Raw genomic sequence first — 115,343 nt, 5'->3', positions numbered from 1 at the left:
ATCACCCTCACGCCGACACTCGTCGGAACCCTGCCGCCCTATCCTTCTGGCGCAGGAGCACTGCCACTCGGGGGTCGCTAGGTGCGCGCTCCCGCCGTCGCGATCGCATCGATGACGGCGGCAGGGTCATCGAGCGCGACGAATGTCCTCGCGCCGGGAACCTCGACGAACGCGGCGTCCGGAAACAGGGCCGCGAGCCGACGTCCGAGAACGGGTGTAAAGGCGCGGTCAGCCATTCCCCACACGATCGTGACCGGCTTGGTGAAGCGAGGCAGTCGGGTGGCGACGTCGGTGAGATCCATCGCTCCGACCCCACGCAACAGCGTCGCCAGGTTCTTGGCGATTCGTGAATCGGTGCTCATCGGCTCGACCCACGATGCGGTCAACGCGTCATCCCGTCGGACCAGCAAGCCGTAACCCAGCGGCGAATGGCGCAGTGCTGCCACCTTGAGCAGCTTGGACAAGAGGCCGATCGACCTCGGTCCGCGCATGGTCGCGAAGACGACGTTGAACGGGAACGGCGGGAACTTCTCGAACGCGTCGCAGTTGGTCAGCACCAGGCTGCCGACGCGGTCGGGATGCGCGTCCACGAGGAGCTGGCAGAGGGCGCCGCCGGTGTTGTTGCCCACCAGTGTGATGTCGCGAAGGTCGAGTGCGCCGATGAAGTCGTGGATCATTTCGGCGACCGTGCCGGGCGTGAGCTCCACCGAATCGTCGACTGGAATCGTGTGGGAGCCAAGAGGAAGTTTGGGGAGAATGCAGCGGAAACCGTCGCGCGCAAGTCCTTCTGCAACGTCCATCCATAGCCTGTGATCGACGAGGATGCCATGAATGAACAACACCGGGGGATGGGGCGAGTCGTCTGGACCCAACACTCGATACTCGATCGTCGCTCGTTTCAACTTCACTTGAAGCATGTGGGATACCCTCCTCATGACAGTTACGAACACTCAGTATGAAAGTTACGTGCAGTCTGTATGAGAGTCAACGGTGATCCGACGCCCGTCCGCCGAACCCAGGCGGAGCGGACCGCAGCGACACGCGCGCGTCTTCTCGGGGCAGGCAGGCAACTGTTCGCCGCCGACGGGTATGCGGCGGTCTCAACCCAGGCCATTGTCGATGCCGCAGGCGTAACTCGGGGCGCGCTCTATCACCAGTTCGGCGACAAGTCGGGCTTGTTTGCCGCGGTCTACGAAGAGGTGGAGCGTGACCTCGTCACCGCCGTCAGTGTACGAATCGCCGCCGCCGCGCCCACCGATCAGCTGGCGGCCATGCGCGTCGGTGCCCGGTTGTTCCTCGGTGAGTGCTCGGCGCCCGACGTGCAGCGAATCGTGTTGATCGACGCGCCCGCAGTCCTCGGCTGGGACCGGTGGCGCGAGGTAGGTATGAAGTACGGACTCGGTGTCATCGAGGCGATGCTCGCGGCAGCAATGGCCGACGGGGTGATTCCGGAGCAACCGCTGCGGCCGACGGCCCACGTCTTGTTGGGAGCCCTCGACGAGGCGGCTCTTTTCGTGTCTCGAGCGGCTGACGCCGAAGGTGCTCTGGAGCAGATGTATGCGGTGTGCGACCGCCTGATCAACGGTATCGCCGGCACCAATCCGCAACTCGATGCCCAGTAGGGGTTCTCCAGTTGGTCTAGGCACGGAAAATGAATCCATTGGCGATTTGTCGAAAAACCTTGTATATGAACAAGTCTCGAGTGAAATCTATCGAAACCTGTCCGAAATGTCCCTAGAAATCGAAACCCTGTTCGATTAGAATTAACGAATGGGGAATCGGGAAGCGTGGCAACTGGACAGCGAGGGACTCAAAATAGAGGTTCTCGACCTCGTTCACGCCCGCCACGGCCTGCAATCACGCATGGTGCACCTCGTTGTCGAGATGTTCGCCCGTGACGCTCTTCCTGACACCGGTTTCCGGGCTATCGCCCAGTGGTTGCACCGATCCACCAACCTCGAGATCGGTGAGTGCAGCCAACTGGTCTCGCTTGCGCGGTTGTTCATGCTCGAACCTGTAGTCGCACAGTCCTTTCACGATGGTGACATCGACGCTCTCAAAGCCCGGCAGGTAGCCCAGTTCTGCCAGCACCCACCCAAGAGCATGCATACCGCGGACATCGAAAAGGCCCGCGACATCCTGCTGGACCTGGCCTCGAAGAAGGTTTCCGACTGCGACGCTGTCCGCGCGGCCATCCGGCGTATCGAAAAGAAGTACGGCAACCGCGACGACGGAGTCCCCGTCGGGGAAGATTCCGAGCGCAACGAGTTCTACGCCTCCAAAGGTTTGTACGGACGGGTCAGCGTCAAAGGTGATCTCGATGCCGTGAACGGCGCCCGGTTGATCGCGCTACTGTCCGGGCTTTCGAATCCGACGCCCGAAATTGACGGCGTGAAAGATGCTCGCACCCCGGCCCTTCGACGTGCCGACGGTTTCTGCGAGATGTTGCGACGCTTTGAGATGGCCGGCCTCGGACCCGTCGAAGGTGGCGTCAAACCGCACCTGACGATTACGGCTACCGCAAAAGACCTCACGGATCTGCAGGCATTGAAAGACCTGTTGCCGTCCACCGAGGAACTCGGGTATGCGATCACCAACTGGGCCGGCCCCATCAGCCTCGACAGCGCCCGCATGCTGGCGTGCGATTGCACGGTCACCCGAATCCTGCTCGACCAGAACGGGGTTCCGCTCAATCACGGGCTCGATGAGCGAACCGCGACAGTCCCGCAGCGGCGAGCCCTGACGGTGAGAGATGGCGGATGCGCTTTTCCTGGCTGCGGCACCCCGCCCGGATGGTGCGACGCCCACCATATAGTTCACTGGATGGACAGTGGTCCAACGGATTTCGATAATCTCATACTTTTGTGCGGCCACCATCATCGGTTGCTGCACCATACCGAGTGGAGAGTCGAGATCGGGGACGATCGGAAAACCCGGTTCTATCCACCAATGTCGGTCGATCCGTATCGAGATCCGATACCGGGGAACAGTCCACCGACAGCAGCTTGAACAACGGAACACGCAGCATCACCACCGGGAAGAAACATGCCCCCGGTGGTGATGCTGCGTGTTCGGTAGCTGGGTCAGGGAAGTGACCAGATTTGGGTCGTTGCTACATAGAAAACAACAACCCAGAACACTGTTACAGCCGCGACAATCGCCAATCCTTGCGCGTTGGTCTTGGCAGCAGGAATTCCCGCTGGCGGCCGTAACCACTTGTGCAACAACCGATTAACGTAGTACGGCATCGTGAAGAAGCTCATGATGAAACTCGAGAGCAGATTGCCGATCAACAATCCGAGCCACAGCGGCATCTTCAGTGGTGACAGTGCCAAGGTCAACAGCACGACGGTGGGGTACAGACCGACCCACACTGCTACCGCGGTTTTTGTGTCCGACGGTGGCGGTGCCTCGTTGCCGTTCTCGTCGAAGGCAAACCAACTACCGAAGGAATTGTCCACGGTCCGTAGTTCGAAATCATGGAACTTGCGGCCCTCGGCCAGGAGCTCCTGGCGCTGCGGTGACGTCAGCCAGGTGTCTAGATGTGCGGCGGTGTCGAAGCGGTAGAGGGTGGTCCATTCGTCCTGGACTCCCTCGACGGGACGGAACAGTTCGGTCCCACGAAAGCCTTCGAACGCGCTCTCGGTCTCACGCAGTCGGTCTTGCCAGGCGAGGAACTCGTCGATGTTGTTGTCACTGACTCGATGGGTTACGACGACTGTCAGCAAAGGGTCTGGAGCCTTGATCCCGCCGCTCACTACTTGCTGTGTGGCGGGCCCGTCGAAGAACTTTCGGCCTTGATCGAGGTAATCCTGCCTGGTTGCACTGTTGATCCACGCCTGAACATGGGCGATGGAATCGAAGCGGTACACGACCACCCAATCCGGTTGGGCGGGTGTCGGAGCCGAGACTTCTGCCCCGAGAAACCCGGTGTAGTCGGCGGCGGCGCGGTTGAGGTCTTTCTGCCAGATCTCGAACGGTTCCTCCGACCCCGCACGCACCCGCTGACCGATGATGACCGTCGCAACGTGGTTTGCCGACGTAGTCATCGGTTCAGTCCGGTATAGATCCGCTCCGGAGTGAGGGGCAGGGAGCGGAAGCGGGTTCCCGTTGCGTTCGCAAGTGCATTTGCCAGCGCTGGTGCTACCGGATTGATGCAACACTCCGCCATGCCTTTGGATCGAAGGGGCCCGACGGAATCAGCTGAATCGACGAGTAGGACCTCAGTACGAGGAATATCTGCGTACGTGGGGATGCGGTAGTTGCGCAGATTCGGGTTCATCATCGTTCCGTTGGCGTCCACGTGGAAGTTCTCGGTGAGTGCGAAGCCGATACCTTGGGCAACGCCGCCTTCGATCTGCCCCCGCACCTGCGCCGGATTGATGATCACACCCGCGTCGGTGGCCTGAACGCTGTACAGAATCCTGATCTCCCCGGTGATTCGGTGAACCGCGATTCGGAAGCCGTGAGTATTGGACACCACGCTGCGAGGCGATCCGTATGCTTTGCGGGCTTCGGTGAACCTGATTCCCCGTCGTCGACCGGCGTCGACCAGTTCCGCGAGGGTAATGCGGACATCTCCACACAGGATTTTGTCATCGTCCATCGAGCATTGATCAAGGGCGACGCCGGTGCGGGATGCAGCGAACGCAAGCAAACGGTCTCGCAGCGCGTTCGACGCTCGAAGTACGGCGTTGCCGGCGACAAACAGTCCGGCGCTGGCGAAAGCGCCTGTGTCGAAACCGGTTCGATCAGTATCGGATTGAATGATCCGCACACGCGACGGCGTGGTTCCGAGCTGGTTCGCTGCGATCTGGACATGTGCGGTGGACGTGCCCTCTCCGAATTCGACTGTGCCGATGGCAAGTTCGTACACACAGTCATCGCCGAGAGTGAGCCAGGCCTCCGAGATGTGTTCGGTGGGAGGTGCCGTTTCGTGCAGCGAGCTTGCGGTGCCCGTGCCGATGAGCCAGTCGTCTCCGAGCGTCGGGACTGGGTTGCTGCTCAAGGCAGCGTCAACCAGATCGATGCACTGCCCGAGGCCGTCTTCGGTGAAAATGACGTCGTCCGGGCCGTCTTCGAGTGCGACCAATGAATCGCCCGGGCGGACGATGTTGCGTCGACGCACTTCGAGGGGGTCAAGACCCAACGCGATCGCCAGTTCAGTCATCGCGGATTCGACGGCAAAGGCAGGCTGCGTCATGCCGTATCCGCGCAGGGCGCCGCTCGGAACACTGTTTGTGTAGATCGAATACGCGTCGAACTTCTTGTTGGCGCAGCGATACAGCGAAACTGCGGCACCGCCGGCGAACAATGTTTCGCCGCCGTGGTTTCCGTAGGCGCCGGTATTGGAGATGTTGCGGTACTGAAATGCGGTGAGCGTCCCGTCCTTCTTGGCGCCCAGCTTGATTGTCAGTTTCATGGGGTGACGCGGCGACGCTGTCGTGAATTCTTCTTCTCGCGTGAACTCGAAACAGACGGGTCGGCCGGTGTCCAGGGTTGCGAGCGCCACGAGATCCTCGCTGATCACCTCCTGTTTACCACCGAATCCGCCTCCCACTCGCTTGCAGAACACTCGTAGCTGATCGGGCCGCAGGTCGAAGAGGTGCGCGAGTTTGACCTTCGCGATCGAGGGGGACTGCGAACTGGTTCGGACGTGGAGTCGACCGTCCTCCATCCACGCGATCGAACCGTGAGTCTCCAAGTGGGCATGCTGAACTCGCGGCGAGAAGTACGTGCCCTCGTGAATGATGTCGGCGTCCGCGAACCCGGCCTCCACGTCGCCGACGTGACCGTGGATCTCGAGCAGGATGTTGTGCTCGGGATCGCGGACGAAAGGGTCGTCCGAACCGTGCAAAGCGGGAGCGCCGTCGGCCATCGCGTCTTCGGGGTCGAAGACTGCGGGGAGAATCTGGTACTCGACAACCACTTTTCGACGCGCTTCCTCTGCGGCAGCGACGGTGTCGGCGAGGACTGCCACTACGCGTTGCCCGACAAAGCGCACGACGTTGTCGAGAATGTACGTGTCGTCAGGGTCAACCAGGTGGTCGGTGTGGATTGCAGTGGTAAAACGTTTGCGCGGCACGTCTTTCCACGTATAGACGCGATGCACTCCGGGCACGGTGAGGGCTTCCGCGGTATCGATGGAGACGATGCGTGCGTGCGCGTGCGGCGAGTGGAGCACCTTCAGATGCAACATTCCGTCGATGGTGGTGTCCATCGTGTATTCGGCGCGTCCGGTCACCACGTCGGTGGCAGCCGGTGCGCTGACGCTGGTACCCACGGCTTCGCCGGGAAGCGCAACTTCGATTCCGCTGACACCGTTGACAGCGTCCTCGACGGCTCGATATCCCGTGCAGCGGCACAGGTTTCCCTTGAGTGCGCGTGGTAGGTCATCTTTCTGGGAGTCCGTTAACGCGGCCGACGTCATGATCATGCCGGCAGTGCAGAACCCGCACTGAAATCCCGGAGCATCGCGGAACTGCTGTTGCATCGGATGCAGATTTTCGGGCGTCCCCAGGCCTTCGATAGTGGTGACCTCGCGGCCTTCGGCCCGAAAAGCCGGCGTGATGCAACTATGGACCGGGTTGCCGGCGAGCCAGACGGTGCACGCGCCGCAATCGCCGCCGTCGCAACCCTTCTTGACGCCGTGATGTCCGAGCTCTCGGAGAAATGTTCTCAAACACTGTCCGGGACCGGGCTCTGTCTCGAAGCTGTTGCCGTTCACCGAGTACGTCATGGCCGATCCTCGCTCAGTTCGACGCGTATCTCCTCGGCAAAATGCCGCGCGAGGTGACGGCGGTGGTCGGGGGTGCCGTTGGGGTCGTCGAACCAGACGTCGTCAGAAATTCCGTCGATGCGCGATCGTAGTGTTGCGGCGTCGGGCATGGTCTCGAATGCCAACCGTACGGGACGGGTTGTCCCGGCCGTGATGGTCAGTAGTAGTTCCGTGGTGCCGCGTGTCTGGGTGGCGATCATGAAGATCGTCGACCGGCCGAGGTGAGTGAGGCTGAATCTGCGATGGGTGTGACGTTTGGTGAGTGTCTGCGCCGGGATGTCGATGCTACGGAGTATCTCGCCGGGATTGAGAATGTTCTGGTGGTCGCCGGTCACGAAATCTATGGCATCGACGGTCCGCTCGGATCCGTCTGTGGCCCACAGTGTGTAGGTCGCTTCGAGGGCGACTGTCAGCGTGATCATCGGGCCGGCGGGCAGGGACAGACAGATATTGCCGCCGACCGTCGCAGAGTTCCAGATCTTGAACGACGACAGAAATGATTCGCACGCGAATGCAAAGAGAGGTGCCGAACCCCAATGCGGTGGCGGGACATACGCATACAGGTCCCGTATCGTGCAGGTCGCGCCGATGGTGAGACCCGCGTCGCTCGGGTCGAGTGATGCCCAGCCGAGCGACGTGAGATCCACGAGACGATCCAGATCGGGTTGTTCCGCCGAGAACAGCCACGTTCCACCCGCGAGCCACGCATCACCGGGACGCCAGATGACTCCGGGCAGATCGGGTGGCCGCCGCACGACGCCGGTAATGGTGTTCAGATCCATGAGCCTGCTCCCCTCGGGGGATTGCCGCGCGGATCTTCGACATTACTGATTACATGGTGCGCAAATCCAGCATTTTGGACAAATCGGAATATTGCCGAATCGAAAGCGCTATTGCCGTTTTGTTTCTGGAGGTACGGGCGACGTGAGTTCGGCGATCAGTGCCTGCACGCGACGCTTGATCTCGTCTCGGATTGGGCGTACCGCGTCGATGCCTTGACCGGCAGGATCGTCGAGGACCCAGTCGCGGTAACTCTTGCCGGGGAAGATCGGGCAGGTGTCGCCGCAGCCCATCGTGATGACGATGTCGGAGGCTTGGACGGCATCTGTTGTGAGGATCTTCGGGCGATGGCTGGAGATGTCGATGCCGACTTCGGCCATCACCTCGACAGCGGCGGAATTGACGGTCTCTGCTGGTGCGGATCCAGCTGAGCGGATCTCGATGAAATCCCCCGCGAAATGGTCGAGGAAACCTGCCGCCATCTGCGATCGGCCGGCGTTGTGGACGCACACGAACAGGACGCTGGGCTTGTCGGTCATCGGGAGGAAACCTCTCGGATGTTGGGGGAGAAGCGTTTACGAAGCGCGAGGGAGACATACACCAGGCCAACCAGAACTGGAACTTCTATGAGTGGACCGACCACTCCGGCGAGCGCCTGGCCGGAAGTTGCGCCGTAGGTGGCGATGGCGACTGCGATAGCGAGTTCGAAGTTGTTACCGGCAGCGGTGAACGCGAGGGTCGTGGTGCGCTCGTAACCCAATCCGATTGCGGCGCCGAGGATATAACCGCCTCCCCACATCAGTGCGAAGTACGCGAGCAACGGGAGCGCAATGCGCACGACGTCCCACGGTTGGGAGGTGATCTGCTCACCCTGCATCGAGAAGAGTGCGACGATGGTGAACAACAAGCCGTACAGCGCCCAGGGGCTGATCTTCGGAATGAACGTATTGTCATACCAGTCACGGCCTTTGGCGCGTTCGCCGAAGAATCGAGACAGGAATCCTGCCAGCAACGGGATGCCGAGGAAGATGAGAACGGATTTTGCGATCTGCCACGGAGACGCGTCGATGGTGGTCTGCTCGAGGCCGAGCCACCCGGGCAGAACCGAGAGGTAGAACCATCCCAGAACAGCGAACATGAAGACCTGGAATACCGAGTTGATGGCGACCAGAACGGCAGCGGCTTCGCGGTCTCCGCAGGCCAGATCGTTCCAGATGATGACCATTGCAATGCAGCGGGCAAGGCCGACGATGATCAGGCCCGTTCGATACTCGGGTAGGTCGGGCAGAAACAGCCAGGCCAGCGCGAACATCAGTGCCGGACCGACAACCCAGTTGAGAACCAGTGATCCGGCCAGGAGTTTCTTGTCTCCGGTGACTGTGTCGAGGCGGTCGTATCGCACTTTCGCGAGTACCGGATACATCATGATCAGGAGTCCGAGTGCGATGGGAAGGGAGATGCCGTCGATCTGGACTTTTTCGAGAGCGGCGTTGAGTCCGGGGATCCACCGTCCCAGAATCAGGCCGACAATCATGGCAACGCCGATCCATACCGCCAGATATCGGTCGACGGTGGAAAGTTTGCCGACGACGGCGGGGGTTTTGGTGGCAGAGGCACTACTCATGCGCTGACCTCGATGCCTGCGACCGCGGAGCATGCGTCGGTGGTGGTCGTGGTGGATCCCTCGACCAGCAGTACCGCAGATAGCTGTTGCAATGCAGCAGGAATCACCCAGTAATACACCCAGGTCCCGCGTCGTTCGCAGTCGAGGAGGCCGGCTTGGCGCAGCACTTTGAGATGATGAGAGATTGTCGGCTGGGAGAGGTCGAAAGTGTCGGAGATGTCGCAGACGCAGGCTTCGCCGCCGGCATGGCTGGCGACCAGACTGAGCAGGCGCAGGCGCACGGGATCGCCGAGTGCCTTGAACATCTTGGCCAGGTCGCCGGCCCAGTCTTCGGTCAGTGGTTCACGAACGAGTGGGGAGCAACAGGCGCCGTCATCGGGCAACTCTTGATTCGACATACTTCGATATTGACAGATGTCGAAGCAGTGCGCAAAAGTTCCAGCGCCCGTAGTGCGAAAAGCCTCGTCGGCCGCGAACCCCGACAATCGAGCCCGGGCAGCTGAGTTCTTGCTCACTTTCGCTCCCAATCTGTAAACCTGGCCGACCAACATGCAGGTCAGGGCCGTTATAGTCGCCGTATGAGTTCCGAAACACTCGACACCGACCTTCTGGCGCGCAGGTTTGCGTGTCTGGGTGACCCGACGCGCCTTCGAGTGCTACGACTCGTGACTGCCGGCCCTGTCGCGGTCGATGTGATCGCTCGGGACGCTGCAATCGAGCCGTCGACTCTGGGCGTGCATCTCGAAGCATTGGTGGATGTCGGTTTTGTCGACATCACGGTTCAGGACAAAAAATCCGTGGTCAATGTTGTCGAATCCGCGTATTCCGACCTTGTGGAAGCTGCGACGGTGGTCGCTGCGCGAGGTCAAGTTCGCGACACATTGGGATCACTGCCCGAGGACGTGGTGCTCCGACGGATGAACGACGGCGACTGGGATGCTGTGCGAGCGATTTACCGCGAGGGAATCGATACCGGGACAGCAACATTCACTACATCGGTACCGTCAATGGAGAAGCTGGATGCACAGTGGTTGCCTGATCATCGATGGGTAGCGGAAATCGACGGACTGGTGGTGGGATGGGCAACGCTCAGCCCGACGTCATCACGTGATTGCTACCGCGGTGTTGCCGAGAACTCCATCTACGTCGGTAGCGCGGCACGCGGTCGGGGGGTGGGCAAATTGCTTCTGCGCCAGCAAGTTCAGGCCGCCGACGCCAGCGAGATCTGGACTGTGCAATCGTCGATCTTTCCCGAGAACCGGGCGAGTGTGGCTTTACATCAGGCCGTTGGATTCCGGATTGTCGGGACACGCTCCCGAATCGCGCAACTGGAGGGACAGTGGCGCGACACGGTGTTTTTGGAGCGTCGAAGTGAGGCCGCTAGCCTTTAGCAGCACTGATCCCGGCGCGGCGGCCGTAGAAACTGCCGTCACCGAGAGATGTTCCGGACGCATAGCCTCCGGCGCAAACACCGGCCGTGCAGCGGCCCGCGGCAAACAAGCCGGGAATCGGTTCACCGGAGACGTGCAGAACCTCGGAATTGACGGACGTTCGTAAACCGCCGAGGGTGAATCCGGCAGTGAAGTTTCGTAGGTCCAGAGCGGCGATCGGGGAGCCGATGGGTTTCACCCACTCGGACTTCTTGCCCAGCACAGGATCCTCGCCGCGCTCGGCATGGCGGTTGTATACCTCGACGGTGGACTGCAAGGTGCCTTCGGGCAAACCCATCTCGGATTCGAGTTCTTCGACGGTTTCAGCGACCCACTTGGGCCGGAACCGGAAGAACGGTGTGGAACTGTCTGCAGCGGCGCCTTCGTCGTACGCAGCTTCGTCGATGATCAGGTAGGCCTGATTATCGTTGCGCAGCAACGTTTCCTGTCCGATGCGTCCGGGGTACGTGTCTTCGTTGACGTACCGCTGACCGCGAGCGTTGACGAGGATGCCTCGCACCATCAGCTGCGGATCGCCGAAGAACGCAACTTCAGTGGCATCCATATGTGCCAGGTCCGCGCCTAGAGCTTGGGCCATCCTTATCGCGGTACCGTCATGCTCTTCGATAGCGGCGCCGGGCCGGCCGATCAATCGCGGAGCGTACGACGCGATCATCGACTCGTTGTACGCGAAGCTGCCGGTCGCCAGCACAACACCGGTCCGGGCACGTACAGCCACTTCCTTGCCGTACTGCTTCGCGATGATCCCCACCACTCGATCACCGTCGACGACCAGGCGCTGAACGCGCATGTCAAGCGCGGCGCGCACTCCCAGCTTCTCTGCAGTTTCGACCAGCGGCTTCATCAGCATGTAGCCACCGCCCTTTTCGCCGGTGCGCTTGCCGCTCATCTGCGGAACATGTCCGCGGGGAGCCGGCGTGGCGATGGTGTTGAACGGTGCGGAGTTCTCGCCGCCGGAGTACATGAGTCCGTCGTCGAAAGGCGTTTCCCAGCCAGGCTGGCCGTAGAAGGTTTCCTTGAACGGAACGCCGTTGTCGACCAGCCAGTTGTAATGCTCGACGCTGCCGTCGCAGTAGTCGGTGATCTTGTCCTCGTCGGCGCCGGGGCCGAGGGCAGCCATCATGAACGTCTTCATGTTCTCCGGGGTGTCCTCGAAGCCGAGGGCCTTCTGCAGTGGTGTTCCGCCGCCGAGATAGATGAACCCACCGGCCAGTGCGGCCGCGCCGCCCCATCCGCTGGTGCGTTCGAGCACCAGCACGTCGGCGCCGGCGCGTGCCGATTCGATGGCGGCGGAGACACCGGCGATGCCGTAGCCCGCAATAACGACGTCGGCCTCGTAATGCCACGTCTCGATGGACTGCGCGGATATCGGACGGATGGAGTTGGCCTCAGTCATGGATGTCGGTCCTTCGCTCGGAGATAGTTCGGTGGTCGAAGTATCTCGGCGCGGGGTCAGGCCGGTATCCGTTTTCGGCGAAATATTGCTCGTTGGCGCACGCAACCATGCGCGCAGCGGCACATCCAGTCAGAACCAGCTCAGGCCTTCCCGAGGCCCGCTTCGATGCCCTTGTCGAGTTGGGTGAGCATTGCACTGCTCAACTCCGAGAGTTGCGCGACCTGGTTGTCGTCGAGGCCTTCGAAGATGAGTGCTTGGACCAGGTTGACGTGTCCCGGTGCGGCTTCGACGACTTTGACCATTCCTTCGTCGGTCAGAACCGCGTTGGATCCTCGACTGCCACGGATTACCTCACGCCTGACCCAGCCGACTTTCTCCAACTTGGTGACGACGTGTGAGAGCCGTGACAGTGATGCGTTGGCCCGCTGCGCAAGTGCGGATAGCTGTAGCTTCCGGTCGGGTGCAGCCGAGAGTGCTGAGAGCACGAAGTATTCGAAATGTGTTAGCGCAGAATCTCGTTGGAGTTGGGTGTCGAGCGCCGCCGGTAGTCGGGTGACGAGCGAGATGAGGGAGAGCCACGCTTCCTGCTGCTCGGCGGTGAGCCAGGTAGTCGGGGCCTGTGGCTCGGCTTGCGCGTGCTGTTCACTCATCGGTGGATCTCCTCCTGGTACCGCATGCATGGTGCAGGTACAGAGTTGCAGACGTGCAAAGGGACGGTTCAGCCAGGGAATAGTTGCGGGGGTCAAGCGTTGAGATCTATATTAGGTTGAACCTTCAACTTAAATGAGCTCATCGAACCTCAGGAGCCACTATGTCCGCGACCACAATGCCGGCGTTGTACCTCAGTCACGGCGCTCCGCCGCTGGTAGACAGTGCGCTGTGGGTGAAGCAACTCGGAGCGTGGGCCGGTGATCTGCCACGGCCGACGGCCATTCTGGTTGTCTCCGCGCATTGGGAATCTGCACCCCTGACCATCGGATCGACAACCACTGGCACTCCGTTGATCTACGACTTCGGTGGATTCCCCGAGCGGTTCTACCGAACCGAGTACAGCTCTCCTGGCGCTCCGGATCTGGCTGCGCAGGTAGCCGCGTTGATGCCTGACAACGAGCAGGTAGTGCAACAACCGAACCGCGGCCTCGACCACGGTGCCTACGTGCCACTCACAGTCATGTACCCGGACGCAGACATTCCGGTATTGCAGATATCGCTGCCGACGCTGGACCCGGAGCGGCTGCTTCACCTCGGGCAGCGGTTGCGACCGCTGCGTGAACAGGGCGTCTTGATTGTGGGATCCGGCTTCACGACGCACGGTCTACCGTTCCTGCGGGACCCGTCGCCCGAAGCGAAGGCTCCGGGTTGGTCCGCCGAATTCGACGCCTGGGCGGGGGAGCGATTTGCCGCCGGCGACGTCGACTCGCTGATCGACTTCCGGGCGCAAGCGCCCGGAATGCCTTACGCGCACCCGACCATCGAGCACTTCGCACCGCTCTTTGTCACCCTCGGGGCGTCGTCAGACCCGGAGCAGGTTCCCGAACAGGTAATCGACGGGTTCTGGATGGGACTGGCGAAGCGCTCGATTCAGGTTATGTAAGTGAGTCAGTTGCGATTTCGGAGGAACTCGACCGCCTGATCGCCGTGGGTGCTTGCTCGGAACTCGCTCGAAATCACCTTGAGGACAGTTCGATCGGTATCGATCACGAACGTGGATCGTTTGACCGGAGCCAACTTTCCGAGCAAGCCGCGTTTGACGCCGAACTGCTCCGCAACGGTGCCGTCGGTATCGGCGAGTAGTGGATAGTCGAAGGACTGCGCGGTCGCAAACGTCGATTGCGCTTCCACTGTGTCGGTGCTGATGCCCGCGCGCGTGGCGCCGACCTCGGCGAATTCCTTGCCGAGATCCCGAAAATGGCAAGCCTCGGCGGTGCACACGGGTGTGGATGCGGCGGGGTAGAAGAACAGGACCAGCGGCCCGTTCTCCAGCAAGCTGGTCAGCGAACGGGGCGTTCCGTCCTGATCCGGCAGAGTGAAATCGGGAGCAAGCTGACCTGGTTTCATTCGGTTGAGGTTACCCGCGCACGACGAGGCTGTGGGTGAGCCTGGGATGATGGAGGTATGCACGGTGAGCCCACCTCCAAGTCCGCACCCTCGTCCGACACCGCGATTGTCGGTGCGGCGTCGGATTCCACCACCACGCGTGAGCAGTTCCGCGCTCTCGCTGCCGAGCATCGGGTCGTTCCGGTTACACGCAAAGTGTTGGCGGACTCCGAAACTCCGCTCTCGGCGTACGAGAAGTTGGCCGGCAATCGTCCTGGAACCTTCATGCTCGAGTCGGCTGAGAACGGTCGATCGTGGTCTCGGTGGTCGTTCATCGGCGTCGGCTCTCCGGCCGCATTGACCGTGATCGACGGTGAAGCGGCCTGGTACGGCAATGTTCCGGCTGGTGCGCCGTCGGGCGGCGATCCCATCGACGCACTCGGAGCCACCCTCGAGCTTCTGCGCTCCGAGCGTCTTCCCGATCTCCCGCCGCTGACGGGTGGCATGGTCGGTTTCCTCGGATACGACGCCGTTCGCCGCCTCGAGAAGTTGGGCAACTCGGCCGTCGACGATCTGCAGATCCCCGAAATGGTCATGCTGCTGGCCGCGGACATCGCTGCTGTCGATCATCACGAAGGCGCGATCACGCTGATCGCCAACGCAGTCAACTGGGACGGTACCGATGAACGCGTCGACTCTGCTTATGACGACGCGGTAGCGCGCCTCGACGCGATGACTCTGGCGCTGGCGGCACCGGCCAAGTCGACGGTGTCCACATTTGCGAAAGCCACCCCCGAGTACCGCCGGCAGCGAACCACCGAGAGCTTCGGCGTCGACGTGAAGAAGCTGATCGGCGACATCGAAGCCGGTGAAGCGTTCCAGGTCGTGCTTTCGCAGCGATTCGAAATCGATTGCACCGCAGCCCCTATCGATGTGTACCGGATGTTGCGCGCCTCGAACCCCAGCCCGTACATGTACCTGCTCAACGTTCCGAACGGCGACGGCGAAACAGCGTTCTCGATTGTCGGATCCAGCCCTGAAGCTCTGGTCACTGTCGCGGAGGGAGTGGCAACTACCCACCCCATCGCCGGAACCCGGTGGCGCGGAGCCACCGAAGAAGACGACATCCTGCTCGAGAAGGACCTCCTCGCAGACGAGAAGGAAAACTCCGAACACTTGATGCTGGTCGACCTCGGACGCAATGACCTCGGTCGGGTCTGCCGGCCGGGCACGGTCAAGGTGCACGACTACCGGCACATCGAGCGCTACAGCCACGTCATGCATCTCGTGTCGACGGTGACCGGGCACCTCGCAGACGGTAAGAACGCACTCGACGCAGTCACCGCCTGCTTCCCGGCGGGAACGCTCTCGGGTGCGCCGAAGGTACGGGCAATGCAGTTGATCGAAGAACTCGAACCCACGCGGCGCGGTGTCTACGGCGGAATCGTCGGATACCTCGATTTCGCGGGCGACGCCGACACAGCGATCGCCATCCGCACCGCTCTGATCAAGGACGGCATCGGATACGTGCAGGCCGGCGCGGGAATCGTCGCCGACTCCGATCCGGTCTACGAGGACACCGAGGCACGCAACAAGGCAATGGCAGTGCTCAGCGCTATCGCGTCGGCGCACACATTGCGCACCATCGGAGGTGAAGGCAAATGAGCGAACAGGCTTCGAATGCGGCAGGAGTCGACTCGACGAAGTCTCGTTCGGGACGTAGTTCCGCAATGTTGACGACGCTGCTCTTGGCGTTGGCTGCCGCCGCGCTGTGGGGCAGTTCGCGGATGACCTGGGTGAGCGTCGTTTCCAACGACGGCAAGACTCTCGAGCGGACTACCGACCTCGACGGCAGTACCTGGGCGGCGGCGATGACGCCACTGGCGCTGGCGCTGCTGGCGGCAATTGCCGCGTCGTTCGCGGTGCGTGGATGGGCCGTTCGAATTGTCGGCCTGATGGTGGCGCTGGTCGGTGTTGCGGTTGCGGTTCCGGCGGTTCAGTTGATGGTCTCGGGGGCTTCGGCTGATCGCGCGGCAGATCTTGCCGAGCTGTCGAGTCATCTCGAAGACGTTTCCACCGACGTTTCGATATTGCCGGCGGTACTGGCACTGTTCGGAGCGATTGCGGCGTTCGCGGCCGCGGCTTTGCTCATGCGAAAGCCGAAGGCCGGCGCCGGCTTGTCGTCGAAATACGACAACCCCGCTGCCCGACGCGAGGCCGCGGCAAAGCTTGGGCAGGGAAGTGGCGGCGCGTCCGACGAGCCTGTGACACAACGGATGCTGTGGGATGCGCTCGACGCCGGAGAGGATCCGACTCTCGATGCCGACGATCGAGATCCAGGTAAGGATTCACGATCCTGACGTCGGTTTTGCCGGAATTTTCGCGGCGTGGGTACCCGGACGGAGTACCAAAAAATCGCCCAACTAGGCTGACCACATCCTGATGACGTAACTCACATCAGACTCTTGCCCAGAAAGGATTCGGGCCACGATGACCGTACTCGACTCGATTCTCGACGGGGTGCGCGCAGATGTCGCCGCCCGCGAAGCCGTACTCGACTTCGTTGCAGTCAAGGCTGCCGCGGCCGCTGCGCCACCGGCTCTCGATGCTGTAGCGGCACTTCTCGAACCGAGCATCGGCGTCATCGCCGAGGTGAAGCGCGCGAGCCCCTCCAAGGGGGCTCTTGCCGACATCGCTGATCCCGCAGAGTTGGCTGCGGCCTACCAAGCCGGCGGCGCTCGAATCATCAGCGTTCTCACCGAGGAACGACGCTTCCACGGATCGCTCGCCGATCTTGACGCAGTCCGCAAGGCAGTCACGATTCCGGTGTTGCGCAAGGACTTTATCGTCGGTCCGTACCAGATTCACGAAGCACGAGCGCACGGCGCCGACGTCATTCTGTTGATCGTGGCGGCACTGGAACAGCAGGCACTCGCCTCGCTGATCGATCGCACCGAATCCTTGGGAATGACGGCACTGGTCGAGGTTCACACCGAAGAAGAGGCAAACCGCGCCCTCGAAGCCGGTGCCAAGGTCATCGGTGTCAACGCACGCGACCTCAAGACCCTTGAAGTCGACATGAACACCTTCGGTCGGATCGCTCCCGGGCTACCCACCGAAACCATCAAGATCGCCGAGTCCGGAGTTCGCGGCACCGCTGATCTGCTGGCCTACGCCGGAGCTGGAGCCGATGCGGTTCTGGTTGGCGAAGGACTCGTGACCAGTGGAGATCCGCGCAAGGCTGTTGCTGATCTCGTCAACGCCGGGGCGCACCCTTCGTGCCCCAAACCATCTCGCTGAGCTGACCAGACTGCTCGGGTGCCGTTTGTCCGCACCCGGGCGGTGACATTTGCCCGCACCCGGGCGGTGACATGAGCCCGGACCCGGGCGGTGACCACCGCCACGCTTGGGGCAGACTGGGGGAGTGACTTCACGTACTCAGGGACCAGTCTTCAAGGGTGACAATTTGCCGCCCGCCAGTGCCGGACTTACCGAGCGCACCACACATGATCCGGACGTCGGTGGCCATTTCGGTGTTTACGGCGGACGGCACGTGCCGGAAGCCCTCATGGCGGTCATCGAAGAAGTTACCGCCGAATACGAAAAGGCTCGCGCGGACGACTCGTTCTTGAACGAACTTGATCGACTGCAGCGCGATTACACCGGCCGTCCGTCGCCGATCTTCGAAGCCACGCGCATGAGCGAGTACGCCGGCGGCGCACGGATCATTCTCAAGCGTGAAGACCTGAACCACACCGGTTCTCACAAGATCAACAACGTCCTCGGCCAGGTCCTCCTGGCCAAGCGGATGGGCAAGACGCGCATCATCGCCGAGACCGGGGCCGGCCAGCACGGCGTCGCGTCCGCCACAGCCTGCGCATTGCTCGGCCTCGAATGTGTCATCTACATGGGTGCCGTCGATACCGAACGTCAGGCATTGAACGTCGCCCGGATGCGTCTACTCGGCGCCGAGGTCGTCTCGGTCGAAACCGGTTCGCGCACGCTCAAGGACGCGATCAACGAAGCCCTTCGCGACTGGGTTTCTCACGCGGACAACACTTACTACTGCTTCGGCACCGCTGCCGGACCTCATCCGTTCCCGACGATCGTTCGCGATTTCCAGCGTGTGATCGGACTCGAAGCGCGTGCCCAGGTGAAGGCCTTGACGGGTCGTCTGCCCGACGCGGTCACGGCGTGCGTCGGCGGCGGCTCCAACGCGATCGGTATCTTCCATCCCTTCATCGATGATCTGTCGGTGCGCTTGGTCGGCTACGAGGCTGCCGGTGACGGCGTCGAAACCGGCAGGCATGCAGCAACATTCGCTGGCGGTACGCCGGGTGCATTCCAGGGCGCGTACTCGTACCTGCTGCAGGACGAAGACGGTCAGACCATCGAGTCACATTCCATCTCGGCTGGTTTGGACTACCCGGGCGTCGGTCCCGAACATGCGTATCTCAATGACATCGGTCGGGCGACCTACGAACCCGTCACCGATGCCGAAGCGATGGATGCACTACTGCTGCTCTCACGGCGCGAAGGCATCATCCCCGCAATCGAATCGGCGCACGCCGTTGCAGGTGCACTGCGTCTCGGTAAGGAACTTGGGGAGGGCGCCATCATCCTTGTCAACCTGTCCGGTCGCGGCGACAAAGACATGGACACCGCCGCCAGCTGGTTCGGCCTCTTCGACAATGCCGAACCGAAGACTGCTGATCAGAACAACACGGAAGGCTCCGACAAGTGAGCGAACGACCATCACGCCTTGCATCCACTTTTGCTGCATGCAAGGCCGAAAACCGGGCCGCACTCGTCGGGTACCTACCAGCGGGCTACCCGACGGTCTCCGAATCCATCGACGTCTTCAAGACGATGGTCGACGGTGGCTGCGACATCATCGAGGTCGGCGTCGCGTACTCCGATCCGGTCATGGACGGACCCACCATCCAGCGTGCCGCTGAAACTGCACTCAGCAACGGCGTCCGCCTGCGCGATATCTTCAAAGTTGTCGAGCAGATCACGTCCGTTGGCGGCAAGGCCGTTGTCATGACGTACTGGAACCCGGTGCTCCAGTACGGCGTCGACAAGTTCTCGCGCGACCTCGCGTCGGCCGGTGGGCTCGGAATGATCACGCCCAACCTCATTCCGGACGAAGCCGGTGAATGGATGGAAGCATCGCGGCAGCATCACCTCGATCGCATCTTCCTCGTTGCGCCCTCGTCCACCGAGGAGCGACTGGCGATGACTCTCGAGGCGAGCAGCGGCTTCATCTACGCAGCATCCACGATGGGTGTGACCGGAGCCCGGACCGCTGTGTCGTCGATGGCGCCGGAACTCACCGCACGGATCCGCGCGCATTCAGATATTCCCGTCGGAGTCGGGTTGGGTGTTCGCTCCGGAGCACAGGCAGCCGAGATCGCCGGATACGCCGATGCTGTCATCGTCGGATCCGCGCTGGTCTCCGCAGTCGAGAACGGGCTGGGCGCTGTCCGGTCCCTCACCGAGGAACTCGCCGAGGGTGTCCGCTCGGCTAACGTGGCCTCGTGACTTCAACTGTGGATCTGCTGGCCTACATTCCCAGCCCGTCGCAAGGCGTGTGGTACGTCGGGCCGATAGCACTGCGTGCCTATGCCCTCTGCATCATCGCCGGGATTATCGTCGCAATCGTCTGGGGCGATCGGCGATGGGTCGCGCGCGGCGGTGAGAAGGGCACCGTCCTCGACATCGCAGTCTGGGCCGTGCCGTTCGGTTTGATCGGTGGCCGGCTGTACCACGTGCTGACCGATTGGCCACAGTACTTCGGCGAAGGCGGCACCCCGATCGACGCCCTCAAGGTGTGGAACGGCGGTCTCGGAATTTGGGGCGCAGTCTTCCTCGGCGGTGTCGGCGCTTGGATCGGCTGCCGCCGGCGAGGTATCCCGGTTGCAGCACTCGGCGACGCTATCGCTCCGGGTGTACTTCTGGCTCAGGCAATCGGGCGGTTCGGCAACTACTTCAATCAGGAGTTGTACGGCCGCGAGACAACAATGCCGTGGGGTCTGGAGATCTTCCACCGTGTGAACTCCTCCGGTCAGACGGACGCCCTTGCCGGGGTATCCAACGGGGTGGTGGAGAAGATCGTCCATCCCACATTCCTGTACGAAGCGCTTTGGAACATTCTGATCGTCATCTTGCTGGTTGTCGTTGACCGACGATTCAAGATCGGCCACGGACGTCTCTTTGCTCTCTACGTCGCGGGATACTGCGTCGGACGCCTGTTCGTCGAGCTCATGCGTGACGATCCGGCGTACCAGCTGGCCGGTATTCGAGTGAACGTCTACACCTCGGTGATTGTGTTCGTTGCGGCGGTTGCGTACTTCCTTCTTGCCAAGAAGGGTCGTGAGGATCCATCTGAATTGAAGTCGAACACCTATGTCTCGGATTCGACGTCAGATTCTTCAGACACCGATACCGATTCCAGCTCGGTTGAAGAAACTGTTGTTGAGGAAAGTGTTGTCGAAGAGGTCGAGGGCGTGAAGGATTCGAAGGAGAGTTCCGCCGCAATTGATCTGAAAAAGGGGACAAGTCGTGACTGACCCATTTTCATCAGGACCGCAGGATCCGTACGATGTTTCGAAGCCGTACCACGTGCCCCCGTTCGGTGACAGCCAGCAGTATCCGGCGCCCGCGCAGTATCCGAGTGCATCGCAGTATCCGAGTGCATCGCAGTACCCGAGTGCGCCGCAGTACCCGAGTGCACAACCATCGGGGTATCCGCAGCTGTATGGCGCTGCTCAGCCCGCGGCTGGTCCGCCGATGTATGCGTTCGGTGACCCGCAGGCTCCGTACGGTCGTCATCCGATTACCGGCCAAGCGTTCTCCGACAAATCCAAGGTTGCCGCGGGGCTCTTGCAGTTGCTGCTCGCGTTCGTGTGTATTTGTGGTGTCGGACGCCTGTACATGGGTTCGGTCGGACTCGGGTTGTTCCAGCTGTTGGGTATGTTCTTCGCTCTGGTGATGTCTCCCTTGGTGATCGGGATTCCCTTTGTCGTCGCCATCTGGATTTGGACGGTGGTCGATGGGATCATGATTCTTTCGGGAAGCGCACGCGACAAGTACGGCCGACCGCTGAGCTAGAAGCGCTTGCGTCCATCGGGTCGTTCGCGCCGGATTCGAGGTATAAAGATTACCTACTTTCACTGTGTGCAGGATTATCGTCAACACTAAGGAATTCACGTTGCCTAACTTGAACAAGAGTCCGGAACCTTCGGAATCCGGGGACTCCGAAGGGTCGCAGCCAGGTATTCCCCCACAGTTCGGTTCGCCTTTCGATTACGACGCAACCGCGGATGCCTCTTTGACCGAAACCTCGACGCCGACGGAAAAGACGCCGTCGACCGAGACTTCGGGTACCGGCCCCGGCTGGGACACGTATGCGGGGACTGGCAATGGTCCAGGTTGGGGAAGCAACCCTATCTATCCGCCTCCGGCCGCAGCGGAGCCGACAACGGCATTTCCCGCTGCGTCGCAGCCTGGTCCGGAAGCCTTTGCGCCGGGCTATTCGCCGGCCGACGGACCGGTGTACGGAGTCCCGGCCGATCAGACACCGAACCCGTATGCGCCGCCGCAGCAGCAGGCCTACCCCCAGCCGCCGCAGCCGCCCCAGCATCAGGCTTATGGTCAGCCTCAGCCGGGCTACGGTCAGCCTCAGCCGGGCTACGGTCAGCCTCAGCCAGCGTACGGTCAGCCACAGCAAGGTTACGGTTTTGTTGATCAGTCGGCTCCGTTCGGGCGTGATCCGATGACAGGACAGCCGCTCTCAGACAAGTCGAAGGTGACGGCCGGACTTCTCGGCATTCTGTTGGGCGCGTTCGGCGCGGGCAGGTTCTATCTCAACCAGCCGGGCATGGCTATCGCCCAAATTGCAGTCACGTGGTTGACGTGTGGAATCGGCGCCATCTGGCCTTTGGTCGACGGCATCATGATGCTCACCGGCAGCGTGAAGGACCAGTACGGGCGACCGCTCCGCAGCTGATTCCAGACCGCTCTCCGGGCCGTGGTACTCGAGTGTTTCGACGCTCAGGTGCCACGGTTTTTTTATCGCTCTGTCCGGATTTCTGCTGATAAACTGACCTTTGCCGGTTGCGGGTCCGTGTGGCGGTCGCGCATGGTGGAGGGCACGCATGCTGTTTTCTCAGATGCCTGGTCCGCAAGGGATGTACGACCCCGATCAGGAAGCCGATTCGTGCGGTGTCGCCGTGGTCGCAGACATGTACGGCAGACGCTCGCATTCGATTGTGTGCGACGGTTTGTCGATTCTCTGCACGCTTTCTCATCGAGGTGCTGTGGCCGCAGATTCGGCCACTGGCGACGGCGCCGGGATTCTCCTTCAACTACCTGTCGGTTTGTTGCAATCGGTCACCAGTTTCGAGTTTCCGGAGCCAAATGAGGATGGCGACAACATGTTTGCGGCTGGGAACTGCTTCCTTCCGCAGGATGCCGAATCACGCCGAGTTGCTGTCAAGCGCATCGAAGCGTGCGCGCGTTCGGAGGGCCTGAGGGTGCTCGGTTGGCGGGATGTTCCCGTCAGTCCTGACGCATTGGGATCGTCCGCTGCAGCCTGCGCGCCGCACATTGCGCAGTGTTTTCTCTGCGATGCACGTCCGGGTTCGAGGGTTGGCGGGATCAGTCTGGATCGGAAAGTATTTGCACTGCGGAAGCAGGTGGAGCGAGCCACTTCGGATGGCTCCGGAGTCTACTTTTGTTCGCTGTCGTCGCGAACCTTGGTGTACAAAGGCATGCTGACGCCTGCTCAGTTGCCGCTCTTTTTCGACGATCTGCGTGACGAGCGAATGACCAGCGCACTTGCCTTGGTGCACAGTAGGTTTTCGACCAACACCTTCCCCACGTGGCCTCTTGCGCAACCATTTCGGTGTATCGCGCATAACGGAGAGTTCAATACTGTTGTCGGTAATCGGAATTGGATGCAGGCACGTGAACCGTTACTGCGCAGTGAATTGTTCAGCGGGGATATCGGTCGAATCGCCCCGGTCTGTACGGTGGGCGCGTCGGATTCAGCGTCGTTCGACGAAGTGCTCGAACTGCTTTCACTTGGTGGCCGGAGCTTGCCGCACGCGGTCATGATGATGATTCCGGCTGCCTGGGAGCAGGATTCGGCAATGTCGGAAGAGTTACGTGCGTTCTATCAATTTCAGGCGTGCCTGATGGAAGCCTGGGACGGACCGGCGTCGGTCACGTTCAGTGACGGGAGGCTGGTGGGTGCAGTACTGGACCGCAACGGTCTGCGGCCTGGTCGCTGGCTCCGGACAAGATCAGGTCGGATCGTGTTGGCCAGTGAGAGTGGCGTATTCGATGTTCCGTCTGCTGACGTGGTCGAGAAAGGTCGACTCGAACCGGGGCGGATGTTCCTGCTCGATACCGATCAGCAGCGGATTGTTCCCGACAGCGAGATCAAGGCCGAGTTGGCAAGGATGGCCCCGTATCGTGCGTGGCTCGACGCTGGGCTGACCCGCGTCGGCGCACTACCGGATCAACCCCGGACACGCGGGGATCCGGATTCGGTTTTCCACGAGCAACAGTTGTTCGGCTACACCGAAGAAGACCTGCACCTTCTGCTGGCACCGATGGCGAGCGAAGGTCGCGAAGCGCTGGGTTCGATGGGAACCGACACCCCACTCGCCGTGCTGTCCGAGCGTCCGAGGCTGCTGTACGACTATTTTGTTCAACTGTTTGCGCAGGTCACCAATCCGCCGTCGGATGCGATACGCGAAGAGGTAGTCACCTCGCTGGCTGTGCTGCTCGGCGCCGAACGCAACCTTCTGGAACCGTCGGAACGATCCTGCCGACGGATGCTGGTGCACAGACCCGTTCTGACTCGAGCAGAATTGGACAAGATCGCCAGTCAGGGCTTCACGGTGCTCCGCGGGTTGTTCGCCGTTGAGTGCGCCGGAGGCTTGGCCGACGCACTCGAGAAGCTACGTGCCGATGCCTGCGCAGCGGTGGATGCTGGGTGCGAGATTCTGGTGATCTCGGATCGGGGTTGGGATCGCGCGATGGCGCCGATTCCGTCGTTGCTCGCTGTCTCTTCAGTTCACCATCACCTGGTCCGAATGCGACGGCGTACCTCGGTTTCATTGATCGTCGAATCCGGTGATGCGCGGGAAGTTCATCACCTCGCTCTCCTGCTCGGATACGGTGCTGCCGCAGTGCATCCGTACCTTGCCCTCGATTCTGTTGAGCAACTGAGTCTGCAGGGAGAAGTGCCCGGAGTGGATCCGGATGCGGCGGCGGCCCATTACCTCGACGCCGCAAACCGTGGCGTCCTCAAGGTCATGTCCAAGATGGGGATCTCGACAGTTCAGTCCTATACCGGTGCAAAGGTATTCGAATCGATCGGGCTCGGCCGGCAAGTGGTCGAGGAGTACTTCGGCAATACGGCGAGCAAGCTCGGCGGGGTCGGAATCGCTGAGCTTGCTCAGGAAGTCGCGACACGACATGCCTGTGCGAATGCCGATGTGCCGACGAGCCCGAAGCGTCTCGAGGTCGGCGGCGAGTACCGGTATCGGCGGGGCGGTGAAGCGCACGTCTTCACACCTGAATCCGTATTCTTTCTTCAGCATGCGACCAGATCAGGCCAGTCGGATGTGTTCCGCCGATACACCGACGAGGTTGATCGGCGATGCGCGCAGGGCGGAACGCTGCGCGGGATGTTGCAGTTCCGGAGCGGACTCCGGCCTACAGTCAGCATCGACGACGTCGAGTCGGTCGAGTCGATTTTGAGTAGATTCTCGACTGGGGCGATGAGTTACGGTTCGCTCTCGGCGGAGGCGCACGAGACCATGGCGAAGGCGATGAATTCCATTGGAGCGCGCTCGAACTCAGGAGAGGGAGGGGAAGATCAAGACCGCCTTCATGATCCGTCGCGGCGAAGTGCTGTAAAGCAGGTAGCCAGTGGACGATTCGGCGTTACCAGTGATTATCTGATCAGTGCGACTGATATCCAGATCAAGATGGCGCAGGGCGCGAAACCAGGAGAGGGCGGCCAACTTCCGGGGTACAAGGTGTATCCCTGGATCGCCCGGACGCGGTACTCGACTCCGGGTGTCGGTCTCATCTCACCGCCGCAGCATCACGATATCTACTCGATCGAAGATCTTGCTCAGTTGATTTACGACTTGCGACAGGCAAATGATCGGGCGCGGATCCACGTCAAATTGGTCAGTGCGGTCGGAGTCGGCACGGTTGCCGCCGGAGTGGCAAAGGCCCACGCGGATGTTGTTCTGATCTCGGGCTACGACGGCGGTACCGGAGCCGCTGCGCTCACGTCGATAAAACATGCCGGAACCCCGTGGGAACTCGGGCTTGCGGAGACTCAGCAGACACTGGTGCTCAATGGGTTACGTGACCGCATCACGCTTCAGTGCGATGGCGGAATGCGGACGGCGCGCGACGTTGTCGTGGCGGCATTGTTGGGCGCGCAGGAGTACGGATTTTCGACGGCGCCGCTGATCGCTGCCGGTTGCGTGATGATGCGGGTGTGTCACCTCGACACCTGCCCGGTCGGTGTTGCCACCCAGGACCCGGAGTTGCGGGCGCGCTTTACCGGGCGTCCCGAGTTTGTGGAGAACTTCTTTCGGTTTCTTGCCGACGATGTGCGGGAGTATTTGGCCAGCTTAGGGTTCCGCAGTATTGATGAGGCGATCGGTCGGTCAGACATGCTTGTGGCCGGCGAAGGCGCCGGCGGGAAGAGTCGGACGTTGGATTTGTCGCCGCTGATGGTGGTTCCGCGTTCCCCGAAATTTTCGTCGGGTGGTCTCGGCCGGCCAGGGCCGGGGGAGTTGAACCAGATGCTTGTCGACAGGGCAGGCGGCGCATTGGACAACTCCGAACGTGTTCGGATCGAACTTCCTGTCTGTACCGCGGACCGGGCTGTGGGCACAGCGCTCGGGGCCGAGGTATCCCGCAGATACGGGGCGCCCGGGTTACCGGACAACACCATCGTTGCCAGGTTGACCGGAACCGCTGGGCAGTCTCTGGGGGCCTTCTTGCCGAGTGGAATCACGCTCGAAGTGATCGGAGACTCCAATGATTATGTGGGAAAGGGTCTTTCAGGAGGGAGGGTTGTCCTTCGCCCGAGTTTCGACGCCAGTTTCTGTGCTGAGGAGCAGGTGATAGCCGGCAATACTGTGCTGTACGGGGCGACGTCGGGAGAATTTTTCGCCCGCGGGCGGGTCGGGGAGCGGTTTGCTGTGCGAAACTCCGGGGCGTGCGCCGTGGTCGAGGGCGCCGGCGACCATGCCTGCGAATACATGACCGGGGGTCGCGTCGTCATTCTCGGGCCAACCGGCCGAAACGTCGCTGCCGGAATGTCCGGTGGAATTGCGTTTGTTCTCGATGCAGATCCGCGCGATGTCAACCACGCGATGGTCACACTGCAGGTTCCGACGGCCGATGATCTGCGGTGGTTGCAGAAGACGATCACCACCCACGTCGAACTCACCGGATCGCCGGTCGGGGCTCGGCTTCTTGCCGAGTGGGCACGTGAATCCCGGAGACTTACCAAGTTGATGCCAGTCGACTACGAGCGGGTACTTGCCGGGCAATCAGTTGCCACCCGTCCGCGGGACGGCACGGTGGTCGAGAACTCCGACGGGGTTCTCGCGGAGACAGCCAGTGCCTGATCCACGAGGGTTTCTCGGTATGCCGCGGTCCTCGGCACCGATGCGCCCGATTCAGGAGCGAACAGCAGACTGGAGTGAGGTGTACGAGGCATTGGCGCGCGGCGAGCGTAAGTCGGGGGCGCGCGAACAAGCATCTCGATGCATGGATTGCGGAATCCCGTACTGCCATTCGGAATCCGTTGGATGCCCCCTCGGAAATCTCATTCCGGAATGGAACGACCTGGTTCGTCGAGGCGACTGGGCGCTTGCCGCGGATCGGTTACACGAGACCAACAATTTCCCGGAATTCACGGGACGCCTGTGCCCGGCGCCGTGCGAAACTGCCTGCGTACTGGCACTTTCCGAGGCCAATACCACCGGAAGTGTGACGATCAAACGAGTCGAGCAAGCTATCGCCGATACTGCCTGGGACGAAGGTTTTGTGGTGAACCGTGTCCCGGTCGAACGCTCCGGACGGACGGTGGCGATCGTCGGTTCCGGACCGGCCGGGCTTGCGGCAGCGCAGCAGCTGACCAGGGTGGGTCACAGAGTCACCGTCTTCGAACGGGATGATCGACTGGGCGGTCTGCTCCGCTATGGAATCCCTGATTTCAAACTGGCCAAGAGTGCGATCGATCGCCGCCTGAGTCAGTTGCGCGGCGAGGGCACCCGATTGGTCACCGACTGCGATGTCGGACTCGACCTGGACGCACGTGAGCTGACCGCGGCGTACGACGCAGTGATTCTGGCGATCGGGGCCGGTAGGGCGCGAGAAGTCGATGTGCCGGGCCGCGGCCTTGCGGATATTCATTTCGCGATGGACTACCTGGTGCCGGCCAACCGGGAATGTGCCGGTGACGGTCCCAGCCCGATCAATGCCGCGGGCAAGAACGTCGTGATCATCGGCGGCGGCGATACGGCGGCCGATTGCCTCGGCACCGTTCACAGGCAAGGCGCGGCCTCCGTAACCGAGTTGAACTATCACGAGCAACCACCCCGCGCGCGGGACAGCGCGGCGGATCCGTGGCCACTCTGGCCGCTGACGCTGCGCGCGGCGCCCGCCGATGCAGAAGGTGGACGTCGTGAGTTCGAGGTGGCGGCTCAGGAATTTGTCGGCGACGGCCACGTTCGGGGAGTGCGCGTCGCACCGGTTCGAGTGGCGGAGGCATCCAGCGGTCGACGGGTAGCCGAGCCTGTGGGCGATCCGTTCGAACTACCTTGTGAACTGGTGCTCCTCGCAGTCGGCTTTCGCGGTGTCGGGGAAGATGACCTGCTTGCCGGCTTGGGAGTGGAACCGAATCCACGTGGAGTGATCGCGTGCGGACAGGATTGGCAAACTTCACAACCCGGCGTCTTCGTGTGTGGTGACGCACATCGTGGTGCGTCGCTGGTGGTGTGGGCGATAGCCGAAGGACGTTCGGCCGCCCGAGCTGTCGACGTGTATCTGACTGGGGCGTCAACGCTTCCGGCACCCGTTCACCCCGGTGCCTTGCCGCTGGGAATTCGACGTCGCAACTGAATCGAGTAAGAACAGAAAGTGCACGTCCGAAGTGCCGGATAGAAGTGAGACCGGGGAGCGACTAGGCTCGAGCCGTGAACCGACGGACAAAAATTGTATGCACCCTGGGACCCGCAACAGCGACTGGCGACCGGATCCGTGAGCTCGTGGAGAGCGGCATGGATGTGGCCCGACTCAACTTCAGCCACGGCGACCACGCCGATCACGAAGAGAACTACATCCGCGTCCGCGCGGCATCCGAGGCGACCGGCAAAGCTGTCGGCGTGCTCGCAGACCTGCAGGGCCCGAAAATCCGCCTCGGTCGTTTCAAGGACGAGCGGACAATCTGGGAAAGCGGTGAAGAGGTTCGCATCACCGTCGACGAGGTCGAAGGTACCCACGACCGCATCGGAACCACCTACAAAGAACTTGCGCGTGACGCCAAGCCCGGCGATCGCCTGCTGGTCGACGACGGCAAGGTCGGTCTTGTCGTCACCGCGATCGACGGCAACGACGTCGTGTGCCTGGTCACCGAAGGCGGCCCCGTCAGCAACAACAAGGGTCTCTCCCTTCCCGGCATGAACGTGTCGGTGCCGGCGCTGTCCGGCAAGGACATCGCCGATCTCGAATTTGCACTCAAGCTGGGTGTCGACTTCATCGCTCTGTCGTTCGTTCGTTCGCCGGCGGACATCGAACTGGTTCACGCCATCATGGATCGAGTCGGCCGCCGCGTTCCCGTCATCGCGAAGCTCGAAAAGCCCGAAGCTATCGACAACCTCGAAGCAATCGTGTTGGCCTTCGACGCCGTCATGGTCGCCCGCGGTGACCTCGGCGTGGAGTTGCCGCTCGAGCAGGTTCCGCTCGTGCAGAAGCGCGCCATCCAGATTGCTCGCGAAAACGCCAAGCCCGTCATCGTAGCGACGCAGATGCTCGAGTCCATGATCGAGAACTCGCGCCCCACGCGCGCCGAGGCTTCCGACGTCGCCAATGCCGTTCTCGACGGTGCCGACGCGGTCATGCTTTCCGGTGAAACGTCGGTCGGCAAGTACGTCATGGAAACAGTTCGCACCATGGCGCGCATCGTCGAGGCCGTCGAGAACGAAACGACTCGCGTACCACCGTTGACACACGTCCCGCGTACCAAGCGCGGCGTGATCTCTTACGCTGCACGCGATATCGGAGAGCGTCTCGACGCCAAGGCTCTGGTCGCCTTCACACAGTCCGGCGACACAGTGCGACGGTTGGCGCGTCTGCACACACCGTTGCCGCTGCTCGCCTTTACACCGCTGCCTGCGGTGCGCAGCCAGCTGACACTGACGTGGGGAACCGAAACCTTCCTCGTCGACCCGGTGTCCACCACCGACGAGATGGTGCGTCAGGTTGATATCGCATTGCTCGCTCTCGGCCGATACGCGAAGGGTGACCTCGTGGTCATCGTCGCCGGATCGCCTCCGGGAACGGTGGGCTCCACCAACCTGATTCACGTTCACCGCATCGGCGAAGAACTCCACTAGCGTGAGCAGTGCGGACGCGTCTGCAGACCTGGATACCCTCCTGGCTCTGCTCGATCTGGAACACATCGGCGACGACGCGTTCCGCGGCCATCATCCGGCGCAAGTAGGTTCACGGACGTTCGGCGGCCAGTTGGTGTCTCAGGCACTGATTGCCGCCGGCCGTACCGTGGACGGCGATCGGCCGATCCATGCGATCAACGCACATTTCATTCGCGGTGGAGACGTCAAGGCGCCCATCGAGTATCGCGTCGAACGTCATCGTGACGGACGTGCGTTTGCCAACCGTCAGGTCACCGCCTATCAAGGCGATAGTGAACTGTTCGTGATGCTGGCAGCGTTTCAGGATTCGGGTAAGGGCCTCGAGCATGCTGTCGAGATTCCGGATGTTCCGTTGCCGGAGTCGTTGCCGCCCTTGGGTGATCGTCTGTCAGGTTATGAGGACAAGCTTCCGCATTTTGCCGGTGCTCTGAAACCGATCGACATGCGTTATGCCAACGATCCGGCCTGGATCTTGAAGGGTACCGGGGAGAAGCTCACCCATAATCGGGTGTGGATGAAGGCTGACGGTCAACTGCCGGACGATTCACTGATCCATGCCGCGGTGTTGGCGTACTCGTCGGATACAACCGTCCTGGATTCGATCCTCACTACCCACGGCTTGTCTTGGGGCCACGACCGCATTGTTGCTGCGACAGTGAATCACTCGATCTGGTTTCATCGGCCGTTCCGATTCGACGACTGGGTGCTCTACGCAACGGAATCCCCGGTGGCTGCTGGTTCGCGTGGCCTGGCGACGGGGCGATACTTCTCGATCGAAGGCATGCTGATGGCGACGGTCGTGCAGGAAGGCGTCATCAGACACTTCCCGCGTAAGGGGGAGTAGAGCCGAGCCCACGCACGGGGGAATAGGGGCTGAGCCGGGGTGTGGGTCAGTCTTATGCTGATTTCTGGTACTGCGGTGCCAGTTCGTCGGCTCTGTCCCAGGGTGACCAGTCCACTTCGCGCCCGTCGAGTTGTGCCGCAACAACTTCGAGACCGGCGTGCCAGCCGGCGGCGTGGGCGTACGCGGACTCTTCTTCTTCCATTGTGTGAGTCAGCGTCAGCCAGCATCCGCCCGTGCCGTCGGGAACCAGTTCCCAGTGCAGGGTTTCGGCGTCCCACAAGTATTCGAAGATGTGGTTCGGTCTGACGCTGATTACGGTTCCACGAGTGACGTGATCGGCTGGTAGGCCATACCGAGAGATCTGCTCGGGCGTCACCTTGAACAAGAGGTCGGCGCCCGGGGTCAGGTCGAATTCGACGTCAGCGGGAAACCAGGCCTCGAGGAACTCGCGTTGAGTGATCACTTTCCAGACTTTGTCGGGAGACTGGGGGACAGCTAGTCGAAAACTGAGCGCCACCCGACCGTCGTACGTCAGGCTGATAATGCCATTGTCCATCGGTGCCTCCACTTGTGTTGGAACCCGTGAGGTTGACACCATCGTGCCATTTTTGTCGTCCGGACGGAATAACTGCAGTTCAGATCGTTATGTGTCGATCTGATGTAACGATTTGCCACCCGCACTGTCCGCATCGATCACGGGTAGCTACGGTCCCACCCACTGTGCCGACATATTTGGTCGAAGGCGTCCCTCGGGGCTCGCTGGTGCTGCGAGACATTCGGATCCACGGGCATGAAATCTACGATCATGGTTGCGGCGTATCGACCGTCGGACAGATAGCACGCGGTCATGCTGACCGAGTTTTCAGCTTGAACTTGCAGTGCCTCGACCGCGGCGCCGCACCACCGAGGTTCTTTCGGCGCCAGTAGCGCTTCTTCACGTTCGCGCCTGCGAGTTTCCTTCACCACTTCGACCGGAATCGTTCCGCCGAGCTGGTCCTTGGGGATTCCGGTTGTCGGGTCGAGTGGTGCTACCGCCGGCCGTGGCTCGTCGGGGTCCATTCCGAGCGCGATGGGTGGCCACTGCTCGGGCCCGGGTACGGAAATGCCTGACTCAGTCGCCTTCTCAGCACTTTGTCGGTCAAGTTCTGCCGTTGCCTCGCAAGACAGTGAGGGAACGCGCTGCGGGGCAACTGAGGCGTCCGAGACACTTGGGGTACCCAGTGCGTCGGGCGTCGTTCCGCTGCCACTCGGTGTAGCGCCGCTGGCTCCGGAGAACAGGATGGCCGAGGCGCCCACCGCAGCTACTGTCGCTGTCACGACGCCGGCCGTTCCGCGATGTGTTCGCATGCGACGAGACGCTACCGAGTTTTCCCACATTCGAGGGGGTTTCCAGCCGCATTCGTACTTTTGGTGGGTTCAGGGGTTCGGCAAGTAATGGACATCATCCGCCTGCAAAGAATATGTCTACGACGAGTTGATCCGGCGACTCGGTTTCTGTCACCCGAAACCCCGGACGCGAAGTCGCCGTGCCGATGAAGGACTGGACGATAGAACTGCTCACCGATGCAGTCTCGACTGCCATGACAGTGCCGTCCTGCGCATTGATCGGTGGAAATGGTTGAGGTGCTGTAACTCCCATGATGTCAACCTGAATGATCGATTGGCCTCCGACGTCGACCACCTTGCTGTCGCCGCCGCGAACAGCTTCGCTCACGTACTCGACTTTCCATGCCACAGTGCCATTTCCGTCGAATTGGTATGTAACCCGAGAGCGGTCGAAGAGGTGTTCGGTAGTGACGCCAGTGACTTCGGCGAGTGGACTGGGCGAGTTTGTGTCGGTGTCGATTGAGGGCGTAATGACGGGTGGGAGAGTGATGTTGGGTGGGAGTGTGATGCTGGGTGATCCCGCGATCCGGGGATTCCCGACTTGAACTGTTCCGGTCTGGGTCGCCGCATCGCCTGAATTATCAACTGCTGACGAGTTGGGGGCATTCGATGATCCGGGGTTGGACTGGCATCCGACAAGCGCAGCGACGCATACGAGCGAGCTGCAGAGTGTGATCAGTCGAGGGCGCCGCATAGACCGAATCTAGCGCCTGCAGATGCCCGTGAACGACAACTACCGAATCATGTCGGCGGCAGCCATGTCCGTGTAGCCGTGACAAGCGCGCAAACTCCGATATTGAGAGTCGGTTCGATAATGGGCGCGTAGTGCGGCGAGTGATTCGACGGCACGGTCCGTAGAGCTGGATCGGTCATGTCGCCGGTGGTGAACAGGGACGGATCGGTGCCGCCGAGTAGCCAGTACGACAATTGCGCACCCGAACTGGTCGCGAGAATGCCGACGTCCTCGCTGCCGGCGCCTGCTCCCGGATCGAGGATGTTTTCTTCGCCGAGCCAGGCCGCAAAAGCGTCGAGGGTTTTGCCTAGTGCAGTCGGGTCGTTCACCACAATCGGGAATCGCTCGATCTCCGTGATGGTGGGTTCCTCCGGGGCCCCGGCCGTCGCGGCTTCACCTCGCACGATGCGGTCCACGCTCTTCAGGATGCGTTCGCGGACGGCTGAGTCGTAACTGCGGATATTCAGCTGCAGTTCGGCTTCGCCGGGAATGACGTTGGCCGCGTCGCCGGCATGGATGGAACCGACGGTGAGGACAGCGATTGCTGTGCTCGGGACTTCCCTGGAAATGATTGTCTGCAGGCGCATTACGGTTTCCGCCGCCATCACCACCGGGTCGACGGAGTTTTCGGGCATGGATCCGTGTGCGCCCTTGCCGATCAGTCGTACGCGCAGAGAGTCGGAACCCGCATACGAAGGGCCGGGGTGACCGGCGATCTTTCCGGCAGGCAACGGCGCGACGTGCTGGCCGAGCACGACGTCGGGTTTCGGAAACTTGTCGAAGAGCCCATCGTTGACCATCGCTTGCGCACCGGCGCCGAGTTCTTCGGCAGGCTGGAAGACGAGAAGTAGGGTGCCAGACCAGCTGACGGTGTCCTGGGACAGGATTTGGGCGGCACCAAGCAGACACGTCGTGTGTAGGTCATGGCCGCAGGCGTGAGCTACCGGTACGACCTTGCCGTCCTCATTGGTGGCAGTGACGGTACTGGCATAGTCGAGTCCGGTGTCTTCCTTGACGGGAAGGGCGTCCATGTCTGCGCGCAGTAGCGCGGTCGGGCCCGATCCGTTCTTCAAGACACCGACGACTCCGGTCTTCCCGAGCCCGGTGGTGACGGCGAACCCCAGCGACTTCAGGCGGTTGGCCACGATGTCAGCGGTGCGGTGTTCCTGGAATCCGAGCTCCGGATGGCTGTGGAGGTCCTTGTACAGATCGGCGAGTGTCGGATCTACGGTGATGTTCTCGTGCGCGGCATAGGACATGAGCATCCTTTCGATCGAGCGATGCGGACGAACCGGATCATTCCGACGCTAACAGGGACTGGCTGTTAGTGTCTGCGGTCAGCGTCGTTCTTCCGGGACTGTAATCATCGATGACCGAGGACTTCCAACGACATCTGCCTGAACGATGGACTTGCCACCGACGTCGACTACGTTGCTGTCGCCGCCGCGAACAGCTTCGCTCGCATACTCGATTTTCCATGTCACAGTGCCATTTCCGTCGAGTCGGTACGTCACTCGCGAGCGGTCGTTTGAGGTGTTCGGTCGTGACGAAAATGACCTCGGCGAGTGGGGCGGGGCATCCGACAAACACAGTGCAGCATCGCGAAGCACACGAGCGTTCCACAGCGCATTATCAGTCAATGGTGCCGCCTGGATCGAACGAGCGGTCGTCTGCGGTGGCCTTCCACGTTTCGATCAAATAGCGTTCAGGCACAGTGGGATTACTGTCGCCGACATTCCCGATTCTGCCGCTGATGTAAATACGAAAGTGATAGCGCCCCGGGCCGTCGACCGTGACGGGATCGGTGAACGGATTCTCCGATGAGGGACCGCCGCCCGGCCAAACGTAGGTCTCGCCATCGGGAGAATCGATCTGGGCCTCGTAGAATTCTTCCCAGCCGGTATGTCGACTGGGAGGTGGACCGGTCAGGGATATCGCTCGAATCGAGGCCTCGCCGAACTGGTTTCGAGTCAAGATGGCGATGGTGTCGTCGCTGACCGCCGGTATCGAGGTTCCGTCCGGATTTGTCAGGACTTCCGGCCAGTCGGGAACGTCGTCCTCCATGATCACGATCAGACCTGCTACCTCGACCGTTGCTTCTTGGAATCGGATTGGCTCGACACTGTCGTGTCGACTGTTGGGCATTGGCTTCGTGGTTGTGGGCACGTGAGGTGCAGTTCGCAAATCGTTGTTGGTGGCAGTGATCGCTGTGGCGAGTCTGCTCGCCAATTCTTCGATGGTCACCAGCGGATTTCGGATTTCTTCGACAGATACGACATGCTTATCGATTCGAAGTCGCAGGATCCGATTATCTTCGGCATCAGAATCATCGAGTGCTCTGCGGCCGGCTTTCGCGACGGCTAGGCATGCATCGTCGAGGAAGTATTCAATTCCGGCTTGAGTGCCTATGAGTCCGGAACTCGGATCGGTACTGGTTACTTCCCAGTGGATCACGCGAACGAAACCGTGGTGCCGGGAATCTGCGAAGTGTGTTGCATGAATCGAACATAACGGCCGGTGATCGTGGACGCGGCCGAACGTCGACAGTTTGTCTGTGCGGCCTTTCGGCGCCTGACGCAAATGGTGCCCTCGGTGAGACTCGAACTCACACTGGACGGGTTTTGAATCCGTTTCCTCTGCCAATTGGGATACGAGGGCTTGTTGCGATGACTACATTAGAAGATGCGATTTCAAAGTCAAACACCGGTACCCTCTTTATGTTCGCGTCTCGTGTCGGGGCGGTTCGACAGAGGAGGATGGTGGCCATGAATTCGCTACTGCCACAAGGTAACCAGAGCGCACCGCGTCGCGTTGTTGTTGCCGAGGACGAAGCGTTGATCCGCATGGATCTGGTCGAGATGCTCCGCGAAGAGGGTTACGACGTTGTCGGCGAAGCCGGCGACGGTCAGGTCGCGGTGGAGTTGGCGGAAGCGCTCCGGCCGGACTTGGTGATCATGGACGTCAAGATGCCCAGGCGGGACGGGATCGACGCCGCGTCGGAGATCGCGGCCAAACGAATTGCTCCTGTTGTCATTCTCACAGCGTTCAGTCAGCGCGAATTGGTGGAGCGGGCTCGCGACGCCGGCGCGATGGCGTATCTGGTCAAGCCTTTCTCCATCACCGATCTGATGCCGGCAGTCGAACTGGCAGTCAGCAGGTTCCGCGAGGTGACTGCGCTCGAGCGTGAAATCGTGGACCTGTCGGATCGTTTGGAGGCTCGCAAGATCATCGAACGGGCCAAGAGTGTGTTGATGGTTCGTCAGGCGCTCACGGAACCGGAGGCGTTCAAGTGGATTCAGCGTGCTGCGATGGACAGGCGGTCCACGATGAAGGACGTCGCCGAGGTGGTTCTCGAAACGCTTAGCGGCGAGCCGAACGCCTGAGCTGGGTAAACCTGGTCGGGGGTATCGATGTCAGTAGGGATCCCTAGACTGATCAACCGTGAGCCCCGCAACCGCAACTCCGTCCAGTACCTCCGCCGTCGCAATCGGATCGGGGGAAGACCGTCCGCTCCTGATGCTTCTCGACGGGCATTCCCTGGCTTTCCGTGCGTTTTACGCATTGCCGGCGGACAACTTCAAGACGCATAGCGGCCAGGCAACCAATGCGGTGTACGGCTTCACATCGATGCTCATCAACCTTCTTCGCGACGAGAAGCCGACGCACCTCGCGGCCGCCTTCGACGTCTCGCGTCAGACGTTTCGCGCGGAACTGTTCCCGGAGTACAAGGCTCAGCGTGCCAAGGCTCCGGACGAGTTCAAGGGCCAGATCGACATCACCAAGGACGTCCTGGGCGCTCTGGGTATCCCGGTCATGGCTGAAGAAGGTTTCGAGGCCGACGACGTCATTGCCACACTGACTACTCAAGCCGAGGCTCTCGGATATCGCGTGCTGGTTGTCACCGGTGACCGCGACGCGTTGCAGCTGGTCACCGAGAACGTGACGGTTCTCTATCCCAAGAAGGGTGTCTCGGAGCTCACCCGTTTCACCCCGGAGGCTGTCGAAGAAAAGTACAGCCTCACGCCGGCGCAGTACCCGGATTTCGCGGCGCTGCGCGGAGACCCGAGTGACAACCTCCCCGGCATCCCCGGTGTCGGCGAAAAGACGGCCACCAAGTGGATTCGCGAGTACGGCGATCTCCAGGGATTGGTCGACAACGTTGACAAGGTTCGCGGCAAGGTCGGCGATTCATTGCGCGAGAACATCGCAAACGTGTTGCTCAACCGTCAGCTCACCGAGATGGTTCGCGACGTTCCGCTGCCGTACACGCCGGAGCAGTTGATTCTGTCGCCGTGGGACCGCGAGAAGATTCATGCACTCTTCGACGACCTCGAGTTCAAGGTTCTCCGTGACCGACTCTTTGCGACGCTCTCGTCGTCGGAACCCGAAGCCGAAGAGGGCTTCGAGGTCAGCGGTGACGCTCTCGAGCCAGGCTCGGTTGCAGCGTGGCTTGACGCTCATGCCCGCACCGGTGAACGCCACGGTGTAACCGTCATCGGCACTCGGACGCCGTATGCGGGTGACACAACTGCACTGGCGATCGCGGCATCGGACGGAGAATGCGCCTACATTTCGACAACCTCGGCCACTCCGGAAGATGAAGCAGCATTGGGTGATTGGCTTGCGGATGCGGGTCAGCCCAAGGCGATTCACGAAGCGAAGTGGGCAATCCATGCCCTGCGTGGCCGTGGATGGACGCTCGGCGGATTGACCAGCGACACGGCTCTGGCCGCGTACCTGGTGCGCCCCGGTCAGCGCACCTTCAACCTCGATGACCTCTCTCTCCGGTACCTCAAGCGTGAACTCCGGGCAGAAACGTCAGGGCAGGAACAGCTTTCGCTGCTCGACGACACCGATCAGTTGGATGCGGAAGCAGCTGAGACGGCAATGCTCAGTGCTCAGGCCGTTCTTGATCTGGCTCGCGCCCTCGACACCGAACTCGAATCGATCGAATCGAAGTCGCTTCTCTCCGACATGGAGTTGCCGTTGACGGTGGAGCTCGCCAAGATCGAGGCCACCGGAATCGCCATCGACAGTGCGCATTTGCATGATCTGCAGAGCCGGTTCGCTTCGCTGGTCGCAGCTGCTGCCGACTCCGCGTACGCCGTGATCGACAAGCAGATCAACCTCGGTTCGCCGAAGCAGTTGCAGGTCGTGTTGTTCGAGGAACTCGACATGCCCAAGACCAAGAAGACCAAGACCGGTTACACCACCGACGCCGAGGCATTGCAGGGCCTGTTCGACAAGACCGGACACCCGTTCCTCGAGCACTTGCTTGCACATCGCGACGCGACGCGGATGAAGGTGACAGTGGATGGTCTGCTCAAGGCTGTTGCCGACGACGGTCGCATCCACACCACGTTCAACCAGACTGTTGCCGCGACGGGGCGCCTGTCGTCCACCGATCCGAACCTGCAGAACATCCCCGTCCGCAATGACGCCGGCCGGGAAATTCGCGACGGTTTTGTAGTTGGCCAGGGATTCGATGTCCTCCTGACCGCCGATTACAGCCAGATCGAAATGCGCATCATGGCGCACGTTTCCGGCGACGAAGGGCTGATCGAGGCCTTCAACACCGGCGAGGATCTTCACAGTTTTGTCGGTTCACGCGCCTTCGGTGTTCCTATCGAGGAGGTCACGCCGGAACTGCGTCGTCGGGTCAAGGCGATGTCGTACGGGCTCGCCTACGGGTTGAGCGCCTACGGACTGGCGTCGCAGCTCAAGATCTCCACCGAAGAAGCGAAACAGCAGATGGATGCGTACTTTGCCCGATTCGGCGGAGTCCGTGACTACCTCCATGCCGTGGTCGAGCAGGCTCGCAAGGACGGTTACACGTCGACGCTCTACGGTCGTCGTCGCTACTTGCCGGATCTCAACAGCGACAACCGTCAGCGTCGGGAAGTCGCTGAGCGTGCGGCACTCAACGCGCCAATTCAGGGCACTGCAGCAGACATCATCAAGGTTGCGATGATCAACGTGCAGAAGGCTCTCGAGGAAGCAGGTTTGAAGTCGCGGATGCTGCTGCAGGTTCACGACGAATTGGTGCTCGAAGTGGTGGAGTCGGAACTCGAGCAGGTCACGGCTCTGGTCAAGGACAAGATGTCCACTGCAATCGAGTTGTCGGTCCCACTCGACGTGTCGGTGGGAGCGGGACGCAGCTGGGACAGCGCGGCTCACTGAGCTTCGAACGAACTGAGCTTCGAATAGACAAAGGCGCGACGGAAATCGAATTCGATTTCCGTCGCGCCTTTGTTCGTGAGTTGAACTACTCGGCAGGAGCGTTCTGGGCGGCGATTTCCTTGCGGACCTCGTCCATGTCGAGTGCCTTGATCTGAGTGATCAGATCCTCGAGTGCGGGAGCGGGCAATGCGCCAGCCTGGTTGAACACCAAGATGCCTTCGCGGAACGCCATGATCGTCGGGATCGAGCGGATGTTCGCTGCTGCCGCGATACCCTGCTCCGCTTCGGTGTCCACCTTGCCGTGAACAACGTCGGCATGCTTCTCGGCTGAGGCTTCGAAGGTGGGGGCGAACTGGCGGCACGGGCCGCACCAGGAAGCCCAGAAGTCCACGAGTACGACATCGCTGCCGTTGATCGTTTCGTCGAAGTTCTGCTGGGTGAGTGTCTGGGTGGCCACAGGGGTCCTTTCCATAGTTCGGGCTGTTGGAGTGTGTAACGCCCCGGGGCCCATGATTCTTCCCTGCCGCATTTTGGGACCGGCGCAGTGGGCGCTCAGAAGGTTCGGTTGCCATGAGGTACCTGTTGAATCCAGGTTGTTGCGGTGCGGGGAGATGACCAATTGCGAAGTTGTAACGGCACTTCTTCCCGTGTCGATAGATGTTATGTGCCCGCGCCGATGATGCGCACGGCACTCTCGCGGTGCCATCGGTATTCCAAAACATTGCATAAATTGCTGTGTAGCAACAATTTTGAGAATGCGATCAGCGCTTCGGATCGTAGCCACCAACCGGCCTGTCGGTTGTTCCGACAGCGCGCCCTTGCGGGGTCCCGTGATGTCGATACATTCCGGTACCCGTAAGTCAATGGTCAAAGTACCTGGATTGGTACCTATTTGTGACCATCGCACGCAGAACTGCCGGTCGGTTATGTCCGAAATCACTACATTTCGGCCACTAGCGCTACCGAATCGTGCCGGCCTCGCGTCTCACACCGCCAGTTCTTCGATCAGCGAGGCTGGCGTTGCGTGTCGAATACCTGGTTTTTCGAGCGCGGCCGAAATAGGTATGTCTCGGTCCATTCGGCGGAAGTCACGAACGCGAACAAACTGCAGAGTTATGGCCATGGCCGACCCGATCCGGGCCGGAGTACCGAGAAAAGGAAATCTACAAGATCATGGCCGTACGTATGACCAGCCGAAACACAGCTTTGAGCCGCACTATCCGAGGCGCCATCGTGGTTGCCGCACTCACTGCAGGTACCTTCGCCGCCACGACAGCAGGCGCGAGCGCCCAACCACTGTCAATTCCAGGTATCGACTTCACGATCCCCGCTCTGCCCAATCAGTTGGTGCCGGTCAATCCGATGGAGACGCCGGATGTCATCCATTCCGCGCCCAGCGCCGGCGACCGCGCCTTGTCTGCTGCGGAGTCGAAGATCGGGTCACCGTATGTATGGGGTGCTACCGGACCGAACTCCTTCGATTGCTCGGGTCTGACCCAGTGGGCGTACGCGCAGGCGGGCGTTTCGATCCCACGTACCACGTATGACCAGGAAGCCAGCGGCGTCGCGGTCTCCAAAGCCGATTTGCGACCGGGCGACTTGGTGCTCTACTACGGTGGTGACCACATCGGTATCTACGCCGGTAACGGTCAGGTCGTTCATGCGCCGACCAGCGGCCAGTCAGTCACACGGGCACCTCTCGACTCGATGCCTTTCCACATGGCCCGTCGGTTCTGATTTCAAATCTAGAAACGCAGTGAAATCATGGAAAGTCGATGTCTGACCATTCTGCGGTGCGCGGGGTGTAGACAACTGTCCGCGCCGCGGACCAGGATCTGTCCCGGATGCCGTGGAGTGAACCTCGACGTGGTGCCCTGTTGTGGGAAGGGCACCATCGTCTCCTGCCGCATTGCGCTGGACGGTTGGTGCGAACCGGGTCGAATGCACGTCCCGGTCATCGCGATCGTAGAACTGGACGAAGGTCCGTGGCTGTACACGGTGATCGACCACGGACTGAACGCGGTGCCGCATAATTTGTCGCGAGTGGCTTTCCAGTTCACTGAGCCAGGGGAGCGGTTTCCCCACTTTTCCCTTACGTGACCTCGTGGGCACGCTCGACCACCCAGCCCGCAATCTGCGTACGCGAGTTGAATCCGAGCTTTGTCAAAATATGTTCGACGTGCCCTTGAGCGGTGCGCTGTGAGATCACCAATTTGGCAGCGATCGCTTTGTTCGTCAGGCCCCCGGCTACAAGTTCCGCGACTTCATGTTCACGTTTGGTCAGATTAGTTCCGCCGCTACTGGGTGGATTCGTGACTTGCGGATTCTCGCCCAGTGCTAGTGCCGCCGCGTCGGCGAACGTCATTCCCTTACCTTTTTTGAATTCAGCTTCGAATGTTCGTTGCCCAAGCGCCTGCCGGGCGTTTTGTTCACACTTGTCATGATCGCCGGTCAGGCTGAGCAAACGGATGGCCGGGTTGCCGATCTCATGCCACTGCGCCTGCGCAGCGCCCATCAAAAGGGCTGCGTGCCGGTACGTGTCGTCGCCGCCCGCGATCCACGCCAGCAGTTCCAGGCACCACGCAGATCCAAGTGGATCGTCGACGCGCCGGGCAAGCCGGAGACCTTGCTTCATCAAAGCTTCCGCGCGCGCGGGGTCCGTCTCTTTTCCCTGCTGCCATTGCTTCCAAAGCGCGAGGCCCAGATTCGTTGATGTCCGTCCCCGGTAGAGGGACTCGCCGACTGGACCGGTTATCGCGAGCGATTCTTCGTAACATGCGATGGCACGTGTCGGATCTCCGATCGAGTCGTAGGCCATTCCGAGTTGGTTCAGCACCAGTACACGCCGAAGGAGATTGCCGTCGCTACGGAAGGCGGCCCTGGCGCTTTCCATACTGGTGATCGCGCCTTTCATGTCGCCGCTGAAGAGTGCGAGCACTCCGTCGGCATGCGCTACGAGTGCATCGGCGACCGGACTTGCCAGCTCATCGGCAATAACGCGTCCCTCCTCGGCGAGGGTGACTCCCACGGGGTTGTCGCCCTGGATTGCCAGGAGAAGGCAGGCGCCGTAGATCACGGAGAGTCGATCTATGCTCCCGTGCGAGGGTTTGCATGCCAGAACACGGTCGAACCAGTGTCGGGCCTCGCTGTAGACGCCGCGGGAGAACCAGAACGGAAACATGGCGCCCGCGAGATGGAGTCCCGGTTCGACGTCGTTCGAGTTGGATTCGGAGAGGCAAAACTCCAGTGCCTCATGGAGATTGGGCTGCTCATGGCCCAATCGAGTAATCCACTCCAGTTGCGTCGAGCTGATCCACTCCGCAGCACCGCGCAAAGCGAGTTTCTCGAACCAGTCCCGATGCCGACGGCGTATCGCGGTACTCTCGCCGGCCTCGTGTAGCTTTTCCCAGCCGTACTCTCGCAGCGTTTCCAGCAATCGGTATCGAACGACGGAGGTCGGCTCCTCCCGAATGAGAATCGACTTGTCGACCAGTGATGCCAATCCGTCCAGTACATCGCCCGGGCCAAAGTCGAACGCGCACAACGACTCCACAGCGTCCAGCTCGAATCCGCCCGCGAAGACCGACAACCGAGCCCACAACTGTTGCTCGAGCGGCGAACACAGTTCGTAGCTCCAGTCCATGCACAGACGCAGCGTCTGCTGGCGCGACGGTGCACCGCGGCTACCGCCGGTCAAGAGTTGGAATCGGTCGGTGAGATGTTCCAGGATCTGCGTCATCGACATCGAACGCAAACGCGCCGCAGCCAATTCGATCGGTAGTGGCAGCCCGTCGAGTCGATGACAGATCTGAGCCAGTGGAACCCTGTTGTCTTCGGTGATTTCGAAGGTCGGGACAGCGGCGCAGGCGCGTTCGGTAAAGAGCGTCACCGCGTCGTAGCCCGACAGCCCACGCAGAGACGGAATTTGATCCGGAGCGGGCACCGTCAGTGGCGGGACCCGTACTACCGTTTCCCCGCCGATCCCCAGCGGCTCCCGACTTGTTGCCAGTATTCGTACCTCGGGACAAGTCCGCAAAATTGACTCGGTGAGCTCGGCTACCGGGTCCAGCAACTGTTCACAATTGTCGAGCACCAGGAGAATTCGACACGTACTCAGGTGCTGGATCAATGTGTCCACGGCCGGGCGGGCGGACAGATTCCGCAGTCCGAGCGTGGCTGCCACCTCTTCGGCGACAAGAGGCTCGTCTCTGACTTCGCCTAGTTCGACCAACCAGACACCGTCAGAAAATGCTTGCCGTGAGTGTCGAGCGACGTGTAGCGCCAGCCTGGTCTTACCCACACCGCCGACTCCAGTGAGCGTCACCAGGCGGGATGACGCCAGCAGTTTCTTCGTTTCCGTCATCTCCCGGCGTCGGCCGACAAAACTGGTCAGCTCCAGCGGCAGGTTCCCCAAGTGGTCTCGCGATGTCTTCGACCCGACGCTATTGGTCGAAGACGGGGTGTTCCGGGGCGTGAAACTGCGGGGCGTGAAACTGCGGGGCGTGAAACTGCGGGGCGTGGAGTCGCTTGCCCGCGGACGGTCGTGAGTGGTTCTCGCCGGTAGAGGTTCGGTGTTCAACGCCATCTCGTCGACGGGCCAGCTGTGATCGCCTTGGATTTGCCGCAGTTCGTCACCGAATTCGGCGGCTGTGGCTGGGCGGTCATCCGGACGGACGGACATTGCCCGTTCGAGAACCTCGCGCACATCGTCCGGGATGCCTTGCTCACGCACATCCGGTACCGGTCGGCCTGTTGCGGCGGAGAAGAGAGTCGCAGCGAGACCGTAGATGTCTGCGGCCGCACCCGGTGCTTCTCCGTCCACAACCTCAGGCGCCGTGAATGCGGGGGATCCGGCGACCGATCCCGCGGCCGTGTCGACATCGGCGGCAACGTAAGCGATGCCGAAATCCGTCAGTTCGGGTTCGCCGTAGTCCGTCAACAGAATGTTCGCCGGCTTTACGTCCCGGTGGATGATGCCGAGACGGTGTGCGGTTTCGAGAGCGCCGGCTACTTTGACACCCAGTCGCAGCACCGCCTCGCAATCGAGTCGGCCGTCACGGCTGATCCGAGCCTGCAATGAATCCAGAGGGTGATACGGCATCACGATGTAAGGCCGACCACTACTTGTTTCGCCGATCTGGAGGGCGTTGACGATGTTCGGATGCCCCGTCAGTCGGCCCATCGCGCGTTGCTCGCGTAGGAAACGATCGACGTTCCCGCGGTTGAAGGTGCCGGTGAGAACTTTGACCGCAACAGTGCGGTCCAGGGAACGCTCTAGGCATCGGAATACGACGCCGAAGCCTCCGCGGCCGATCTCCTCGGCGTCCTCGAAGCCCGCGGCGGTCAGATCTGCGATCACGACATCGCGCTGTGTCGGTGGTGGATCATTGTCGACCATCAGTGCTTCGATTCGGTGCAATCGTTTTCAGTGAGCCCGTATCGCCGAGAAAGTCACGAGCGGACCGGCCTAAAGGTTGCGGATCCAACTGTGCACGTCGTTTCTCGGCGTGTGCTCCAAGGATATAGTTACATCGGTTGTGCGTGGAGAATCATCGAGGCGGGGTCAGTAGCCATTCTGCCTTCTCGTCGCCGTCCCAACGCCTGATCGGACCGCAATTTCCGATTACTACCGCACTGCCGAGCAGTGAGATCGCGTAACCCAATTGATCGGGGGTAACCCGCCGCGCCAAGGTCACGTGTGGTGTCCAGGAACCGGGTTCGATGTGCGCCGAGATACCGCTCGATCCCGCAGCAGCCTCGTAGACGTCGTGGTGAAGTCGCAGTAGTGCTCGCGACGGAATTACCGAACGTGCCAACACAAACTGCTTGCCACCGAAAACTATGTAACCGCCCAGTCGAAGCTCGAAGGCCGGCTGCATGAACCGTCGGCTCAGGATTGCGTCGACGTCAGCCGGAATGCTGTGGGCAGCGAACAACGTGATGTGTGGACGATTCGATGCGCTGCGACGACTGGCTTGACTGGGTAGTTCGGCATCTGCGAGCGCAGTCCACTGAGAGCGAATCGCTGATTCGCTCGACGCGTCGAGCAACAACTCCACCGACTGGACCATCGTGAGCAATGATTACCCGATGACAGGTGCGAGCGCAATCACTTCTTCGACACTGCGACTGGGACTCATGCACGGCGACGGAATCGGCCATGAAATTGTCCCCGTGGCGCGGCAGATAGTCGACGCGGCAATGTCCGCGGTTCATGCGCCACCGGTGGACTGGGTGGAACTTCCGCTCGGACGGGAAGCCATCGAGACACACGGGACTCCGATTCCCGACAAGACTCTCGTAGCTCTCGAACAGCTACCCGGATGGATTCTCGGACCCCATGACAGTGCGTCCTACCCGAGTGAGTTTCGTGGACAGCTCACGCCCGGCGGCGTGATTCGCAAGAAATTCGAACTCTTCGCGAATATCCGACCCGCCTTCGCATTCGAGGGTGTGAAGGCTGTCGTCCCGACGATGGATCTGGTCATCGTCCGCGAGAACACTGAAGGGCTGTATGCCGATCGCAACATGGCGGTGGGCAGCGGAGAGTTCATGCCGACGCCCGATCTCGCTCTAGCCGTTGGCGTCTTCACCCGATCGGCATGCGAGCGAATTGCTCGGACCGCTTTCACGCTGGCGACGCGTCGACGCAATCACGTCACCATCGTGCACAAGGCGAATGTTCTGACGCTCACCACCGGACTTTTCCGGGACGCCTGCCTGAGCGTCGCTACCGAATTTTCGCACGTCGTCGTCGACGATCAACACGTCGACGCCATGGCAGCACTTCTCGTCCGCCGCGGCGGAGACTTCGACGTCGTCGTCACGGAGAACATGTTCGGCGACATACTTTCCGACCTGACCGGAGAACTGTCGGGCTCACTCGGCAGTGCACCGTCGATCAATGCTTCGGAAACCAAAGTTATGGCTCAAGCTGCGCACGGTGCCGCGCCGGATATTGCGGGAAAGAACCGGGCCAATCCCACAGCGTTGCTGCTGTCGAGCGCGATGATGCTCGACTGGCTCGGCGAATCGCGTGGAGACAGTGGGCTCACACTCGCGGCAAGCCGCATCACGAACGCCGTTCGGGGCACCATCGCCGCAGGAACGGCGACAGCTGATCTCGGGGGATTAGCCTCGACCAGTCAATTCGCCGAAGCGGTGTACGCACGCACAGTGCGTCGCTGATTCCGTGATCGGGTTGCCCGAGGTTTCGCCGAATCGGTGCTGGAGTGACTCCTGCCGTAACCTACCGTTCTATCGAATTTCGAATGAACGTTGCTCGGTGCGGCGATCGACGAGTGGAGAGCAGAGTCGTGGTCGGTGAAAACGTGCGGGTACAAGTAGTTCGGCGTAGGGGCGTGCGTGCACATGTGGTGCGACTCCTCTTGATCGGGGTAATTGTCGCGCTCTGCGGCGGATGCGTTGTCAACGATGAAGGACTGGTACCCGAGGGACCGGCGATCAGTGTGCAGAAAGTCCCCGAGATCGCGGCGCTTCTGCCACCCAGGGTCGCAGAATCCGGGAAGCTTCAGATCGGTGTCAACGTCCCGTACGCACCCAATGAATTCAAGGATGCGGACGGAAATATCGTCGGATTCGACGTCGATCTCATGGAAGCCGTGGCTGCCGTCCTCGGCGTCGAAGCAGTATTCAACCAGGCAGATTTCGACAAGATCATTCCCGCAATCCAATCGGGTAGCTACGACATGGGCATGTCATCGTTCACCGACTCCAAGGAGCGGGAGAAGACCGTCGATTTCGTTACTTACTACAGTGCCGGAATTCAATGGGCCCAGCGGCCGGACAACCCGGTTGACCCCAACAACGCCTGCGGGTTGCGAGTGGCGGTGCAAACCACCACGACGGAAGACATCGACGAGGTTCCGGCAAAGAGCGCAGCCTGCGTTGCCGCCGGCAAGCCGCCGATCGACAAGGTCAAATACGACAGTCAGGATGACGCGGCCAATGCCCTCATCCTTGGACGTGTCGACGCACTCTCTGCGGACTCACCGGTCACGGGATACGCGATCAAGCGCAGCAAGGGCCGGATGGAAGCGGCCGGTGCTCCGTTCGAATCAGCGCCGTACGGCTGGCCGATCGTCAAGGGATCAGGTTTGGGCCCGGCGCTGCAGCAGGCCATGCAGTATCTGATCGACACCGGGGTCTATCTGCAAATCGCCCAGAAGTGGAGCGTCGAGGCAGGCGTGATCGAGGTTTCGAAGATCAACGGTGCGGAGAGCTGATGAACAACCAGCAGCCACAACGACTATGGACAAGCCCGGTATCAAACGGGGAGAGGCGTCAACGATGACAACAACGGGCAGTGCGGACCCACAGAGTCGGCAACCCGCACCGATCAAGGCGATCCCGCTCCGCCGGCCAGGGCGATGGATAGCCGCAATCGTTGTACTGGTCCTTTTTGGACTTTTCCTCTATGGAGCAGCGACTAACGAGGCGTTTGGGTGGGGCACCTACCGTCAGTATCTGTTCGACGCGCGCATTACCGAGGGCGCATGGAACACCATCAAATTGACGGTTCTGGCCATGGTCTTGGCCATCGTTCTCGGCGTAGTTCTAGCAGTGATGCGGTTGTCGCCCAACCCTGTTCTCAGGTCCGCGGCCTGGGCGTACCTGTGGGTATTCCGTGGCACGCCGGTCTACGTGCAGTTGGTGTTCTGGGGGCTGTTTCCGTCGATCTACAAAACTCTGGACCTCGGAATTCCGTTTGTCCATCAGTTCGTGCACATCGACCTTTACGGAATCCAGGCAGCGTTTCTCTTCGCCGTAATCGGGTTGGGTCTGAACGAAGCTGCCTACATGTCCGAGATCGTGCGCGCCGGAGTCAGTTCGGTTAACGAAGGTCAGACCGAAGCATCCGTGGCTTTGGGAATGACATGGGGCCAGACCATGCGTCGCACGATCTTGCCTCAGGCGATGCGCGTTATCATCCCGCCCACAGGCAACGAAGTCATCAGCATGCTCAAGACGACTTCTCTGGTTTCTGCGGTGCAGTTCACCGGCGAGATCTACGGTATTTCCCGAGATATTTCGGGTGCCAATTTCGAGCCGATTCCGCTGCTGATGGTCGCGTCCACGTGGTACCTCGCAATTACGAGTTTGCTGATGATCGGTCAGTACTACGTCGAACGGCACTACTCGAAGGGTGCCACACGGGCGCTCACCACACGCCAACTTCAGGCCCTTGCCGACGCGCAAGGCAACGCCGCGGTAGTGGAGACACTCCCGGACATTCCCGGAGGAGAACGTAAATGACACCGATGGTGAAGGCAGAACAGGTCTGCAAGAACTTCGGCGCGCTCGAGGTCCTCAAAGGCATTTCGCTCGAAATTGATCGCGGACAGGTTCTCTGTCTCGTCGGTCCTTCCGGATCGGGTAAGTCGACGTTCCTTCGATGCATCAATCACCTCGAGCAGGTCAACGCCGGCCGTCTCTACGTCGACGGTGATCTGGTCGGTTACTCCGAGAAGAATGGCAAGCTCTACGAACTGCACCCGCGGGCTGCGGCCAAACAACGCCGCGATATCGGCATGGTGTTCCAGCATTTCAACTTGTTCCCACATCGGACGGCTCTCGAGAACATCATCGAAGCGCCCACTCAGGTGAAGAGGATCAGCAAGAAGAAAGCCGTCGAGCGCGCCAAAGATCTCCTCGATCAGGTCGGCCTGAGTGCCAAGGCCAATGCGTACCCGGCGCAGTTGTCCGGCGGACAGCAACAGCGAGTCGCTATCGCACGCGCTCTGGCAATGGACCCGAAGCTGATGTTGTTCGACGAGCCGACCTCAGCGCTCGACCCGGAACTGGTCGGTGAGGTACTCGCGGTCATGAAACAACTCGCCAAGGACGGCATGACGATGGTCGTTGTCACCCACGAGATGGGATTCGCCCGCGAGGTTGCCGATCAACTGGTGTTCATGGACGGCGGCGTCGTCGTCGAATCAGGAGAGCCGCGCGAGCTACTTGCCAACCCGAAGCAAGATCGCACCAAGGCGTTCCTGTCGAATCTGCTGTAACCGTCAGGGTTTGACGGCGCTGAAAATTGCGGTGCCCGGAAAGAGTTGGCCGCGAAGGGGACTCCACTGTCCCCATTCGCGGTCCAACCATTCTGGCCACTCCGGTTCGATGATGTCCTGAACCTGCAGTCCGGCGGCAACCAATTCGCGTACGCGGTCGCCGATTGTGCGGTGATGCTCGACGTACGTCGGGACGCCGTTGTCGTCGACCTCGACGTAGGGCGTGCGGTCGAAGTAGGGGAGTGTTGCGGTCAAACCCTTGGGGCCGGGATCGTCGGGGAAGATCCAGCGGATCGGGTGATTGACCGCGAAGACCCACTTTCCGCCCGGCCGCAGGACGCGTGCGACCTCGTTCATGACCTGTTGGGAATCGGCCACGAAGGGGACTGCGCCGAACGCCGAGCAGACGATGTCGAAACTCTCGTCGGCAAACGGCAGCAGTTCCGCGCTAGCTTGGATCAGCGGGACGCGTGGGCCGCCGGTGTTCATCGCATCGACTCCGCGGGCGAGCATCCCCATCGAAATATCGAGTCCGACCGCTCGGGCGCCGTGGCCGGCCAGCCATCGTGCGCACGGGGCGGATCCGCAGCCCACTTCGAGAATGTCCTTGTCGACGATGTCGCCCAGAAGGTGATGGTCGCCTTCGTGCAGTCCCTCCGGGCACCAGACGAATTCGCCTTCGGCACTGTTCACGCCCAGAAAATCGCCGTGTGTCCGGTGATAATCTTCGGCGTCGGCGTCCCACCATGCGCGGCTCGCACGGTCGCTCGTATCGGAGTCGACTCGAGCTCGTCCGACTCCACTGGTACCGAGGATGGAATTGGCGGCGGCGTGGCGATCGTCAGACATATCGAACAGACTAGAGCGCGTACGGCGGCGACAGAGTACCCGGGTTTGCCTGGTCACACAGCCGACGCGTAGTCTTACCCACGCGAGTGTCTGTCATTCTGCCGATTGTCTGTACGGGGCCTTTTACAAGGTTGCGGATTGGTATGAACGAGAGATCTCGTGGTGCGCCGTTCGGGCGCGGAATGTGTTTCGGTTTCCGGTTGTTACCTTTCGGGTGCAACTGGGTACTGCGTTTTCGCGCCTAGATGTTGCATCTCGTCCGACAAAATCCATCAACCGACCACAACTCGTCCGGAGCAATTCAACATATGCCCTCCACAACCCATACCTCGCCGCAGGTAGCCATTAATGACATTGGCTCTGCCGAGGACTTCCTCGCCGCCATTGACGCAACGATCAAGTACTTCAACGATGGTGACATCGTCGAAGGCACCATCGTTAAGGTCGATCGCGACGAGGTCCTGCTCGACATCGGTTACAAGACCGAAGGTGTCATCCCTTCTCGTGAGCTCTCCATCAAGCACGACGTCGACCCCAATGAGGTCGTCTCCGTGGGAGATGCGGTTGAGGCTCTCGTCCTCACCAAGGAGGACAAAGAAGGTCGACTGATCCTGTCGAAGAAGCGTGCTCAGTACGAGCGTGCCTGGGGCACCATCGAGGAGCTCAAGGAGAAGGACGAGGCCGTTAAGGGCACCGTCATCGAGGTCGTCAAGGGCGGCCTCATCCTTGATATCGGTCTTCGTGGCTTCCTCCCCGCTTCGCTCGTCGAGATGCGTCGCGTCCGCGATCTCCAGCCGTACGTCGGCAAGGAGATCGAGGCCAAGATCATCGAGCTCGACAAGAACCGCAACAACGTGGTTCTGTCGCGTCGCGCATGGCTCGAGCAGACCCAGTCTGAGGTCCGCAGCGAATTCCTGCACCAGCTCCAGAAGGGCCAGGTCCGCAAGGGCGTCGTGTCCTCCATCGTCAACTTCGGTGCATTCGTGGACCTGGGCGGCGTAGACGGCCTGGTTCACGTTTCCGAGCTGTCTTGGAAGCACATCGATCACCCGTCCGAGGTTGTCGAGGTCGGCACCGAGGTCACCGTCGAGGTTCTCGACGTCGATCTGGACCGCGAGCGCGTTTCCCTGTCGCTCAAGGCAACGCAGGAAGATCCGTGGCGCCAGTTCGCTCGCACCCACGCGATCGGCCAGATCGTGCCCGGCAAGGTCACGAAGCTGGTTCCGTTCGGTGCATTCGTGCGCGTCGAAGAGGGAATCGAAGGCCTCGTTCACATCTCGGAGCTGGCAGAACGCCACGTCGAGGTTCCGGACCAGGTTGTTGGTGTCGGCGACGACGCGCTCGTCAAGGTCATCGACATCGACCTCGAACGTCGTCGTATCTCGCTGTCGCTGAAGCAGGCCAACGAGGATTACAACGCCGAGTTCGATCCGTCCAAGTACGGCATGGCCGACTCGTACGACGAGCAGGGCAACTACATCTTCCCCGAGGGCTTCGATCCCGAGACCAACGAATGGCTCGAGGGCTTCGACAAGCAGCGCGAAGAGTGGGAAAACCGCTACGCCGAGGCTGAGCGTCGCCACAAGATGCACACCACTCAGATGGAGAAGACCGCTGCAGACGAGGCCGCTGAAGCTGCCACCGCTGCCGCAGGCTACTCCTCGGAGACTGCATCTGCTGACGACGATGAGGCTCCGGTCGCTGAAGGCTCCGCTCCGGCTGAGTCCGCTGGCGGATCGCTTGCCAGCGATGCACAGCTCGCCGCACTTCGTGAGAAGCTGTCGGGCAACGCATAAGGATTACCGCTTGATCTGATCAAGCGAGATCTTGAAAGAACCCCGCTCCTGCATTGCAGGAGCGGGGTTCTTTTTGTTGCGCAAGCTCATACTCCGGCGCTACGTGCACATCGCTCTGCGGGGTGATGTGCGTCGGTACTGCCGATTTCTAGGCTGGTCCTATACCTACTACGGCCTTGGAGATATCGGTGCATATGCAAGCGAATTCAGTCCCGGTTCACGTGGTCTCACGACCTCCAATCTGGCGACCGATCGTGACGTTTCTTCTGGTGTCGGCAGCGACGTCGCCGATTCTTGCGCTCCTGCAGAACATCAGCGGTCTCGATCCGCAGACGCTGCGCCTTACCCAGTTCTCGACGCTGGTCGGAGCGTTGGTCGTATTGGCCGCGTGGCGAGGCCGGCTGGTTCTACCCAAGGTGACACGCAGCGGCTTCGTGGTGCCGATTGTCGCGGGGGCCGCCGCGGCGGGCGGAATGTTCGCCGGGATCTGGGCGCTGGACCGATTGACGCCGCAGCACTGGGGTGTTCTCGACGTGGCTACGCTTCCGAACTCGATCGCCGTGGTCTTGGTTGCGGCGTTGTTCGGCGCCGCCGCAGAGGAAATCGGTTGGCGGGGCATTGTCCAGCCGCTTCTCGAAACCCGGACCGGAGCGATCCCATCGATGATCGGAACTGGACTCCTGTTTGGCGTCGGGCACTTTTATGTAGCGAGCGAGGGACCTCTGGTCTATCTGCTATTCGTCGTCGGAGCTACAGCGATGTCGGTCATCTTCGGGACATTGAGTGCCGGCAGGACTATCTTCGGTCGAACGGTCGTCGCCACGATGGCCCATTGGTTCGTCAATATCGGTCTGCTGCTCTTCTTTTCGGATGGTGACGCGTCGGCAGTATGGATGGCTCAGCTAGCCGCGGCCTCGGTCGTCGTCGCCGGATTCTGTGCATACCGAGTCAGTGCCGGTAGCAGAGGCAGGTGCCTTCAAGCACTCGAATTTCGAGATCAAAATAGGCCACCAGCCTGTTAAGACTGATGGCCTATCGGTGCAGCTGTGAAATTCTAGGTCAGGCGATAGTTGCCGGAGCCGGTACCCAGTACGTCGCAGTGGCTTCTGCGGTGCGCTTGCGCATCGACGCGAAGCTGTGACGGCCCTGGCTCACGAGCACGGTGAACCATGTCCGGCGATGCTCCGCCAATGCGAAGGCGACCTCGGGGTATTCGATGCAGTGCACGCCGTTCGGCATTCCGAGGCGGTGCTGACCGAGATGGTCGCGATCTGCTCGCATGGCGTCCACTTTCTCGAGAAGGTACAGGGCGTTCGCTAGAACTTAACCACACGGATTGCGTAAATTGTGGTAATTGGGTCTCGAGGGTGCGGCGTGTTCGATATCAGGACTCCTTCTCGACCACGGTCATTGAGGGTGAGAGACTGTCGGTTGTGTTGAGACTTGGCCTCACTGGAGGCATCGGAGCCGGCAAGTCGACTGTGTCGAAAATTCTCACCGAACTGGGAGCTGTGATTGTTGATGCCGACCTGATCGCCCGGGAAGTCGTAGAACCCGGCAGTCCGGGACTAGCAGCGTTGGCGCAGGCATTCGGTGACGGAATCCTTGCCGACGACGGCAGTCTCGATCGGCCTGCTTTGGCGGCGTTGGCGTTTGCCGACGACACGTCCCGCGGCACACTCAATTCCATCCTTCATCCGCTGATCGGGGACCGGACGGCCGAGCAGATTGCTGCCGCGTCTTCAGACTCCGTTCTGGTGCAAGATATTCCGCTGTTGGTCGAAGCGGGGATGGCTCCGGCATTCAATCTTGTCATCATCGTGTACGTCGATGCCGAAGAGCGGGTACGACGGTTGGTCGGCTCACGGGGGATGCCTGAAGCGGATGCCCGCGCTCGTATCGCGGCGCAGGCGAACGATGAACAGCGACGTATCGTGGCGGACGTGTGGCTTGACAACAGCGGGGATCCGGGGGCGCTCGACGCGGTTGTCCGTGAGTTGTGGGCAACGCGAATCGCGCCGTTCGAGGAAAACCTGCGCACTGGCTCGGTAGTTCGAGCTCTCCCCGAATTGAGCCCGGCGGATCCGTCGTGGCCCGCTCAGGCCGGTCGGCTGATCAACAGGCTGGCGCTCCTCTGCGGTGGCCGCGCGTTGCGTATAGATCACATCGGTTCCACTGCCGTTCCGGAACTTGATGCCAAGGATGTGATCGATATTCAGATCACGGTCGAACACCTGGGAATCGCCGACGAACTTGCCGCTGATCTTGCGGCCGGAGGCTTCCCGCGTATCGAGCACATCGTTGCCGACGACCCGAAGCCTGCGTATGTCGGCGGTGAAACCGACCCTGCGGTGTGGGCCAAGCGGATTCACGGCGGCGCCGATCCCGGACGTTTGGTGAACATTCACGTCCGCGTCGACGGTTGGCCGGGCCAACAGTTCGCCATCCTGTTCCGGGACTGGCTGCGGGCAGACGGTGCAGCGCGCGACGAGTATTCGTCGTTGAAGGTCCTCGCAGCCTCGCAGGCAGCCGGAATCGACGATTACGACAAGGCGATAGGCGCCTACCTCGCGGTCAAGACACCGTGGTTCGACAAGGCGTTTCATCGGGCCTGGGACTGGGCTGGGAAGTCGGGTTGGAACGCGTAGCGACTACCGCCAGGTGATGGGCATGCCTACCGACGTGAGCCACGATCCCAGATTGTGATCGTGCGCGGCGATTCCGTCGATGGTGCTGGCCGCTGTCAGCATGGCGCGTTCGGAGGTCTTAGGGTCGAGGATTCCGGTCGCATGGGCTTCGAGGAGTTCGTCGACGTCGAGTAGTTCCGTGCTGCGCCCGGTCTGCACGATCAGATCGAGGTAGTGGTCTTCGGATGTCCAGACATGCTCGCCGCGAGTGAAGTCGCCGATGTCGATGTAGTGATCCTGGTCGCGTTCGTGGCCAGGGTTGAAATGGAAGATCGATGCGCGGATCCCGAGGTCGGGGAGTATCCAGGACTCCAGGTAGTGGAACTGTGGGTGGTCCGCGTGCCGAGCCATGTAGAGGCCCCACGGTTCTTCGCGATAGTGCTCGACCTGGCGAACGAAGCCCTTGGGGTCGATGTTGGTTCGCGCCACCAGATCGAATGTCTCGACCTTCGGCGGGTGGATGTGGGGGCGGGCTTCGCTCATGTTGGAAGAACCTACCGCCGAAGTGCTCACGCGCAACTACACATGCTGTCGGTGGGTGCGTTTACCCTGGTTTCATGGCGTTTGCTTCCGAACATCCCGTCCTCGCGCACTCCGAGTTCCGCCCGATCGGCGACATCGAGCGTTCCGATGCGCGTTTCGAGGTTGTCAGTGAATACGAGCCGGCCGGCGATCAGCCGGCCGCTATCGCAGAACTCGAGAAACGGATCAAGGCAGGCGAGAAAGATGTTGTCCTGCTCGGTGCGACGGGTACCGGTAAGTCTGCGACGACGGCCTGGCTGATCGAGAAGCTGCAGCGTCCGGCCTTGGTGATGGCTCCCAACAAGACGCTGGCCGCCCAGCTGGCCAACGAGCTTCGAGAGATGCTGCCCAACAATGCTGTCGAGTACTTCGTCTCGTACTACGACTACTACCAACCTGAGGCGTACATCGCTCAGACCGATACGTACATCGAGAAGGATTCGTCGGTCAACGACGACGTCGAGCGTCTGCGGCACTCGGCGACCTCGAGTTTGCTGTCACGGCGTGATGTCGTCGTGGTGGCGTCCGTGTCATGCATCTACGGTCTCGGTACACCGCAGTCCTACTTGGATCGCTCGATTCAGCTCGATGTCGGTGTCGAGATTCCACGCGATGCCTTCCTGCGCCTACTCGTCGACGTTCAGTACAACCGCAACGACGTCGCGTTCACCCGCGGATCGTTCCGAGTTCGCGGTGACACAGTCGAGATCATTCCGTCCTATGAAGAACTGGCTGTTCGTATCGAGTTCTTCGGCGACGAAATCGAGGCTTTGTACTACCTCCATCCGCTGACCGGGGACATCGTCCGCAAGGTCGACACCGTTCGGATTTTCCCGGCCACCCACTACGTAGCTGGTCCGGAGCGATTGGAGCGTGCCACCAAAGACATCGAGGCGGAACTCGAACAACGTCTCGCAGAATTGGAAGGCAAGGGCAAACTGCTCGAGGCCCAGCGTCTGCGGATGCGTACGCAATACGACCTCGAAATGATCAAGCAGGTCGGATTCTGCTCGGGCATCGAGAACTACTCGCGGCACATCGACGGCCGTGGACCGGGCACTGCGCCGGCAACACTCATCGATTACTTCCCGGAGGACTTCCTCTTGGTCATCGACGAGTCGCACGTGACGGTTCCGCAGATCGGAGCCATGTACGAGGGTGACATGTCGCGTAAGCGAAACCTGGTGGAGTTCGGCTTCCGACTTCCGTCGGCAACCGACAACCGGCCGCTTACCTGGGAAGAGTTCAGTCAACGGATCGGTCAGACGGTCTACCTGTCGGCGACTCCCGGAAAGTACGAGCTCGGTCAGACGGGCGGCGAGTTTGTCGAGCAGGTCATCCGCCCTACAGGTCTGGTGGACCCGGAGGTCATCGTCAAGCCGACGAAGGGCCAGATCGATGACCTGGTGCACGAGATCCGTGACCGGGCGGCGAAGAATGAACGCGTCCTCGTCACGACCCTGACCAAGAAGATGTCGGAAGACCTCACCGACTACCTCCTCGAACTCGGAATCCGTGTTCGGTACCTGCACTCCGACATCGACACGTTGCGTCGCGTCGAACTTCTGCGGCAGTTGCGACTGGGGGAGTACGACGTCCTGATCGGCATCAACCTGCTCCGAGAAGGCCTGGACCTGCCCGAGGTGTCCCTGGTGGCAATCCTGGACGCTGACAAGGAAGGTTTCCTCCGTAGTTCCACCAGCCTTATCCAGACCATCGGCCGCGCGGCTCGTAACGTGTCCGGTCAAGTCCACATGTACGCAGACAAGATCACCAAGTCCATGGCGCAGGCAATCGAAGAGACCGAACGCCGCCGGGAAAAGCAGGTCGCCTACAACACGAAGATGGGTGTGGACCCGCAGCCACTGCGGAAGAAGATCGCGGACATCCTCGATCAGGTTTACGAGGAAGCCGAGGACACTGCAGCCTCGATCGACATCGGCGGTTCCGGTCGCAACGCGACGCGCGGACGGAGAGCGCAAGGCGAGGCGGGTCGCTCTGTCAGCGCGGGCGTGTACGAAGGCCGCGATACCAAGTCGATGCCGCGCGCCGAATTGGCAGATCTGGTCAAGGAACTCACCGATCAGATGATGAATGCTGCCCGCGATTTGCAGTTCGAGTTGGCCGGCCGTTTGCGTGACGAGATTTCGGATTTGAAGAAGGAACTCCGCGGCATGGACGCAGCCGGATTGAAGTAGACCGCCTGGCGAGGTGAACCGTAGCTTCCCGCTACGGTTTACGTATGGACGCACAGACTGCAGGTAAGACCGGCCGTACTCTCGAGCTTCTTCATTCGTTGGCCTACTTTGTTCCCGAGACGGAGCAGGAATTGGTTGCTGCTGGTCTCGAGCCTGGCCGAATGATCTACTTCGCCGGCCGTTCGGCGCCTTTGGGGGCTCCGCCCGCTACCGTCGTGACGTCGACGTTCTACAACTTCAATCCGGAACTGATCGGCAGCGTCATTCCGAGGGCGTGGGAACTGGCGAAGCCGTCGGACATCGTTGCAGCGCGCTACCGTGCGATCGATGCCGCGTACGTGCGACTACTGGGTGCTGATGTGACGGGATCATCCGACATGGCGGAGGCCGCTGAGTTGGTATCGATCGCAGCACGCAACATCCCCGGCGTCGAGGGCCGTCCGTTGTACGCCGGATGGGCGTCGGTCGAGTGGCCCACGGTCCCACATGTCGCTTTCTGGCATGCGTTGACCTTGCTGCGTGAGTACCGCGGAGACGGCCATATCGCGGCTCTGCAGACCGCCGATCTCAATGGTTTGGATGCTCTGATCACGCACACCGCAACCGGAATCGGCTTCCAGAAGAAGTTTGCGCAGACGCGTCGGGGATGGTCGCAGGAACAGTGGAACGAGGCCGTCGAAAGCTTGAAGGATCGTGAACTATTGGACCGCGCAACGGGCGAGTTAACCGAGGACGGTCAGGATTTGCGTGACGTCGTGGAGGATCTGACAGACGATCTGGCGTTTGCACCGTGGGATGCCTTGGGCGAGTCGGGGGCGAAGCGGCTACTCGAAATCGCTGCGCCGTGGCGCGCTGCGTTAGTTGAACAAGAAGTATTTCCGACGGCCTTATTCGGTCCGCGTTTCGGAGAAATGCGCTGACCTGCTATCTTTGAAAGATTCTTGATGTTACTTCACATCACATTCACTGTTGATTTGTGGTGTGTACGGCAATTGACACAATCGTCGCCACAACCCCGCTAATGTCAGCGCAGCGGTTGTCGAGTTGGTGCAGATTCTGCGTCAGTCGGTAGCAGCTGTTCTGGCCATCCCTTAAACATGGAGGAATGAATGAGTGCCTACCGGACCGTTGTCGTAGGAACCGATGGCTCCGAGTCGTCACTGAAAGCGGTGGACCGAGCTGCGAGCATCGCCGGCGACGCCGGTGCACAGCTCGTGATCGCGTGTGCGTACTACCCGTCGGACCCGAAGGACGTCAGTGCTGCAGCAGACGTACTCGGCAACGAGGCATACCAGGTCACCGGATCGGCGCCTACCTACGAAATTCTTCGAACCGCTCGTGAGCGCGCCCATGCCGCCGGAGCGCAGAACATCGTCGAACGCGCAGTGGTCGGCGCTCCGGTCGAATCGCTGCTGGCGCTGCTCGACGAGGTCGAGGGTGACCTTCTGGTTATCGGAAACCGCGGACTGAACACTTTGACAGGTCGTCTTCTCGGGTCGGTCCCGTCCGACGCTGCTCGCAAGGCGACGTCAGACGTCCTGATCGTTCACACCGTTCGCTGATCGCGCAGTAGTAGTCGGCTTCAGCAGTAGTCGGCCTCAGCCGCATCAACAATCACCGCAGCCAGTCGATCGGCGTCAGGCGAGATTGTGGGTGCGGCTGAGTTGTCGGTGGGGATAGCAGTGTCCTGAAGTTGTGATGGATTGCCCGTCGCTCCGTTGTGCGCCATGGGCCTCACGTTCGCAATGATCGTCGCACGGTCGGTACCGGCGCGCAGCTGTCGACAGATTCCGTCGCCGAGTGCCTGAAGGGTGTCGTCGGGAAGCTGTGATTCGCCGCCACCTGCGAGTACCGCGTCCCGGAGTCGGTGGACACTGGCAGTTCGAGGTGATGGCGCTGGGGTAGTCGTGGCTGCGACACCGTCACCCGGTGCCGAGGCTACCGAGGACTGAGCCTGGGTGCAGCCGACCAGCATCGATCCGCAGAGGCCGATCAGCACGGCGCCGCCTACGGCGCGTGTGCGAGGCCGTGCGAGCAATTGACGGGTACGGGTCGAGATCGGTGCTGCCACGAGTGAGATTTCCTTCAGTAGAAGCGACATGAACGAAGGTACCTCCCGTCGTCACGCTACGGGCGCGAACACTGCCTCGGCGACATCGTCGAGCACCGCAGGAAGCGATTCGACGTGGATGATGCCCAGGCGCTGTGTTGCGCGAGTCAATGCGACGTACAGGTCGTTCATGCCGCGCGGGGATTCATCGAGAATATTCGCCGGTTCGACGATGAACACGGTATCGAACTCCAGACCCTTGACGTCCTTGACGGACAACACACTGACAGAGTCGTCGGCCAGACCGGCCAGGGTTTTCACCATGTCAGCTCCGGCGATCACGGCAGTGAGACCGGCGTGTGACTCGTGCTGGATGCAGTGGCGCACCGATGCTTCGACGTTCTCGGCCGTCGTCTTCAGAGCCCAGGGTGTAAAACCGCTGTCTCGGACCGAGCGCGGAACCGCTTGCGACGGATCGATTTCCTCGAGGACCCGGTGCGCGACATCCATGATTTCCGATGGGGTTCGGTAGTTCACCGTCAACTGGGTGAGCTTCCAGCGCTTCGCGACGTACGGTTCGAGAATTGTCTGCCAGGACGACGTGCCGGCGGGATCACCGGTCTGAGCTGTGTCGCCGACCAGCGTCATCCACCGGTTCGGTATGCGACGCATCAACATTCGCCATGCCATCGCGGACAGTTCTTGTGCTTCGTCGACGATGACGTGACCGTAGGTCCAGGTGCGATCTCCCGCAGCACGTTCCGCGGTGGTCTGGTGCTGTCCGAGATCGTGGCGCTGTGCAAGCTGGCTGGCATCGATCAGGTCGTAGGCCATCAGGATCTCGGGGTCCAGTTCGTCTTCGAGATCCTGCGGGGCCGAACCTGTCAGAATATCGAGTGCGCCCTGCGCGTCCGCGATTTGCGCACGCCATTGTCGTTGTGCACGTTCACGTTCCGCCGCGTCGTCGACGCCGAGAATTTCAGCCAATTCATCGAGAAGTGGTGCATCAGCAGCACTGAATCCGGGGCCGACGCTCTGCAACAATTCGGCACGCTGGTCGTCGTCGAGTTGCGGCGCAGCTTTTGCCAACCGAGTCGGTGACGTCCAGAGTTCGGCCAGAATCTGCTGCGGTGAAAGTTCGGGCCACAGTTTGCTGATTGCGGCCATGATGTCGGTGTCTTCGCGCATTTCGTCGCGGATGTCGGCGATGTCGTCTCGGCTCAGAAGCGAACCGCCATCTACCAGGTTGCCGCCGATGATCGCTGCCATCTGCAGGGCCAGAGCTTCGATGACTGCGGACACGAAGATCGGTCTCGCCAAGTTGTGGGGGCGCCGGGACGAGCGCGCTCGTCCGCGAGCCTTGGTGACCACCTGTCGATCCAACTTGAGATCGTAGGTATCGAATCGAAGGACGATCGGTTTCGACGGTACTTCCTGGCGATCGCGAACAGCGTTCTTGAGGACTTCGAGGATGTCGAGAGACCCCTTGATTTCGCCGGCCTTCAGCGAATCGACCCGTGTCGCACGAACTCCCGGATACAGATCGCCGATGGTGGAAAGGAGGACGCCAGTCTCACCGAGCGACGGGAGCACCTGGCTGATGTAGTCGAGGAACGTTGCGTTGGGGCCGATGATGAGAACGCCGGCCTTCGCCAACTGTTTGCGGTAGGTGTAGAGCAGAAATGCGGCGCGGTGTAGTGCGACAGCAGTCTTGCCCGTTCCGGGGCCACCCTGAACCACGAGCACACTTTTATGCTCCGAGCGGATGATCGTGTCCTGCTCGGTCTGGATCGTCTCGACAATGTCGTTCATCTGCCCGGTGCGGGCTGCATTCAGCGCATCGAGGAGTGCGCTCTCGCCGGCAACGCCATCGGATTCACTCACGACGCCGGCAGCACGCGCTGCATCGAGGTCCAGGTACTCGTCGTTGATTCCTGTGACCTTGCGGCTCCGGCTACGGATATGGCGTCGTCGCTTCACTCCCTCCGGTGCTGCCGGAGTCGCCAGGTAGAAAGGGCGTGCCATCGGTGCTCGCCAGTCGAGAAGGAGGGTTTCGTAATCGTTTTCGGTGTCCAGGATTCCCAGGCGTCCGACATAACGGAGTTCGTCGTCGAAATCAATTCTGCCGAAACACAGTCCGTTCTCGGCAGCGTCATACTTGGCCAGGTCCTCGGTATACATCGCGTTGAAAGATTCGCGTTCACTGCGAGCCTGTGGTGTGCCACCGGTCTCCAACAAGACAGTGCTCAAGCGCGATTTGGCATGCTTCCGAAGATCGTCGAGACGGGAGTACAGCATCGTCACGTAGTGCTGCTCGAGCTGTTGCTCGGTCTGTGACGGGTCCGCGTCGGGCAAGGGATCTCCTAGGCTTGGTGAAAGAACTTCATGCACCGCAAAAGTGCCAAGACAGTCTAGTTCGCTCAGGTGAATTGCCGTATATAAGCAGGTCAGGCCACCCGAAGGTGGCCTGACCTCATGCGCAGTGGTGTCAGTGCGTCAATTCATCGCGCTTCTCGCGGGCCTTCGCAAGCGCAATTTCAGCACGCTTGCGTGCACGCCTACCGAGAACCTCGGACTGCTCGGAGGCAGTCTCCGCCCACTCGTTGCTCTTCTCGAGTGCGAGTTCGGCGAACTCTGTGCTTCGCTTGCTCGCCAATTCAGCGATGACGGCGCTCCGTTCCTTGGCGGTTTCCGCCAATTCGGATCCTCGCTTCTGTGCGATCTCGAGTATTTCGGGTGCGCGTTCCTTTGCCACCTCGAGCCAGTCGGCGCCATGTACTTTCGCAGATTCGGCCAGTTCGGAGCCTCGTTCCGACGCGAGTGCCAGGGCATGTTCGAGGCGGTCGCCGGTGTGATCGCTCTGTGCCGCAACGAGAGGCAGCGCCGCTGAAATTGTTGCTTGCGCCTTCTTTGCCGCGCGTCGACCGCGCCAACCAAGCGACGGCTTGCCTTCGGTGTCGACGGACGCGATCATCAATCCGCCGAGCAGACTGAGGTTCTTCACGAAGTTGGTGCGTTGCATTGCACGGATCGACGGGTCGGACTCATTCCAGAAATCATGGCCGGCGAGAGTCGTCGGAATCAGGCTTCCGGCCAGTGCCAACGACGCGACACGAGGCGCCTTCCCGCTGGCCAGTAGCACTCCGCCGCCAATCTGTACGACGGCGTTGAGCTTGACGAGAGTCTCGGGATCGGCGGGCAATTTCTGTGTCACAGCGCCGGGCAGAGTTTCGACGGACTTGTCGATCAACGGACTCGCCTTCACCGCTCGTTGAGCGGGATTTCGGAGCGCGTCGATTCCGCCGACGATGAAGATGGTGGAGAGTAGCGGACGAGCAATTCGGCGTACCAGCATGTTCAAGCCTTCCGACGTAGGTCTTTTCCACCCTAGCGATTCGGACATGTTCCGGGGCGGTTCGGTTGTGTCGCGGTCAGCGTCTTGAAGGTGCATCGATGTGGGCGGTCAGTTCACGAGACCTCACGCCGGGCTACGTCATGGCGGTCTGGGGTGCGCGTGAACAGTGTCGACTCACGGTTGCTTCGGCTATCTTTTCGTGCGGCGCAATCCAGGAGGCAAATCGGCAATTGCCGCCGACGAGTGCCGCCCACGGTTGGTGTGCGTCGCCGTAACCCAGCCCATTTCAGTGTCCTTCGCTACCGAACCAGGTTGATTCGCGAGTGAAGTCGTTCTCGCCGAGACGGAAATTTGCATTGGTCCGTACCTATAAATTTCCATTCGAGAAGATATTTTTCCATTTGACCTGCGAATTTGTGGATCTGTTGAAAATATTTCTAGTACGCACCTTGACATGTGAGGCCCATCACGCTTGTATCTAAACCTGAACTTAGGTTTATATCTCAGCCTGGCCGGAGGTGCTCGTGATGGATGTAAATGGACAGGCTGATGCCGGCCTGTTGCTTCTACTGCTAGTCGTGGGACTGCTGATCACCGGTCATGCGGTTCAAAAGCCCCTCGGAAGGCTAGGGGGAAACGGATTGGCAACTACAGCAACAGTTTTCATGGACTCTTCAGTGGGGCGTCAATCGTGAGCCTTGGGCTCGGTTGCCTCGGGGTAACCGGATTGATCGGCCTCCGAGCAGTTTTTATCTGACACTTTCACTTCCGTTTCACTGCTGCACTCGCCTCACTCACCCAAGCAAACAGTCCAGGAGAGAGAATGAAAAACACGCTCAAGGTCCTAGGTCCAACGCTCGTGATTGCACTCGCCGTTGCCGGTTGCTCCTCGAAGGCGACCGACTCTGACAGTGCGGCAGCAAGTGGCGACCTGAAGACAGGTATCGGTGTAACCGCTGATGCCATCACGTTGGGCTCGCTGGTGCCGCTGAGCGGTCCGATCGGTGGTTTGGGCCAAGACGGAGTTGCCGGCATCCAGCTGTGGTTCGACGAGGTCAACGCGAATGGCGGCGTGTGCGATCGTCAAGTACGGATCGAGTCGCGCGACAACAAGTACAACTCCCAGGAGACTATGACGCAGTACACGTCGCTGCGTTCGGACATCGCCGCGATCGTGAATCTGTCTCCGGGGACGGATGCCGTCACCCTCGGGCCCAAGCTCGCTCAGGATGGACTGGGCGTGATGGCCGGCTCGTTCGACCCCGTGCTGCTGGCGGTGCCCGAGGCATTCATGCCGGGTACGCCGTATGACGTAGAAGCCGTGAACGGCGTGGCCTACTTGGTGAAGCAGGGGACCCTGAAGGAAGGCGACACGATCGGTGTCATCGCTTATCCGAACGGAATCGGAGCGGCGGTCACGAACGGTGTCGCCGGTGCAGCCAAGCAGTTCGGCCTGAAGGTGGAGAACACAAAGATCGACAGCACGGCCACGGATGCAACCTCGCAGGTCAACACCTTGCGGCAGTCGGGTGCAAAGGCGATTGTCATGGGAACTGCAGCCGCACAAACTGTTTCGGCGGCTTCTGTAGCGAAGGCGAGCGGGTATGACGTGGTCATTCAGGCCACTAACCTGCTGTCCAGCGGGGACCTGGCAGGACCGGCCCGCGATGCGCTTGTCGGTCACGTTGTCCTGACTTCCAACAATGCGCCCTTCAGTTCGAATGCGGCACCGGTACAGGAACTCTTGGCTGCTTGGACGGCCAAGTACGGCGACCGCGCGATCACTTCGCCCGCAGCGTCCGGATACTTGATGGCGCAGTTGATCGAAAAGGGCTTGAACCAGGCGTGTAAGGACAACGATCTCACGCCGAAGGGCATCACTGCAGCGATGAGCAAGATGGGAGCCATCTCCAACGACGGCCTGGCTGTCGACCTCGATTACTCCACTCCCGGCAAGGCTCCCTCACTGTCCTCCTTCATCATCAAGCCTGATCCGAATGCCAAGGGCGGCACGGTAATTGTGCAGGAACCCGCCGCCAGCGAAGCCGCGGTCAAATATGCGGCCGACAAGGGCTACGCCAAGTGATTGCAGGGCGAGGAGGCCAACGATGATCGAAGTCGATTCCCTTGCAGTGAGTTACGGAACCGCAAAAGTTCTTCACGACGTGAATTTGCGCGTCGACGACGGGCAGATCGTAGCGCTGATCGGAAACAACGGTGCGGGCAAAACCACACTCCTGCGGGCACTCTCAGGGATTCTCGGAGCGCAGGGCGGACACGTTGTCGCCGGGACCGTACGTGGCGAGGGTCTGGATCTCAGCCGAAGCAAGGCGGACAAGATCGTTCGACACGGCATCGTTCAGGTACCGGAAGGGCGTCGAATCTTTGCGCAACTGACCGTCCAGGAAAACCTCATGGCCGGCGCACTGTCGGTGCGCTCGCGGTCTCGTGTGGCGGCCAGCTTGCGTCGAGTTCGCGAACTCTTCCCGATCCTCGTGGAGCGGTCGGGGCAAACCGCCGGCTTGCTGTCCGGGGGTGAGCAGCAGATGCTCGCGATCGGACGGGCTCTGATGAGCGAGCCGAAGGTACTGCTCATGGATGAACCGTCGTTGGGTCTGGCACCGCTCATCGCTCAGCAGATCATGGAGACGATCACACAGGTGAACGCGGACGGGACGAGTGTCCTTCTGGTCGAACAGAACACCAGGCTCGCTCTGTCCGTCGCGCACCATGCGTATGTCCTGAATGGCGGGACCGTGGCTGCCGACGGACCCGCGGCGGAACTGATCGACTCCGACATGCTCCTCGAACTCACACTCGGTAAGACTGCCGCTCACGGTTCCGCCGTGTCGGCCATGACAGGGGAAGGACACGATGTCTGAAATAGACGGGAATCTTCTCACGGCCGAGGGCTTGACGGTTCGGTTCGGTGGCGTCCTCGCACTGGACAATGTCTCGTTTGCTGTCAAGCGCGGCACCATTCATGCACTGATCGGTCCGAACGGAGCCGGGAAGTCGACGTGTTTCAACGCTCTCACCGCGTTGTACCCGCTGGCGTCGGGCCAGGTCCGTCTCGGTGGTGAGCGGCTCGATACTCTGCCGCAACACGAGATCGTCACCCACGGAATTGCTCGTACGTTCCAGAACCTGGTGCTCCCGCCGCACCTCACCGTCGCGGACACGCTTCGAGTCGGTCGTCACCACCGGACACGCACAGGGATGCTTGCCGCGGCATTGGCTTTGCCCTCGGCTCGGCGTGAGCGGGCCGAGGACGAGAGGGTAGTTCAGACAATGGCGGAGGCGCTGGGTATTGAGGAATACCTCGACCAGCCTGTCGGGCCATTGCCGTATGGCATCCGCAAGAAAGTGGAAATCGCGCGCGCCCTGTGTGCGGAGCCGTCGCTGCTGTTGCTCGATGAACCGGTTGCGGGCATGAATGACGCCGAATCACGTGCTTTAGGTGAGCAGATCCGGGAATGCCGCGATCGCTTCGGCCTCACTGTGCTCCTCGTCGAGCACGACATGGAGTTGGTGCTCACTCTTTCCGACCATGTCACGGTCTTGCAGTCCGGCAAGGTGATTGCCGACGGCGCACCTGACGCCGTGCAACGGGACCCTGCTGTCATCGCCGCGTACCTCGGTACGGACGCGACGCCCTACGAATTAGAGAGGACTTCTCGTGGATAATTTTGTGAATGCCTTGGCTGGGGGACTGTCACTCGGTGCGCTGTATGCCGTGATGGCCCTCGGATTCGTGGTCATTTACCGGGCCACTGGAATCCTCAATTTCGCCCACGGTGGGTTCTTGCTCTCGGGTGTCTTCGTGGCGGCGCTGGTCAGCGAATCGCATGGATATCTGGTGGGCGTCCTGGCCGGACTCGTGGTGGGTGCGGTGGTAGCGGTCATCACTGATGTTGTTTTCATTCGGCAGTCCCGGACTCAGGATCACGTGACGCTGACGATCCTGACTCTCGGTGTGAACTTGCTGATCGTCACCGAAGTCAGCCGTCGTCTCGGTTCAGAGTCCTGGGCCCTCAACGATCCGGTTGGAGACCGGATCGTTGAATTCGGGATGATCACCATGCCGGCGTCGCGGCTCATCGCGCTCGGGGTTGCGGTTACCGCGATCATCGTGTTTCTGCTCCTCTTCCGATTCACAAACTGGGGCTTGGCGATGCGCGTGAGCAGTCAGGACGCAGAGGTCGCCAAGCTGATGGGCGTGCGGTTGTCGCGAGTCTCCTGGACGAGCTGGGCAATCGGTGGCGCGCTCGCGGTTCTTGCCGGGTTGTTCCTTGCGTCCTTCCCGGCCGCTGGCGTTTCATCTTCCTTGGCCGACACGGCATTTCGCGCTTTTCCAGCCGCAGTAATCGGTGGTCTGGGATCGGTCGGCGGCGCACTGGTTGGCGGCATGATGCTCGGCCTGACCGAAGCGTTTGCAGCGACCTACGAGAGCTCATTGGGCGGATGGGCGCACAACCTGTCCGGTATCAGCGCGTGGATACTGCTGTTGGTTGTTTTGCTGGTGAGGTCCGAGGGTCTGTTCAGTTCGAAGCAGGTGGCCCGTGTCTAGAGGACGTTTACTCGTAGCCGGGCTCCTGGTAGCGCTGGTTGTCGCACCGTACTTCGTCAGTGAATTCTGGTTGCAAGTCGGCGGTCTGGCCATGGCTGCAGCAATCGCTGCGATGGGATTGACGATGCTCGTGGGCGTCGCCGGTCAGATTTCGTTGGCCCATGCAGTCTTTGTCGGCATCGGAGCGTACGGCTACGTCATCCTGGCGAGCCCGTCGGGTGAGAATGTCTGGGGCTTGGGCCTGCCACCCGTTGTTGCTGCCGTCGGGGCAGTTCTTGCCGCGGGGATAGGTGGACTGCTGCTCAGCCCGCTGTCGAGTCGCGTCACCGGACTCTACTTGGCGGTCGTCACCATCGGGTTGGTGTTTATCTGGGTCCACTTCCTCAACGAGGTCGAGCAATTCAGCGGTGGCTATATCGGCCGTGCGGTACCGGAATTCGATATCTTCGGCGTGAGCTTCGGTGACAGCGAGCCGTGGCACATATTGGGTGTGCCCTTCGGTGCAGTGGAAAAACTATGGCTGGTCGGAATCGTCTTGGTGGTGGTGACATTCATTGCGGCCCGTCGGATCGTCCAGGCAAGGCCGGGGTTGGCTCTGTCCATGGTGCGCGAGAGCGAAGTGGCGGCCGCATCCATGGGGGTCAACGTGGGCCGGTACAAGGCCGGAGCCTTCTTCGTCGCCTCGGTGTACGCGGGCATTGCCGGCGTGTTCCTGGCCGTCACGATTCAGTTCATTACCCCACAGGCGTTCGGGTTCACGCTTTCCACTGACTACTTGGTGATCATCATTATCGGCGGTCTCGGCAGCTTGCGCGGCGCAATCGCCGGTGCAGTGTTCGTGACTGCACTGCCTCGACTGCTCGGGCAGTATGCCGGCAACATCCCCTTCCTCGTGCCAGTGGGAGAAGGTGGCGTCGACGCCAACGTGATGAGCGTCTTCGTCTACTGCGGCCTGTTGATCCTCGTCATCATGTTTGCCCGCGGCGGACTCGATCGGGTTCTGGGGTGGCTGACAGGGCCGGCGCGCCGCGCGCGCCACGTTCCCGAATCGAAGCAGGATATCGCTACGGAACCGAATCAGGATCCTGAGCAGGATCTAGTATCCGAACTGAACCAGGAGAAGGAGACCGTCTGATGCACACCTGGCTGCACGTTCTCGACTGGCGTGCCACGTCCGATCCGAATGTCCTTGCGGTGAGCGACGATCGAGAGCAGTTGACGTACCGGCAACTTCAGGATCGGGTCGAGAAGACCGCTGCAAGCTGGTATGGCCTAGGCGTACGGGCGGAAGACGTCGTTGCGGTAATTTCCCACAACACTGTTGAATTCCTCGTCCAGACACTCGGTCTCATGCGGCTCGGCGCAGTGCCGCTACTCGTGAACTGGCGAATGACCGGGCACGAAATCGATCGGTTGCTCGAGATCGCGACTCCGGTCGGGATTTTCGCCGACGAGTCGTGCCGGTCCGGTGTCGACAATCGCGACGATCTCATTCGAGTAGTGGACGGACCTGGTGGTGACGGCTGGAACGCAGTCGTCGGTATCGCCGAGCCGCCTGCGCCGTACCCACATAACCGGTTGCGCAGCGATCAGGTGGCGTTCCTCATCCACAGCAGTGGAACTACTGGTTTGCCCAAGGTGATTCCGCTCGATCACGGCTCACTCATTCGCGGGCTCGCGGGGTTCGCTATCGATATCGGCGACCAGCAGCGGGGTAGTCGGCACCTGGTGATGATGCCGCTGTTCCATCTCGCAGGATTCGCCCAGGCAATGCAGTGTTTCTTAACCGGGGGGGCGCTTTTCGTTCAAGACGGATTCGACATCGACCGAGTAATCGATACGGTTGCGCACGATGGCATCAACTTCTTCACTGCCGCCCCGACAATTATCGAGATGCTCGTCGACGCTCTGGAGGGTGCGCGACTAGGTGCCGACTTGTCGAGCTTGCGTGAGGTGCAATACGGCGCCGCGCCAATTGAATCCGCGTTGCTGGAGCGGGCCCTCCGCGTGGTCTGCAGTCGGTTCCGCCAGATCTACGGTAGTACCGAACTTCAGGGATTCCTGTCGGTACTACGCCCGGAGGATCATGTCCCGGGCAGTGAGCGACTCGCTTCCGCAGGCCAGATCTCGCAGGGATGGGAGGCGCGCATTGTCGATCACTCTGGTCGCACGCAGTCCGATGGACAGGCTGGCGAGTTGTGGGTTCGCAGTGAGAACGTCATCCGCGAATACTGGCGCAATCCGGAGGAAACTGAGGCAGCCTTTACCGACGACGGCTGGTACCGAACTGGTGACATGGCAATCCTCGACGAGGACAGATTCCTGCGGATCGTCGGGCGCACCAAGGACATGATTATCAGTGGCGGCGAGAACGTCTATCCCGCTGAGATCGAGCGGGCACTACTCGAGCATCCTGCTGTCGTGGATGTTGCAGTGGTTGCACGGCCGCATCCGAAGTGGGGCGAGACTCCGGTGGCGTTTGTTGTCTGCGCTGCGAATGCGGTTCCAGCCGAGGGTGAATTGGCTCGCCACTGCCGGGAACGGTTGGCCGGGTTCAAGTGTCCGTCCTTGATCGAGCACATTGCAGAGTTGCCGCGCAATGCCCTGGGGAAGGTGCGCAAGGTCGAATTGCGCGAGCGCGTAATCAGTTCCTCCTGAACGGCCATGAGCCAGGAGTGCAGGCCAGGAGTACAAGAGTAGGAGGAGAACATGGACCACCATCATTCGATCGGACGGATGCTCGAGCATTGGTCACAGGAACGGCCGGACTCACCCGGGATTGCCGTTGAGGGTGTCGCCTCACATACCTTTTCCGAGTGGTATCGACGTAGCAGCCAACTCGCCACCGGTTTCGGTGCCCTGGAGTCGGCGAGCGTTCATGTGCGCGGTGTGGGATTTGTGGGCAAGAGTGCCGTCTCGTGGGGTGAGGTGATGGTTGCGGCCTCGCTGGTGAAAGGCTATGCGGTGCCATTGAATTGGCGGCTGAGTTGTCGGGAGATGCAAGAGATCGTTACGGATGCGGACCTTGACGTGATCGTGGTCGAGGCCGAGTTCATGCCGCTGATGGGACACCCTGTGCCGGAGGACAGCCGCTCCCGACTTCTCGTGAGGGGCGCGCAGCCACAGGACTTCGAACAGTGGCTGGCGCAGTGGTCGGATGAGCCCGTCGCGCCGAGTGCAGGCCCGGACGACGTTGTGCTCATGGTCTACACATCGGGAACCTCCGGCCGTCCCAAGGGCGTGCAGTTGTCCAACCGTGCGCTTGCCGCCAACCTCGCATCCAACCCTCCGTGGCAGATCCGGCCGGGAGACGTAGTCATGGTTCCGGCACCGAACTTCCATATTTCCGGCACCGGATGGATTTTCTTTTGTCTGGGTCGCGGTGCCGGCTCGCACCATGTGTTGGATATACGCCCGGAGTTGGTGCTGCAGGTACTTGCCGGGGGTGCGGTCAACCATGCCCTGACCGTGCCGGCGGTGGTGCAGATGTTGGTCGAGCACGAGAGTGCACGGAAGTCGACGTACCCCGAGCTGCGGACGTTGATCTACGGTGGCTCCCCGATGTCGCCCACCATCGCGGCGGAGGCTCAGGATGTGTTTGGCTGTGACCTCATGCAGGGGTACGGCATGACTGAAACTTGTGGTCCCATAACAATTCTCGACGCCGATGATCACCGTAACGGTGGCGCGCGACTGGCCTCGGCCGGTCGACCCCTGTCCTGTGTCGAGATGGGCATCTTCGACCCGGTCAGTGGGGAGAGTGTCTCGGTCGGGACTACTGGTGAAGTGTGGACGCGTAGCGAGATGGTGCTGACGGGCTATCGCAACCAGCCCGACGAACTTGCTGCGGTGCTCAGCCCCGACGGTTGGTTCCGGACCGGTGACGCGGGCTACCTCGACGAGGACGGATATCTGTTTCTCTGCGACCGTGTCAAGGACATGATCGTGTCCGGTGGTGAGAACGTGTATCCGGTGGAGGTGGAGAACGTGCTCATGGCTCATACCGGCGTACGGGACGCCGCCGTTATCGGGGTACCCGACAAACGCTGGGGTGAGACGGTCAAAGCCGTGGTCGTGCAGGTCGGAGACGACTTGGATGTGAACGAAGTGATCGCCTACTGTCGGGAGAATCTGGCACATTACAAGTGCCCCACATCAGTCGACATCGTCTCGGTACTACCGCGCAACCCCAGCGGCAAACTCCTCAAACGTGAACTGCGCCGGCCCTTCTGGGTGGGACATGTTCGGGGGATCGCATGATTGCCCGCGATCAGGGGGAGAAGGAAAATTATGGTTGCACGGTATGAAGAGGTGGCGCGTTCGCTAGCCTTGCGGATCGAGGACGGGTCTTACCCAGTGGGCTCGAAATTGCCCACCGAGATGAAGCTCGCAGACAGCTATGCGGTGTCCCGGGCTACGGTTCGCTCGGCGCTGGGTTCCCTGGAGAGCGTGGGCATGGTGTCCCGTCGACGCAAGGTCGGAACAACTGTCGAGTCTGTACAGCCGACCAGCGGATATACGCGCACCGTGACGAATATGAATGATCTTCTGCAGTACTCGGTCGAGACCCGACGGCTGGTGTTGTCGCGGGACGCCGTGGTTGCCGATCAGTCGTTGGTCGACCGGATCGGCGGTCAGGCTGGTGATCCGTGGACTCGGATCAGTATGTTGCGGCTCGGTGATCTCGGTAAGGAAAGCCCGGTGTGCCACACCGACGTGTACCTCGATCCCGATGTCGCCGCCACCGTCGGGGACCGCCTCGAACGCCCCGACGGGCTCATCAACGAGATTGTCGAGAGATGCACCGGACGCCTGACTGATCGTGTCGAGCAACGTATCCGTGCGTGCGCCCTGCCGAAAGACCTCGCTGAGCTGTTGCATGCCGAGGCCGGTTCGCCGTGCCTCGAAATTACCCGCCGATATGTCGAGAGCTCGGGGGCCGTGGCTCAGGTAACTGTGTCCATTCACCCGGGCGACCGTTTCGATTTCAACGTGTCGATGCACCGGCAGCGTTGAGAAAAGCTATGGAGGAAAATTGAGGATCACCGAGATCCGCGAGCTTGATGTCCCGCTCGCCGGCGCCATTTCGAACGCAGTAGTCAGCTTCGACAAGCACAAGGTCTCCCTTGTTGCCGTTTTCACTGATACGGTGCGCAACGGGCGTCCGTTGGTGGGTGTTGCATTCAATTCGATCGGTCGCCACTCGCAGGGCGGCATCCTGCGTGAACGGATGATTCCGCGGGTGCTCGAGGCAGACCCGGACACGCTCCTGTCGTCGACTACGGGCCTGTTGGATCCCGCTCGGGTCCTGCGGTGCGCTCTGATGGACGAGAAGCCAGGCGGTCACGGCGACCGCGCTGCGGCAGCGAGTGCGATCGAGCTGGCCGTGTGGGATCTGCTCGCCAAATACCACGATGAACCGGTGTATCAGACGATCGCTCGAGCCCATGATCGGACGCCGCTGGCGTCCGGGGCGCCGGTCTACGCTGCCGGTGGCTACTACCAAGATGTCGACGATCTGGGTCGGCTGCGCGAGGAGATCGCCGGGTATCTCGCTGCGGGATACCCAAGCGTCAAGATCAAGATCGGTGGACTCGAACTGGGCGAGGACTTGCGTCGGATCGAGGCGGCCATCGAGGTCACCGGGAGCGGTCGCCATCTGGCGGTCGACGCGAACGGTCGCTTCGACCGTGGGCAGGCTTTGAAATACGCCGAGGCCCTCGCGCCGTACGGGCTCCGTTGGTACGAAGAGGCGGTAGATCCACTCGACTATGCCCTGTACAGCGAACTGACCCAGGCATACGACGGAGTCATCGCCACCGGCGAGAATCTGTTCTCCACGCAGGATGTCGGTAACCTTCTCCGATTCGGCGGGCTTCGGCCCGATCGTGACATCCTCCAGATGGACGCCGGCCTGAGCTATGGATTGACCGAGTACGCAGCGATGATCGCACTCATGGAGGAGCGTGGATTCGACCGGACCTCCGCGATGCCACACGGTGGGCACCTGATGAACCTCCATATCGTCGTGGGGTTGGGGTTGGGCGGCTGTGAGGCATATCCAGGTGTGTTCGAGCCGTTCGGTGGTTACAGCGAGGACTGTGTGTTGGCAGACGGCCTGATTCGGCCCGCTGACAACCCTGGATTCGGGCTGGAGGCAAAGCCGGGTCTGGCTGAGAGGATTGCGGGGTTGGTGGCATGACTGCGCGAATGAAAGTGGCTGTAGTCGGCTGCGGTGCAATGGGTTCCGTCTATGCGGGCAGGCTCTCGACTGCCGGTCACGACGTGTTGGTGGTGGACCGCTGGGTGGATCATGTCAACGCCATCGCGACCTCGGGACTGCGAATCTCCGGTCCGGACGGGGAGCAGGTGGCGTCGATACGCGCTTTCTCGGCGATCCCGGATGAGGTGGTCGATTTAGTGATTCTGGCGGTGAAGGCCTCCGATGTCCCGGCCGCGGCGGCCTCACTCGGCAGCCTGATGGGCGACGACACAGTGGTGCTGACAATTCAGAACGGTCTGGGATCAGCCGACGAGGTCGCCCGGCATGTGGGGGCGGACCGACTCGCAGTAGGCATTGCCAGCGGTTTCGGTGCGTCGCTCGTTGCCCCCGGCCAGGTGAACCACAACGCGATGAGGGCGATGCGGTTCGGGGCCTACGGTGATCTGTCGTTCGCGGTCGTGGACCGGGTTGCCGAGGCCTGGCGGACAGCGGGTTTCGACGCGTTGGCCGTCGACGACATCGCTGCGATGCAGTGGGAGAAGCTGATCTGCAACGTGGCCTTCAGTGCTCCGTGTGCGTTGACTGGTCTGACGGTGGGAGAGGTACTCGATCACGACGAGATGGGCCCGGTCAGCCGGGCCGCTGCGATCGAGGCGTGGGAGATGGCCAAGGCCCGCGGCATCGCCATCGCTGTCGACGACCCGGTCGCGTTCGTACGAGATTTCGGGGCGAGAATGCCCGCGGCGAAGCCGTCAGCGTTGCTCGATCACGAGGCCGGACGGGTTAGCGAGATCGCGTTGATCAACGGTGCCATTCCTCGCGAGGCGGCAAAGGTCGGCCGGCTCGCCCCGGTCAACGCAACGCTGGTTGCGCTGGTCCGGACCCGGGAGGCAGGCTTCGGGGTCCGTCCCGGCAGCTGAGTTGGTTGCCGCGGCCGGCTCAGTAGTCGTCAGGACCGCTGAGCCGGCCGCGTACGGCTGTCATCGCTGCCACCGCCGGTGACACGAGATGGGTTCGTGCTCCCGGACCTTGTCGACCCTCGAAGTTTCGATTGGTCGTCGACGCCGAGCGTTGTCCGGGACCCAGGGCGTCCGGGTTCATTGCAGTGCACATCGAACACCCGGCGGAGCGCCACTGAAACCCTGCCTGGGTGAAGATCCGGTCGAGTCCCTCTGCCTCCGCAGCGGTCGCGACGGCGCGCGACCCCGGAACCACGAGCGCTCGGACGCCGGGAGCAACTGTTCGGTTGGTGATTACCTGCGCCGCCGCACGTAGGTCTTCAAGCCGCCCGTTGGTGCAGGACCCGATGAATACCGTGTCAATTGCTATGTCGCGCATTGGAGTTCCCGGTTTCAGATCCATGTATTCCAGGGCGCGAGTCGCAGCTTCGCGCTCGGCCGGGTTGTCGAACTCGTCAGGGGCCGGGACAACGCCGTCCAGCGAGACCGAGTGGCTGGGGATGGTGCCCCAGGTGACGGTCGGGGAGATGTCAGCCGCAGATAGTGCCCGGGTGCGGTCGAATTGAGCGTCGTCGTCAGTGCGCAGTGTCTGCCAATATGCGAGCGCTTCGTTCCACCGGGCACCTGCCGGAGCGTGTTTGCGGCCGTGCAGGTAGGCAAAAGTCACGTCGTCAGGTGCAACCAAGCCGCCGCGCGCACCGCATTCGATGGTCATGTTGCACAAGGTCATTCGCTGTTCCATGCTGAGCGCACGGATCGCGTTTCCTCGGTATTCGATGACGCTCCCGGCGCCACCGTTGGGGCCTAGGGCACGAACGACGTGCAGGGCGAGGTCTTTTGCGCTCACACCGGGGTCGAGGTCACCGTCGATACGCACTTGCATCGACTTCGGCCGCTCCATTTGGAGTGTTTGTGTTGCCAGAACGTGCTCGACCTGACTTGTTCCGATCCCGAAGGCAAGTGCTCCGAAGGCTCCGTGGGTGGAGGTGTGCGAGTCGCCGCACACGATTGTCAGACCGGGTTGCGTCAGGCCCTGTTCGGGCCCGATTACGTGAACGATGCCGTTGCCTGCTGAGTCCATAGGGTTGTGCGGCACACCGAACGCCGCGCAGTTGCGGCGAACCAACTCCAATTGAAGTCGGCTCAGCGGATCCGAGACGGGCGACCCAGGTCCGGTGGTGGGTACGTTGTGGTCCTCGGTCGCCATCGTCAGATCGGGCCGACGGACTGGTCGGCCCGCGGCCCGGAGTCCCTCGAAAGCTTGCGGGGACGTCATTTCATGGAGCAGGTGCATGTCGATGTAGAGCAGATCGGGACTGGTGTCGCCGCGAACGACAACGTGCTCGTCCCAGAGCTTGTCGAACAAGGTGCGCGGCGCCACGGCCCGTCCTTTCATCTTCAGTCGTTGACAGCTACGGGCTTACGGCGGTCCGCTGCAGTCCGCGGCGTGTGTGAGACGTCGTGCGGACCGAAGGCGCGCATCCAGCACGCAAACTCGAGGAGAATGCCGTCGGGGTCCTGAAAGTAGAACGAGCGGACATACACGCCGTCGTGCATCTCGGTCGCTATCTGGGACGGACTGTCGTCGTGGTTCACGAGCGGGCCTACCCGGACACCTGATTCCTTCAGCTTTTGGCGGTAGTCCTGAAACTTCTCGGGAGGGACGTCGAACGCGATGTGATTGAGGGAGCTCACGGCACTAGTCCATTCGCCGAAGCCTGGCTTCTCGACGGGCGCGGAGATGCCCGGAACACCGTCAGGAGCATCGGTGAACCAGAAGAACGCGAGGGAGTTGCCGTTGCCGACGTCGAAGAAGAAGTGTTGTCCGATGCCGTCGGGAAGATCGACGGTTTTCACGAGGGGGAAGCCGAGGATATTCGTGTAGAAGTCGACGGTCCTTTCCATATCCGAGCAGACGAGCGCGACGTGGTTGAAGCCTCGTACTTCGAAACGGGGTGTGCTCATGAGACATCCTTTCGAGGGCGAAGAACTGATTCTAACATCAGATTTATATACGGACAATGGTTGTTTGCGGCGCGTGTGCGCGGCCACGGTGCGGCTCTGGTGTAGAAAGACGGCTGACGATCTACGGCTGCCGTGAAAGGGTGCGCACATGACTGGTTCCGAGAAGCCGCGACCGACGAAGCGGGGCCGCGAAACGCTGGAAGCGATCGACGCTGCTGCCCGCAAGGTGATTGCGAAAAAGGGTTTCCTCAAGATGCGGGTGGCCGACATCCTCGCGGAAGCGGGAAGGTCGCCGGCGTCGTTCTACAACTATTACGACTCCAAAGAGGCGTTGCTCGAGAGCTGGGCACGTCAGTTCCAGGCGGACGCGCGTGTGCGCGCACAGGCCAACCGGAAGTTGGTCGGCCGCGAGCCGCGGCAGCGTGTGGAGGCGTCGGCCAGGGCGCACTGGGAGACATACCGGGAGCGACTCGCGGAGATGGTGGGGGTTTTTCAGCTCGCCATGGTCAACGATGACTTCGCCCGAGTTTGGGACGAACTTTGCGAGGAGGCTATTTCCGGCATCACCGAGGAAGTTGTCCGAGCGCAGGAGCGGGGCTACTGCCCGGGCGTCGATCCTCGTCTCACTGCAACGGCGATAGTCGGAATGCTGAACATGTTCAGTTACGAGAAGCTTGCCAATGGTGGTGCGGCAGGCGTTGATGACGAGGCATGTATCGCGACGTTGACCGAAATCTGGTTCCGCGCCGTGTATTGGCGGGAGTGAGGGTATGGACTTATAGCTCGACGCCGTGATACTAAATCTGAACCCAGATTTATAAACAAGGAGTCGTAGTGGCCATCGAACGCACCTTTGTCGGACTGCCGAGTCTCAACCTTCCCCGAATGGGCGCGGGTGGACACCCATGTCAAGGTCTGTATCACCGGCGGGCCGGAACACGCCCGAAGACGGCCGTCATCGCGACGCATTACCAAATCGACTTCTCCGAGCACTACATGGCGGATTACCTGGCAGAACGGGGGATCGGTTTCCTCGGCTGGAATACCCGGTTCCGTGGAGACGAGGCGCGATTCATCCTGGACTACGCCCTCACCGATATCGGAGTGGGTGTTCGCTGGCTCCGCGAGGTGGCCGGCGTGGAGAACGTCATACTTCTCGGCAACTCGGGCGGTGGCTCGCTCATGGCTGCCTACCAATCACAAGCAGTGGCACCGAGTATCACGCCGTTGCCCGGAATGTCCTTGGTGGCTGGTGTCGAAAACCTGCCGGCCGGCGACGCGTACATCTCGACCGCAGCCCACTTGGGGCGGCCCGACGTGCTTACTTCGTGGATGGATGGTTCGGTCACTGATGAGAATGATCCATTGGCGACGGATTCATCGCTCGACTTGTTCAATCCGGGCAACGGGCCTGCGTACAGCGCCGAGTTCGTCGAGCGCTACCGTGCTGCGCAGGTTGCCCGCAACCACAGAATCACAGGATGGGTGAAGGCGGAGTTCGAGCGGATCACGGCGGCGGGCTACCACGATCGGCCGTTTTCGGTATTCCGAACGTGGGCCGATCCGCGGATGGTCGATCCGACCCTCGAGCCCACCAATCGCAAGGCGAATCTTTGCTACGCCGGTGTTCCGGAGCGGGCGAACCGCTCGGTGTTCGGAATTGCCTCAGCGTGCACATTGAGGACGTGGCTGTCGCTGTGGAGTCTCGAGGACTCTCAGACCCGGGCGGTTGCGCATCTGCCCAACATCACTGTTCCCTCGCTCGTGGTCAACGGTTTGCAGGACACCGGTGTGTTTCCCAGCGATGCCGAGGCGATCCGCGGGTTGATCGGCGCGCAGGACAAGGAGTTTCACGAGTTGGAAGCGGACCACTACTTCCTCACCCCGGGCGCTCGTGACGAGCTCGCCGACCTGACCGCAGCGTGGATTGAAAAGCGATTCGGAGTGTCGAGTTAGTCAGACCTTCGCCGGAATCGAATAGTCATCGGCGACGCTCTCTCCGGGATTTCACGCTGGAGAGGGCGTCGCCGTCTTCATGTCACCAACCGCGATCGCGCCACTCCTGCAGGTGCGGACGCTCGACGCCGAGAGTCGTGTCCTTGCCATGTCCGGGGTAGATGATGGCGGTGTCGTCGTAGCGTCCGAAGAGCTTCGTCTCGACGTCGTCGAGCAGTGAGGTGAATTTCTCGGGGTCGGGCGTCTTCCCAACTCCCCCGGGGAAGAGCGAGTCGCCCGTGAAGATGTGAACCTGGCCGGAAGGTTCGGTCAGCGCGAGTGCGATAGATCCCGGCGTATGGCCCGACAAGTGGATGACGTCGAGAGCCAGGCTGCCGACGGTGACCGTGTCACCGTCTTCAAGGAGTACATCCGGTGTAACTGGGAGCACTCCTGCGTCGAGGGGATGTGCTGCCGTCGGAACCTGGGTTTCGGCGTGGACGTCCTTCAGGGCCAACCAGTGATCACCGTGCTGATGGGTGGTGACGATGGAATCGAAGACCGGTGCTTCCTGCTCGATCAACGCAACGATCTTCTCGGCTTCATTGGCCGCGTCGATCAGCAGTGACTTCCCAGTTGTGGAACAGACCACGAGGTAGGTGTTGTTGTCCATGGGGCCGACAGACATCTTTGTGATGGTTGCGCCGTCGAGAGTGCGTCGTTGAGGCGCAGAATCGGGGGAGAGCTGACCGGTGTAGGAGTTGTCGATCACGATGGGCAGATTCGTCATGAATGGCACGCTACCTTCGAATAGGAGCAGGTAGAACGCTGGGTTCACACTGGAGACGGAAACGTGTCGGTGGCTCGGCTTAACATGGCCTGGTTCGAGGACTCGCTGCGGTTGGTTGCTCGGGACTTCACTGGTGGGACATCCCCAGATGAATGACGATGAAGGGAATTGGTGTGGCGGATCGCCTGATCGTGCGGGGTGCGCGTGAGCACAATCTGCGGGGAGTCGATCTCGATCTCCCGCGAGACAGCTTGATCGTTTTCACTGGGCTGTCGGGTTCCGGTAAGTCCAGCCTCGCGTTCGACACGATCTTCGCCGAAGGGCAGCGACGCTACGTCGAGTCACTCTCGGCGTATGCGCGTCAGTTCTTGGGGCAAATGGACAAGCCTGATGTCGATTTCATCGAGGGTTTGTCGCCGGCTGTGTCGATCGATCAGAAGTCGACCAACCGAAACCCGCGATCAACCGTGGGCACCATCACCGAGGTCTACGACTACCTCCGTCTCCTCTACGCGCGGGCAGGTTCTGCGCATTGCCCCGTCTGCGGCGAGAAGATCGCGCGTCAGACGCCTCAGCAGATCGTCGACCAGGTCCTCGAGATGGAAGAGGGCATCAAGTTCCAGGTTCTCGCTCCGGTGGTGCGCACTCGGAAGGGCGAGTTCGTCGACCTCTTCGATCAGCTGAACACGCAGGGCTACTCGCGTGTTCGTGTTGACGGCGTCGTACATTCGCTGGCTGATCCGCCCAAGTTGAAGAAGCAGGAAAAGCACGACATCGAGGTCGTTGTCGACCGTCTGCAGGTCAAGGCGAGTTCCAAGCAGCGCCTCACCGACTCGGTCGAAACGGCGCTTCGTCTTGCCGAGGGCATTGTTGTTCTCGATTTTGTCGACCGCGAAGAAAATGCTCCCGATCGGGAACGGCGGTTCTCCGAGAAGTTGGCCTGCCCCAACGGCCACGCATTGGCTATCGACGATCTGGAACCGCGTTCGTTCTCGTTCAACTCGCCGTACGGTGCGTGCCCCGAGTGCACCGGTCTGGGTATCCGCAAGGAAGTTGATCCCGAACTTGTTGTGCCTGACGCGGAACTGAGCCTCCAGGACGGGGCCATTGCGCCGTGGTCGATGGGGCAGAGTTCCGAGTACTTCGGACGCCTGCTGTCCGGCTTGGGCGACATCCTCGGCTTCGATATGAAGACGCCGTGGAACAAGCTTCCGGCCAAGGCGCGCAAGGCAATTCTCGAAGGCAGTGAAGAACAGGTTCACGTCAAGTACAAAAACCGGTACGGCCGTACGCGTTCTTACTATGCGGAGTTCGAAGGCGTCATGCCGTTCCTGCATCGCAGGCTCGAGCAGACCGAATCCGACCAGATGAAGGAACGTTACGACGGCTACATGCGCGACACTCCGTGTCCCGCGTGTGGTGGTGCGCGTCTACGCCCCGAGATCTTGTCGGTGACTATCGCTGCCGGCGCATTCGGTAGCAAGTCCATTGCGGAGGTCTGTGAACTCTCGATCTCCGATTGCGCAGATTTCTTGAACAGCCTCACACTCGGGTCGCGTGAAGAGGCAATCGCAGGTCAGGTGCTCAAGGAAGTTCAGGCTCGCCTCGGATTCCTCCTCGATGTCGGCCTCGAATACCTCTCGCTCTCGCGTGCTGCCGGTACATTGTCCGGTGGTGAGGCCCAACGGATCCGCCTCGCAACGCAGATCGGGTCCGGTCTCGTCGGCGTTCTCTACGTACTCGACGAGCCGTCCATCGGTTTGCATCAGCGCGACAACCGTCGACTGATCGAAACGCTGACCAGGCTCCGTGACCTCGGCAATACACTGATCGTCGTCGAGCACGACGAAGACACCATCCGTACCTCCGACTGGGTCGTCGACATCGGACCCTATGCCGGCGAGCACGGCGGCAAAGTGGTCCACAGTGGACCTTACAAAGAACTGCTCACGTGCGAGGAGTCCATCACCGGCGCGTACCTCTCCGGACGAAAGTTCATCGAGGTTCCCGAAGTTCGCCGTCCGGTCGACCGCAAGCGTCAAGTGACGGTTGTCGGCGCCCGCGAGCACAACCTCGACGGCATCGACGTAAGTTTCCCCCTAGGCGTTCTTACCGCTGTTACCGGTGTTTCCGGCTCCGGTAAGTCCACGCTGGTCAACGACATCCTGGCCACGGTCATGGCGAACAAGCTCAACGGTGCTCGTCAGGTGCCGGGTCGCCACACCCGCATCAACGGTCTTGATCAGCTGGACAAGTTGGTCCAGGTCGATCAGTCGCCGATCGGTCGTACCCCGCGGTCCAACGCGGCTACGTACACAGGTGTTTTCGACAAGATCCGTACTCTGTTCGCGGCCACCACCGAAGCGAAGGTGCGCGGTTATCAACCAGGACGCTTCTCGTTCAACGTCAAGGGCGGTCGCTGCGAGGCTTGCTCGGGTGACGGAACGCTCAAGATCGAGATGAACTTCCTGCCCGATGTGTACGTGCCGTGCGAGGTCTGCCACGGGGCTCGCTACAACCGTGAAACCCTCGAGGTTCACTACAAGGGCAAGTCCATCGCCGAGGTTCTGGACATGCCCATCGAAGAGGCCGCAGAGTTCTTCCAGCCGGTCACTTCGATCCACCGCTATCTCAAGACGCTCGTGGACGTCGGCCTCGGTTACGTGCGTTTGGGTCAGCCGGCGCCGACGCTGTCCGGTGGTGAAGCTCAGCGCGTCAAGCTGGCGGCCGAGCTTCAGAAACGCTCCACCGGACGCACCGTGTACATCCTCGACGAGCCGACGACGGGCCTGCATTTCGAGGACATCCGCAAGTTGCTGATCGTTATCAACGGCTTGGTCGACAAGGGCAATAGCGTCATCGTGATCGAGCACAATCTCGACGTGATCAAGACGTCGGACTGGGTTGTCGACATGGGTCCGGAAGGCGGATCGGGTGGTGGAACCGTTGTCGCAGAAGGAACTCCGGAAGAGATTGCCGCCGTTCCTGAAAGCTACACCGGCAAGTTCCTCAGTGAAGTCCTGTCGGCCCAGCACACTCCGGTCAAAGCCAAAGCTGTTGCGAAGAAGCGTGCGGTCAAGGCTGTTGCACCCAAGAAAGCTGCACCACGTAAGAAGGCAGCTTCGGTGGGATAGGTAGTTGGTCAATAGTGATGCCGGGTCGGAATTTTCCGACCCGGCATCACTACTTTCTCGAGGTTCTACGCATCCACGGCATCGAGAATTGCTTCAGCTAGTTCCTTCGGCCGCGACCACATCGGCCAGTGCCCGGTCGGCAGATCGACATACGTCACCGGGAGCTTCGTCAGTTCGACTGCTAGTGGAAATCCGCCATCCGCCATCTGGGCAATGACGTCGGAGGGAAAGCTGCTGCAGATCACCGTGGTCGGGACGTCGTAGCGCCGCGGATCGGTCAGCGTGATCTGGTCACGGGCGGGGCCGGCAGGTTCAGGAACGGCTCTACTGCGAAACGCAGCCAGTGCAGGTTCGTCAAGTCCTTCGAGGCTGCTCCCGTCGGCTTCCAATTCTGCCCACGATGGAAGAGGAAGTTCGACAATTTCTTCAGTGACGTCGGGTCGTAGTGCTGTGCCGTCCGGGACGGGGCCGCTGTCGACGTAGACGATGCGCGCAATGCGATCGGGCAGACGGTCGGTAGCGGCGTAGCCAACCGGACCAGTGCCACTGTGGACAACGAGCACAGTTCGCTCGTCGGACGCCGCGACTGCGTCGACAACGGTCTGCACGTGGCTGTCGAGGGTCACCGAGATGCGCGGAGTGTGCACAGCTTCGAGGCCGGGCAGGGTCAGTGCCGTTACTCGGGTGTTCGGGCGCTCGAGGTGGGGGAGTACTGCGTCCCACGCCCAACTGCCGAGCCAGAATCCGGGAACGAGGACGATGTGAGTTTTCATGAAGCCACTCTGCAACGAGATCGGTGACAACTGCGTGTCACTGATTTTGTCACCATTTGATAAAGAAATTTGAGAGAATTGACAACGTGAATCGGGCGGCCAGGTTGCATGCACTTCTCGAGGAGTTGCGTCGTCGTGGTGACAGCGGAAGCAGTGCGTCGCGATTGGCCGATCAGTTCGGTGTCACCTCCCGCACCGTCAAGCGCGATGTCGAGATTTTGATGCAGTCAGGCGCGGCTATCGAGGGTCGATCGGGACCTGGCGGTGGTTACCGATTGATCGGGCGCGTGACCTTACCTCCGGTGAATTTTACTGTTCCGCAGGCAGTTTCAATCGCGCTGGCGCTTACTTCAGTTGGCGATGCGCCCTTCGCCGATGATGGACGAGCGGCGCTGGCCAAGTTGTTAGACGTCATGGATCCAGACAGTCGGGCTCGCTTCGAGGAACTCAGCGGCAGAGTCTGGATCCGAAACGACGAGAGCGTTTCGGCTGATTCCGGCTTGAATCGACGTGTCGTCGAGCAGGCGTTGGAGCATAAGTTCGTGGTGTCTCTGCAGTACGTCGACGGTGACGGTGCCGAGTCGAGACGCCTGGTCGAACCACATTTGCTTGCCCAGACCCGTGGTCAGTGGTTTTTGATCGGTTGGTGCCGTGCGAGGGATGCGGTGCGGTGGTTTCGGCTTGATCGGATCCGCACTGCGACTCTGACCAGTCAGAAGTTCGTGCCTCGGGAGTCGGCAGCTTTCGGGCAGCCTCCGGATGCCGCAAGATCTGCCGCTGAACTCGGTTGACGTTCGGATTCGTTTGTTGGGGGCGGAGAGGCTGGGCAGGCTCGTGGTGAACTCGGCGGGCCGGATGGACATTTTCCCGGCCTGAATCAGTTAGCGTGCACACCAACGAACGGTCACACTGACGACGCCTCGGGGCGTCGGAACGAGGAGTGAGTAATGAAACTCGCAGGTGTAGGTATTTGGAGTTCTCAACTGCGCTACGGCGATTTTGTGGAGTCCGCCGAGGCGGCCGCCGAACTCGAGGAGTTGGGATACTCGGCGCTGTGGATACCCGATGTCGGGGGGAAGGTTTTCGACGCCGTCGAAAACCTCTTGCACGCGACCGAACGGGTCGTGGTGGCGACCGGCATTCTCAACCTCTGGATGCACGAGCCGGCGGATGTAGCCCGGAGTTACCACGAATGTGTCGCCGAGTACGGTGATCGTCTGATCCTCGGTATCGGCGTGAGTCACGCACCTCTCGTCGACGCTGGCGAACCAGGCCGTTACAAGAAGCCACTCGCTGCGACACAGGCGTACCTCGATGCGCTCGATGCCACCGAGCAGCCGGTTCCGGTACAGGCGCGAGTGCTCGCTGCATTGGGTCCGAAGATGCTGCATCTCTCCGCAACTCGCGCCAACGGGTCGCATCCGTACCTGGTGACGCCAGCCTTCACCGCACAGGCCAGGGCCGCGCTCGGCGACGGTCCGTTGTTGCTTCCGGAGCAGACTGCGATCCTGACTACCGACGCAGACGAGGCACGCGCCATCGGAACTGAGTGGCTACGCAACTACCTGTTGCTGCCTAACTACGCCAACAACCTGTTGCGGTCGGGATTCGCTCGAGAAGACCTGGACTCGGTCAGTGATCGACTCTTCGACGCGATGATTGTCTGGGGTGACGAGGAGACAATTCTTCGCAGGGTGCATGAGCATGTGGAGGCCGGCGCAGACCACGTGTGCTTACAAGTGCTCGATTCCGACCCTCAGACATATCCCCGTGAGCAATGGCGCCGGATCGCCGCAGCTTTGAAACAGTGAGCTCGTCGCGGCCGTAGGTGATTCAGGCGCTCATTTTCTGCGCTGCTGCAACGGATTCCGTGATGAGCTCGGTCAATACTTTGCGGTCCACATCGCTGAGTCGCTTGATGTAGAGGCATCCCTTGCCGATTTTATGTTTGCCCAGACGTTTGAGGGTGTCGGTGTAATCGTCGAAGTTCAAGGACAGATACAGCGTCAGGGCGGTGGATCTGGGGGAGAACCCGATCAGCGCGGTGTCGCCTTCGTGGCCACTTGCATATTTGTAGTGGCGAGCGCCGAATCCGATGATGCTGGTGCCCCAGAGAACGGGAGGTTCGCCGGTCGCGGCCGACAGCATGGAGATCAACTCCACGCTGTCGGCGCGTTTGACCGGATCGGCAACACGCTCGACGAAGGCAGCGACGTCGTCGTTCGACGGCGCAGTCTTATTTGCGGTTGCCATGTGTTATCTCGCTTTCGGCTCAGTACACCGGTCCGGTGTACTTCTCGCCCGGGCCCTTGCCCGGCTCGTCCGGATGCAACGACGCTTCACGGAAGGCGCGCTGCAGTGCCTGCAGGCCTTCGCGGATGGGACCGGCGTGGGGGCCCAGGTACTCGACAGAAGCGGTGACCAAGCCTGCCAGTGCAGTGATGACGCGTCGCGCCTCGTCCAAGTCCAGGTAGGGGCTGGATGACGGATCTGCGTCGGAAAGTCCGAGCTTTTCTGCTGCGGAGCTCATCAGCATCACTGCGGCACGGCTGATGACCTCGACTGCGGGAACCTCGGAGAGTTCGCGGACGTCAGGGTTCGCGTCGGTGTTCTGATCTACATCGAAGTTCTCACTCATGTCTGCAAGGATTCCATCATCGCGGCGAGCACTTCAATCGGGCCTGCTCTTGCTCAGGGGTGATTAGTTTGATCGCCGACGGCCTGCTACTCTTGTTGCAACGACCGCCTCCGAATTGTTCGGGGGCAGCAAGTGGAGTCCGACTCCCACCTCTGCGCGGCAGGTAAAACTGCAGTTCAGTGGTCCCGGTCACCTGATATCGAAGGATTTATTCTTCGTCAGGTTCCTCGTTTAGTCGAGGAGATAGATTTTGGCGTGAGCTGGATTCTATTTGATCGGTCGACATCGGACCCCGCAGGTGAGAAATCATCCTAGCGGGGTTTTTTGTTGGGATGCGGGCGGTACAGGCTGCGTGCGGTCATGAAGACCGCACCGTTCAACCTAGGAGGCCCCATCAGCACTGAGACCCGCATCAACGATCGTATCCGCGTTCCCGAGGTCCGTTTGGTCGGACCGGGCGGTGAACAGGTAGGCATCGTGCGTGTTGAAGATGCACTCCGCTTGGCCCTGGAGGCCGACCTCGATCTCGTCGAGGTAGCTCCCGATGCCCGTCCGCCGGTCTGCAAGATCATGGACTACGGCAAGTTCAAGTACGAGGCAGCGCAGAAAGCACGCGAGTCGCGTAAGAACCAGACGTTGACGGTCATCAAAGAGCAGAAGCTCCGGCCGAAGATCGACGCCCATGACTACGAAACGAAGAAGCGCAACGTTGTTCGCTTCCTCGAAGCAGGTTCCAAGGTCAAGGTCACGATCATGTTCCGCGGACGTGAGCAGTCACGTCCCGAGCTTGGCTACCGACTCCTGCAGCGTCTCGGAGCAGACGTCGCGGACCTCGGTTTCGTCGAGACCTCGGCAAAGCAGGACGGCCGCAACATGACGATGGTTCTGGCGCCGCACAAGGGTGCCAAGACTCGCGTCAAGGCACAGGAAAGCGCACAGGCACCGGTCGCTCAGGCCGCACCGAAGCCCGTTCCTGAGGCCCCCGCAGCACCGGCAGCTCCGGCGGCAGACGAAACCACGCCAGAAGCTCCGACCAGCTAGTCGATTCCCAAGCATCACCACGTAACAAAGAACTGAGGACTCCATGCCCAAGATGAAGAGCCACAGCGGCGCCTCGAAGCGATTCAAGGTGTCCGGCAGCGGAAAGCTCATGCGCCAGAAGGCCGGCCGTCGCCACCTTCTCGAGCACAAGTCGAGCAAGGTCACCCGTCGTCTCGACGGCACCGCTGTTGTCAGCCCTGACGACGCTCCGCGCATCAAGCGCATGCTCGGCATCTGAGTTCGCCCCCTTTATTGACCACCCGGGGTCGAATTTTCAGCCCCTAGATTGACAGGATTTTCAAGTGGCACGCGTAAAGAGGGCGGTCAACGCCCAGAAGAAGCGTCGTTCAATTCTTGCTGCATCCAGCGGCTACCGTGGACAGCGTTCACGTCTGTACACCAAGGCGAAGGAGCAGCAGCTCCACTCGCTCGTCTACGCATACCGCGACCGCCGTGCACGCAAGGGCGAGTTCCGTAAGCTGTGGATCACGCGAATCAACGCTGCAGCTCGCGCCAACGACATGACGTACAACCGCCTCATCCAGGGCTTGCACCTGGCAGAGGTCGAGGTCGACCGCAAGATGCTGGCCGAGCTCGCTGTTTCCGACATGGAGTCCTTTGTGGCCCTCGTCGCAATCGCGAAGGCCGCTCTGCCGGCTGACGTGAATGCGCCTGCCGGAGAAGCAGCCTGATCGACGCATCACAGCAACGGCCCGTGGATCCGCTCACCGAGCGGACACCGCGGGTCGTTTCTGCTGTCAAGCTCCTGCGCACAGCAGAACGACGTAAAGCAGGACGTTTCCTCGTCGAGGGCGAGAATTCCGTGACGGAAGTCTTGAACGGCGAAGCCCGCTCGGTGCATGACCTCTTCTATACCGAGGATGCAGCCGAGCGTTATCAGCATGTCATCGACCTCGCGCTGACAGCCGGTGTGCGGGTATCGCTTGTCACGGACCGTGCGGCCAAAGCGTTGAGTGACACGGTCACACCGCCCGGACTGGTAGCTGTGTGTGATCTCCTCGATGTTCCGCTGAGTGACGCGATCCGCCCCGGAACCAGGCTCCTTGCAGTTCCTGTCGAGGTCAACGAACCCGGCAACGCGGGAACTGTCATCCGGATTGCCGACGCCGTCGGTGCTGACGCCGCGATCTTGGCCGGCGACAGTGTTGATCCGCACAACGGCAAGGTTGTTCGATCGTCGGCCGGAAGCCTGTTTCACCTACCCGTTGTTCGTGAACGCGATACAGCGGTGGTCATCGAACAAATCCGTGCCGCGGGAATCCAAATTCTGGCGACAGCAGCCGACGGTGAGATCGACCTCGACAATGCCGACGAACTCCTGAGTAAGCCGACCGCTTGGCTGTTCGGTAACGAAGCGCATGGACTTGATCCGGCGATCGCGGCTCAGGCTGATTTTCGGGTTCGGATACCGATCCACGGCCGTGCCGAGAGCCTTAACCTGGCGACTGCCGCCGCGATCTGTCTCTACGCGAGCGCTCGCGTACAGAATCGCACCGCAGATCAGGGCTGACAATTTTACGGAAATGACCTCTCGGCATTCGATTTAAGGAAGCCTGAGAGAATACGGGGCAGAGAGACTGCTCGACAGCAGTTGACATGCTTGACCGCAGCACAGAAGCAAACCGAGAAGCGACAGGAGTGTCACAGCCGTGGCCAAAAATGAGGGCGCGACCCCGCCGGACGTCGATGCGAGTGCGCTCACCGAAGAGGCGTTGACCGCTGCGGCTGAGAACGCCGAGAAGGCGCTTGCGGACGCCGCAGACCTGGATGCGCTCGCGCATGTCAAGGTGGAGCACATGGGGGACAAGTCCCCGATCGCCCTCGCGCGCCGTGGTCTCGGCAGCTTGCCGGGCAAGGAAAAGGCGGATGCCGGTAAGCGCGTCAACGTTTTCCGCACCCGCATCAGCAAGGCGTACGACGCTCGCCGTGAGGTTCTTCTGGCTGAGCGCGATGCGGCCGTACTCGTTGCCGAGGCAATCGACGTCACCTTGCCTGCCTGTCGCCATCCCGTCGGCGCCCGGCATCCCATCAGCTTGATTTCCGAGCAGGTCGCCGACGTCTTCGTCGCGATGGGTTGGGAGATCGCGGAAGGACCGGAGGTCGAGACCGAGCACTTCAACTTCGACGCTCTCAACTTCTTGCCGGATCATCCCGCGAGGACCATGCAGGATACGTTCCATCTTGCTCCGGAGAACTCGCGTCAGGTGCTCCGTACACACACGTCGCCCGTGCAGGTTCGCACGATGCTTTCGCGTGATGTCCCGATCTACGTCGTCTGCCCCGGCCGTACGTTCCGTACCGACGAACTCGATGCGACGCACACACCGGTCTTCTCCCAGGTCGAGGGTCTGGCAGTCGATAAGGGTCTGACAATGGCAAACCTTCGCGGAACGCTCGACGCCTTCGCTCGCGCGCTGTTCGGTCCCGACACTCGGACGCGTATGCGCCCCAACTACTTCCCGTTCACGGAACCGTCGGCCGAGGTCGACGTGTGGTTCGCGAACAAGAAGGGGGGCGCAGGGTGGGTCGAGTGGGGCGGCTGCGGCATGGTCAACCCGAAGGTTTTGCGCGCCAGTGGAATCGATCCTGACGAGTACACGGGATTTGCATTCGGCATGGGCCTCGAACGGACTTTGCAGTTCCGCAACGGTATTCCGGACATGCGCGACATCGTGGAGGGTGACGTGCGATTCACGCTGCCTTTCGGTGTTGCAGGCTGACCGGTCCGGGTACGCGGACTTATCGACTAACAGACTTATCGACAAACGAGAGAGCTGAGCTGACGTGCGAGTAGCGCAATCCTGGCTGACCGAGATCCTGCAGCGGGCAACTCCGGACTGGGAGGTGACCCCGGAAGAGTTGGACGCGGGGTTCGTCCGAGTCGGGCTCGAAGTCGAGGAACTCGACACACTCGAGGCAATTGACGGCCCGTTGGTGGTCGGCAAGGTCCTCGAGATCGCCGAACTCACCGAGTTCAAGAAGCCGATCCGTTTCTGCCAGGTCGAGGTCGGCGAGTCCGAACCCCGCGGCATCGTCTGTGGCGCGCGTAATTTCGCCGAGGGCGACCTCGTTGTTGTTGCACTGCCCGGCGCCGTTTTGCCCGGTGGTTTCGCAATCGCGACCCGCGAGACATACGGCAAGATCTCCGACGGCATGATCTGCTCGGTCTCCGAACTCGGTATCGGCAAAGATCATTCGGGCATCCTGGTTCTCGAGCCGGGTACCGCCGAGCCGGGAGCTGACGGCAATGAACTGCTCGGTCTCGGTGACACGATCATCGAACTGAACATCACCCCCGACCGCGGGTACTGCTTCTCGGTGCGTGGTTTGACGCGTGAGCTGGCATGCGGCTTCGATCTCGAATTCGCTGATCCCGCTTCGGTTCCCGCCCACCCCGCCGAGGGTGAAGCGTGGCCGGTCCACCTCGAAGCCGAGTCCAAGGCGTCGCGATTCGTGATGCGCAAGGTTACCGGTATCGATCCCAAGGCTGTCAGCCCGTGGTGGCTGCAGCGCCGATTGCTGCTCTCGGGTGTCCGCCCGATTTCTCCGGCCGTCGACGTCACCAATTATGTGATGCTCGAATTGGGTCAGCCTCTTCATGCGTTCGACGCGAGCGCTGTCCAGGGTGACCTGGTAGTTCGCCGCGCGAAGGCAGGGGAGAAGCTGACCACACTCGACGAGGTGGAGCGCACGCTCGATCCCGAAGATGTTGTCATTGTCGACGATTCCGGTGTCATTTCACTTGCCGCTGTCATGGGCGGTGCCTCCACCGAGGTCGGCTCCGAGACCACAGACATCCTTCTCGAAGCTGCGACGTGGGATCCGCTCGCGGTCTTCAAGACTGCGCGCCGTCACAAGTTGTCGAGTGAAGCCAGCAAGCGTTTCGAGCGGGTAGTCGATCCGGCCATTCCACTCGCTGCTGTCGATCGTGCAGCTGCTCTGCTGGTCGAAATCGCCGGTGGCCGTATCGAGCCCGTACTCACCGACGTCGGCGGCGTTGCTCCGCGCGATGCCATCCACATGGACATCGACTTGCCGGACCGAGTTGCCGGAGTCACCTACGCCAACGGCACGGCTGCCCGTCGTCTCACGCAGGTCGGTTGCACCGTCGAGGTCGGAGTCAGCGAGGAAGGCCACGGACAACTGGTCGCGACGCCGCCGTCGTGGCGTCCTGACCTGGTGCAGCCTGCTGACTTGGTCGAAGAGGTTTTGCGCCTCGAAGGCCTCGAGCAGATTCCGTCGGTACTTCCGACAGCACCGGCCGGCCGTGGATTGACAGCGACGCAGCGCCGTAAGCGCACTGTGTCGAAGGCTGTTGCTCACGCCGGGTACGTCGAGGTGCTTCCGCCGGTATTCTTGCCCACCAACGTCTTTGACGTGTGGGGTCTCGATGCGGATGATCCGCGTCGCAACACCAGCAAGGTATTGAACCCTCTGGAAGCGGATCGCCCCGAACTGGCGACGACTCTGCTGCCCGGTCTGCTGGAGATCCTGGCTCGCAATGCTTCCCGTGGTCAGCGTGATCTCTCGCTGTACGGCATCGCTCAGGTTGTCCTGCCGGGTCCGGACACCAAGCCGGTCGACGCATTGCCGGTCGACCGTCGTCCGACGGACAAGCAGATTGCCAACCTGATCGCCTCGTTGCCGGCTCAGCCGGTGCATATCGCGGCAGTTCTCAGCGGACAGCGTGAGCCCAGCGGTCCGTGGGGACCGGGTCGTGCGGCAGAAGCATCCGATACCTTCGCCGCAGCGCACGTCATTGCCGCAGCAGCGGGCGTGGCGATCGAATTGCGCGCGGCTCAGTACCTGCCGTGGCATCCGGGCCGTTGCGCCGAGATTCTTGTCGACGGAGTAGTTGTCGGCCATGCCGGCGAACTGCACCCCGCTGTGCTCGAGCGCACGGGATTGCCGGCGCGCACCTGCGCACTCGAAATCGATCTGGATGCTCTGCCCCTGGTCGAGAACCTGCCGGCACCGCGGGTTTCTCCGTTCCCCGCAGTTCTTCAGGACGTTGCGGTTGTTGTCGACCGCAACATGCCCGCAGCCGATGTTCAGGAAGCGCTGCGTGTCGGCGGTGGCGAACTGCTCGAAGACATCCGTTTGTTCGACGTCTTCGAAGGCGAGCAGGTCGGCGAAGGCCGCAAGTCGCTGGCATTCGCTTTGCGCTTCCGCGGTGTAGACCGCACGCTGACCGAAGATGAAGCCAGCGCCGCCCGCGATGCAGCCGTCGAGGCAGCATCCAAGGCCGTGGGCGCCCAGATGCGTGGCTAGTCGGGGCGCTGTCCCGGGAATCCTCGGTGACAAGATCCCGTTGTAGAATTGGTGAAATAGAGTTTCACCTGTAAGGGCCTGAGTTCGGTGTTGCACCGGACTGCAGGCCCTTACTTTTTTTCGTGCAACTCCTCTCGGGAGGGGGGCAAATTCCGGCCGCGGTAGCGGGGATCGTCCATCGAAAAAAGAGGCAAACACAATATTTTGTGAATTCTTCACATCGTCACCCATCCGCTCGACGTCGAGTTCCGAATGTCACGTAGACAGGGGCCGACTGTTTACGTGACTAACCATGTCGGCGCGGCGTGACTGGAAGGAGTATCTATGCGCGTACGGATCAAAACGAGTTTGATGCCATTCTCCCGTTCGTCGACCTGGACCGGTGGCGGCTCTCAGGTGTGCCGACGTGATGTGACGTCTCGACGAAGTTAGTCGGTCCAGCGGGTAGACGGTCTCATCAGGACGCCAATTGCAGTCAGGTCGGAATGCACTCAGGTCGGACAGTCACTGTCGACTCGGGCGATGTTTATAGGAAGCAGCAGATGCCTATTCATATTCATCCCTCGGATCCTTTCGAAGCTAAGGATTCACAGGTCAATAGCGTGGAAGGCGGTTTTCTTCAGATGTTCATGGATGCGCATGTTCGACGGGACCGCCCGATGGCGTCCGAGTCGGGCGACGAAGCACGTCGAGAAGATGGGCCTAACGAGGGTCGACGATCGACGTGACGGATTTCGGGCTGCGCAGGCCCACTTTGGCGCACAAGCCGAATTCACTACCGATCGAACGCAAGTCTCGTGTTCTGCTCGGATTCGTGTGGGGACTTGTCGGGTGCGCGGTGACAGCACAGATCTACTATCCGCTCGCGGTTGGCATGTCGCGGGACAGGGTGACTGTCGCGGTAGTCGTACTGCTCGCTGCGGCGTCGCTGGCGCACGCTCTGCTCTCGCGCGGACCAGGATGGACGCTTGTGATGTTCACCGCTACTGCCGGTCTTGGTCTTGTTGCCGAGATGGTCGGTACCGCAACGGGGTATCCGTTCGGGAGCTACATGTACGCCACTGATCGACTAGGACCTGACATCCTGGGTGTCCCGGCCGTCGTTCCGCTTGCGTGGACGGCCGGGTTTTATCCGATCTGGTGTGCCGTGACCTATGTGCTCGAGCGATCACGACTGTCACCGCAGCGGAAGCCGATGCACCGTATCGCGGCCACTGCGCTAGGAATGGTGGACTGGGATCTCTACCTCGATACACAGATGGTGACCGACGGTCAATGGATCTGGACATCTGACCGTTCTGGGCTTCCCGGCATACCGTCGATACCGTTCACGAACTATCTCGGCTGGTTCGTCACGGTGCTGGTCATGGCTGTCGCAGTCGAATTGATCGGGAGACGATGCAGTTCGCGCCGATCGGAAAGTCGTTCTGTCTCCGATACCGCACCCTTGGTGTTGTTTGTCTGGACCTGGCTGGGATCGGCGTTAGCGCATGCGGTACTTCTAGACGGCGACGAATTGCGTTACTCGGCGATCTACGGACTCGGTGTGATGGGACTTGTGGGTGTTCCGTTGGTAATGACGTGGATTCGCGAGGGGACACGGGTTGTGGTGACGGAGTGAGGGGGGACAACACGCATCGACGAGCGGTACGCGTCGGCCAACGAGCTACCGAAGTAGGCACTGCGCTAGCCGGGGTGTCTGCACTGATGTCTCTGGGGAATGTTCTGTTCATACCGCGTATGAAGCGGACCCGATCGGTCGAGTCACACGAACGTGTCGTGGTGTGTATTCCTGCGCGTGACGAGGAGACCACGGTGCCCTTGCTCATCGGGGACCTACGTGCACAGTCCTTTGACGGCGAGCTCAGCGTGATTGTGCTCGACGATAACTCGAGCGATGGGACGTTCGCGGCTGCTCGCCGCGCCGCTGACGGGGATCCGCGCATCAGCGTGGCTTCGAATGGCGCTTCGCCGGCGCCTGGCTGGACCGGCAAAGCAGCAGCATGCTTCGCACTGGCGGATCTTGCGTACAAGGATGTGCATCATCCGGGCATCATTGCCTTCATCGATGCGGATGTCAGATTGTCGGCTGATGCGATCGCGGCGGCCGTGGGTGCGCTACGCGACCACGACGCAGCTTTGGTTTGTCCTTGGCCTGACCAGAAAACGGGCAGTATTGCAGAGCATCTGGTCCAGCCGCTGCTGAGCTATTCATGGATGTCGACTCTTTTCGTTCCCCTGGCAAACCGTTCCTCACGTCCGTCGCTGGCCGTTGCGTGCGGACAGTTCCTCATGTTCGATTCCCAGATCTACCGCGATATCGGTGGGCACAAATCTGTGGCGTCGAGCGCAACCGAGGATCTCGACCTAGCCCGTGCGGTTCGGCGCAACGGACACCGATCCATTCTGATCTCGGGCGCAGGATTTGTCAGTTGCCGCATGTATGAAAGCTGGGCGGAACTGCGTGCCGGATACACTCGATGGCTGTGGTCTTCTCTCGGTGGGCGAACCGGCACCGCGATTACGCTGTCGGCCGTGGCACTGATGTACGCAGTGCCTCCAGCCGCAGCTGTCTTGGGATCAGGTCGGACGCGTCGGCTGGGATTGGCGGGATATGGTGCCGCCGTGGTAGCTCGGCTGTGTGCCGAAAAATTCGAGTCGAACTGCAGGCCTGATGGTTTGACCGGTATCCTTCGCTCCTTCGGAGTTGCATGCGCTCACCCAATCTCCACTGCGATGTTCATGGCACTTGTTGTCGATTCGCGTCTTCGCCGGGCCCGCAACGACCTGTCGTGGAAGGGCCGTGCACTGAATGCGCCGACAATGAATACAGCCGTCACTACCGGCGTCGCCGAGAAATGAGAACCGATATGCCGATCTCCACGTTTGACCATCCGGCGACATCGGTGCTGAACGCCGCAGTGGGTACGAATTGGGTGCATGCCGATCTGTGTCATCGGCAGTGTCTTCCGGGCGCAGTGTCAGGCGGTCCACGATGAAGGTGGTGTCCGGAAGTACAGATTCGGTCATTGTTGTGGGAGCGGGGCTCGCTGGGCTTTCTGCCGCACTCCACCTCGTCGGTGCGGGCCGAAAAGTTACGGTGCTCGAGCGGGAGAGCACGATCGGAGGTCGGGTCGGCACTTACCAAGTGCTCGACAGCGCCGGCCATCGCCTTTACGACATCGACAACGGCGCGAGCGTTCTCACTATGCCCGATCTGATTGCCGATGCGCTCGCAGCAGTCGGCGAATCGTTCGAGTCCACCATTCCACCGCTCACACTTACCAAACTTTCGCCGAGCTATCACACACGCTATGCCGACGGAAGTTCCATCGACGTCTATTCGGATTCGACAGCGATGTCCAAGGAAGTCGAACAAGAGTGCGGTCCTGCCGAATCGGCGGGTTACCGCAGACTACGCCGATGGTTGGCTTCCATCTTTGATACGGAGTTCGACCGCTACATCAGTTCGAACTTCGATTCGCCGCTCGATCTCGTATCGTCGTGGGCAGCGCTTCGAGAAACCGCGACACTGGCCCGCCTTGGTGGATTCGGTCGACTCGGCCCGCGGGTCGATTCGTTTGTCCGGGATCCTCGGCTGAGGAGAATCTTCACCTTCCAGGCGTTGTATGCGGGGATGGCCCCGACGAAAGCGTTGGGCGTCTACGGCGCGATTGCACACATGGACACATCCCTCGGAGTCTATTTCCCGGAAGGCGGCATGTCTGCCATCGCTGGCTCGATGGCAGACGCGTTAACGCGTAATGGCGGAACCTTGCACACAGACGCAGAGATCGTTGCTGTGGACATCGAGGACAAGCGCGCGACCGGTGTGCAGACCTCCGACGGTCGTCATTTTCCGTGCGATTCCCTGATACTCACCACGGACCTCCCCGTTGTCGATCAATTGCTGGACCGAGCCGGTGCGAGTCGTAGGGGCCGTCGGCGCGGCTACTCTGTCGTTTCGCCATCGGCGGTCGTCTTCCACGGAACAGTTCCTACGGAGGTGACGGCCACGTGGCCGTCGACCGCCCACCACACCATCGACTTCGGCGAGCAGTGGGCGGAGACCTTTGCGCGCATCACGGCCGGTCGCGGACGCGGAAAATTGATGGAGGACCCGTCCCTTCTGATCACGCGACCGGCAGTGACCGACCCGGCGTTGTATGTGGAACGTGACGGTGTCAGGTGTGAACCGATCTCGATTCTGGCGCCGTGCCCGAATCTTGTCAGTGCCCCCATCGATTGGAATCAGTTGGGAGTTCACTACATGCGCGAAGTTCAGCAGGTACTCGAGGATCGCGGCTACCGCAATGTTCGGTCCGCGATGGTGGTGGACCATCTTGATACTCCGCAGACGTGGTTGGAGAAGGGAATGCTGGGGGGCAGTCCGTTCTCGTCGGCGCACGTGTTTCGCCAGACCGGCCCGTTCCGACGTAAGAACCTGGTTCCGGGACTCGTCAATGTGGTCCTTGCCGGGTCCGGCACCACGCCGGGTGTCGGCGTGCCCACGGTACTCATCTCGGGACGGCTTGCCGCCGAGAGGATTACCGGCTCGCTCGGAAACCGCGGGTCCGGTCTGCGCAGAGGGACACATGCAGAACCGTCCGGGATTGCGTCGTGAGGGAACTCGATCGGATCGATCCCAGCCTTCACGGCGCGTATCGCCTGTGTCGTGAGTTGAATGAGCAGCATGGGAAAACGTACTTTCTTGCCACCCGGCTGTTTCCGGCGGACAAGCGTGCCGGCGTCCACGCCTTGTACGGGTTCGCTCGCATGGTCGACGATATCGTGGACGTCGACTCAGGTGACGTCGACTCGGAGCTTGATCTCAGTGGAGTCGATTCGGGAAGTTCGTCGCATACCCAGGCGGACCGAATAGCGATCGCCAAGCTAGAGGCTTTCCAACGTCGCATCAAAGGGGCCTTGGCGGGAGATCCCTTGGGAGAGAGTCGAACTGACCTTGTGCTCCGTGCGCTGGTGGATACCACGGCACGATACGGCATCGCACACGAGTACTACTACGCCTTCCTGCGCTCGATGCGGATGGATATACCGGGGACCGACGTATTCCGTTCGCGATATCGAACAACGGCTGAGTTGTCGGAGTACATGTATGGCTCCGCAGCGGTAATCGGACTGCAGATGCTCCCTATTCTGGGCATAGAAACAGATCGAGACGCTGCTGTCGGCCCAGCGATTGCCCTCGGTGAAGCCTTCCAGTTGACGAACTTCATCCGCGATATGGGGGAGGACCTCGATCGTGATCGGATCTACCTGCCGACCGAGGAATTGGGGGCTTTCGGCGTCGATGAGGAACTACTCCGGCACTGCCGGAACACCGGGGGCCGCGACGTCAGACTCGAGCGTGCTCTTGCGCATCTCATCGCAGTTACCCGAGCGGTGTATCGGACAGCCGAACCTGGGATCGACATGCTCGATCCCGTGGTGCGCCCCGCGATGCGCACCGCATTTGTCCTCTATCGCGAGATTCTGCGTGAAGTAGAGGACAACGGGTATCGCGTACTCCATCGCCGGGCACGTGTATCGCAGCGGCGACGTCTGGCGGTCGCGGTGCCTCGATTGGCAGAAACCGGATTGCTCACACTTCGGACCCGGGTCAGGCGCTGAGAACAGCGCATTATTCGAATCGACTGAACAGGAAATTTTGCACATGGAACACGTTGTGCTGCTCGACGACGCCGGCCGCGCTATCGGAACGGAACCGAAAGCGACGGTACACACCACGGTGACACCGCTGCACCTTGCGTTCTCCGCCTATGTTTTCGATCGCGAGGGCAATGTTTTGATAACTCGGCGTGCGCTGGGGAAAACTACCTGGCCGGGTGTGTGGACAAACAGTTGTTGTGGCCATCCTGCGCCGGACGAACCACTTGAACAGGCGGTCCGTCGTCGGATGATCGAAGAACTCGGAATCGACACGGACGATGTGAGCCTGGTTCTCCCGTCGTTCCGATACCGCGCGGTGATGGACTCCGGGATTGTCGAGAACGAAATTTGCCCCGTTTTTCGAGTTCTCTACAACGGGCCCCGCCCTTCCCCCGATCCGTCCGAGGTCGAGAGTTTCGAGTGGATCGATTGGCAAGACTTTTTGTCGAGGGGTTTGAGCGGTGACCGGGAGATGTCGCCGTGGTGTCGTGAGCAGGTGCAACAGCTTCGGCGGCTTGGTCGAGATCCTCTCCGGTGGCCGACTGCCCCCGCAGCGGCTTTGCCGCCCGCTGCGCGTGAGGGCTCGCAGTTGGACGGCTCTTTGTCGTGATGTCACCGCCCGGGTGTCCGGGAGCTGACGTCCACGGGTCGTGAGGAACCAAGGGTGGCCCGCGGCCTGCGGGAAATTGATGCGCAAGCATGGAAGGATCGAGGGGGTCCGACGCGTTTTCGAGAAGGAGTTTGGCGATGTCCGAGAACGATGGTTCGGTGCGTAGTGTGGTCGAGGCTGCCGATGCGCTCGACGATCGGGATTTCCTCGTGATGGTTCGGGCTGTTGTAGAACGTCGACCCGGGTTGTCCGTGATACTGGGTGCGCTTGACGCTGCTGTCTCCAACTCCGGCCGGCTTACTCGCTCCGACCCGATCGTTACCGAGGAAGTTGATTTGGCGGGAACGGTGGTCGAGGTCGACGAAATCATTGACGCGCCGGTGTACTCCGGGACTGTGCCGCCGATACCGGGACCGGATTACACGGAGTCCGGAGTTCCCACGTTCGACCGTGTCCGGGAAAAGATCGAAGGGCGCGTCGGCACGTCGATCGGTTCAGCCGAATTGGCGCACGAGAGCCCAGCCGGGAAGTCCGTCGACGAGCAGTGGGACGAGCGTCAGAAGGCCGCCAAAGTCAAGCTTGAAGAGATTCGTCGATCGATGGGTAAATAGCCGCCGACATAAGTAGTTATGCATTCACTTGCACGATGATGCATAATGATGTGCATGACTGAGGACACGCGCAAGCCGATCAGAGTCGCCGTCGCCGGTGCCAGTGGATATGCCGGTGGTGAGGTTCTCCGTCTGCTTCTCGGGCACCCTTCGTATGCCGACGGCAGCTTGGTGATCGGCTCACTGACGGCCGGCGGCAATGCCGGTTCGACGCTTGGCGAGCATCACCCGCACCTTCTTCCCTTGTCTTCGCGAGTGCTCGAAGAAACCACGGTCGAGATCCTTTCCGGTCACGACGTCGTTTTCCTCGGACTTCCGCACGGCAATTCGGCTCAGTACGCGAAGGCGTTGCCGGAGTCGACGGTCATCATCGACTGTGGCGCAGATTTCCGGCTTCAGGACGGCGCACTGTGGGAAAAGTTCTACAAGAGCCCCCATGCCGGGACCTGGCCGTACGGACTTCCTGAATTGCCTGGCGCGCGTGAGAAATTGGTGGGTGCGACGCGTATCGCCGTTCCCGGTTGTTACCCGACCGCTGCGAGTCTCGCTCTGGCTCCGGCCGTTGCTGCCGGAATCATCGATTCGCACGTCAATGTTGTTGCCGTGAGCGGTACTTCCGGTGCGGGACGGGCTCCGAAGGCTGATCTGCTCGGTTCCGAGGTCATGGGTTCTGTTCGTGCCTACGGCGTCGGTGGAGTTCACCGCCATACTCCTGAAATCATTCAGAACCTCAAGGCGGCCGGCGGCAAGGACATCAGTGTGTCGTTCACGCCGGTCCTCGCACCCATGCCGCGTGGCATCCTCGCGACCTGCACTGCAGCTACCACTGCGACCGAAGAGCAGGCGCGGGAAATCTACGAAAAGGCTTACCGCGACGAGCCGTTCGTTCACGTGCTTCCGGCGGGAGTGTTCCCGCAGACCGGTGCCGTGATCGGATCCAATGCTGTGCAGATCGGTATCACCGTCGATACGGATGCCGGTCAACTTGTAGTCATTTCGGCAATCGACAATCTCACCAAGGGCACCGCCGGTGGCGCTGTGCAATCGATGAACCTCGCCCTTGGTCTACCTGAGACCGCAGGTCTCTCTACCGTGGGAGTAGCTCCGTGAGCACCGAAAATCCGCAGCATATCGACGCCGCAACCGAAGCTGACTTGGTCGACGCGACCGAGGATGACGTGGTCCACGTCGCCGGTGGGCGCCTGCTTCGTACTCAGGGTGTCTCGGCGCCGGCAGGATTCCGCGCGGCCGGAATTGCCGCCGGTATCAAGAAGAGTGGCAAGTCGGACCTCGCGCTGGTGCTCAACGAAGGACCTGACTTGGCTGCGGCCGGTGTCTTCACATTGAACAAGGTGAAGGCTGCCCCGGTGTTGTGGTCGCAGCAGGTATTGACGACGGGCAAGCTCCGCGCGGTGGTGCTCAATTCGGGTGGCGCCAACGCTTGTACGGGTGCCGGCGGTTTCCAGGATGCACACAAGACTGCCGAAGAGGTGGCGTCGGCACTCAGCAACTGGGGTACCGAGACTGGTGCAGTCGAGGTAGCCGTGTGCTCCACCGGTCTGATCGGTGACCGGTTGCCGATGGACAAGGTGCTTGCCGGTGTAACGGAAATAGTGCACGAACTGGCCGGTGGTATTTCCGGTGGTACGGAGGCCGCCTACGCAATCATGACCACGGACACGGTGCCCAAGCAGGCGTCGCTGCACCACGACAACAAGTGGAATGTCGGCGGAATGGCAAAGGGCGCCGGCATGCTCTCGCCCGCTCTCGCCACGATGCTGTGTGTTGTCACGACTGATGCCATTGCCAGCACCGAGCAGCTCGATACCGCTCTGCGTGCCGCCACTCACCTGAGCTTCGATCGTCTCGACGTCGACGGTGCCACCTCGACCAATGACACGGTGCTGTTGTTGGCGTCCGGGGCGAGTGGCGTCGCTCCGAGCCAGGACGAACTGAACGCCGCTGTTCTTGCCGTGTGCGACGACCTCGCCGATCAGATGATGGCCGACGCCGAGGGAGTCACCAAGCGCGTCAAGGTGACCGTTCGCGGTGCCGTCACGGAGTCGGATGCCTTGATCGGTGCCCGGACCGTTGCGCGTGACAGTTTGGTCAAGACTGCACTGTTCGGTTCGGATCCCAACTGGGGACGTGTACTCGCCGCAGTCGGTATCGCTCCCATCGAGCTGGATCCTGATCGAATCAGCGTGTCCTTCAACGGAAATCCCGTCTGCATCGACGGAGTGGGTGCGCCGGGTGCTCGGGAAGTCGACCTCAGCGGTATCGATATCGAACTGGATATCGATCTGGGGATCGGCAGCGAATCGGTGTCGATCCGTACGACGGACCTGTCGCACGCGTATGTCGAAGAGAACTCGGCGTACTCGTCATGACCGAATCTCTGGCCGCGATCAGCGAGCATCAGAAGGCACACGTCCTCGCTGGCGCACTGCCCTGGTTGCAGCGTTTTCGGGACAAGATCGTTGTGGTCAAGTACGGCGGCAACGCCATGATCGACGACGAACTCAAGACGGCTTTTGCTGCCGACATGGCATTCCTCCGCACCGTCGGGATCCATCCCGTCGTGGTTCACGGCGGCGGACCGCAGATCAATGCGATGTTGGCGCGGCTGGGCATGAAGGGTGAGTTCCGCGGTGGTTTCCGCGTGACGACGCCCGAGGTGATGGACGTTGTGCGGATGGTGTTGTTCGGCCAGGTGGGTCGTGAACTCGTCGGTCTGATCAATGCACACGGTCCGTATGCGGTCGGCATCTCCGGTGAAGACGCGCATCTGTTCACGGCGACGCGTCGAACTGTTGCGGTCGACGGGGAGCAGACCGATATCGGACTGGTCGGCGATGTCACGACGGTTAACCCCGATGCAGTGCTGGATCTCATTGCGGCAGGGCGCATTCCGGTGGTCTCGACCATCGCTCCCGACTCTGACGGAGTAGTCCACAACATCAACGCCGATACCGCTGCGGCTGCGCTTGCCGAGGCGATCGGCGCGGAGAAGCTTGTTGTTCTCACCGATGTCGAAGGCCTGTACACGGATTGGCCGGACCGATCCTCACTCGCCAGCGAAATCGACACCGATGCGCTGGCAAAACTTTTGCCGAGCCTCGACGCCGGCATGGTGCCGAAGATGGAAGCCTGCCTGCGAGCGGTTTGCGGTGGTGTTCCGTCGGCGCATGTCATCGACGGAAGGCTCGCGCATTCCGTCCTACTCGAACTTTTCACCGGTGAGGGAATCGGCACGATGGTTGTGCCCGGATCCGACATCGCCGAGCCTGGAGACAACTCATGAGCACGTTGGATATGCAGCAGCGGTGGTCCGCTTCGCTGATGAACAATTACGGCGTACCCCGGATTGCGCTGGTTCGCGGTGAGGGAGCTGTTCTCACCGACGCAGACGGCAAGCAGTACGTCGATTTCTTGGCCGGAATCGCCGTCAACATTCTCGGGCATGCGCATCCGGCGATCATCGAAGCTGTCACACAACAACTTTCGACGCTCGGTCACGTCTCCAATCTCTATGCGAGCGAGCCGGTGATCGAACTGGCAGAGCAGTTGCTCAGCCATCTCGGCGCCGCGACGGGTCGGGCGTTCTTCTGCAACTCGGGCACCGAGGCCAACGAGGCAGCGTTCAAGCTTGCCCGCGCAACCGGCCGCAAGAAGATCATTTCTGCCGAGAACTCGTTCCACGGCCGCACGATGGGCGCGTTGGCACTGACCGGTCAGCCGGCCAAACGGGCACCGTTCGAACCGATGCCCGCCGGCGTCGAATATGTTCCGTACGGCGATATCGAAGCACTCGATCGCGCGGTCGATTCCGATACGGCGGCAGTGTTTCTCGAACCGATCATGGGTGAGAGCGGCGTCGTCGTACCGCCCGAGGGCTACCTGGTCGAAGCTCGCCGGATCACCGCTGAGCGCGGCGCTTTGCTGGTGTTGGACGAGGTTCAGACGGGCATCGGCCGCACCGGCTGGTTCTACGCCCATCAGGCTGTCGGGATCGTTCCGGACGTCATCACGTTGGCGAAGGGGCTCGGCGGCGGAATGCCGATCGGCGCGTGCATCGCAACGGGAGCTGCTGCTGAGCTGTTCGGTCCCGGAAAACACGGGACCACCTTCGGTGGAAACCCGGTGTGCGCGGCCGCCGCCCTCGCGGTCCTGAAGACCATCGCGGACGAGGACTTGATCTCGCGCGCAGACAGTTTGGGTAAGTCCATCACCGCTGGGATCGAGGAGTTGGGTCATCCGCTGGTCGACTACGTGCGTGGCTCGGGCCTGCTGTTGGGCGTCGTACTTACGCAGGATGTAGCTCCCGCCGTGGAAAACGCGGCGCGCGAAGCCGGGTACCTTGTGAATGCAGCAAATCCCGGAGTGATCCGGTTGGCGCCGCCGTTGATCCTGACGGATGAGCAGGCCGAGACATTCGTGGCAGCGCTGCCTGCAATCTTCGACAGTGCATTATCGGCTGATCAGCCGGGGGAGAAGTAACTATCGTGGTGAAGCATTTTCTCAGGGACGACGATCTCACGCCCGCTCAGCAGGCCGAGGTTCTTGCGCTCGCGGCCGAGCTCAAGAAGAACCCGTTCTCACGTCGTCCGCTCGAAGGACCGCGTGGAGTCGGCGTGATCTTCGAGAAGAACTCGACGCGCACACGTTTCTCCTTCGAGATGGGTATCGCGCAGATGGGCGGCCATGCCGTCGTCGTCGACGGTCGGAGCACTCAGCTCGGTCGCGAAGAGACGTTGCAGGACACCGGACGCGTCCTCTCGCGTTACGTCGACGCCGTTGTCTGGCGCACCTTCGGCCAGAAGCGGCTCGAACAGATGGCCGTCGGCGCAACGATTCCCATCGTCAACGCGCTGTCCGACGAGTTCCATCCGTGCCAGGTTCTCGCGGATCTGCAGACATTGATTGAGCAGAAGGGTGAGCTCAAGGGATTGAAGCTGACTTACCTGGGCGACGGTGCCAATAACATGGCGCATTCGCTGATGCTCGGTGGCGTGACCGCCGGTATCGACGTCACAATTGCCAGCCCGGCGGGCTTCGAGCCTGCCGACTGGGTCGTGGCGGCGGCACGTAAGCGGGCCGAGGAAACCGGTGCGACGATCACGCTGACGCAGGATCCGCGAGAAGCAGCAACCAACGCTGACGCCTTGGTCACGGACACCTGGACGTCGATGGGTCAGGAGAACGACGGCCTCGACCGCGTCGGACCGTTCCGTCCCTTCCAGATCAATTCGGAGCTGCTGGGCCTGGCCGCCGCCAAGGCTGTTGTCATGCACTGCTTGCCGGCGCATCGCGGCGAAGAGGTCACCGACGAGGTGCTCGACGGTCCGCAGAGCGTTGTCTGGGACGAGGCCGAAAACCGCCTGCACGCCCAGAAAGCCCTGTTGGTCTGGCTGCTGGAACAGCGAACCGCAGGAACAGCGTGAGCGTCGCTCCCACTCGGGCGGGTCGTCAGTCGCGCATCATCGCGCTGCTGGCGGCGCACCCCGTTCGAAGTCAGACGGAACTGGCGTCGTTGCTCGGGGCCGAGGGCATCGAGGCGACTCAAGCCACCCTCTCTCGCGACCTCGAGGAGTTGGGAGCAGTAAAACTGCGGGCAGCCGACGGCGGTGCCGGGGTGTACGTGGTGCCGGAGGACGGCAACCCCGTACGCGGTGTCTCGGGTGGCACTGATCGTCTGTCGCGGTTGCTCGGTGAGCTGTTGGTGTCCACCGATTTCAGCGGAAACATGGCGGTTCTCCGGACTCCTCCGGGGGCCGCGCACTACCTGGCGAGCGCACTTGATCGTGCCTCGCTGACCGATATCGTGGGGACTATCGCCGGAGATGACACCATCTTCGTGATGGCCCGGGAACCGCTTTCCGGAGCGGAACTCGCGGCCATGATCGAATCCCTAGCCTGACCCCTTATTCTTGACACAAGATATTCAACCTAAGGAGCACAAAAACAATGGCCGATCGCGTCGTACTCGCCTATTCGGGCGGGCTGGACACTTCTGTTGCCATCAGTTGGATCGGCAAGGAGACAGGTGCTGAGGTTGTCGCCGTCGCCATCGATCTGGGGCAGGGTGGCGAGGACATGGAGGTCGTGCGTCAGCGCGCACTCGACTGCGGCGCAGTCGAATCCGTCGTCGTCGACGCTCGCGACGAGTTCGCGGACGAGTACTGCTTGCCGACCATCCAGGCAAACGCTCTCTACATGGACCGTTACCCGCTGGTCTCGGCTATCAGCCGCCCGCTGATCGTCAAGCACATCGTCGAGGCTGCACGCGCACACGGTGGCACCATCGTCTCGCACGGTTGCACCGGCAAGGGCAATGACCAGGTTCGTTTCGAGGTCGGCTTCGCCACCCTCGCTCCTGACCTGTCGGTCATCGCACCGGTCCGCGACTACGCCTGGACGCGCGAGAAGGCGATCAAGTTCGCCGAGGACAACAACATCCCGATCAACGTCTCCAAGAAGTCCCCGTTCTCGATCGACCAGAACGTCTGGGGTCGCGCTGTCGAGACCGGTTTCCTCGAGGACCTGTGGAATGCGCCGACCAAGGATGTCTACGACTACACCGAAGATCCGACCGTCAACTGGAATGCCCCTGACGAGCTGATCGTCAGTTTCGAAGCCGGCAAGCCCGTTGCCATCGACGGCCGCAAGGTCACCGTCCTCGAAGCCATCCAGGAACTCAACAAGCGCGCGGGTGCCCAGGGCGTCGGCCGTCTCGACGTCGTCGAGGACCGTCTCGTCGGTATCAAGAGCCGCGAGATCTACGAAGCTCCCGGCGCGATGGTTCTCATCACCGCCCACCAGGAACTCGAGCACGTCACCCTCGAACGCGAACTCGGTCGCTACAAGCGTCAGATGGAGCAGCGTTGGTCCGAGCTGGTCTACGACGGCCTGTGGTTCTCGCCCCTCAAGGATGCACTCGATACGTTCGTGGCCAAGACGCAGGAACGCGTCACCGGCGACATCCGACTCTTCCTGCACGGTGGAGCAATCACGGTCAACGGTCGTCGTAGCCCCGAGTCGCTCTACGACTTCAACCTCGCAACGTACGACGAGGGCGATACATTCGACCAGTCCGCATCGAAGGGCTTCGTCGAGATCCACGGCCTGTCCTCGAAGGTCGCGGCAAAGCGCGATCTGGGCCTGTAAGCAATGACGGCACACGGCACGAATGAAGGTGCCCTGTGGGGCGGACGGTTCGAATCCGGACCGGCCGCCGCCATGGCAGCGCTGAGCAAGTCGACTCATTTCGATTGGGTACTGGCTCCGTACGACGTTCGGGCGTCGCAGGCTCATGCCCGCGTGCTCAACAAGGCCGGTCTCCTGAGTGAGGCCGATCTCGCGACCATGCTCGACGGTCTCGAGCAGCTCGGGGCTGACGTCGCGAGTGGCGCCTTCGGCCCGAGCGAGTCGGACGAGGACGTGCATGGCGCGCTCGAACGCGGCTTGATCGAGCGTGTCGGTCCTGAGGTCGGCGGACGTCTGCGTGCCGGTCGTTCACGTAACGACCAGGTGGCGACACTGTTCCGCATGTGGCTCCGTGACGCGGTTCGCCGTATCTCGACCGGTGTGCTCGACGTGGTCGATGCTCTGGCTGGACAGGCTGCTGCGCATCCGGATGCCGTGATGCCGGGCAAGACGCACCTGCAGGCTGCTCAGCCGGTGCTGCTCGCGCATCACTTGCTGGCTCATGCGCATCCGCTTCTGCGTGATGTTCAGCGCCTGCGGGACTTCGACGTGCGAGCTGCGGTGTCCCCGTACGGTTCTGGCGCCTTGGCTGGTTCTTCACTCGGACTCGACCCCGAAGCTATTGCGGCAGAACTGAAGTTCGACAGCTCGGCAGAAAACTCGATCGACGCCACGGCGTCGCGCGACTTTGCCGCCGAGGCTGCATTCGTGTTGGCGATGATCGGTGTCGATCTCTCACGGATGGCCGAAGAGGTCATCATCTGGAGCACACCGGAATTCGGCTACATCACGCTTGCCGACGCTTGGTCGACGGGTTCGTCGATCATGCCGCAGAAAAAGAATCCGGATGTCTCGGAACTGACGCGCGGTAAGTCGGGTCGCTTGATCGGTAACCTCACCGGACTGTTGGCGACGCTCAAGGCTCAGCCTTTGGCGTACAACCGGGATCTGCAGGAAGACAAGGAACCGGTTTTCGATTCGGTTGCTCAGCTCGAAATGCTGCTTCCGGCCATCACCGGTCTGGTGCAGACGCTCGAGTTTCATACCGCGCGCATGGCGGAGTTGGCTCCGGCCGGTTTCACCTTGGCGACAGATATCGCGGAATGGATGGTCCGTCAGGGCGTTCCGTTCCGCGTGGCCCACGAAGCGGCCGGCGCGTGTGTGCGGGTTGCCGAGGCACGGGGCGTTGGACTCGAAGATCTGACGGACGAAGAACTGGCCGGTGTCGACAGTGCGTTGACGCCGGCAGTGCGCGAGGTTCTGACCGTCGAGGGTTCCATCGCGTCGCGTAACGCACGCGGCGGAACCGCCGGGGTTCGGGTAGCCGAGCAACTTGACGGCGTCCGTGCGCTCGCGCAGTCGCTGCGGGAGTGGTCGCTTTAGGTTCTAAGGTCACTGTCTTACGCGGTCAGGGAGCATTTTGTGCTCCCTGACCGCGTATTTGTTTTCCGGGCCAGTAGGCTAATTGCGCTTGAGACAAATGCGACCGACCTGATGTTGCAAGTAACTTGGGAGTGTAATGGTGGGATTGAATTCCAAGTCAGTGCTGGGCCCTCTTCGGCGGGTGGTTGCGACAGCACAGAACGGCCTCGAAGTTGTTCGTCTGGGTGGGCTCGAGACGGATCTGACGACGTCGCCGTTCGAGATTGTCGAACGCGCGCCGATGTACCGCCTGCGACGATATTTTCCTGATGCTGATCCCGCGGTGGCCGGTCCGCCTATCGTGTTGATTCCGCCGATGATGATGTCGGCCAACGTGTACGACGTCACCCGGGATCAGGGTGCCGTCGGCATTCTGCACGGGATGGGACTCGATCCTTGGGTTGTCGACTTCGGGTCGCCGGACGCCGAAGAAGGTGGCTGGGACCGTAATCTCGCCGACCACATCGTTGCGCTCAGCGACATCGTCGACCACGTCCACCGTCACACCGGCAAAGACGTTCACCTCTCCGGGTACTCACAGGGTGGAATGTTCGCCTATCAGGCGGCCGCGTATCGGCGCAGTCGAAATATCGCCAGCGTCATCACTTTCGGAAGCCCCGTGGATACGTTGGCGGCGCTGCCGTTCGGTATCCCGGCTGGGATCGCCACGTGGGGTGCCGATTTCCTGGCCGATCACGTCTTCAACAGACTCGCGGTCACCGGCTGGATGGCCCGCACCGGCTTCCAATTACTCGATCCGGTCAAGACCCTCAAGATGCGTGTGGATTTTCTCCTGCAGCTTCACGATCGTGAAGCGCTGCTTCCGCGTGAACAGCAACGACGCTTCCTGGCCACCGAAGGGTGGGTCGGCTGGTCCGGGCCGGCAGTTGCCGAACTCCTCAAGCAGTTCATCGTGCACAACCGGATGATGTCCGGTGGCTTTGTCATCAAAGATCAAGTGGTGTCGCTCGCCGAGATCACCTGTCCCATTCTGGCGTTTGTCGGCGAGGTCGACGACATCGGCCAGCCTCAGGCGGTCCGCGGCATTACCCAGGCAGCGCCGCGTGCTGACGTCTACGAATCGACGTTACGTGCAGGGCATTTCGGTCTGGTAGTCGGTTCCATCGCCGCAACCCACACGTGGCCGACTACTGGGGAATTTGTGCAGTGGACCGAACGGGGTGGGACACTCCCGGATCGTGTCGATCACATGCCCCAGGGTCCGTACCCCGAGGACGAGACCGGTGTGTCGATCAGCAATCGGATCATCCACACCGTGGCATCTGTCGCGGAGGTCGGCGTCGGAATGACCAAGGGTATCAGTGACTTTGCTGCCGGTGCGCTGCGCGGAACCTTCGAACTGTCCGGTGAAGCCGCCCGAGCGTTGCCGAGGTTGGCCAGGTTGAACCAGATTCAGCCGCACACCAAGATTTCGCTCAGTCAGCTTCTGGCAGAACAACGCCGTAAGGCGCCGGCCGGAGAGTGCTTCCTCTTCGACAATCGCGTTCACACCTATGAAGCCGTTAATGCCCGTATCGACAACGTCGTTCGCGGTTTGATATCCGTCGGCGTGCGTCCGGCAGCTCACGTCGGCGTGCTGATGGAGACACGTCCCAGTGCGCTTGCGGCAATCTCGGCGCTCTCGCGACTCGGTGCTGTCGCCGTTATGCTCCCGCCGGGCGGCGACGTAGCCACTGCCGTCAAACTCGGATCGGTAGACCGAATCATCACCGATCCGGAGAACATCGAAGCTGCGGTCACGCTCGGGCGGCCGGTTCTGGTGCTGGGCGGGGGCGATGCGCGCGGACTGACCGTCGATCCATCCCACGACGTGATCGATCTCGAACAGATCGATCCGGCGGCGGTGAACCTGCCGGGTTGGTACCGGCCGGATCCAGGCATCGCGCGCGAACTCGCGTTCATTATCTTCGCGGAGTCCGGTGGCGAACTCGAAGCGAAGCAGATCACCAACTATCGTTGGGCGCTTTCCGCGTTCGGTACGGCGACTGCCGCCGACCTCGATCGCGGTGACACTGTCTATTGCCTTGCACCCCTGCATCATTCGTCGAGTTTGTTGGCGACTATCGGTGGCGCTATGGCGGGTGGATCCCGGATTGCACTGTCGCGGGGACTTGATCCAGCGCGTTTCGTGGAGGAGATTCACCGTTACGGAGTGACCGTCGTCAGTTACACATGGTCGATGATGCGCCAGATTCTGGACGAAGAACTGTTGTTGCTCGACGGCAGTCATCCGGTACGGCTTTTCATCGGTTCGGGCATGCCACAAGGGCTGTGGAAGAGGACCACCGAAGCGTTCGATCCGGCTCAGATCCTCGAGTTCTACGCGTCCACCGAGGGTGACGTCATTCTCGCCAATGTGGCCGGATCCAAGATCGGATCCAAGGGTCGTCCGTTGCCTGGTAGCGCCCGAGTTCGGCTCGCGGCCTACGAACCGCTCAGCGGTCGACTCCTCGAAAACGAGGACGGATTTGTTCGCGAATGCGCCGACGACGAGGTCGGATTGTTGCTTGGGCGAGCAGGAATGAACGCTGATCTGTCCGGCGGTGCAATGCGAGGTCTGTTCGAGGCCGGTGATTCGTGGATTCCGACCGAGAACCTGTTCCGACGCGACTCCGACGGCGACTACTGGTTGGTCGACCACAAGCACACGGTCATGTCGACGGTTCGCGGCGCGGTTTTCACGGCTCCGATCGTCGACGCTCTGTCAAGGGTTCCTCGGGTGGACCTTGCTGTTGCCTACGCGATCGGTCAGGCCCCCTATCAGTTGGCGGTGGCGGCGGTGACGTGGCTGCCGGGTCGGCAATTCCGCTCGGCGGAACTCGCCGAGGCGTTGTCGAAACTCGATTTCGACGCTCGTCCGGACATTGTTCACGTCGTTGACAGCATTCCGGTGGGTTCGTCGTATCGCCCGAGCGCGACGGCGCTCATCGCGGCGGGTGTGCCTGCGCCGGGTCCTCGGACCTGGTACTTGGACTCCGAAACCCAGTCGTACAAGCGGCTGACCAAGGCCGTTGCGGCTCAATTGATGCCGACGAGGGTGGGTACGGGGTCTCGGTGAGTGGTTCGACGGTGTTCGGCGGGTAGCCTGAACACGCTCAGTTCGTGTTCGGTTCGAGAGGAAAAACGTGGCTATTGATTCGACGTTGCTCAGCATTCTGGCCTGCCCGCAAGACAAGGGCCCGCTGTTGCTGGTCGGGGACAAGCTGCTCTACAACCCTCGCCTTCGGCGCGCCTACCCGATCGAGAACGGCATCCCGGTGCTGTTGATCGACGAGGCTCGTGACGTTGCAGATGACGAGCATGAGCAGTTACTTGCACAGTCCGGCGCAGCCGACGGTCTGGCTTAGATCGGGAGTTCTCCCGTGAGATACCGCTGGAGGTTGGGAGCCACCAGCGGTATGAGCGCGTCGACGCTCAGTGATTTCAGCGGATCGAGCTCGAGAATGTAGCGCGTCATCAAAAGCCCCGCGATCTGCGACGCGACCAATTCCGCTCGAAGCAGTCCGCTCCCGGGCGGCGTGTCCACTCGCGGGATGATGTCGCGCAAGACGATGTTCAGTAGGAAGCTCTGGATCAACTGTGATCCGTCGCCTGAAATCGCAGATCGAAATGCAGCGAGAACGGCGTCGCGGTGTTCGGATTCCCAGACGCCGATCACCGCCGTCAGCAGCGTGGCGCCCAGTTGTTCGTTCGTTGATGCCTGAACCGGCGCGAGGACGATTCTCGGATCCAGCGGTAGCGCGATTGCAGCTGTGAACAGCTGTTCCTTGCTACCGAAATAGTGGTGGATCAAGGCCGGGTCGACCTCGGCGTCCAAGGCGATGGATCGGATTGTCGCCTGCCGGAATCCGTTCCGTGAAAATGCGCGTCGGGCGCTCTCGAGAATCTGTGTTCGAGTTTCGGACTTGCCGGGGCGCCGGCCGGATCGCGCCGTGATGTTCATGGTGTTCGGCGATCGAGGGTAGCTGCTGCCAGCGATAACGCTGCGGCGGCAAAACCAGCCATGATTGCGAGGTCACGCCACATCTGGCCGGTGGCGTCAGCGTGAATCGACACCTGTTCGAGCGCGTCGACGGCGTAACTCAGGGGGAGTACGTTGCTGATCCATTCAAGCCACGTCGGTAGTTGATCACGGGGTACGAACAGTCCGCACAGGAATAGTTGGGGAACCACCACGACGGGCATGAATTGAACCGCTTGGAACTCGGTTCTGGCAAAGGCACTGGCCAGCAGGCCGAGGGCGACTCCGAGGATTGCGACTAGAACAGCGATCACGATCACCCAACCCAGACTGCCGGCGATAGTCAGCCCCAGGAATCCGAACGCGACGGTGCACGCGAGAGCCGCCTGAGCCGCTGCAGACAGTGAGAATGCGGCCGCATATCCGGCCAGCAGATCCAATTTGCCCATTGGCGTTGTCAGCAGGCGTTCGAGAGTGCCGGAACTCCGTTCCCGTTGCATGGCGATGGAGGTAACCAGAAACATCACGACAAAGGGAAGGATCCCGAGCATGGTGATGGCGACGCGTTGAAAGATCGAAGTCTGACCGGGTGGGGTCGGCACGTCCTGGTAGAGGAAGTACAGGAGGACCATCAGGAGCGTCGGAACCAGCAGGATCATCGCGACCGTGCGGTGATCCTGGCGTAGCTGCAGGAGGATTCTTCGCGTTGTTGATCCGAAGATGTTGACACTCATGATATTTCGCCTCCGACGGGTGAAGTTCGGATCAATTCGAGGAATGCGTCTTCCAGGCGCTCGCACCGGGTTTTGGCGCGAAGTTGATCGGGAGTGAGGTGCGCCAGAAGGTAGCCGTCGCGCATCAGGATCAGCTGCGCGCAGTGATCTGCTTCGTCCATGACGTGACTCGACACCAGGAGCGTTGTGCCGTGTTTGGCGAGTTCGGCAAATCGTTCCCACAGTTCGACGCGAAGTACCGGATCGAGCCCGACCGTCGGCTCGTCGAGAACCAGCAATTCAGGGTCGGCGACCAGAGCGCACGCGAGAGATACCCGAGTTGCCTGTCCGCCGGAGAGGTCTGCGGCGAGCTGGTGTGCATTTTGGGTGAGGCCGACGGTATCTATCGCTGCGCGAACATCAGCCGCGGACTTGCCGTAGAGCGCGCCGAAATACTGGACATTGCGGGTGACCGTCAGATCTCCGTAGACGCTGGGGGATTGGGTGACATAGCCGACGCGGCGCCGAAGAGCGGCCGACCCGGCATCGTCGCCCAGGACCTTGACGTCTCCACTTTCGACGATCTGAGTTCCGACAATCGTGCGCATCAGCGTTGTTTTTCCGCAGCCGGACGGACCGAGAAGTCCGGTGATGGATCCGCTGGCAACCTGAAGGTCGATCGAGTGGAGGACCTCGTTCTTTCCGCGGATTACGCGAAGACCTCGAATGTCGATTGCTGGTTTCGTGGTCACTGTGTGCCTCACTTCCAGTAATTCATCACTTGATGAATTATGTGACGCGGCGCACCCGGGAGTCAACGGTTGGGCACAATTGAACAGGTGAGCATCAAGGTTCTGGCGGACGTGACGAGTCCCCGCGAAGCGGGCTTGATCATTCTGGGTTCAACACTGACGGTCGACGACGTGGCGCTGCGAATAGTCGAGGTGGAGGCATACGGCGGGGAGAAGGTCGGGCCCTGGCCGGACCCGGCCGCGCACTCGTATCGAGGGCAAACGCCGCGGAATCGGGTGATGTTCGGGCGGGCGGGGTTGCTCTACGTCTACCGCAGCTACGGAATGCACTTCTGTATGAACATTTCTTACGGACCCACGGGAGTCGCTGGTGGTGTATTACTCCGGGCTGCTGAGGTTGTGGCCGGAGATGACGTCGTCAAGGAACGACGCTCCCGTGCTCGGCACAAGTACGACTGGGCGCGCGGGCCAGGCAATCTCGGCTCGTCCGTGGGAATCTCGTTGGCGGACAATGGATTGGATGTCTTCGATCCGACTTCGCGGGTGCGTTTGCAGTTGGGAGAAGCGGAGATCTGGAGTGAAGGCCCCCGAGTGGGAGTCAGTACGGCGGCGGACATTCCCTGGCGACTGTGGATTCCGGATTCTTCCGCCGTGTCCGCCTACCGTCGAAGCCCGCGAGCGCCTGCTGATTCGTAGAGGTGGGATGATCGACCCCGTGACTGAGAATATTCTCGACGAACTGACCTGGCGGGGACTGATCGCCCAATCAACCGATCTCGACGCATTACGTAAGAATCTCGAGGCGGGACCGATCACGCTGTATGCCGGGTTCGACCCCACCGGGCCGAGCTTGCACGCCGGTCACCTCGTTCCTCTGCTCGCTCTCAAGCGTTTCCAGCGTGCCGGCAACCGTCCGATCGTTCTCGCCGGCGGTGCAACCGGACTGATCGGCGATCCCCGCGACGTCGGAGAACGCACGATGAACTCCGCGGATACCGTCGCGGACTGGGCTGGGCGCATCCGCGGCCAGCTGGAACGTTTTGTCGACTTCGACGATTCTCCGACCGGCGCGGTCATCGAGAACAACATGAACTGGACCGGCAAGATGTCGGCCATCGACTTCCTGCGGGACATCGGCAAGCACTTCTCGGTGAACGTCATGCTTGCGCGTGACACAGTCAAGCGCCGCCTCGAATCCGATGGAATGTCGTACACCGAGTTCAGCTACATGCTGCTCCAGGCAAACGACTACCTACACCTGCAGCGCGATCTCGACTGCAGCTTGCAGGTCGGCGGTTCGGATCAGTGGGGCAACATCATCGCCGGCGTCGAGCTCAACCGTCGGGTTGACGGCAAGAGCGTCCATGCAATGACCGTTCCTCTCGTGACGTCTGCCGACGGCAAGAAGTTCGGCAAATCAACCGGCGGCGGCAGCTTGTGGCTCGATCCGGAAATGACCAGCCCTTACGCCTGGTACCAGTACTTCGTGAACACCGGCGACGCTGATGTCATCAAGTACCTGCGGTGGTTCACGTTCCTCGGTGCCGAGGAACTCGCGGAACTCGAGATCGCAACAACCGAGCGTCCCCATGCCCGCGAAGCGCAGAAGCGACTAGCAGCAGAGATGACGACGCTCGTGCACGGCGAACACAACACCCGGTCTGTGGAGCTCGCCAGCCAGGCATTGTTCGGAAAGGCAGAGCTGAGCGAGCTCGACGAGTCGACACTCGCCGCGGCGTTGAAGGAAGCATCGGTCAGTGAGTTGGCTCCGGGGGAGCCGCGCACGATCATCGACCTTCTTGTCTCCAGCGGTTTGTGTGAAAGCAAGGGAGCTGCTCGACGCGCAGTGAAGGAAGGTGGCGCCTCGGTGAACAACCAGAAGGTCTCCGCCGACGATTGGGAGCCGGCCGCAACTGATCTGCTGCATGGCAGTTGGTTGGTCGTCCGCCGCGGAAAGCGCAACTTTGCCGGCGTGAAGGTACTGCCGAACTGACGTGTGTGGGGTCACAGTTGCCGAAAGTGGCTCCTGGGACCGCTGGTAGCTCGCTCGCGAGCGAGCTACCAGCGGATTTAACCCAACGGACATCTGCGACCTGGGAGTTTGACGCTCAGTTTTCCGTCGCGTAACTTTGTCCAAGTCAGAGCGACACGGACACCAACCCCGACCGAGAGGTCGGGGACACGCGGTTGGACGAAGTCGGAGACAGTCGCTTAGTCAAATCTTCTACGGTTTGACTGGTGAAGCACTGAATACGGGAACTTGCTTCCCGGTGGTGCACAAGCTAAAGTATAAAGCCTGCCCCGGAGCGTTCAACCTTGGTTGAAGCGAAGGTGTGCGCGTGTTCTTTGAGAACTCAACAGTGTGTCGATGAATGTCAGTGCCAAATTTTTGGTACTTCACATCGCGAATGATGTTCCGGGCCTTACGGTTTCGGTGCTGAGTGAGGGGTGTGAGTATTTTTCGTCGATGATTCGTTCATTCTTCCGTCTGAACGGTTGTCGACACATTTTTGCTAGTTGAGTTTTTTTGCTAGTGATTTGACTCTTATTTGTCTATGACTGATTAGTGGGCTTGCCCACGAAATCTAGAGTCTTCAACGGAGAGTTTGATCCTGGCTCAGGACGAACGCTGGCGGCGTGCTTAACACAT

General features: G+C 61.1%; 103 protein-coding genes and 1 tRNA gene (1 of these 104 running past the window's edge). 69 read left to right on the top strand and 35 right to left on the bottom strand.

Going from position 1 to position 115,343, the window contains the following annotated elements; translation table 11 throughout:
- Positions 1 to 81: the 3' portion of a multicopper oxidase family protein gene (locus MTX36_RS12710; RefSeq protein WP_243620094.1), read on the top strand. The gene continues 3,063 nt to the left of window position 1, outside the view; only the last 81 of its 3,144 coding nucleotides appear in the window; its start codon lies off the left edge, out of view; it ends in the stop codon at positions 79 to 81.
- Here MTX36_RS12710 and MTX36_RS12705 read toward each other — a convergent pair.
- Positions 78 to 917, bottom strand: a complete 840-nt coding sequence (locus tag MTX36_RS12705) for an alpha/beta fold hydrolase (RefSeq protein ID WP_243620093.1) — start codon at positions 915 to 917, stop codon at positions 78 to 80. The genes MTX36_RS12710 and MTX36_RS12705 overlap by 4 nt on opposite strands.
- Before the next feature lie 60 nt (positions 918 to 977).
- Between MTX36_RS12705 and MTX36_RS12700 the strand changes: the two genes are divergently transcribed.
- Positions 978 to 1,622: a TetR/AcrR family transcriptional regulator gene (locus MTX36_RS12700; RefSeq protein WP_243620092.1), complete on the top strand. Its 645-nt coding sequence runs from the start codon at positions 978 to 980 to the stop codon at positions 1,620 to 1,622.
- Between the two features lie 148 nt (positions 1,623 to 1,770).
- Positions 1,771 to 3,009 (top strand): HNH endonuclease signature motif containing protein, encoded by a 1,239-nt coding sequence (locus tag MTX36_RS12695; protein WP_243620091.1) that lies wholly within the window; start codon positions 1,771 to 1,773, stop codon positions 3,007 to 3,009.
- A 74-nt stretch (positions 3,010 to 3,083) separates the two neighbouring features.
- On the opposite strand, the gene MTX36_RS12690 is transcribed toward MTX36_RS12695, so the two are convergent.
- The 6 genes from MTX36_RS12690 to MTX36_RS12665 all read right to left on the bottom strand — a co-directional run bounded on the left by MTX36_RS12690 (position 3,084) and on the right by MTX36_RS12665 (position 9,580).
- Entirely contained in the window at positions 3,084 to 4,049 is a 966-nt protein-coding gene (locus MTX36_RS12690; protein ID WP_243620090.1) for an antibiotic biosynthesis monooxygenase, read from the bottom strand.
- Positions 4,046 to 6,739 carry a molybdopterin cofactor-binding domain-containing protein gene (locus tag MTX36_RS12685; RefSeq protein WP_243620089.1) on the bottom strand — a complete coding sequence of 898 codons (2,694 nt, stop codon included), beginning with the start codon at positions 6,737 to 6,739 and terminating at the stop codon, positions 4,046 to 4,048. Before MTX36_RS12685 ends, MTX36_RS12690 begins: the two co-directional genes overlap by 4 nt.
- Positions 6,736 to 7,560: a xanthine dehydrogenase family protein subunit M gene (locus tag MTX36_RS12680; RefSeq protein ID WP_243620088.1), complete on the bottom strand. Its 825-nt coding sequence runs from the start codon at positions 7,558 to 7,560 to the stop codon at positions 6,736 to 6,738. Before MTX36_RS12680 ends, MTX36_RS12685 begins: the two co-directional genes overlap by 4 nt.
- Positions 7,561 to 7,668: 108 nt before the next feature.
- Positions 7,669 to 8,097: an arsenate reductase ArsC gene (locus tag MTX36_RS12675; protein WP_243620087.1), complete on the bottom strand. Its 429-nt coding sequence runs from the start codon at positions 8,095 to 8,097 to the stop codon at positions 7,669 to 7,671.
- Positions 8,094 to 9,182: an ACR3 family arsenite efflux transporter gene (arsB, locus tag MTX36_RS12670; RefSeq protein WP_243620086.1), complete on the bottom strand. Its 1,089-nt coding sequence runs from the start codon at positions 9,180 to 9,182 to the stop codon at positions 8,094 to 8,096. Before arsB ends, MTX36_RS12675 begins: the two co-directional genes overlap by 4 nt.
- Positions 9,179 to 9,580, bottom strand: coding sequence for a helix-turn-helix transcriptional regulator (locus MTX36_RS12665; protein WP_243620146.1), 402 nt, complete (start codon positions 9,578 to 9,580; stop codon positions 9,179 to 9,181). The genes arsB and MTX36_RS12665 overlap by 4 nt, the downstream gene beginning before the upstream one ends.
- 180 nt (positions 9,581 to 9,760) lie before the next feature.
- Here MTX36_RS12665 and MTX36_RS12660 point away from each other — a divergent pair, with 180 nt between their 5' ends.
- The gene (locus MTX36_RS12660) at positions 9,761 to 10,573 is read left to right on the top strand and encodes a GNAT family N-acetyltransferase (protein ID WP_243620085.1); all 813 of its coding nucleotides are present in this window, start codon (positions 9,761 to 9,763) and stop codon (positions 10,571 to 10,573) included.
- On the opposite strand, the gene MTX36_RS12655 is transcribed toward MTX36_RS12660, so the two are convergent.
- Both MTX36_RS12655 and MTX36_RS12650 read right to left on the bottom strand, forming a co-directional pair.
- Positions 10,563 to 12,029 carry an FAD-dependent oxidoreductase gene (locus tag MTX36_RS12655; RefSeq protein ID WP_243620084.1) on the bottom strand — a complete coding sequence of 489 codons (1,467 nt, stop codon included), beginning with the start codon at positions 12,027 to 12,029 and terminating at the stop codon, positions 10,563 to 10,565. The genes MTX36_RS12660 and MTX36_RS12655 overlap by 11 nt on opposite strands.
- A 140-nt stretch (positions 12,030 to 12,169) precedes the next feature.
- Positions 12,170 to 12,679, bottom strand: coding sequence for a MarR family winged helix-turn-helix transcriptional regulator (locus MTX36_RS12650; protein WP_243620083.1), 510 nt, complete (start codon positions 12,677 to 12,679; stop codon positions 12,170 to 12,172).
- A gap of 161 nt (positions 12,680 to 12,840) precedes the next feature.
- On the opposite strand from MTX36_RS12650, the gene MTX36_RS12645 reads away from it, so the two are divergent.
- A complete protein-coding gene (locus tag MTX36_RS12645) occupies positions 12,841 to 13,623 on the top strand; it encodes a dioxygenase (RefSeq protein ID WP_243620082.1) in 783 nt (260 codons plus the stop codon).
- A 5-nt stretch (positions 13,624 to 13,628) separates the two neighbouring features.
- On the opposite strand, the gene MTX36_RS12640 is transcribed toward MTX36_RS12645, so the two are convergent.
- Positions 13,629 to 14,087 carry a peroxiredoxin gene (locus MTX36_RS12640; protein ID WP_243620081.1) on the bottom strand — a complete coding sequence of 153 codons (459 nt, stop codon included), beginning with the start codon at positions 14,085 to 14,087 and terminating at the stop codon, positions 13,629 to 13,631.
- A gap of 57 nt (positions 14,088 to 14,144) precedes the next feature.
- On the opposite strand from MTX36_RS12640, the gene MTX36_RS12635 reads away from it, so the two are divergent.
- The 12 genes from MTX36_RS12635 to MTX36_RS12580 all read left to right on the top strand — a co-directional run bounded on the left by MTX36_RS12635 (position 14,145) and on the right by MTX36_RS12580 (position 30,617).
- Complete coding sequence (locus MTX36_RS12635; protein WP_243620080.1) at positions 14,145 to 15,731, top strand: anthranilate synthase component I; 1,587 nt, start codon at positions 14,145 to 14,147, stop codon at positions 15,729 to 15,731.
- Positions 15,728 to 16,426 carry a TIGR02234 family membrane protein gene (locus MTX36_RS12630; RefSeq protein ID WP_243620079.1) on the top strand — a complete coding sequence of 233 codons (699 nt, stop codon included), beginning with the start codon at positions 15,728 to 15,730 and terminating at the stop codon, positions 16,424 to 16,426. Before MTX36_RS12635 ends, MTX36_RS12630 begins: the two co-directional genes overlap by 4 nt.
- Positions 16,427 to 16,556: 130 nt before the next feature.
- Positions 16,557 to 17,366, top strand: coding sequence for an indole-3-glycerol phosphate synthase TrpC (gene trpC, locus MTX36_RS12625; protein ID WP_243620078.1), 810 nt, complete (start codon positions 16,557 to 16,559; stop codon positions 17,364 to 17,366).
- 124 nt (positions 17,367 to 17,490) lie between these two features.
- Positions 17,491 to 18,810: a tryptophan synthase subunit beta gene (trpB, locus tag MTX36_RS12620; RefSeq protein ID WP_243620077.1), complete on the top strand. Its 1,320-nt coding sequence runs from the start codon at positions 17,491 to 17,493 to the stop codon at positions 18,808 to 18,810.
- Positions 18,807 to 19,610, top strand: a complete 804-nt coding sequence (gene trpA / locus MTX36_RS12615; RefSeq protein ID WP_243620076.1) for a tryptophan synthase subunit alpha — start codon at positions 18,807 to 18,809, stop codon at positions 19,608 to 19,610. The genes trpB and trpA overlap by 4 nt, the downstream gene beginning before the upstream one ends.
- The gene (gene lgt, locus MTX36_RS12610; RefSeq protein ID WP_243620075.1) at positions 19,607 to 20,638 is read left to right on the top strand and encodes a prolipoprotein diacylglyceryl transferase; all 1,032 of its coding nucleotides are present in this window, start codon (positions 19,607 to 19,609) and stop codon (positions 20,636 to 20,638) included. Before trpA ends, lgt begins: the two co-directional genes overlap by 4 nt.
- Positions 20,631 to 21,179, top strand: a complete 549-nt coding sequence (locus tag MTX36_RS12605; RefSeq protein ID WP_243620074.1) for a hypothetical protein — start codon at positions 20,631 to 20,633, stop codon at positions 21,177 to 21,179. Before lgt ends, MTX36_RS12605 begins: the two co-directional genes overlap by 8 nt.
- Before the next feature lie 109 nt (positions 21,180 to 21,288).
- Positions 21,289 to 22,077, top strand: a complete 789-nt coding sequence (locus MTX36_RS12600) for a TM2 domain-containing protein (RefSeq protein ID WP_243620145.1) — start codon at positions 21,289 to 21,291, stop codon at positions 22,075 to 22,077.
- 148 nt (positions 22,078 to 22,225) lie between these two features.
- Positions 22,226 to 26,743, top strand: coding sequence for a glutamate synthase large subunit (gene gltB / locus MTX36_RS12595; protein ID WP_243620073.1), 4,518 nt, complete (start codon positions 22,226 to 22,228; stop codon positions 26,741 to 26,743).
- Complete coding sequence (locus tag MTX36_RS12590) at positions 26,736 to 28,241, top strand: glutamate synthase subunit beta (protein ID WP_243620072.1); 1,506 nt, start codon at positions 26,736 to 26,738, stop codon at positions 28,239 to 28,241. Before gltB ends, MTX36_RS12590 begins: the two co-directional genes overlap by 8 nt.
- A 74-nt stretch (positions 28,242 to 28,315) precedes the next feature.
- Positions 28,316 to 29,734, top strand: a complete 1,419-nt coding sequence (pyk, locus tag MTX36_RS12585) for a pyruvate kinase (protein WP_243620071.1) — start codon at positions 28,316 to 28,318, stop codon at positions 29,732 to 29,734.
- A 1-nt stretch (position 29,735) separates the two neighbouring features.
- Complete coding sequence (locus MTX36_RS12580; protein ID WP_243620070.1) at positions 29,736 to 30,617, top strand: acyl-CoA thioesterase II; 882 nt, start codon at positions 29,736 to 29,738, stop codon at positions 30,615 to 30,617.
- 52 nt (positions 30,618 to 30,669) lie between these two features.
- On the opposite strand, the gene MTX36_RS12575 is transcribed toward MTX36_RS12580, so the two are convergent.
- The 7 genes from MTX36_RS12575 to MTX36_RS12545 form a co-directional block, all read right to left on the bottom strand.
- Positions 30,670 to 31,173: an SRPBCC domain-containing protein gene (locus MTX36_RS12575; protein ID WP_243620069.1), complete on the bottom strand. Its 504-nt coding sequence runs from the start codon at positions 31,171 to 31,173 to the stop codon at positions 30,670 to 30,672.
- Positions 31,174 to 31,310: 137 nt separating this feature from the next.
- On the bottom strand, positions 31,311 to 31,964 hold the full coding sequence (locus tag MTX36_RS12570; protein WP_243620068.1) for a hypothetical protein: 654 nt from the start codon (positions 31,962 to 31,964) through the stop codon (positions 31,311 to 31,313).
- A 94-nt stretch (positions 31,965 to 32,058) separates the two neighbouring features.
- The gene (locus tag MTX36_RS12565) at positions 32,059 to 32,331 is read right to left on the bottom strand and encodes a hypothetical protein (RefSeq protein ID WP_243620067.1); all 273 of its coding nucleotides are present in this window, start codon (positions 32,329 to 32,331) and stop codon (positions 32,059 to 32,061) included.
- A gap of 413 nt (positions 32,332 to 32,744) precedes the next feature.
- Positions 32,745 to 33,995, bottom strand: coding sequence for an amidohydrolase (locus MTX36_RS12560; RefSeq protein WP_243620066.1), 1,251 nt, complete (start codon positions 33,993 to 33,995; stop codon positions 32,745 to 32,747).
- A gap of 78 nt (positions 33,996 to 34,073) precedes the next feature.
- Positions 34,074 to 34,220, bottom strand: coding sequence for a hypothetical protein (locus tag MTX36_RS12555; protein WP_243620065.1), 147 nt, complete (start codon positions 34,218 to 34,220; stop codon positions 34,074 to 34,076).
- A 148-nt stretch (positions 34,221 to 34,368) separates the two neighbouring features.
- A complete protein-coding gene (locus MTX36_RS12550) occupies positions 34,369 to 35,190 on the bottom strand; it encodes a hypothetical protein (protein ID WP_243620064.1) in 822 nt (273 codons plus the stop codon).
- 127 nt (positions 35,191 to 35,317) lie between these two features.
- Positions 35,318 to 35,394, bottom strand: a tRNA-Leu gene (locus MTX36_RS12545).
- 98 nt (positions 35,395 to 35,492) lie between these two features.
- Here MTX36_RS12545 and MTX36_RS12540 point away from each other — a divergent pair.
- Positions 35,493 to 36,119 carry an ANTAR domain-containing response regulator gene (locus MTX36_RS12540; protein WP_243620063.1) on the top strand — a complete coding sequence of 209 codons (627 nt, stop codon included), beginning with the start codon at positions 35,493 to 35,495 and terminating at the stop codon, positions 36,117 to 36,119.
- A 58-nt stretch (positions 36,120 to 36,177) separates the two neighbouring features.
- Positions 36,178 to 38,916 (top strand): DNA polymerase I, encoded by a 2,739-nt coding sequence (gene polA / locus MTX36_RS12535; protein WP_243620062.1) that lies wholly within the window; start codon positions 36,178 to 36,180, stop codon positions 38,914 to 38,916.
- Between the two features lie 85 nt (positions 38,917 to 39,001).
- Here the strand turns inward: polA and trxA are convergent, their stop codons facing one another.
- Positions 39,002 to 39,373 (bottom strand): thioredoxin, encoded by a 372-nt coding sequence (gene trxA / locus MTX36_RS12530; RefSeq protein WP_243620061.1) that lies wholly within the window; start codon positions 39,371 to 39,373, stop codon positions 39,002 to 39,004.
- Positions 39,374 to 40,089: 716 nt separating this feature from the next.
- Between trxA and MTX36_RS12525 the strand changes: the two genes are divergently transcribed.
- Complete coding sequence (locus tag MTX36_RS12525) at positions 40,090 to 40,653, top strand: C40 family peptidase (RefSeq protein ID WP_243620060.1); 564 nt, start codon at positions 40,090 to 40,092, stop codon at positions 40,651 to 40,653.
- A 355-nt stretch (positions 40,654 to 41,008) separates the two neighbouring features.
- On the opposite strand, the gene MTX36_RS12520 is transcribed toward MTX36_RS12525, so the two are convergent.
- Positions 41,009 to 44,314, bottom strand: a complete 3,306-nt coding sequence (locus tag MTX36_RS12520; RefSeq protein ID WP_243620059.1) for a protein kinase — start codon at positions 44,312 to 44,314, stop codon at positions 41,009 to 41,011.
- 151 nt (positions 44,315 to 44,465) lie between these two features.
- A complete protein-coding gene (locus MTX36_RS12515; RefSeq protein WP_243620058.1) occupies positions 44,466 to 44,987 on the bottom strand; it encodes a 2'-5' RNA ligase family protein in 522 nt (173 codons plus the stop codon).
- Positions 44,988 to 45,006: 19 nt separating this feature from the next.
- Between MTX36_RS12515 and MTX36_RS12510 the strand changes: the two genes are divergently transcribed.
- The 4 genes from MTX36_RS12510 to MTX36_RS12495 all read left to right on the top strand — a co-directional run bounded on the left by MTX36_RS12510 (position 45,007) and on the right by MTX36_RS12495 (position 48,950).
- Positions 45,007 to 46,104: an isocitrate/isopropylmalate dehydrogenase family protein gene (locus MTX36_RS12510; protein ID WP_243620057.1), complete on the top strand. Its 1,098-nt coding sequence runs from the start codon at positions 45,007 to 45,009 to the stop codon at positions 46,102 to 46,104.
- A 185-nt stretch (positions 46,105 to 46,289) separates the two neighbouring features.
- Positions 46,290 to 47,162 (top strand): ABC transporter substrate-binding protein, encoded by an 873-nt coding sequence (locus MTX36_RS12505; protein ID WP_374230476.1) that lies wholly within the window; start codon positions 46,290 to 46,292, stop codon positions 47,160 to 47,162.
- Positions 47,163 to 47,226: 64 nt separating this feature from the next.
- On the top strand, positions 47,227 to 48,192 hold the full coding sequence (locus MTX36_RS12500) for an amino acid ABC transporter permease (RefSeq protein WP_243620055.1): 966 nt from the start codon (positions 47,227 to 47,229) through the stop codon (positions 48,190 to 48,192).
- Positions 48,189 to 48,950, top strand: coding sequence for an amino acid ABC transporter ATP-binding protein (locus tag MTX36_RS12495; protein ID WP_094273488.1), 762 nt, complete (start codon positions 48,189 to 48,191; stop codon positions 48,948 to 48,950). The genes MTX36_RS12500 and MTX36_RS12495 overlap by 4 nt, the downstream gene beginning before the upstream one ends.
- Positions 48,951 to 48,953: 3 nt before the next feature.
- Here MTX36_RS12495 and MTX36_RS12490 read toward each other — a convergent pair whose 3' ends face one another.
- The gene (locus tag MTX36_RS12490) at positions 48,954 to 49,799 is read right to left on the bottom strand and encodes a class I SAM-dependent methyltransferase (RefSeq protein WP_243620054.1); all 846 of its coding nucleotides are present in this window, start codon (positions 49,797 to 49,799) and stop codon (positions 48,954 to 48,956) included.
- Positions 49,800 to 50,107: 308 nt separating this feature from the next.
- Here MTX36_RS12490 and rpsA point away from each other — a divergent pair, with 308 nt between their 5' ends.
- Both rpsA and MTX36_RS12480 read left to right on the top strand, forming a co-directional pair.
- Complete coding sequence (gene rpsA / locus MTX36_RS12485; protein WP_243620053.1) at positions 50,108 to 51,595, top strand: 30S ribosomal protein S1; 1,488 nt, start codon at positions 50,108 to 50,110, stop codon at positions 51,593 to 51,595.
- Between the two features lie 254 nt (positions 51,596 to 51,849).
- Positions 51,850 to 52,617 (top strand): CPBP family intramembrane glutamic endopeptidase, encoded by a 768-nt coding sequence (locus MTX36_RS12480; RefSeq protein ID WP_243620052.1) that lies wholly within the window; start codon positions 51,850 to 51,852, stop codon positions 52,615 to 52,617.
- Positions 52,618 to 52,654: 37 nt separating this feature from the next.
- Here MTX36_RS12480 and MTX36_RS12475 read toward each other — a convergent pair whose 3' ends face one another.
- Complete coding sequence (locus MTX36_RS12475; RefSeq protein ID WP_094273485.1) at positions 52,655 to 52,876, bottom strand: hypothetical protein; 222 nt, start codon at positions 52,874 to 52,876, stop codon at positions 52,655 to 52,657.
- A 152-nt stretch (positions 52,877 to 53,028) separates the two neighbouring features.
- Between MTX36_RS12475 and coaE the strand changes: the two genes are divergently transcribed.
- The gene (gene coaE, locus MTX36_RS12470; protein WP_243620051.1) at positions 53,029 to 54,243 is read left to right on the top strand and encodes a dephospho-CoA kinase; all 1,215 of its coding nucleotides are present in this window, start codon (positions 53,029 to 53,031) and stop codon (positions 54,241 to 54,243) included.
- A 3-nt stretch (positions 54,244 to 54,246) separates the two neighbouring features.
- Here the strand turns inward: coaE and MTX36_RS12465 are convergent, their stop codons facing one another.
- Positions 54,247 to 54,765 (bottom strand): DUF402 domain-containing protein, encoded by a 519-nt coding sequence (locus MTX36_RS12465; RefSeq protein WP_243620050.1) that lies wholly within the window; start codon positions 54,763 to 54,765, stop codon positions 54,247 to 54,249.
- 74 nt (positions 54,766 to 54,839) lie between these two features.
- Between MTX36_RS12465 and uvrB the strand changes: the two genes are divergently transcribed.
- From uvrB to MTX36_RS12450, 3 genes are all read left to right on the top strand, one after another.
- Positions 54,840 to 57,002, top strand: a complete 2,163-nt coding sequence (gene uvrB / locus MTX36_RS12460; protein ID WP_243620049.1) for an excinuclease ABC subunit UvrB — start codon at positions 54,840 to 54,842, stop codon at positions 57,000 to 57,002.
- 44 nt (positions 57,003 to 57,046) lie between these two features.
- Positions 57,047 to 57,922, top strand: a complete 876-nt coding sequence (locus tag MTX36_RS12455; RefSeq protein ID WP_243620048.1) for a hypothetical protein — start codon at positions 57,047 to 57,049, stop codon at positions 57,920 to 57,922.
- 189 nt (positions 57,923 to 58,111) lie between these two features.
- Positions 58,112 to 58,564, top strand: coding sequence for a universal stress protein (locus MTX36_RS12450; protein ID WP_094273481.1), 453 nt, complete (start codon positions 58,112 to 58,114; stop codon positions 58,562 to 58,564).
- A 20-nt stretch (positions 58,565 to 58,584) separates the two neighbouring features.
- Here MTX36_RS12450 and MTX36_RS12445 read toward each other — a convergent pair whose 3' ends face one another.
- From MTX36_RS12445 to MTX36_RS12435, 3 genes are all read right to left on the bottom strand, one after another.
- Positions 58,585 to 59,103, bottom strand: coding sequence for a hypothetical protein (locus MTX36_RS12445; protein ID WP_243620047.1), 519 nt, complete (start codon positions 59,101 to 59,103; stop codon positions 58,585 to 58,587).
- A 21-nt stretch (positions 59,104 to 59,124) separates the two neighbouring features.
- The gene (locus MTX36_RS12440; protein ID WP_243620046.1) at positions 59,125 to 61,407 is read right to left on the bottom strand and encodes a 3'-5' exonuclease; all 2,283 of its coding nucleotides are present in this window, start codon (positions 61,405 to 61,407) and stop codon (positions 59,125 to 59,127) included.
- A 133-nt stretch (positions 61,408 to 61,540) separates the two neighbouring features.
- Positions 61,541 to 62,407, bottom strand: coding sequence for a DoxX family protein (locus MTX36_RS12435; protein WP_243620045.1), 867 nt, complete (start codon positions 62,405 to 62,407; stop codon positions 61,541 to 61,543).
- An 823-nt stretch (positions 62,408 to 63,230) separates the two neighbouring features.
- On the opposite strand from MTX36_RS12435, the gene MTX36_RS12430 reads away from it, so the two are divergent.
- From MTX36_RS12430 to MTX36_RS12385, 10 genes are read left to right on the top strand one after another with little or no spacing between them, the layout of a single operon-like run.
- Positions 63,231 to 64,493 (top strand): ABC transporter substrate-binding protein, encoded by a 1,263-nt coding sequence (locus MTX36_RS12430; RefSeq protein ID WP_243620044.1) that lies wholly within the window; start codon positions 63,231 to 63,233, stop codon positions 64,491 to 64,493.
- A gap of 22 nt (positions 64,494 to 64,515) precedes the next feature.
- Positions 64,516 to 65,289: an ABC transporter ATP-binding protein gene (locus MTX36_RS12425; protein WP_243620043.1), complete on the top strand. Its 774-nt coding sequence runs from the start codon at positions 64,516 to 64,518 to the stop codon at positions 65,287 to 65,289.
- Positions 65,282 to 66,094, top strand: a complete 813-nt coding sequence (locus MTX36_RS12420) for an ABC transporter ATP-binding protein (RefSeq protein WP_243620042.1) — start codon at positions 65,282 to 65,284, stop codon at positions 66,092 to 66,094. Before MTX36_RS12425 ends, MTX36_RS12420 begins: the two co-directional genes overlap by 8 nt.
- Entirely contained in the window at positions 66,087 to 66,977 is an 891-nt protein-coding gene (locus tag MTX36_RS12415) for a branched-chain amino acid ABC transporter permease (RefSeq protein ID WP_141210671.1), read from the top strand. Before MTX36_RS12420 ends, MTX36_RS12415 begins: the two co-directional genes overlap by 8 nt.
- Positions 66,970 to 68,112, top strand: a complete 1,143-nt coding sequence (locus tag MTX36_RS12410; protein WP_243620041.1) for a branched-chain amino acid ABC transporter permease — start codon at positions 66,970 to 66,972, stop codon at positions 68,110 to 68,112. Before MTX36_RS12415 ends, MTX36_RS12410 begins: the two co-directional genes overlap by 8 nt.
- Positions 68,112 to 69,635, top strand: coding sequence for a class I adenylate-forming enzyme family protein (locus MTX36_RS12405; protein ID WP_243620040.1), 1,524 nt, complete (start codon positions 68,112 to 68,114; stop codon positions 69,633 to 69,635). The genes MTX36_RS12410 and MTX36_RS12405 overlap by 1 nt, the downstream gene beginning before the upstream one ends.
- 51 nt (positions 69,636 to 69,686) lie before the next feature.
- Complete coding sequence (locus MTX36_RS12400; RefSeq protein ID WP_243620039.1) at positions 69,687 to 71,237, top strand: AMP-binding protein; 1,551 nt, start codon at positions 69,687 to 69,689, stop codon at positions 71,235 to 71,237.
- Between the two features lie 30 nt (positions 71,238 to 71,267).
- Positions 71,268 to 71,993 (top strand): GntR family transcriptional regulator, encoded by a 726-nt coding sequence (locus tag MTX36_RS12395; protein ID WP_243620038.1) that lies wholly within the window; start codon positions 71,268 to 71,270, stop codon positions 71,991 to 71,993.
- A gap of 19 nt (positions 71,994 to 72,012) precedes the next feature.
- Positions 72,013 to 73,179 (top strand): enolase C-terminal domain-like protein, encoded by a 1,167-nt coding sequence (locus MTX36_RS12390; RefSeq protein WP_243620037.1) that lies wholly within the window; start codon positions 72,013 to 72,015, stop codon positions 73,177 to 73,179.
- 8 nt (positions 73,180 to 73,187) lie between these two features.
- Positions 73,188 to 74,120 (top strand): ketopantoate reductase family protein, encoded by a 933-nt coding sequence (locus MTX36_RS12385; protein ID WP_243620144.1) that lies wholly within the window; start codon positions 73,188 to 73,190, stop codon positions 74,118 to 74,120.
- A 19-nt stretch (positions 74,121 to 74,139) separates the two neighbouring features.
- Here MTX36_RS12385 and leuC read toward each other — a convergent pair whose 3' ends face one another.
- Together leuC and MTX36_RS12375 are read right to left on the bottom strand one after the other, a co-directional pair.
- Positions 74,140 to 75,555, bottom strand: a complete 1,416-nt coding sequence (gene leuC, locus MTX36_RS12380) for a 3-isopropylmalate dehydratase large subunit (RefSeq protein ID WP_243620036.1) — start codon at positions 75,553 to 75,555, stop codon at positions 74,140 to 74,142.
- 2 nt (positions 75,556 to 75,557) lie between these two features.
- Positions 75,558 to 76,124 carry a VOC family protein gene (locus tag MTX36_RS12375; RefSeq protein WP_094273467.1) on the bottom strand — a complete coding sequence of 189 codons (567 nt, stop codon included), beginning with the start codon at positions 76,122 to 76,124 and terminating at the stop codon, positions 75,558 to 75,560.
- A gap of 148 nt (positions 76,125 to 76,272) precedes the next feature.
- On the opposite strand from MTX36_RS12375, the gene MTX36_RS12370 reads away from it, so the two are divergent.
- Together MTX36_RS12370 and MTX36_RS12365 are read left to right on the top strand one after the other, a co-directional pair.
- Entirely contained in the window at positions 76,273 to 76,890 is a 618-nt protein-coding gene (locus tag MTX36_RS12370; RefSeq protein WP_243620035.1) for a TetR/AcrR family transcriptional regulator, read from the top strand.
- A 119-nt stretch (positions 76,891 to 77,009) separates the two neighbouring features.
- Positions 77,010 to 78,080, top strand: coding sequence for an alpha/beta hydrolase (locus MTX36_RS12365; RefSeq protein ID WP_243620143.1), 1,071 nt, complete (start codon positions 77,010 to 77,012; stop codon positions 78,078 to 78,080).
- 82 nt (positions 78,081 to 78,162) lie between these two features.
- On the opposite strand, the gene MTX36_RS12360 is transcribed toward MTX36_RS12365, so the two are convergent.
- The gene (locus MTX36_RS12360) at positions 78,163 to 78,849 is read right to left on the bottom strand and encodes an MBL fold metallo-hydrolase (protein WP_243620034.1); all 687 of its coding nucleotides are present in this window, start codon (positions 78,847 to 78,849) and stop codon (positions 78,163 to 78,165) included.
- 173 nt (positions 78,850 to 79,022) lie between these two features.
- On the opposite strand from MTX36_RS12360, the gene uvrA reads away from it, so the two are divergent.
- Positions 79,023 to 81,983, top strand: coding sequence for an excinuclease ABC subunit UvrA (gene uvrA / locus MTX36_RS12355; protein ID WP_243620142.1), 2,961 nt, complete (start codon positions 79,023 to 79,025; stop codon positions 81,981 to 81,983).
- A 65-nt stretch (positions 81,984 to 82,048) separates the two neighbouring features.
- On the opposite strand, the gene MTX36_RS12350 is transcribed toward uvrA, so the two are convergent.
- The gene (locus MTX36_RS12350; RefSeq protein WP_243620033.1) at positions 82,049 to 82,756 is read right to left on the bottom strand and encodes an alpha/beta fold hydrolase; all 708 of its coding nucleotides are present in this window, start codon (positions 82,754 to 82,756) and stop codon (positions 82,049 to 82,051) included.
- Positions 82,757 to 82,842: 86 nt separating this feature from the next.
- Here MTX36_RS12350 and MTX36_RS12345 point away from each other — a divergent pair, with 86 nt between their 5' ends.
- Both MTX36_RS12345 and MTX36_RS12340 read left to right on the top strand, forming a co-directional pair.
- Positions 82,843 to 83,547, top strand: a complete 705-nt coding sequence (locus MTX36_RS12345) for a YafY family protein (protein ID WP_243620032.1) — start codon at positions 82,843 to 82,845, stop codon at positions 83,545 to 83,547.
- 156 nt (positions 83,548 to 83,703) lie between these two features.
- Positions 83,704 to 84,567 carry an LLM class F420-dependent oxidoreductase gene (locus MTX36_RS12340; protein WP_243620031.1) on the top strand — a complete coding sequence of 288 codons (864 nt, stop codon included), beginning with the start codon at positions 83,704 to 83,706 and terminating at the stop codon, positions 84,565 to 84,567.
- A 22-nt stretch (positions 84,568 to 84,589) separates the two neighbouring features.
- On the opposite strand, the gene MTX36_RS12335 is transcribed toward MTX36_RS12340, so the two are convergent.
- Positions 84,590 to 85,009 carry a DUF1801 domain-containing protein gene (locus MTX36_RS12335; RefSeq protein WP_243620030.1) on the bottom strand — a complete coding sequence of 140 codons (420 nt, stop codon included), beginning with the start codon at positions 85,007 to 85,009 and terminating at the stop codon, positions 84,590 to 84,592.
- Positions 85,010 to 85,028: 19 nt separating this feature from the next.
- Positions 85,029 to 85,394 (bottom strand): DUF1844 domain-containing protein, encoded by a 366-nt coding sequence (locus MTX36_RS12330; RefSeq protein ID WP_169635336.1) that lies wholly within the window; start codon positions 85,392 to 85,394, stop codon positions 85,029 to 85,031.
- A 360-nt stretch (positions 85,395 to 85,754) separates the two neighbouring features.
- Between MTX36_RS12330 and infC the strand changes: the two genes are divergently transcribed.
- The 22 genes from infC (at position 85,755) to MTX36_RS12220 (ending at position 110,614) form a co-directional block, all read left to right on the top strand.
- Positions 85,755 to 86,435, top strand: coding sequence for a translation initiation factor IF-3 (infC, locus tag MTX36_RS12325; protein ID WP_094273459.1), 681 nt, complete (start codon positions 85,755 to 85,757; stop codon positions 86,433 to 86,435).
- 43 nt (positions 86,436 to 86,478) lie between these two features.
- Positions 86,479 to 86,673: a 50S ribosomal protein L35 gene (gene rpmI, locus MTX36_RS12320; RefSeq protein ID WP_094273458.1), complete on the top strand. Its 195-nt coding sequence runs from the start codon at positions 86,479 to 86,481 to the stop codon at positions 86,671 to 86,673.
- 64 nt (positions 86,674 to 86,737) lie between these two features.
- Complete coding sequence (gene rplT, locus MTX36_RS12315) at positions 86,738 to 87,127, top strand: 50S ribosomal protein L20 (RefSeq protein ID WP_094273457.1); 390 nt, start codon at positions 86,738 to 86,740, stop codon at positions 87,125 to 87,127.
- 23 nt (positions 87,128 to 87,150) lie between these two features.
- Entirely contained in the window at positions 87,151 to 87,966 is an 816-nt protein-coding gene (locus MTX36_RS12310) for an RNA methyltransferase (protein ID WP_243620029.1), read from the top strand.
- A gap of 139 nt (positions 87,967 to 88,105) precedes the next feature.
- A complete protein-coding gene (pheS, locus tag MTX36_RS12305; protein ID WP_243620028.1) occupies positions 88,106 to 89,176 on the top strand; it encodes a phenylalanine--tRNA ligase subunit alpha in 1,071 nt (356 codons plus the stop codon).
- A 64-nt stretch (positions 89,177 to 89,240) separates the two neighbouring features.
- The gene (gene pheT / locus MTX36_RS12300) at positions 89,241 to 91,727 is read left to right on the top strand and encodes a phenylalanine--tRNA ligase subunit beta (RefSeq protein ID WP_243620027.1); all 2,487 of its coding nucleotides are present in this window, start codon (positions 89,241 to 89,243) and stop codon (positions 91,725 to 91,727) included.
- An 802-nt stretch (positions 91,728 to 92,529) separates the two neighbouring features.
- Positions 92,530 to 93,348, top strand: a complete 819-nt coding sequence (locus MTX36_RS12295; RefSeq protein ID WP_243620141.1) for a carotenoid biosynthesis protein — start codon at positions 92,530 to 92,532, stop codon at positions 93,346 to 93,348.
- Between the two features lie 194 nt (positions 93,349 to 93,542).
- Entirely contained in the window at positions 93,543 to 94,589 is a 1,047-nt protein-coding gene (locus MTX36_RS12290; protein ID WP_243620026.1) for a glycosyltransferase family 2 protein, read from the top strand.
- 133 nt (positions 94,590 to 94,722) lie between these two features.
- Positions 94,723 to 96,351 carry a phytoene desaturase family protein gene (crtI, locus tag MTX36_RS12285; protein ID WP_243620025.1) on the top strand — a complete coding sequence of 543 codons (1,629 nt, stop codon included), beginning with the start codon at positions 94,723 to 94,725 and terminating at the stop codon, positions 96,349 to 96,351.
- A complete protein-coding gene (locus MTX36_RS12280; protein WP_243620024.1) occupies positions 96,348 to 97,358 on the top strand; it encodes a phytoene/squalene synthase family protein in 1,011 nt (336 codons plus the stop codon). The genes crtI and MTX36_RS12280 overlap by 4 nt, the downstream gene beginning before the upstream one ends.
- A gap of 43 nt (positions 97,359 to 97,401) precedes the next feature.
- Entirely contained in the window at positions 97,402 to 98,007 is a 606-nt protein-coding gene (idi, locus tag MTX36_RS12275) for an isopentenyl-diphosphate Delta-isomerase (protein ID WP_243620023.1), read from the top strand.
- Positions 98,008 to 98,354: 347 nt separating this feature from the next.
- Positions 98,355 to 98,618 (top strand): PspA/IM30 family protein, encoded by a 264-nt coding sequence (locus MTX36_RS30545; RefSeq protein ID WP_243620140.1) that lies wholly within the window; start codon positions 98,355 to 98,357, stop codon positions 98,616 to 98,618.
- Between the two features lie 54 nt (positions 98,619 to 98,672).
- Positions 98,673 to 99,728, top strand: a complete 1,056-nt coding sequence (gene argC, locus MTX36_RS12265) for an N-acetyl-gamma-glutamyl-phosphate reductase (RefSeq protein ID WP_243620022.1) — start codon at positions 98,673 to 98,675, stop codon at positions 99,726 to 99,728.
- A 44-nt stretch (positions 99,729 to 99,772) separates the two neighbouring features.
- Positions 99,773 to 101,008 (top strand): bifunctional glutamate N-acetyltransferase/amino-acid acetyltransferase ArgJ, encoded by a 1,236-nt coding sequence (gene argJ / locus MTX36_RS12260; protein WP_243620139.1) that lies wholly within the window; start codon positions 99,773 to 99,775, stop codon positions 101,006 to 101,008.
- Complete coding sequence (gene argB, locus MTX36_RS12255) at positions 101,005 to 101,922, top strand: acetylglutamate kinase (protein ID WP_243620021.1); 918 nt, start codon at positions 101,005 to 101,007, stop codon at positions 101,920 to 101,922. The genes argJ and argB overlap by 4 nt, the downstream gene beginning before the upstream one ends.
- Positions 101,919 to 103,118 carry an acetylornithine transaminase gene (locus tag MTX36_RS12250; protein ID WP_243620020.1) on the top strand — a complete coding sequence of 400 codons (1,200 nt, stop codon included), beginning with the start codon at positions 101,919 to 101,921 and terminating at the stop codon, positions 103,116 to 103,118. Before argB ends, MTX36_RS12250 begins: the two co-directional genes overlap by 4 nt.
- Positions 103,119 to 103,123: 5 nt before the next feature.
- Positions 103,124 to 104,062, top strand: coding sequence for an ornithine carbamoyltransferase (gene argF / locus MTX36_RS12245; RefSeq protein ID WP_243620019.1), 939 nt, complete (start codon positions 103,124 to 103,126; stop codon positions 104,060 to 104,062).
- Positions 104,026 to 104,538 (top strand): arginine repressor, encoded by a 513-nt coding sequence (locus MTX36_RS12240; RefSeq protein ID WP_206042441.1) that lies wholly within the window; start codon positions 104,026 to 104,028, stop codon positions 104,536 to 104,538. The genes argF and MTX36_RS12240 overlap by 37 nt, the downstream gene beginning before the upstream one ends.
- Positions 104,539 to 104,585: 47 nt before the next feature.
- Entirely contained in the window at positions 104,586 to 105,785 is a 1,200-nt protein-coding gene (locus MTX36_RS12235) for an argininosuccinate synthase (RefSeq protein ID WP_094273447.1), read from the top strand.
- A 3-nt stretch (positions 105,786 to 105,788) separates the two neighbouring features.
- The gene (gene argH, locus MTX36_RS12230) at positions 105,789 to 107,207 is read left to right on the top strand and encodes an argininosuccinate lyase (RefSeq protein WP_243620018.1); all 1,419 of its coding nucleotides are present in this window, start codon (positions 105,789 to 105,791) and stop codon (positions 107,205 to 107,207) included.
- 136 nt (positions 107,208 to 107,343) lie between these two features.
- Positions 107,344 to 110,325, top strand: a complete 2,982-nt coding sequence (locus MTX36_RS12225) for an acyl-CoA synthetase (RefSeq protein ID WP_243620017.1) — start codon at positions 107,344 to 107,346, stop codon at positions 110,323 to 110,325.
- Between the two features lie 67 nt (positions 110,326 to 110,392).
- The gene (locus MTX36_RS12220; protein ID WP_243620016.1) at positions 110,393 to 110,614 is read left to right on the top strand and encodes a Trm112 family protein; all 222 of its coding nucleotides are present in this window, start codon (positions 110,393 to 110,395) and stop codon (positions 110,612 to 110,614) included.
- Here the strand turns inward: MTX36_RS12220 and MTX36_RS12215 are convergent.
- The 3 genes from MTX36_RS12215 to MTX36_RS12205 are packed head-to-tail and all read right to left on the bottom strand — an operon-like array spanning position 110,611 to position 112,693.
- Entirely contained in the window at positions 110,611 to 111,210 is a 600-nt protein-coding gene (locus MTX36_RS12215) for a TetR family transcriptional regulator (protein WP_243620015.1), read from the bottom strand. The two genes, MTX36_RS12220 and MTX36_RS12215, sit on opposite strands and share 4 nt — an antisense overlap.
- Entirely contained in the window at positions 111,207 to 111,962 is a 756-nt protein-coding gene (locus tag MTX36_RS12210) for an ABC transporter permease (protein ID WP_243620014.1), read from the bottom strand. The genes MTX36_RS12215 and MTX36_RS12210 overlap by 4 nt, the downstream gene beginning before the upstream one ends.
- Entirely contained in the window at positions 111,959 to 112,693 is a 735-nt protein-coding gene (locus MTX36_RS12205) for an ABC transporter ATP-binding protein (RefSeq protein WP_243620013.1), read from the bottom strand. Before MTX36_RS12205 ends, MTX36_RS12210 begins: the two co-directional genes overlap by 4 nt.
- Positions 112,694 to 112,780: 87 nt before the next feature.
- Between MTX36_RS12205 and MTX36_RS12200 the strand changes: the two genes are divergently transcribed.
- Together MTX36_RS12200 and tyrS are read left to right on the top strand one after the other, a co-directional pair.
- Positions 112,781 to 113,389, top strand: coding sequence for a DNA-3-methyladenine glycosylase (locus MTX36_RS12200; protein ID WP_243620012.1), 609 nt, complete (start codon positions 112,781 to 112,783; stop codon positions 113,387 to 113,389).
- 19 nt (positions 113,390 to 113,408) lie between these two features.
- Positions 113,409 to 114,686 (top strand): tyrosine--tRNA ligase, encoded by a 1,278-nt coding sequence (gene tyrS / locus MTX36_RS12195; protein ID WP_094275062.1) that lies wholly within the window; start codon positions 113,409 to 113,411, stop codon positions 114,684 to 114,686.
- Positions 114,687 to 115,343 lie beyond the last annotated feature (657 nt).

Origin of the sequence: Rhodococcus sp. ARC_M6 (genome assembly GCF_022810305.1) — a bacterium.
In the GTDB taxonomy this organism is placed as follows: domain Bacteria; phylum Actinomycetota; class Actinomycetes; order Mycobacteriales; family Mycobacteriaceae; genus Rhodococcus_F.
This window is presented reverse-complemented; position numbering and strand designations above follow the sequence as displayed.

Coding starts and splice junctions, on each gene's coding strand:
- MTX36_RS12445 (WP_243620047.1), bottom strand. CDS start 59,103: ATGTCGCTTCTACTGAAGGAAATCTCACTCGTGGCAGCACCGATCTCG.
- MTX36_RS12225 (WP_243620017.1), top strand. CDS start 107,344: ATGGTGGGATTGAATTCCAAGTCAGTGCTGGGCCCTCTTCGGCGGGTG.
- MTX36_RS12515 (WP_243620058.1), bottom strand. CDS start 44,987: ATGGTCCAGTCGGTGGAGTTGTTGCTCGACGCGTCGAGCGAATCAGCG.
- MTX36_RS12465 (WP_243620050.1), bottom strand. CDS start 54,765: ATGAGCGAAGCCCGCCCCCACATCCACCCGCCGAAGGTCGAGACATTC.
- MTX36_RS12645 (WP_243620082.1), top strand. CDS start 12,841: ATGTCCGCGACCACAATGCCGGCGTTGTACCTCAGTCACGGCGCTCCG.
- MTX36_RS12695 (WP_243620091.1), top strand. CDS start 1,771: ATGGGGAATCGGGAAGCGTGGCAACTGGACAGCGAGGGACTCAAAATA.
- MTX36_RS12235 (WP_094273447.1), top strand. CDS start 104,586: ATGGCCGATCGCGTCGTACTCGCCTATTCGGGCGGGCTGGACACTTCT.
- rpmI (WP_094273458.1), top strand. CDS start 86,479: ATGCCCAAGATGAAGAGCCACAGCGGCGCCTCGAAGCGATTCAAGGTG.
- MTX36_RS12630 (WP_243620079.1), top strand. CDS start 15,728: ATGAGCGAACAGGCTTCGAATGCGGCAGGAGTCGACTCGACGAAGTCT.
- MTX36_RS12375 (WP_094273467.1), bottom strand. CDS start 76,124: ATGAGCACACCCCGTTTCGAAGTACGAGGCTTCAACCACGTCGCGCTC.
- MTX36_RS12370 (WP_243620035.1), top strand. CDS start 76,273: ATGACTGGTTCCGAGAAGCCGCGACCGACGAAGCGGGGCCGCGAAACG.
- MTX36_RS12510 (WP_243620057.1), top strand. CDS start 45,007: ATGACAGGTGCGAGCGCAATCACTTCTTCGACACTGCGACTGGGACTC.
- MTX36_RS12680 (WP_243620088.1), bottom strand. CDS start 7,560: ATGGATCTGAACACCATTACCGGCGTCGTGCGGCGGCCACCCGATCTG.
- arsB (WP_243620086.1), bottom strand. CDS start 9,182: ATGAGTAGTGCCTCTGCCACCAAAACCCCCGCCGTCGTCGGCAAACTT.
- MTX36_RS12210 (WP_243620014.1), bottom strand. CDS start 111,962: ATGAGTGTCAACATCTTCGGATCAACAACGCGAAGAATCCTCCTGCAG.
- MTX36_RS12450 (WP_094273481.1), top strand. CDS start 58,112: ATGAGTGCCTACCGGACCGTTGTCGTAGGAACCGATGGCTCCGAGTCG.
- trpC (WP_243620078.1), top strand. CDS start 16,557: ATGACCGTACTCGACTCGATTCTCGACGGGGTGCGCGCAGATGTCGCC.
- rpsA (WP_243620053.1), top strand. CDS start 50,108: ATGCCCTCCACAACCCATACCTCGCCGCAGGTAGCCATTAATGACATT.
- MTX36_RS12395 (WP_243620038.1), top strand. CDS start 71,268: ATGGTTGCACGGTATGAAGAGGTGGCGCGTTCGCTAGCCTTGCGGATC.
- MTX36_RS12660 (WP_243620085.1), top strand. CDS start 9,761: ATGAGTTCCGAAACACTCGACACCGACCTTCTGGCGCGCAGGTTTGCG.
- MTX36_RS12575 (WP_243620069.1), bottom strand. CDS start 31,173: ATGGACAATGGCATTATCAGCCTGACGTACGACGGTCGGGTGGCGCTC.
- MTX36_RS12360 (WP_243620034.1), bottom strand. CDS start 78,849: ATGACGAATCTGCCCATCGTGATCGACAACTCCTACACCGGTCAGCTC.
- MTX36_RS12690 (WP_243620090.1), bottom strand. CDS start 4,049: ATGACTACGTCGGCAAACCACGTTGCGACGGTCATCATCGGTCAGCGG.
- MTX36_RS12705 (WP_243620093.1), bottom strand. CDS start 917: ATGCTTCAAGTGAAGTTGAAACGAGCGACGATCGAGTATCGAGTGTTG.
- argC (WP_243620022.1), top strand. CDS start 98,673: ATGACTGAGGACACGCGCAAGCCGATCAGAGTCGCCGTCGCCGGTGCC.
- MTX36_RS12340 (WP_243620031.1), top strand. CDS start 83,704: ATGAAACTCGCAGGTGTAGGTATTTGGAGTTCTCAACTGCGCTACGGC.
- MTX36_RS12635 (WP_243620080.1), top strand. CDS start 14,145: ATGCACGGTGAGCCCACCTCCAAGTCCGCACCCTCGTCCGACACCGCG.
- MTX36_RS12560 (WP_243620066.1), bottom strand. CDS start 33,995: ATGTCCTATGCCGCGCACGAGAACATCACCGTAGATCCGACACTCGCC.
- MTX36_RS12330 (WP_169635336.1), bottom strand. CDS start 85,394: ATGAGTGAGAACTTCGATGTAGATCAGAACACCGACGCGAACCCTGAC.
- idi (WP_243620023.1), top strand. CDS start 97,402: ATGGAACACGTTGTGCTGCTCGACGACGCCGGCCGCGCTATCGGAACG.
- infC (WP_094273459.1), top strand. CDS start 85,755: ATGAAGACCGCACCGTTCAACCTAGGAGGCCCCATCAGCACTGAGACC.
- MTX36_RS12335 (WP_243620030.1), bottom strand. CDS start 85,009: ATGGCAACCGCAAATAAGACTGCGCCGTCGAACGACGACGTCGCTGCC.
- MTX36_RS12570 (WP_243620068.1), bottom strand. CDS start 31,964: ATGCGAACACATCGCGGAACGGCCGGCGTCGTGACAGCGACAGTAGCT.
- argH (WP_243620018.1), top strand. CDS start 105,789: ATGACGGCACACGGCACGAATGAAGGTGCCCTGTGGGGCGGACGGTTC.
- MTX36_RS12385 (WP_243620144.1), top strand. CDS start 73,188: ATGAAAGTGGCTGTAGTCGGCTGCGGTGCAATGGGTTCCGTCTATGCG.
- MTX36_RS12475 (WP_094273485.1), bottom strand. CDS start 52,876: ATGCGAGCAGATCGCGACCATCTCGGTCAGCACCGCCTCGGAATGCCG.
- MTX36_RS12490 (WP_243620054.1), bottom strand. CDS start 49,799: ATGTCTGACGATCGCCACGCCGCCGCCAATTCCATCCTCGGTACCAGT.
- MTX36_RS12250 (WP_243620020.1), top strand. CDS start 101,919: ATGAGCACGTTGGATATGCAGCAGCGGTGGTCCGCTTCGCTGATGAAC.
- MTX36_RS12540 (WP_243620063.1), top strand. CDS start 35,493: ATGGTGGCCATGAATTCGCTACTGCCACAAGGTAACCAGAGCGCACCG.
- MTX36_RS12365 (WP_243620143.1), top strand. CDS start 77,010: ATGGGCGCGGGTGGACACCCATGTCAAGGTCTGTATCACCGGCGGGCC.
- MTX36_RS12665 (WP_243620146.1), bottom strand. CDS start 9,580: ATGTCGAATCAAGAGTTGCCCGATGACGGCGCCTGTTGCTCCCCACTC.
- leuC (WP_243620036.1), bottom strand. CDS start 75,555: ATGAAAGGACGGGCCGTGGCGCCGCGCACCTTGTTCGACAAGCTCTGG.
- MTX36_RS12430 (WP_243620044.1), top strand. CDS start 63,231: ATGAAAAACACGCTCAAGGTCCTAGGTCCAACGCTCGTGATTGCACTC.
- MTX36_RS12685 (WP_243620089.1), bottom strand. CDS start 6,739: ATGACGTACTCGGTGAACGGCAACAGCTTCGAGACAGAGCCCGGTCCC.
- gltB (WP_243620073.1), top strand. CDS start 22,226: ATGCTGTTTTCTCAGATGCCTGGTCCGCAAGGGATGTACGACCCCGAT.
- MTX36_RS12455 (WP_243620048.1), top strand. CDS start 57,047: ATGGACGCACAGACTGCAGGTAAGACCGGCCGTACTCTCGAGCTTCTT.
- uvrB (WP_243620049.1), top strand. CDS start 54,840: ATGGCGTTTGCTTCCGAACATCCCGTCCTCGCGCACTCCGAGTTCCGC.
- MTX36_RS12675 (WP_243620087.1), bottom strand. CDS start 8,097: ATGACCGACAAGCCCAGCGTCCTGTTCGTGTGCGTCCACAACGCCGGC.
- MTX36_RS12435 (WP_243620045.1), bottom strand. CDS start 62,407: ATGCTGGTACGCCGAATTGCTCGTCCGCTACTCTCCACCATCTTCATC.
- MTX36_RS12525 (WP_243620060.1), top strand. CDS start 40,090: ATGGCCGTACGTATGACCAGCCGAAACACAGCTTTGAGCCGCACTATC.
- MTX36_RS12495 (WP_094273488.1), top strand. CDS start 48,189: ATGACACCGATGGTGAAGGCAGAACAGGTCTGCAAGAACTTCGGCGCG.
- MTX36_RS12500 (WP_243620055.1), top strand. CDS start 47,227: ATGACAACAACGGGCAGTGCGGACCCACAGAGTCGGCAACCCGCACCG.
- MTX36_RS12650 (WP_243620083.1), bottom strand. CDS start 12,679: ATGAGTGAACAGCACGCGCAAGCCGAGCCACAGGCCCCGACTACCTGG.
- MTX36_RS12215 (WP_243620015.1), bottom strand. CDS start 111,210: ATGAACATCACGGCGCGATCCGGCCGGCGCCCCGGCAAGTCCGAAACT.
- MTX36_RS12420 (WP_243620042.1), top strand. CDS start 65,282: ATGTCTGAAATAGACGGGAATCTTCTCACGGCCGAGGGCTTGACGGTT.
- MTX36_RS12655 (WP_243620084.1), bottom strand. CDS start 12,029: ATGACTGAGGCCAACTCCATCCGTCCGATATCCGCGCAGTCCATCGAG.
- MTX36_RS12520 (WP_243620059.1), bottom strand. CDS start 44,314: ATGGTCGACAATGATCCACCACCGACACAGCGCGATGTCGTGATCGCA.
- MTX36_RS12425 (WP_243620043.1), top strand. CDS start 64,516: ATGATCGAAGTCGATTCCCTTGCAGTGAGTTACGGAACCGCAAAAGTT.
- MTX36_RS12400 (WP_243620039.1), top strand. CDS start 69,687: ATGGACCACCATCATTCGATCGGACGGATGCTCGAGCATTGGTCACAG.
- MTX36_RS12405 (WP_243620040.1), top strand. CDS start 68,112: ATGCACACCTGGCTGCACGTTCTCGACTGGCGTGCCACGTCCGATCCG.
- crtI (WP_243620025.1), top strand. CDS start 94,723: ATGAAGGTGGTGTCCGGAAGTACAGATTCGGTCATTGTTGTGGGAGCG.
- MTX36_RS12640 (WP_243620081.1), bottom strand. CDS start 14,087: ATGAAACCAGGTCAGCTTGCTCCCGATTTCACTCTGCCGGATCAGGAC.
- argB (WP_243620021.1), top strand. CDS start 101,005: ATGACCGAATCTCTGGCCGCGATCAGCGAGCATCAGAAGGCACACGTC.
- MTX36_RS12700 (WP_243620092.1), top strand. CDS start 978: ATGAGAGTCAACGGTGATCCGACGCCCGTCCGCCGAACCCAGGCGGAG.
- MTX36_RS12350 (WP_243620033.1), bottom strand. CDS start 82,756: ATGAAAACTCACATCGTCCTCGTTCCCGGATTCTGGCTCGGCAGTTGG.